Below are 114,370 nucleotides of genomic sequence, written 5' to 3' on the forward strand. Positions count from 1 at the left end.
CGGCCGACCTGCCCACGAAGCAGGCGGTGCACCGGACGATCGACGGCGTCTCCCGCGACATGGAGACCTTCGGGTTCAACACGGCCATCGCGAAGCTCATCGAGCTGGTCAATCAGCTGACGAAGTCCGGGGCCTCCCCGCGCGAGGCCGTCGAGCCGCTGGTGATCATGCTCGCGCCCTTCGCCCCGCACCTGGCGGAGGAGCTGTGGACGCGCCTGGGCCATGAGGGGACGGTGACGCGCGAGCGCTTCCCCGCGGCCGATCCGGAGCTGGTGAAGGCCGAGGCCGTCACCTGCGTGGTCCAGATCAAGGGCAAGGTCCGCCACCGCCTCGAGGTCGATCCCGAGATCGGCGAGGACGCCCTGCAGGAGGCCGTCCTCGCCGAGGCCCGGGTCCAGGAGCTGATCGGCGACGCCGAGATCCGCAAGATCATCGTGCGCGCGCCGAAGCTCGTGAACATCGTCGTCTGATCACGGAGGGCCGACGGGGCGAGATCCCCGTCGGCCCCCGCATCGGCGCCGGGGCCCGGCGTCGTCAGCGGGGCGTCGTCAGCGGGGCGCCGTCACCGGGGCGCCGTCGCGACGCCCGCGGCGCCCTCGACGGAGGCGGAGCCGACCTCGCGCAGGTCCTTGCCCCTGGTCTCGGGCAGGCACAGGACGATGGTGAGGGTGGAGATCACGAGCAGCGCGATCGCGTAGATCCCGAAGGCGATCTGGCCGCCGGTGCCCGAGCCCACGTGGGTCGAGACGAAGGTGTTCACGTACGGCGCGGTGCCGCCGAACACGGCGATCGCGATCGCGTAGGGGATGCCGAAGCCGCTCGTGCGCTCGGCGGTCGAGAACATCTCCGCGTACATCGCAGGGGCGTGGGAGAGGAAGCCGGCCAGGAGCGCGAGCTGCACGCAGATCGCGAGGGTCAGCTGCCAGAACTCGCCCTGGATCAGCAGCACCAGCGGGATGTAGGCGATCGCGGAGCCCAGCAGGGCGATCACCGCGCAGGTCTTCCTGCCCACCCGGTCCGAGGCGATGCCCCACAGCGGCAGGGCGATGATCAGCACGACGTTGCCGATCATCGAGGCCTCGAAGGCCTCGGAATCGGAGTAGCCGAGGTTCTGCTGGGCGAGCGAGGCCATCGACACCGACCACACGTAGTAGCAGACCGTGAGGCCCGCGGTCATGCCGATGACGATGAGCCCGGTGCGCCAGTTGCGCGCGAGCGCGAGCCAGACGTTGGCCCTGGAGCCGCTGGCCTCCTGCTGGGCCCTGTTCTCCTCGAACACCTCGGACTCGTCCATGGAGCTGCGGATCCAGAGGGCGATGAGCCCCAGGACGGCGCCGCCCGCGAACGGGATCCTCCATCCCCACGCGCTCATCTGCGCCTCCGTGAGCACGCCGGAGAGGACCAGGCCGACGACGAGCCCCGCGAGCAGCCCCAGCGTGCCCGTGACGTAGATCGAGCTGGCCCAGAAGCCCCGCCGGTTCCGCGGTGCGTGCTCCGCCAGGTAAGTCTGGGCGCTGGGCAGCTCGCCGCCGTGGGCGAGGCCCTGCACGAGACGCGCCACGAGCAGCAGGGCGGAGGAGGCGACGCCGATCTGGCCGTAGGTGGGCAGCAGCGCGATGAGCAGAGATCCCGCCGAGGCGCAGAGCACGGCGATGGTCAGGCCGTGCTTGCGGCCGATGCGGTCGCCGATCCAGCCGAAGACGACGCCGCCGAAGGGGCGTGCGACGAAGCCGACGGCGAAGATCGCCATGGTCGCCAGGAAGTCCGAGGCCTTGTCGTCACCGTTGAACGCCTGGGCGGAGAAGTACACCGCGAAGCTCGCGTAGATGTTCCAGTCGTACCACTCGAGGGCGTTGCCGATCCCCGTGCCGAGCAGGGTCTTCAGCGTGGACTGTGCGGGCTGCGCGGGCCGGGCGCCGGCGTCTCCCGGTGTCGTGGGGTGCGTGGTCATGCCGCCCAGGGAAGCACGGGCGGCGGGCGGAGCGCGAAGGTTTCTGCCCTTCGGACCCGTGGACGCGGCGCTCCGCGAGCGTCACGAGTTCTCCCCACCGCGAGTTGTCCACAACGGCGCCGCTCCCCCGGCGAGCGCAGTCTCATCTGCGTAGCGTCCGCGGCATGAGTGGATTCCTGGGATGCGACACGGTGCAGATGCAGCAGCTCGCCCGGCGGTTCGAGAGCGCCGCCACGGGCCTGGAGGCACGGGCGGGCGTGCTCGATGCCGCCGGTGGCCTGCGGTGGGAGGGGCCCGACGCGGAGGCCTTCCGCGCAGCTGCCTCGACCGCGGGGCGGCAGCTGCGCTCGCGCAGCGCGAGCCTGCATGCCCTCTCCGATGTTCTGCGATCCCAGGCCGATGAGCAGGAGCGGGCGAGCGGCGCCGAAGGGGCTGGCGGGGCGCAGATCGGCCCGGGCGGGGCGCAGATCGGTCCGGGCTCCGGGGCCGACGGCCTCGATCTCGGCGCGATGGCGCGCAACGATCTCTTCGACCTGTTCGAGGACGCGACCGGGCTCGATGAGGACGACGTGCACGATCTCGTCGAGCCGCACCCGCTGGGATACGACGATCCGGAGGGCATGAGCCGGTGGGTGGACGAGACCTCCTCCGAGCTCGCGAAGAAGCTCTTCGAGCTCGCCCAGCGTCCGGTCCCCGGCTGGCTGTCTCCGGGGAAGCCCTTCGCCCATCCGATCGACCCCGGTCTCGCGGAGGCGGTGCGCGAGCGCGCGGCGGCGCTCGACGCACCGGTGCGGCCCCACGATCCGTCCTTCGACCTCGATCCGGTCCATGAGCAGCAGGGATCCGCGCTGCGGCACTCGCTGCTCGCGCGCGTGCCCTATGCCGGTGAGGCCCAGGCCGCGCTGGATGCCCGGGAGCACGTCGAGTCCATGCGCGGGCGGATGGAGTCGTTCGCGACCGAGCACGGCCTCGGCGAGGAGACGGCTCCGCTGTTCGCCGCCATGCGGCTCTCCCACGCGCCCGACGAGGCGCTGTTCGGCGAGAAGTCCGCCGTCGGCTCGATGCTGTCGGGCACCGATCAGCTGCTCGGCGGCGCCCTGCAGACAAAGGACGAGGTGGGCGGCGCCCTGGGCGACGGGGATCTCCCCGGCGCCGCGCGCGCCATGGAGACCGGGGCCTACCGCGAGCTGGGGATCGCCGCGCACACCGCGACCACCACGCCGATCACGTCCTTCGGACCGATGATCTCGACGCAGCTGGAGGCGGAGGCCGACATCCTCGACTCCCCGATCTTCCGGGGCACGGGCATCGACGGCGACGAGATGCGCGCGCACCAGCGGGAGGTCGACGGATTCGTGGAGGACTTCGAGCGCCGCAGGACCAAACTCACCGACACCGAGCCGCTGCTGGAGATGCGCCGGAGGGTCGCCCCCATGCCCTGGGACGAGTGAGGAACGGCGCCGGATGCCGCAGGGCCCCATCCGCCGCGATGGCGGATGGGGCCCTGCGGGCCGGGGTCTCACCGCGCGGAGAGCGGGACCTCAGCGCTGCGCCCCGTCGTCCTCGCTGCCGAGGTCGACGTCCGAGAGGTCGACCGGGGCCGCGGTGTCCTGCGGGGCGGAGGTGTCCTCGAGGATCGCGTCCTCCGCCTCGCGGGCATCGGCATCCGACTCTCGCAGGTCGCCGTCCTCGGCGGAGCCGACCACGTGCAGCTCGAGACCCGACCCGTCGGTCGCGACGCCCGCGGAGACGTGGTCCCCGTCGTGCACCGTGCCGCGCAGGATCATGCGCGCCAGGGCGTCGCCGATCTCCTTCTGCACGAGCCTCTTCAGCGGGCGCGCCCCGTAGAGCGGGTCGAAGCCCTCGTCGGCGAGCCACTGGGTCGCGGCGTCGTCGACGTCGAGGGTGATCCGGCGCTCGGCGAGCCGCGCGGAGACCGAGGCCACCTGAAGGCGGACGATCCGGGCCAGCTGCCCGCGGTCGAGGGCGTCGAACATGATGACGTCGTCCAGGCGGTTCAGGAACTCGGGCTTGAAGCTCGCCCGCACCACGTTCATGACGTTGTCGCGACGCTCCTTCTCGCTGAGCGCCTGGTCCTGCAGGAAGTGCGCCCCCAGGTTCGAGGTGAGGATCAGGATCGTGTTGCGGAAGTCCACCGTGCGGCCCTGGCCGTCGGTCAGGCGGCCGTCGTCGAGGACCTGCAGCAGGATGTCGAAGACGTCCGGGTGGGCCTTCTCGATCTCGTCCAGCAGCACGACCGTGTACGGGCGGCGGCGGACCGCCTCCGTGAGCTGGCCGCCCTCCTCGTAGCCGACGTATCCCGGAGGCGCGCCGACCAGGCGGGAGACGCTGTGCTTCTCCCCGTACTCCGACATGTCGATGCGGGTCATCGCGCGCTCGTCGTCGAACAGGAACTGCGCGAGGGACTTGGCCAGCTCGGTCTTGCCCACGCCCGTCGGCCCCAGGAACAGAAACGATCCGGTGGGACGGTTCGGGTCGGCGATGCCCGCGCGGGCACGCCGCACGGCGTCGGAGACCTCGGTGACGGCCTGGCGCTGCCCGATCAGGCGCTCACCGATGATGTCCTCCATGTCCAGGAGCTTCTGCGTCTCGGACTGCAGCATGCGCCCGGCGGGGATGCCGGTCCAGTTGGAGACCACCTCGGCGATGTCGTCGGGGCCCACGCGATCGGAGACCAGCGGGCGGGACTCCTCGGCCTCGCCCGAGGCCTCGACCTCCTCGGCGTCCACGAGCTGGCTCTTGAGTGCGGGGATGTCGCCGTACAGGATCTTCGAGGCGGCGGTGAGGTCGCCCTCGCGCTGGGCGCGATCGGCCTGCATGCGCAGCTGCTCGAGCTGCGCCTTGAGGTCGCCGACCTTGTTCAGCCCGGCCTTCTCGCGCTCCCAGCGCACCGAGAGCTCGTCCATCTTCTCCGTGCGGTCGGCCAGCTGGCCGCGCACCGATTCGAGCTGCGCCTGGCTGCCGGGATCGTCGCTGCCCTGCAGGGCCAGCTCCTCCATCTTCAGTCGGTCCACCTGGCGGCGCAGGATGTCGAGCTCCACCGGCGAGGAGTCGAGCTCCATGCGCTGGCGCGACGCTGCCTCGTCGACCAGGTCGATCGCCTTGTCCGGCAGCTGCCGGCCCGAGATGTACCGGTCCGAGAGCGTCGCGGCGGCGACCAGCGCGGCATCGGTGATCGAGACCTTGTGATGGGCCTCGTACTTGTCCTTGAGCCCGCGCAGGATCGTGATGGTGTCCTCGACGCTGGGCTCGCCGACGAAGACCTGCTGGAAGCGGCGCTCGAGGGCCGGGTCCTTCTCGATGTTCTCGCGGTACTCGTCCAGCGTGGTCGCGCCCACCATGCGCAGCTCGCCGCGGGCGAGCATGGGCTTGAGCATGTTGCCCGCGTCCATCGAGCCGTCACCGCCGCCGCCGGCGCCGACGACCGTGTGCAGCTCGTCGATGAACGTGATGATCTGGCCGTTGGACGTGCGGATCTCGTCGAGGACGGCCTTCATCCGCTCCTCGAACTCGCCGCGGTACTTCGAGCCGGCCACCATCGAGGACAGGTCGAGGGAGATCAGGGTCTTGTCCCGCAGGGACGCCGGGACGTCGCCCGCGACGATGCGCTGGGCGAGGCCCTCGACGACGGCGGTCTTGCCGACACCGGGCTCGCCGATCAGCACGGGGTTGTTCTTGGTGCGGCGGCTGAGCACCTGCACCACGCGGCGGATCTCGGCGTCGCGGCCGATCACGGGGTCGAGCTTGCCCTCGCGGGCCTGCTCGGTGAGGTCGAGGCCGAACTTCTCCAGGCTCTCGAAGGTCGATTCAGGGTTCTCCGTATCCATGGGGTTCTCTCCGATCAGTGCAGGAAGGGCATCGCGCAGCGTGCGGGGCGTCGCGCCGAAATCGGCGAGCAGCCGTGCGGCGTCGTCCTTGCCGAGCGCGATGCCGATCAGGAGGTGCTCGGTGGACAGATGGGTGCGGTCGGCCTCGTCGGCCTCGCGGCGCGCCGCCTCGAGGGCGTCGTAGCCGCTGCCGACGAAGGTCGGATGGGTGTCGCTGCCGCTCACGCGCGGCAGGGCGTCGATCGCCCGGGTCGAGCGCTCGACGATGCGGTCGGGGCCCGCCCCGACCTTCTCGAGCAGGGCGCGCGCGATGCCGTCCTTCTGCTGGGCGAGCGCCCACAGCAGGTGGATCGCGAGGACCTGGGGGTTGCCGAGCTCCGCCGCCCGTTCGGCGGCCTGGGCCACGGCTTCCTGGGAACGGGTGGTGAAGTGGAACTCCACAGTCGCTGCCTCCGGTTCGTGGATGGTCGATTCCGGGCCGCTGCGTGGGCCGTGACCGCACGCGCACCCTCGATGAGGCGCACGGCGGGGCACGGTCCGTCGCGACCCGTCACACGTTGCAACGTCAGGGAAGTTGAGTCTATTCCGCTCAACCCCGGCCTTCGCATGGCCTGCATCACGATACTCGCGGAGAGTGACGGGACCGAGGCCGTCGTCCACATTCGCCGGCCCTCCCCGGACGCGGGATCACCCTCCCGGTAGCATCGGCATTCCGGCGCCTCCTCGGCTCCCGCCCGCCGTTCCCGTTCCCCACGAGGCCCCCATGACGCATCCGCCGTCCGCACCTCAGCCCCCGCAGCACCCTCCGCAGCGGCGCCCGCTCCAGCCTCCGCCCCGGGAGCAGCAGCAGGCGCCCGGTCGACAGCAGGCGCCCGGGCAGCAGCCGTTCACGGTCCATGGCTCCGCTCCGCAGGGCGGACCGGACCAGCAGGGCCAGGGCCAGAGCCAGAGCCAGGGCCAGCGGCAGCCGGGCGGCCAGTACGTCCATTACGAGCTGCCGCGCCTTTACGACACCTCGAGCCGTCCCGCCGGACCGCTGACCCGTGCGCGCTTCGCTCCCGCACCGGTGCAGCGCCCGCAGCAGGCGCAGCCGGATTCGGCGTGGGCGTCGCAGACCCGCCGCATCCAGGAGGTCCAGCAGCAGCCGAAGGCGGGCATGCCGCTGCCGATCGTGCTGGGCTGGATCCTCGCGGTGCTCCTGGGTCTCGGGCTGCTCGTGCTCCTCACCGTGCTGTTCCTGCTGTACGTGCTGGAGGGCTCGAGCCCCGGCGCCTGGGTGCTCGAGGCCGTCCTCGCCTCGTTCTCCCTCGTCGTCATCATCGGGGTGATCGTGCTCGCGGACCGCTGGGATCCGCAGCCGATCCCCCTGCTGATCAGCGCCGTGCTGTGGGGCGCAGCAGCCGCCGCGGGCACGGCGTACGTGGTCAACTCGGTCGTCTCGATCCTCGCCTACCAGGTGACCGGCGACGAGGGCGCCGCCTCGTTCGTGGGGGCAGTGATCAGCGCTCCCTTCACCGAGGAGAGCGCGAAGGGCCTCGGCCTGGTGGTGCTGTTCCTGGTGGGGCGGCGCTACTTCAACGGTCCGCTCGACGGACTCGTCTACGGGGCCCTCATCGGGGGCGGATTCGCGTTCACTGAGAACATCACCTACTACGGGAGCGCCTGGGACCACGGCGCCGTCACGACCGTCGCGTCGACCGTGGTGATCCGGGGGGTCATCGGCATCTTCGGCCACGCCATCTACACGTCGCTGACCGGCGTGATCATGGGGCTCGTCGCGCGCAAGTGGGGCACCGTGCCGGGCGCCCTCGTCTTCTTCGTGGCGACGTGGCCGGGCATGTTCCTGCACTGCATGTGGAACCTGTCCTCGTTCCTCTTCCCCGGGCCCGAGGGCCTGATCATCATGCTGCTGCTCGAATTCGCGCTCTCGGCCCTGTGGCTCGGTCTGATCGTCGTGCTGGTCTGGGACGAGTCGCGCCTGACGCGCGTGCGTCTGGGCGAGTACGCGAACCTCGGCTGGCTCACGCACGAGGAGGTCACCATGCTGGGCACCTGGAAGGGACGGAGGGAGGGCCGCTCCTGGGCGCGCACGATGGGCGCCCTGCCCGTCATGAAGCGCTTCATCCGGGAGTCCGCGGAGCTGGCCTCCACCCGTCAGCGACTGCTGGCCGACGGGGCGAGCCCGAAGGCCACCGCACACGAGAGGGAGCTGCTGGACCGGCTCACGGTCAACCGCCGCGAGCTTCTCTCCCGGGCCTGAGGTCGTCCGGGGTCTCGCCGAGGGCCTCGGCGGGAGCCATCCCGCGGCCTCGCAGACGGTCCATCTCCCGTCGGTCCTTCTTGGTGGGCCGGCCGGCGCCGCGGTCGCGGCGGGGCGGCGCCGCGAGCAGCTGCGGCGCGGGCTCCGGCGAATGGTCCTCGTAGGCCTCGCGGGCGACGGGCGCGCCGACGCGCTTCTCGAGCAGGCGGGTGACCACGACGATCCGCTCGCGTCCGGGACGGCGCACCCGCAGCTCGTCCCCCACGGAGATCCGCTGCGAGGCCTTCACGAGGTCGCCGTCGCGGCGCACGTGCCCGCCGCGGCAGGCCGCCGTGGCGGCCGAGCGCGTCGGGAACAGGCGCGCGCTCCACAGCCACACGTCCGCTCGCACGGCCGTCGGGCCCGTCGGGCCCGTCGGACCCGATGCCCCGTGCGGTCCCTGTCCGCCGCTCATGGCACAGCGACCTCGCGCACGAGCGGCCAGGGATCGGCCCGTTCGAGCTGGGCGGCGAGGGCGAGCAGGAGGTCCTCGTCGCCGCCGCGCACGGCGCCCAGCTGCACGCCGAAGGGGAGCTCGACGCCGTCGATCTCCTCCCTGTGCAGGGGCACCGACATCGCCGCGCGCCCGGTCATGTTCCAGGTGCTCGTCCAGGGGGTGAAGGCGCACTGGGCGTCGAAGTCCGCCTCGGGATCCTCCAGCTGCAGGTCGGCGGGGAATGCGGGGGGCGCAGCGAGGGACGGGGTGATCACGACGTCGAGGCCGTCGAAAGCCTCCCCCACCTCGCGGGCCAGCATCTGCATCCCCGCGAGGGCGCCGGTGACGGCGCGGCCGTCGTACTCGCGCCCGCGCTCGCGCAGCCAGCGGGTGAGCGGCAGGAGCAGGGTCTCGGCCTCGGGCGGGAGGTCCATGGCGGCGGCGCCGACGGTCCACAGGGGCATGAACGTGCGCCAGCGCGTGGTGTCGAAGGGCGCGGGCACCGTCGTGACCTCGTGACCGAGCGCGCGCAGCAGGGAGCTCGCGCGCTCGACGGCGCGCAGCGCGGCCGGGTGCACGTCGGTCGCGATCGCGAGGGGCTCGGTGAGCACGCCGATGCGCAGGCCGCTCCCGCTGCCGTCGGTGCCGGGCAGCCCGCCGGAGGCCTGCTCGAGCGGTGCGAGACAGCCATTGCGAGGGGCACGTCGGCCCCAGGCGTCGCCGGGGCGCACATGGGCGATCAGGTCGAGCCCGAGGGCCGCGTCGCGCACGGTGCGGGCGAGGATCCCGTCGGTCACCAGGCCCGGCCCCTCGGCGCCGTGCGGCCCCGGGGAGACCAGCCCTCGCGAGGGCTTGATGCCGACGATGCCGCAGCACGCGGCGGGGATGCGTATGGAGCCGCCGCCGTCGGACCCCTGGGCGATCGGCACGATGCCGCTCGCGACGGCCGCGGCCGCTCCCCCGCTCGAGCCGCCGGCGGTGCGGCGCGTGTCCCAGGGCGTGCGGGCGGGCTCCGTGGTGGCCGGCTCGGTGTAGCAGGGCAGGCCGAACTCGGGGGTGGTCGTCTTCCCGATGGTCACGGTGCCCGCGTCGAGGATGTCCTGGGCGACGCCGTCGGTGACGTCCGCGCGTGTGCCGGCCAGGACCGCGCTGCCCGCCTCGAAGGGCTCGCCCTGGATCCGGGTGAGGTCCTTGATGGGCAGCGGCACACCGAGCAGGGGGCGCGTGCGCGCGAGCGCATCGCGCTCGGAGTCGCTGCGCGCGGAGGCGAGCTCCTGGGCGGCCGCCTCGGCCTGGGTGCGGCTGCGATCCTCGAGCAGATGCGCGAAGGCGCCGACACGGGGGCCGATGGAGCGTGCCTGTGCGAGGACCCTCTCGGTGTGCTCGCGGACGTCGACCTCTCCGTCGCGCAGCGCGCGGGCGAGGGCGAGGGTGTCGAGGCGGAGGGGATCCGCCGCGGGCATGGTCATCGGAGGTCCTCCTGCATCGCGGGATGCCAGGATCTCACGCGGGCGCCCGGCGCGGGGCGGGCGATGTCCGGCCCGGGCGGACGCTGTGCGGCGCGGGGCGACGGGAGCTCAGCCGCGGCCCGGGAGGTGCCCGCGCACGTGCTCGACGATGCCCCGGGAGGCGGCCTCGATCTTGCGCGCGGTGTCCTCGAAGTCGCTGCTGTCGCCGTACCAGGGGTCGCGGATGCCCAGGTCATCCGGGGCCTCGGGATCGAACTCGCGCAGCATGTGCAGGCGATCGGAGACGCCGCGCCCGCCGATCCGCTCGAGCGGCCCGACGTGATCGTGGTCCAGGGCCAGCACCAGGTCCACGTCCCGCAGCTCCTCCGGGGTGACCTGGCGCGCCCGGTGGCCGGAGGGGTCGAATCCGAGCTCGCGCAGCTTCGCCCCGGCCCGAGGATCGATGGGTTCGCCGGTCTCCCAGCTCGTGGTGCCCGCGGAGGAGACCTCGACCTGGTCGGCCAGACCCTCGTCCTCGAAGGCGCCGCGCAGCATGTACTCGGCCATCGGCGAGCGGCAGATGTTGCCGGTGCACACGGTGATGATCCTGAAGGTCACGCGTCGCCCTCCCCCGGCTCGCGGCCGGCCTCATCGGTGGGACGCTGCGTCGACCGGGTCCCTTCGGGGTGCCGCTCGAGGTAACCGCGGGCGAACCAGCAGGTCGCCTCGACGTCCAGGCCCTCCTCGGCGGTCTCGGTGAGAGCCTCCCGCACGAGGGCGGTGCCGATGCCCTGGCCCCCGTGCTCCGGGGAGACGACGGTCGAGCGCAGGTCCCGCACACCCTCGGCGCTGCCCGGGCCGTACTGGAGGACACCCACCAGGCGGTCGTCCAGCAGCGCCTCGAATCTCTCCCGGTCCGCCGCGTGCGCGATGCGCAGTCCCTCGACGATCCGTCCCCGTGCTCCCATGGGGCATCACGGTACACTGCCGGTCATGCCCGCGCCCCTGATCTGGCACATCACCGAACGCTCCTCCTGGGACGCGGCGGTGCCCACCGGGCGCTACACGTGCTCCACCCGCGGCCGCAGCCTCGCCGAGGTCGGCTTCATCCACGCCTCCTGGCCCGAGCAGATCTCGATGGTCGCCAAGCGCGTCTACCCGGATCGGCCGACGGACCTGGTGATCCTCGAGATCGACGTGCAGCGCGTGGAGGCCGCGGGCATCGCCGTGGACGTGGAGGAGGACTCCCGCGGCACCGGCCGCTCCTATCCGCACATCCGCGGCCCCGTGCCGATCAGCGCGGTGGTCCGCCTGCGCCGCACCAAGTGGCTGGGTCGGGAGTTCGTGGTCGTCGCCTGAGCGTGGCGCGCGAGAGGGCACTCCCTCGTCGTCCCCCGCCGGACGTAGCATCGGGCATGGCCCGATATCTCGACATCCATCCCGTGGACCCGCAGCCGCGCCTGATCGAGCAGACGGTGCGCGTGCTGCGCGACGGCGGGCTGATCGCCTACCCCACCGACTCCTGCTACGCCCTGGGCTGCGCCCTCGAGGCGCACGAGGGACTCGAGCGCATCCGCCGCATCCGGCAGGTCGGCTCCGATCACGACTTCACGCTCGTGTGCTCGGACTTCGCGCAGCTCTCGCAGTTCGTGCTGGTCTCCAACCCGACCTTCCGCCTGGTCAAGAACCTGACGCCGGGGCCCTACACGTTCATCCTGCGGGCCACCAAGGAGGTGCCCCGCAGGATGGCCCACCCCAAGAAGAAGACCGTGGGGGTGCGCATCCCCGACAGCCGCGTGGACCGGGCGCTCGTGGAGGCCCTCGGCGAGCCGATCGTCTCCTCGACGCTGCTGCTGCCCGGCGAGGAGACCCCGCCGTCGCAGGGCTGGCAGGTCCAGCAGGCGCTGGACCATCAGCTCGACGTGATCATCGACTCCGGGGACGTGGGCACCGAGCCCACGAGCGTCATCGACCTCACCGGTGACGTCGCCGAGATCCGTCGCGAGGGTGCGGGGGACCTCTCGCTCCTGCAGTGAACCGCGCACCGCGGACGTCTCAGGACTGCGCCTCGGCCTCCGTCGTCGGGGCCGGGCGGGCGGAGAGCACTCCGGAGAACACGAGGATCCCGAGCGCGTAGAGCGGCACGAGCCACAGCGCGAAGCGCAGGGTGAGCGCGTCGGCGAGGGCGCCGACGATCGGCGGCGTCACGAAGAAGCCGATGCGGGCGAACCAGCCGACGACGGTGATGCCGAGTCCGTGCGGGACCCCCTCCATCTCGTCGGCCGCGCGGAAGGCCGCCGGGAATAGGGTCGCGATCCCCCAGCCGGCGCACGCGAAGCCGATCAGCGCCGTCGCCGGATGCGGGAAGATGAGCGCCATCGCCATGCCCGCGCCGCTGAGTAGCGCGCCGATCCGCGCGGTGAGGCGGTCGCCGAGGCGGTCCACGACGCCGTCGCCGAGGAAGCGGCCGACGGTCTGCGCGCCCTGCAGGGCGACGAAGGCGAGGCCCGCGAGGAACGGCGTCGCCGCGAAGGTGTCGCGCATGAACAGGGCGCCCCAGGTGTTGCCGGCGTCCTCGGTCGCTCCCGCGAACACGAGCACGAGTCCCAGCGCCGCGATCAGCAGCAGCCCGCGCAGGGTGCTCGCGCGCGTCACCCCGCCGGCCGTCGTCGCGCCGGTTCCCGCCGTCGCGTCATCGCCCGACGTCCCAGCTGCGCCCGACGTCGCGTCGGCCGTCTCCCCGACAAGTGCCTCCTCCGTCGCCGCCGCAGGGGCCGCGGCGGAAGCGGCCGACGGGGCGGCGAGCCCCGCCTCGAGGGCCGCGGGCCGCCGTTCGGTGGAGTCGTGGCCGGTGAGGAGGAAGCGCCTGCTGCCCAGGGCGAGTGACCCGAAGAGCACGAGGCCCACGAGGCCCTGGATCCACAGCGGCACCTCGAGCTGCGCGCAGACCGATCCGAGGATGCCGCCGGTGACGGCGCCGAGCGACCACCAGCCGTGATAGCTGTTGAGGATCGAGCGCCGGTACCGGCGCTCGACGCGCATGCCGTGGGCGTTCATCGACACGTCGGTGATCGAGTCGCTCGCGGCCGCGAGGAACAGCGCGGCCGCGAGCCACAGCCAGGTCGCCGAGGTGTAGACGAGCAGGTGGACGGTGCTCGCGACGACCTGGAAGGCGACCGACACCCTCGCCGAGCCGAAACGGGCCATGAGCGGGGCCGCCAGCAGCCCGGCGGCGAGCCCGCCGATCGGCCCCAGGCCCACGGCCAGGCCGAAGGACCCGTTGGACAGTCCGATGGACTCCACGAGCTGCGGGTAGCGCGGGAGGATCGCGCAGAACGACGCCCCGTTGAGGAAGAAGATCAGCGAGACGGCCCAGCGCGCGCGGCGGGCGTCGGCGGCGACGGGTGCACGGGGCGGGCGGGTCTGGCGCGAGGAGCGGGACGAGGTCACGGTCACCCAGGTTTCCGGATCGGTGCGGGGGCGGGACGAGGCGAGGGGGCGAAGACGGGCGGGACGAGGACGGGCCCCGCTCTCCGACGGCGGAGAGCGGGGCCCGTCGGCGCGGTGCGGGGCCCTGCGGCGGGCCATGGCCCTGCGGCGGGCGCCGCGCGCGGTCAGCGGTGGCGCGGCTGCGGACTCAGCGCAGCAGCGCGGGTATCGCCTGGAAGGCGAGGAACAGGGAGAGGATGCACATGAGCAGCCCGATCACGAAGAGGAACCACGCGATCGTGTAGAGGCTCATGACCCACAGGCCAGCGATGAACAGGCCGAACACGACGATGAACAGCACCCACGTCACCACGGGGTTGTGGGCGGAGGGCGTGCTGGCCTCCTCGCTGGGCTGCTGCGTGTGCGGGTCGGTGGCGGAGCTCATCATTCCTCCAGGGGGTACGGCGGGGACGTCCCTCATCCTAGACCAGCACGGGCCCCGTCCGCGCATGCGGGCACGCTGCCGATCGCGGTGACGAGCGCCTCGAACAGCCCGTCGCCCTCGCGGTCGAGCTCGGGGTGCCACTGGACGGCCAGCACCGGCGATCCGCCGGTCGCCTCGAGGGCGAGCGGGAGCCCGCTCGCGTGGTGGGCGACGGCGCGCAGGCCCTCGCCCACGGTGCGCACGCCCTGATGGTGGAACGCGGTGACCTCGGGGCGGGTGCCGACGGCGAGCGCCGTGTCGCTCGCCGCATCCACCTCGACCTCGACGCGGGTGGGGCGCTCCCCGGTCACGGGGTGCTGCGGGAGGTCCGCGGGAAGGTGCTGGTGGAGGTCCCCGCCCTCGGCGACCGTGATGATCTGCAGACCGCGGCAGATGCCCAGGACCGGCAGGCCCACGCGCCGGGCCGACTGGTAGAGCGCGGTCTCGAAGGCGTCGCGCTCCGGGGCGGGGGTCATGTCGGTGTCACGGACCTCGGCGCCGTACAGCGCGGGGTCGAGGTCGGCGCCGCCGCTGAGGACGATGCCGTCGAGCTCGGCGAGCTCCTCGTCGGTCCACGCGTCCTGCGGGGCGAGGATCACGGGCCGCGCGCGGGCACGGCGGATCGCCTCGACGTAGTGCTCGGTGAGCACCACCGCCTCGTGGCCCTCCCAGGCGCCGGACATCAGGCGGGACGTCCCAGCGGTCACGCCGATGAGCGGGCGACGAGTGCGCTCGGCCATGAGAGGTCCTTCCTGTCCGATGCCGGAGTCCGGCGATCCCGATGCTGTGGCGCCGGCCCCGGTCGGGCCGACGGAGTCCATATCACTCCCCCGCGCGGCGCCCGGTCCACGTGTATGGCCGAATGTGACGGGCTCTGGTAGGAATCCCCCATGACGCCCGACCATCCGGATCCCTCCTCCGTCCTGGACCGGCCCGAGGTGCTCGTCATCGAGCACGAGACGGACTGCCCTCCCGCAGTGCTCGCCGAGGTGCTCGAGGCCGAGGGCGTGACCCTGCGCCTCGTGCGCGCGCACCGCGGCGATCAGGTGCCGGACGATCTGCGCGGCGTCGAGGGTCTCGTGGTGCTCGGCGGCGGCATGGACGCCGACGACGACGCCGGCCATCCCTGGTTCCCGGCGGTGCGAGCGCTCGTGCGCACCGCGCGCGACCGCCGCGTGCCCACCCTGGGCATATGCCTGGGTGCGCAGCAGCTCGCCCTCGCCCTCGAGGGCGCCATGGGTCGGCGCGCGGTCGCGGAGGTCGGGATCCTGCCCGTCGTGCCGACGGCCGAGGGCAGGGATGATCCGCTGATCGCCGCGCTCGGCGACGACCCGCGGGTCCTGCAGTGGCACCAGGATCAGATCACCGCGCTGCCGCCTGCTTCCCGGCTGCTCGCCTCCGGGACCGACGGCGCCGTCCAGGCCTTCGTCACCGAGGACCTCGCGTGGGGCGTGCAGTTCCACCCTGAGGTGACGCCCGAGGTCGTGGGCCGCTGGGCGGAGACGAGCGACCTGCTGCCCGAGGGCGTGACGCCCGCGCAGGCCGCGGCGGCCGTCGACGAGGCGCAGGGGCCGCGCGCGAGCTGGCGGGCGCTGCTCGCGGCCTTCGCCCGCATCGTCCGCGGCGACTGACGCCGCGCTGCGGCGCGGGCGCTGGACCTCGGGAGCCCGGCACCGCGCGCTCAGCCCAGGGCGAGCACTCCGGCGTTGGCGAGGATGGCCTGCTCGTAGTGGCCGCGCAGCTGGTCGGCGAGCGCGCTCCAGGAGCGCTCCCGCACGGACTCGAGCGCGGCGCGGCCCATGGCCTCGCGCTTGGCGTCGTCGAACAGCAGGTCGGCGGTGCGGGCACGCAGCTCGACGAGGTCGCCGGGCGCGTACAGCCAGCCCGTGCGGCTGGGGTCGATGAGGTCGATCGGCCCGCCGGCGCGCGGGGCGATGGCGGGCAGGCCCGAGGCCATCGCCTCCTGGATCGTCTGGCAGAAGGTCTCGTGCTCGCCGGGGTGGATGAACAGGTCGGCGCTCGCGAGATGGGCGGCCAGGTCGGCGCGGCGGCGGAATCCCACGAAGCGGGCGCGCGGCATGGCCTGCTCGAGCTCGGCGCGCTCGGGCCCGTCACCCACGATCACCAGGCGCACCCCGGGCATGTCATGGATGACGCGCAGGTCGCGCACCTGCTTCTCGGGCGCCAGGCGCCCCACGTAGGCGACGACCCTCTCCGTGGGATCCGCGAGCTCTGCGCGGAGTGCCCGGGAGCGGGCCGTCGGACGGAACTGCTCGGTGTCCACGCCCCGGCCCCAGAGCCGGATGCGCGGGATCTGGTGGGCGGCGAGCAGATCACGCGAGGCGGTCGACGGGGCGAGGGTCAGGGTCGCGCGCTGGTGGAGGTCGCGCAGGATCTGCCAGCAGGCGTTCTCGAGGAAGGGCAGTCCGTAGGCGGCGGCGAAGCCGGGCACGTCGGTCTGGTAGACGGCGACCACGGGCAGGTCCAGCTGGCGGGCGGCGATCACGGCGCGCCCACCCAGCACGATCGGGGAGGCGAGATGGACGACGTCGGGCGCGTGGGCGGCGATGGTGCGTCGCAGGGAGGTCGCGCTCACGGTCGCCACACGGATCCCGGGATAGCCCGGGAGCGGCAGGGACGGCACCTCGTGGATGGGCACCCTCGCGCCGCAGGCGGTGGTCAGGGAATCCGGGGCGCCCGCGTGGTGGGGCGCGATCACGGAGACGTCGTCCCCGCGGGCTGTCAGCTGGTCGGCCATGTGCAGGACGGAGCCGGTCACGCCGCTCATGTGCGGCAGGAACGTCTCGGCGATCACGAGTATCCTCACGCCCTCAGCGTGTCCCGCAGTGGGATACCGCAGGACACGCCGGCGTGACGTGTCGGCGACGTTCATGCGAACGTCGACCGAGGATCGGACCGGTCCGGACCGGGTCGGTGCAGACCGGACAGCGTGATCGGGCGAACCGGGTCGGGCGGCCCTCAGAGCCTCGCGGAGGCGATCGCGGCGCCCTGCACGAGGGAGTCGAGCTTGGCCCAGGCGATGTCCGGGTGGATGCGCCCGCCCAGCCCGCAGTCGGTCGAGGCGATCACGCGCTCGGGGCCGACGAGCTTCGCGAAGCGCTCGATGCGCTGGGCGACCAGCTCGGGGTGCTCGACCACGTTGGTGGAGTGGGAGACGATGCCGGGGACGATGACCTTGTCCGCGGGCAGCTCGAGGTCCTCCCACACGGTCCACTCGTGCTCATGGCGCACGTTCGCGGCCTCGAAGCTGAAGTACTTGGCGTTGATCTCGAGCATCGTGGGCGCGAGGTGCGCGAACTCGAGGTCGGTGGTGTGGGGCCCGTGCCAGGAGCCCCAGCACAGGTGGAAGCGGACCTGCTCGGCGGGGATGCCCTCGAGGGCGCGGTTGACCGCGTCGACGCGCTTGCGGGTGAAGGCGAGGTAGTCCTCGACGGTGGGCTCGGGGTTGATCTGGTCGAAGTTCTCGGCGATCGAGGGGTCGTCGATCTGCAACAGCAGCCCGGCGTCGGCGATGGCGCGGTACTCGGGGCGCATGACCTCGACCCAGGCGTCGAGGAAGGCGTCGACGTCGCCGTAGTGGTCGTCCTGGATGCGGCTGCCCGATCCGGGCGAGAGGGTGTTGAGGAATCCCTGCTCGATGCCGTGCGCGCCGAGCGCCTCGCGCAGGTTCGCGGCGTCCTGGGCGACCAGCTCGCGTCCGAGCTCGGTGAAGGCGACCTCGCCGGTCGCCGCGGGGAACACGTGCTGCTCGCCGAGCGAGATCCCGGAGGCCGGGTCGGCGTAGGCGTCGGCGAAGCGCACCCAGTCGCGGCGGTCCGCGAAGGAGGTCAGGCGCACGTCGCCGGGCGCGGAGCGCACGGGCTCCTGGCTGCGGTGGTCCACTCCCGTGATCTGCAGTCCGCTCACGCGGTCGAAGATGTAGCTCCACCAGGTGCCGTAGTTGTAGGCCGATCCCATGGCGTGGCCGTACTCGCCGTCGTTGGGCACGGAGATGCCCACGCGCTGCTGGCGCGCGACGATGTCGTCGACCGCGGAGGCGAGGATCTGACGGAACTCGTCGGTGATGATCGGCGTGACGCCGTCATCGGCGACCTCGCGCCGCGCATTGGCCTCGATGAGCTCGGGCGTGCGCGGGAGGGAGCCGGCGTGGGAGGTGAGGATCTCGGTCATGACCGCAGGCTACGGGTGCCCGCGCCCTCGGCCGAAACCGGATGACACGCAGGTTCATGCGGCCGCCGACGGCCGACGTCGGACGTGGGATCGCGGGACCGCGGCGCCTCAGGACTCCGCGTAGGCCTCGGGGCTCTGGCAGGTGCACACGAGGTTGCGGTCGCCGTAGGCCTGGTCGACGCGGCGCACCGGCGGCCAGTACTTCGCGGCGATCCGCATCTGCACGCTGTCGTGGCGACGACTCTGCGCGATGTCCTCCCGCGAGGCGTGCACGCCCGGGTAGACGGCGATCTCCCGCGAGTAGGGGTGCGCCCAGTCGTCCCGGGCGATCGACTGCGCGGTGTGCGGCGCGTTCACCAGCGGGTTGTCGTCCTTCGGCCAGGCGCCGGAGGCGACCTGCTCGGCCTCCTCGGCGATCATCAGCATCGCGTCGACGAAGCGGTCCAGCTCCGGAAGGTCCTCGGACTCGGTGGGCTCGACCATGAGCGTCCCCGCCACGGGGAAGGACATGGTGGGCGCGTGGAAGCCGTAGTCGATGAGGCGCTTGGCGACGTCGTCGACGGTGATCCCGGTGCGCGCGGTGAAGGGGCGCAGGTCCAGGATGCACTCGTGGGCGACGAGGCCGTTCTCCCCGCGGTAGAGGATGTCGAAGACGTCCTTCAGGCGCGCGGCGACGTAGTTCGCGGCGAGCACCGCGGAGGCCGTGGCGTGCCGCAGACCCGCCCCGCCCATCAGGCGGATGTACGCCCACGGGATCGGCAGGATCGAGGGCGAGCCGTAGGGGGCCTGGGAGACCGGCGCGCCGCCGTGGACGGTCGCGGGGTGCCCGGCCACGTAGTGCTCGGGGTTCTGCATGAGCGGATGGCCCGGCAGGAACGGCGCGAGGTGCGCCTTGGCCGCGACGGGGCCGACGCCCGGGCCGCCTCCCCCGTGGGGGATGCAGAAGGTCTTGTGGAGGTTCAGATGGGAGACGTCGCCGCCGAACTCACCGGGGCGGGCGACCTCGACCATGGCGTTCATGTTCGCGCCGTCGACGTAGACCTGTCCTCCCGCGTCGTGCACGAGCTCGCAGACGGTGCGCACCTGCTGCTCGTAGACGCCGTGGGTGGAGGGGTAGGTGATCATGATCGCGGCGAGCTCGTCGCCGTGGTCCTTGATCTTCTGCTGGAGGTCGTCGACCTCCACGTTGCCCTCGGCGTCCGAGGCCACGACCACGACCCGCAGACCCGCGAGGACCGCGGAGGCCGCGTTGGTGCCGTGGGCGCTCGCGGGCACGAGGCACACGGTGCGCTCGGAGTCGCCGCGCGAGAGGTGATAGGCGCGGATCGCGAGCAGACCCGCGTACTCGCCCTGGGAGCCGGCGTTCGGCTGCAGGGACACGGTGTCGTAGCCCGTGATGTCGGCGAGGAAGCGCTCGAGGGAGTCGATGAGCTCGAGGTACCCCTCGACGTCCTCGCGCGGGGCGAAGGGATGCACGGCGGCGAACTCGGGCCAGGTGATCGCGCTCATCTCGACGGCCGCGTTGAGCTTCATGGTGCACGAGCCCAGCGGGATCATGCCGCGGTCCAGCGCGTAGTCCTGGTCGGAGAGGCGCCGAAGGTAGCGCATGAGAGCGGTCTCGGAATGGAAGGAGGAGAACACCGGGTCGGCGAGGTAGGCGCTCGTGCGGTGCAGCTCGGCGGGCCAGCCCGCGCCGATCTCCGGGAGCCCGTCCTCGTCGACCGCCTGCGAGGAGCCCGACCCGTCGGCCCCGATCCCGCCGGGGACCGAGGACTCCGCGGGGGCGAAGCCGTCGAGGACGCCGACGAGGGCCTCGAGATCGCCGGCGTCGGTGGTCTCGTCGAGGCTCAGGCGCAGGGTGTCCGCGTCGACGACGCGCACGAGGTAGCCGGTCTCGGCGAGCGCGGCGGCGATCTCCTCGGCGCGGCCGGCGACGCCGACGGTGAGAGTGTCGAAGAAGGCGTCGTGCGCGAGGGGGAAGCCGCTGCGGGAGAGCGCGGAGGCGAGGTCCGCGGTGCGCGCGGCGACCTGCCGGGCGATGCGCCGCAGCCCGTCGGGCCCGTGGTGGACCGCGTACATCGAGGCCATCACGGCCAGCAGCACCTGGGCGGTGCAGATGTTGCTGGTGGCCTTCTCGCGGCGGATGTGCTGCTCGCGGGTCTGCAGGGCCAAGCGCAGCGCAGGATTGCCCTCGGCGTCCTGGGAGACGCCGACGAGACGGCCCGGCAGCTGACGCTCGAGGCCCTTGGCCACGGACATGAACCCGGCGTGGGGGCCGCCGAAGCCGAGCGGCACGCCGAAGCGCTGGGAGGAGCCGATGGCGACATCCGCGCCGAGCTCCCCGGGCGGGGTGAGCAGGGTGAGGGCGAGCAGGTCGCTCGCGAGGATCAGCTTGCCGCCCGCGGCGTGGACCGCCTCGGCCAGGGGCTGCGGGTCCCACACCAGTCCCGAGGCGGCGGGGTACTGGGCGAGCACGCCGAAGGCGCCGTCCTCGAGGGCCGCGGCCGCGGAGGCCGGGTCCTTGAGGTCTGCACTGACGAGCTCGATGCCCACGGCCTCGGCGCGGCCGCGGACCACGGCCTCGGTCGCGGTGAACACATCCTCGTCGATGACGAAGCGGGCGACCTTCGCGCGGGTCGCGCGGCGCGCCAGCAGCATCGCCTCGGCGGCGCTCGTGGCCTCGTCGAGCATCGAGGAGTTCGCGATCGGCAGGCCGGTGAGGTCGGCGATCACGGTCTGGTAGTTCAGCAGCGCCTCGAGGCGGCCCTGGGAGATCTCCGGCTGGTAGGGCGTGTAGGCGGTGTACCAGGCGGGGTTCTCCAGGACGTTGCGCTGGATGGCCGCGGGGGTCACGGTGCCGTAGTACCCCTCCCCCAGCAGCGGCGTGCGCACCGTGTTGGCGCGCGCGAGCCCGCGCAGCTCGGAGAGCACCTCCGTCTCGGTCGCACCGTCACCGAGGGCGTCGTCGGTGCGGGGATCCAGCAGGATCGTCCCGGGCACGGCGGCCTCGAGCAGGGCGTCGAGATCGGCGACGCCGACGGCCTCGAGCATGCGGCGCTGGGCGTCGGGGTCCGTCCCGACGTGGCGGTGGACGAAGGCGTCGTGGGGGAACGGGCTGGCGGTGCTGGTCATCGACGTGGGTCGCCTCATCGGGTGTCGCGGATGGGAGGGGTGCTGCGGTGCGGGAGGACCCTGCACGGGGAGGGTCCCGGCCGGGAAGGCCGACGGGCGGACCGAGGGAACGAGGGGCCCGTCGCCCGATGGTGGACGGGGCGGCGCGGATGCGTCCCCGTCCGCCCGGTCACTCGCCGACGGAGTCCTTGTACTCGGCCTCGTTCATGAGGTCCGGGGGCAGGGAGAGGAAGGAGGCCTTGATGAGCCATCCGTCCTCGAACGGCGAGGAGTTCACGAGCTCGGGCGAGTCGACGACGGCCTGGTTGGCCTCGGTGACGGTGCCGTCGAGCGGGGCGAACAGGTCGGAGACGGACTTCGTGGACTCGATCTCGCCCATCTCGGTGCCGGCGCTGATGCTCGCGCCGACCTCGGGAAGATCGACGTAGACGACGTCGCCGAGCTGGCCGGCGGCGAAGTCGGTGACGCCGATGACGGCGATGCCGTCCTCGTCGACGCGGACCCATTCGTGGTCCTTGCTGTACAGGAGTTCGTTGCTCATGGTCGGTCCTTCCGGGACGGGGCGATGGTGGAGCAGGGGTCGGGAGCGGCAGTCAGGAGCGTCGGTAGAAGGGCAGGGCGGCGACGGTCGCGGGCAGGTCCTTGCCGCGCACGTCGATGATCACCTCGGTGCCCTCGGCGGCGGCCGACGGGTCGAGGTAGGCCATGGCGATGGGGTGGCCGAGCGTCGGGGAGAGCACGCCGGACGTGATCTCGCCCAGGTCCTGGCCCTGTGCGTCCCGCACGCGGGCACCCGCGCGCCCGGCCCGTCGGCCCTCGGCGACCAGGCCCACGAGCACGGGCCTCCCGCTGGGGTCCGAGGCCTCGATGGCCGCGCGGCCCACGAAGTCGCCCTTCGAGGTGAGGGCGACGACGCGTCCCATGCCCGCCTGGGCGGGGAGGGTGTCGCGACCCAGCTCGTGGCCGTACAGCGGCATCCCGGCCTCCAGGCGCAGGGTGTCGCGGCTGGCGAGGCCGCAGGGGGTGAGCTCGGCGCCGCCGGCGGCGACGACCGTGTCCCACAGGGCGCGGGCGTGGGAGGAGGGGACGTAGAGCTCGAAGCCGTCCTCGCCGGTGTACCCGGTGCGGGCGACCAGCAGCTCCTCGCCCTCGAAGGTCCCCGCGAGCACGCGGTAGTACTTGAGCTCGGCGATCTCCTGGATGTTGACGCCGGTGCGCGCCCCCACGAGGGCCCGGGTGACGATGTCGGCGCTCGCGGGGCCCTGCACGGCGATGAGGGCGACGTCGGCGGAGCGGTCCTCGACCTGGACGTCGAGCCCCGCGCTGCGCTCGCGCAGCTGCGCGGCGACGACGTCGGCGTTGGAGGCGTTGGCGACCACGAGGAAGCGCTGCTCCCCCAGGCGGTAGACGATGAGGTCGTCGACGATCCCCCCGTCCTCGGTGAGCATCAGCGAGTACTTCGCACGACCCTCCGAGATGCCGGACAGCTTGCCGGCGAGCGCCCGGTCCAGGGCCTCTCCGGCCTCCGGGCCGACGAGCTCGATCTCCCCCATGTGGCTGAGGTCGAAGATGCCCGCGTGCTCGCGCACGGCCTTGTGCTCGGCCAGATCGGAGCTGTACCGCACGGGCATCTGCCATCCCGCGAAGTCCGTGAACGTCGCGCCCAGCTCCTCGTGCACGGCGTGCAGCGGGGTGGTGCGCTCCATGGCCTCGGGCATCTGCTCTCCTGATTCGTGCGGGGCTCTCCCTCGCAGGTGGGAGGGGTGAGCCGGGAGACTCGCGACCGCGTCATCGCGGCGCGGATCTCACTGTACCGGGGCGGGACGGGTAGGCTGGCACGGTGACTCGGGAAGGTACGTGGGAATGGCCGATCACGATCCGCGGGCAGCGTGTCGTGATCCGCGCCCCGCACGACGGAGACCGGTCGGAGATGATCCGGCTGATGACCGATCCGATCACCCGCGAGTACCTCGGAGGCTCCGTCGACTACGCGTCCCGCCAGGCCCTCGAGCTGTCCCCGCTGGGGCTGAGCTGGGGGCACTGGGTGATCGACCGGGCCGACGACGAGGACCGCATGATCGGGTCCATCACCCTGGACTACGACCGCGGTGAGCTCGAGCTCTCCTATGCGCTGCTGCCCGAGGCCACCGGCCAGGGCCTGGCGGCGGCCTCGTGCCGCCAGCTGCTCGCCTGGGCGCAGGAGAACCTCGAGGACGACCACGTCATCGCCGTCACGCAGACCCGCAACAAGCGCAGCGTGTCCCTGCTGCAGCGCCTGGGCTTCACGGTGCGCCGCGGGCTCGAGGAGTTCGGCTCCCAGCAGCTGATGATGGAGCGCTCCCTGGAGACCGCCCTTCCCAGCGCCGAGGAGATCGCCGCCTTCGTTCCGCCCCACGCCCCCGCATCCTGGCGCTGAGGCCCCGGGCCTCCCCGCCGTCCGCAGCCCGCAGCTCCGCACAGCACCCGCTCCACAGCACGTCACAGCACTGCACGACCCACCGACCCACCGACCCAGGAGGTCCCCATGAGCACGTCGTCCGCAGCAGCCGCCCCGTCGGCCCCCACCCGCACCCTCGCCGACGGGACCGAGATCCCGCTCATCGGCTTCGGCACCTCCTCGACCAAGGGCGTCGAGGGCGCCGAGGCGATCGCCGCGGCCCTGCGCGGCGGCTACCGGCTCATCGACACCGCCGCCCAGTACGGCAACGAGGCGGCCGTGGGCGAGGGCCTGCGCGCGAGCGGCCTCGATCCGGCCGACGTCTTCATCACCACGAAGGTCGCCGGCGGCGACCAGGGCCGCGAGGCCGCTCGCGGCGGGGTGCTCGAGTCCCTGCGCCGTCTGGGCCTGGACAGCGTGGACCTCGTCCTCATCCACTGGCCGAACCCCTCCCGCGGCCTGGCCCTGGACACCTGGCGCACCCTGCTGGACCTGCGCTCGGAGGGCCTGATCCGCCACGCGGGCGTCTCGAACTTCCGTCCCGATCAGCTGCAGGAGCTCTTCGACGCGACCGGGGAGTGGCCGGAGGTCAACCAGATCCAGCTCTCCCCCGCCCTCCAGCGCCACGACGCCGCCGCCTTCCACGACGAGCACGGCATCGTCACCGAGGCCTGGGGACCGCTCGGCGGCCGCGAGGGCCTCGGCGAGCAGTTCGCGATCCGGAAGGTGGCCGACAAGCACGGCGTCGCCGTCGCGCAGATCGCCCTGCGCTGGGCCGTCGACCAGGGCATCGTCGTGATCCCGAAGTCCGCGAACCCCGAGCGCCAGCGCACCAACCTCGACCTGGGCGCCGTGGCGCTGGACGACGAGGACCGCGCCCTGCTCGCCACGCTGGACCTGGGCGAGGACGCCGCCTGGGACTCGAGGACCCACGAGGAGTGGTGACCCCCCGGTTCCGTCCGGACCCCTCGCAGCGGCTCGTTGTCCTCAGCGGGGCGGGGCTCAGCGCCCGCACCGGGGTCGGCACCTTCCGCGGGCCCGACGGGCTCTGGGCCCTCTCTCCCGACCTCGAGAGCGCCATGCACGCCGATGCCCTGCCCGGATCCCTGCCCGCGCTGTGGCGCGTGTGGGGCGGGATGGCGAAGGTCGCGGCGGATCACGGGCCGACGCCCGGCCACTACGCGATCGCCCGCATGGGCGCGCCCGTGATCACCCAGAACGTGGACGGCCTGCACCAGGCGGCGGGGTCTTGCGACGTGAGCGAGCTGCACGGCCGCGCGTACGCGGCGGTCTGCACCGGCCCCGACTGCACGTGGGAGGCCCCGCTGACCCCGGGCGAGGGCGATCGCGCCGAGGACCACGGCGCGCCCTCCCGCTGTCCCGTGTGCGGGAGCCCGACCCGGCCCGACGTCGTGCTGTTCGACGAGATGCTCCCCGAGGCCGCGCTCTCGCGCGCGCAGGCCCTCGCGATCTCGGCCGACGTGTTCGCGGTGGTCGGCACCAGCGGCACGGTGTTCCCGGCCGCGGCGCTCGCCCCGCTCGCGCGCGAGCACGGCGCGACCACGGTGCTCATCGACATCGATCCTCCGCGGGACCCGTTCGTGCGGGCCGCCTTCGACCACGTGATCGCCGAGGACGCCCATCAGGTGCTCCCCGATTGGGAGAGCCATCGCGACGGCGCGACGAACCCCTTCCTCGAGCCCTTCGGCTGAGCGCGACCGCTGGTCGGGACCAGGAGCGCGGCCGCGGGTCAGATCCAGATGGCGGGGTCGACGAGCTCCTCGGGATGGGCGCGCTCGCGGCGCACCCGTGCGGGGACCCCGACGGCGGTCGCATGCGCGGGGACGTCGGCCACGACCACCGCGTTGGCGCCGACCTGCGCCTCATCGCCGATCGCAACCGGGCCGAGCACGCGGGCGCCCGCCCCGATGACGACGCCGTCACCCACGGTGGGGTGGCGTTTCGTGCGCTCCATGGAGCGTCCGCCCAGGGTCGCGCCGTGGTAGAGCATCACGTCATCGCCCACCTCGGCGGTCTCCCCGATGACCACGCCCATGCCGTGGTCGATGAAGAAGCGCCGCCCGATGCGCGCGCCCGGGTGGATCTCCACGCCCGTGACCGAGCGGGTGGCCTGGGCGAGCAGCAGCGCGGGCAGCCGCCCGCCCCGCCCCGCGCCCCAGAGGCGGTGGGCGAGGCGGTGCGACCAGATCGCGTGCAGACCCGGGGAGGTCAGCAGCACCTGCAGGTCGGAGGTCGACGCGGGATCGCGGTGGCGCGCCGCGGTGACGTCCTCGCGGACGGCCGCGAGCGCGCCGCGCAGGTCCGCGGCACCGGATCGTCCGTCCAGCGACGCGGCGGTCCCGCGCACGAGCCCACCGCGTCGGCCGCTGCGGGCGCGGGAGAGGAGGCCCATGCGGACCTCAGTCCATGTACTCGGCGTACAGCGGGGTCGTGAGGTAGCGCTCGCCGAAGGAGGGCACGATCACGACGATCCGCTTGCCCGCGAGCTCCGGGCGCGAACCCACGCGCACGGCGGCCTCGATCGCGGCGCCCGAGGAGATGCCCACGAGCAGGCCCTCGCTGCGGGCGATCGAGCGGGCACGCTCCATGGCGGTCTCCGCGTCGATGTCGATGACCTCGTCGTACACGTCGGTGTCCAGCAGCGCGGGCACGAAGTTCGCGCCGAGGCCCTGGATCTTGTGGGGCCCGGGCTGGCCGCCGTTGAGGATCGGGGACTCGGCGGGCTCGACGGCGACGATCCGCACGCCGGGCTTCCGCTCCTTGAGGACCTGGCCGACGCCCGTGATGGTACCGCCGGTGCCGATGCCGGCGACGAGGACGTCGATCTCGCCGTCGGTGTCCTCCCAGATCTCCTCCGCGGTGGTGGTGCGGTGGATCTCGGCGTTGGCCTGGTTCTCGAACTGCTTGACCTGGACGCCGCCGGTCTCCTCCGCGACCTCCTGCGCCTTCTCCACGGCGCCCTTCATGCCCTTGGAGGCCTCGGTGAGCACGAGCTCGGCGCCGAAGGCGCGCAGCAGGGCGCGCCGCTCCTTGGACATGGACTCGGGCATGGTCAGGACGACCCGGTACCCGCGCGAGGTGCCGATCATGGCCAGGGCGATGCCGGTGTTGCCGCTCGTGGCCTCGACGATCGTGCCGCCCTCCTGGAGCTGGCCGGAGCGCTCGGCCGCGTCGATCATGGCCACGCCGATGCGGTCCTTGACGGAGGCGGCGGGGTTGTAGAACTCGAGCTTCGCGACGACGTCGGCGACGACCTCGTCGCCCAGGTGGTTCAGGCGCACGAGCGGAGTGCGGCCGACGAGCTCGGAGACGTTCTCGAAGATGGGCATGCGTGTTCCCTTCCGTCCGGGGCGGCGATTCCGGCGCACCGGCCACCACCCAAAGGTCTGCTTAAGGCGAGTATAAGGGCGCTCCCTGCGCAGGTGCAGGGACCGACGATCGGCGGATCCTCCGTGCGCTCGGCGCTCCGTAGCGTGGAGCCATGGACCCGCATCCCCAGGCCCCGACCGCTCCCCCGGCTCCTCCCACGCCCCGGGCGACGACCCGCGCCCCGGCACCGTCGACCCACGTGCGGAGCCTCGTCCTCGTGCTCGTCGGCGCTCTCGCGCTGCTGGCGCTGCTCGCTCCCCTGCTGGCCCCGGGCGCGCTCGCCGCTCCCCCGGGCTCCGTCGAGATCGACGACGCGCAGGGAGTCATCGATGATACGGATGCCCTCGAGGGCCGACTCCAGGACATCGACCTCCGCGAGGCCGCCGCTCCCGTCGACCTCAAGGTGGTCACCCTCGACATCTCCGGGCACGACGCCGACCCGTCGGCCGATACCGGGCTGAACGACGCGGTGCTGCACTTCGCGAGGTCCGAGCACCCCGACTGGATCGACGGGGAGAAGTGGGCCGACGGCGTCGTGATCCTCGCGATCGACCCGGACAACCGGAAGGTCGGGACGTACGCCGGGGAGGACGTCAAGCTCTCCGACGGCGACTTCGAGGACGTGCAGGACGCGATGAAGGACGACGCCTCCGACGGGGCGTGGGCGGATGCCTTCGACGCGGGCGCCCAGAAGTACGCCGACCTGTTGGGACGCCCCTGGTGGCGGAGTCCGGGCGCGATCATCGGCGCCTTCATCGCGCTCGTCGCCCTCGGCGCCGGGGCCGTGGCCGCGCTCGCCCGCGGGGCCGGCAGCCGCCGCCGGGTCCGCACCGCCCGCGAGCGCTTCGACAACGTGCGCGCGAAGCGGCAGGAGACCGATCAGGCCGCCTCCCGGATCCCGCGCGACTCCTCCTACGGGGCGACGATCCTCGCCGACGTCGAGGACTATCGCCGCGCTGTCGACGAGGCGGAGACCACCTCCTCCGCACTGCCTGCCCGCCCGGGACCGCTGTGGGGCATCGGCCCGGCGTCGGCGCGCCGGGCGAAGGAGTTCGCGACGTCGGTCGAGGTCGCCGATCGCGCCGACGACACCATCATCGGCGCGGCCCGGCTCCTCGGCCGCTCGGGAGACTTCCGGAGCGCATGGGAGGAGGAGCAGCGCCCGCTCGACGAGTCGCTGGCCGCGGTCGAGCAGACGATCGCGGAGGTCCTCGACCCCGCCGACGCTCACACCGAATTCGACTCCGACTCCGACTCCGACACTCACGGGGAGCAGGGCGCCACGACGGACTCCGACGCGGCCGCCGGCCTGCGGTCCACGGCCCGGCAGGTCTCGAGCGACCTCGAGGAGGTCTCCACCGCCTACCTCGACGGCGGCATCAGCCCGGACGACGCGCTGGAGAGGCTCGACGAGCTCACCGAGCGGCTGTCCGTGGCGAGCGAGCGCCTGCGCGACGAGGCCATCGGCGTGCGCACACAGGACGAGGACGAGGCGAAGGTGATGCGGGACGCCGAGCCCGAGCACTTCACCAGCGACTTCCCGACCTCGGTGCGCGGCCGGCAGTTCGCCCGGCACCCGCAGGACTACGTCTCGGGATACTCGCTGAGCCCCGTGCTGTGGACGGGCGCCTGGTACGGCGGTGCCACGACGGCGCTGGACACGCACCGCAATCCGCCGGCGTCCTCCGGGAGCACGAGCGGGTACTCGGGCGGCGGCTTCTCGGGAGCCGGCAGCTCGAGCAGCTTCTGAACCGGGGCCGTCGGGCGACGGGTCAGTAGACCATCCCCATGACCTCACGCACGTGGGCGAGGGTCTCGTCGGCCGCGGCGTTCGCGCGCTCGTTGCCCGCGCGCAGCACCGAGAAGAGGTAGCCGGGGTCCTTCTCGAGCTCGGCACGGCGCTCGCGCAGGGGCGCCAGGTGCTCGTTGAGGACCTCGGCGGTCATCACCTTGAGGGTGCCCGCGCCCTTGTCGCCGATCTCGGCGGCGATCTCCTCGGGGCTGCGCCCCGTGGACAGCGAGGCGATGGTCAGCAGGTTCGCGACCTCGGGACGGTTCTCGGGATCGAAGGTGATCTCCCGCTCGGAGTCCGTCTTGGCCTTCTTGATCTTCTTCGCGGTCTCCTCAGGGCTCATGCGCAGCATGACCGTGTTGCCCAGGGACTTGCTCATCTTGTGGCTGCCGTCGAGCCCCAGGATCGTGGGCGCCTCGGAGAGCAGCGCGTCGGGCTCGGGGAAGTACTGCTCCCCGCCCGCGTAGCGCTCGTTGAAGCGGCGGGCGACCACACGGGTCTGCTCGATGTGGGGCAGCTGGTCCTTGCCCACGGGCACCAGGTTCCCGTGGCAGAACAGGATGTCCGCCGCCTGGTGGACGGGGTAGGTGAGCATGAGCCCGCCCATCGCCGACTTGCCGGCGGCGGCGAGCTCTGCCTTCACGGTGGGGTTGCGCTCGAGCTCGGGCTGGGTGACGAGCGAGAGGAACGGCAGCATCAGCTGATTCAGCGCGGGCACCGCGGAGTGCGTGAAGATCGTGGCCTGCTCCGGGTCGATGCCCGCGGCCAGGTAGTCGGTGATCAGCTCGCGCACCGAGCCCCGGATGTCGCCGAGCACCTCTCGGTCGGTGATGACCTGGTAGTCCGCGACGATCAGCCAGGTCTCCACGCCCGCCTGCTGCAGCCGCACCCGGTTGCGCAGGGAGCCGAAGTAGTGGCCGATGTGCAGCGCGCCCGTGGGGCGGTCCCCGGTGAGCATCCGCAGCCCGCTGGGGTTCGTGCGGATCTTCTCCCACAGCGCGTCGCTGCGAGTCTGCGCGCGGCGGTAGCTGGCGTCGCTGATGCCGGCGGCGTCGGAGTTCTCGGGGGTCTGGGCCGTCTCGGTGTTCTCGGTGGTCACCGATCCATGCTATCGGCCCGAGTCGCCGGTCCCGACGTCGGCCCCAGGCCGCCCACGAGACCCGGGTGCTCATCGCCTCCCACGAGGACGACGCGACCGGCCTGCGAGCGCTGCCCGTGGACACGACCCTGTGGCCGCGCACCGCCGGCGCACGCTGAGATCCGTGTCCCACCTGGGAGAGAACGCGTGAGCGCCCGGTAGGATCCCACGCATGCCTTCGTCCCCCCCGACGGCCGATCCGGGCTTCGACGTCGTCGTGCTCGGAGCGGGTCTGAACACCCTGAACCTCACGATCGCGTTCCATCAGGAGTACGGGATCGTGTCCACACTCGTGTGCCGCGTGCCCGTGGCGATGAACGAGCGCACCGTGACCGCGCGCAGCATCGTGCTGGGCGCGGACGCGAGCGACGAGGAGATGCGCGACGTGCTCGTCGAGCTCGCGCAGCAGCGTCCTGCGGGTCGTCCCGCACTGCTGCTGTGCAACGCCGACTCGCTGGTCGCCTTCATCGACGCCCACCGGGCCGATCTCGAGGAGCACTACCTGCTCTCCCAGGTCGACGCCGCGCAGCTCGAGCGCCTCGCCGACAAGGCCGAGTTCCAGGAGATCTGCGAGGGTCTGGGCATCGCGACCCCGCCCACGAAGGTCGTGGACTTCGCACGGGCCCGCGACGCGGACTGGGACGGAGAGGACCCGCTGCCCTGGGCCTATCCCTGCGTGGGCAAGGCCGCGAACACCGCCGAGTACGGCCGGGTGTCCTTCCCCGGCAAGCGCAAGGTGTTCTTCCTCGAGAGCGAGGAGCAGCGTCTGCGCCTGGTGCGCAGCCTGCGCGACGCGGGCTTCACGGGCCGCTTCCTGTTCCAGGACCTGGTCCCGGGCGACGACACCGCGCAGCGATCGATCACTGCCTACCGCTCGAGCCGCGGACGCGTCACCCTGCTGTGCGCCGCACAGGTGCTGCTGGGCGAGCACACGCCGGAGGCCCTGGGCCGTCCGGCCGCGATGATCACGGGCGCCCACCCGCAGCTCGTCGAGGCCGCCTCGCGCTTCCTGGACGCGGTGGACTACGTCGGCTTCGCGAACTTCGATGTGAAGGTCGATCCGCGCACCGGCGAGCAGTGCTTCTTCGAGATCAACCCGCGGATCGGGCGCAACAACTACTACGTGACCGCTGCCGGCGAGTCGGTCGCCCGGCACATCGTCGAGGACCTCGTGCGCGGGGAGGACATCGACCAGGTCGTGGTGACACGTCCGGTGCTCTACACGATCCTTCCGGTGCGGCTCGTGCTGCGCTACGTGCGCGATGCGCATCTGCGGGCGCGCGTGAAGGACGTCGCCCGCACCGCGCTCGCGAATCCCTTCCTGTACCGTCCGGAAGGGGCCTGGATGAAGGCGTACGCCCGCACCTCCGGCCTCAACTTCGTGCGCAAGTACCTGCGCGTGTACCCGCGCCCGACCGACACCGGGTTCTGACGGGACCGATCCCGTCCGGCCCGTCGGCCGTCCAGCCGACACCCATCAGGCCCGTCGGCCCTCCACCCCGTCACCCGTTCGGCCCGTCGGCCGTCCCGCTGCCCGTCCGAAGGAGATCACCCATGGCGCCCGCCTCCTCGCGCTCCCGCGGCCCCGTCGAGCCTCGCGACGACTTCGACCTGGTGATGCTGGGCGGTGACATCGGCGTGTACGCCCTGGCCCGCGCCTTCCACGAGCAGTACGGGACGATCTCGCACGTCATCACGCGCAGCGTCTCGGGGCCGATCGCGGACTCGCGGATCCTGGTGGCCGAGGAGCTCGGCGCGAGCGCCACCGAGGACGACCTCGCCGCCGCCCTGCTGCGCCACGGCCGGGAGCGCGCCGCGCAGCGCCCGGGCGTCCCGGCGATCGTGCTCGCGAACGCCGACTGGCTGATCTCACTGCTCAGCGCCCACCGTGAGGAGCTCGAGGAGTTCTTCGTGCTGCCGGTGCTGGACGAGAAGACCCTCCGCGACGTCTCCGACAAGGCGACCTTCTCCGAGATCTGCACGACGCTCGGCGTGAGCACGCCGGAGACCGTGGTCGTGGACTTCACCGGCGAGGGGCCGACGGAGATCCCGGACCTCCCGTTCGCCTTCCCCGTGGTCGCCAAGCCCGCCCGCTCCTCCGCCTACACGCATGTGGAGTTCACGGGGAAGAAGAAGGTCTACCACCTCACCGAGCCCGCCGAGCTCACGGACCTCGTGCACCAGCTCGACGAGGCGGGCTTCGCCGACCGCTTCGTGGTCCAGGAGATGGTCCCGGGCGACGACACCGCCATGCGCTCGATCACCGCCTACGTCGACCAGGCGGGCCGGGTGACCCTGCTCGGCGGCGCGCACGTGCTGCTCGAGGAGCACACCCCCGGCGCCCTCGGGAACCCTGCGGCGATGTTCACGGCCGACCCGGGCGAGATCGCCGTGCAGGCCGTCGCGTTCCTCGAGCACACCGGCTACCGCGGCTACGCGAACTTCGACGTGAAGGTCGACCCGCGCACGGGTGTCGCGAAGTTCTTCGAGGTCAACCCGCGCATCGGGCGGAACAACTACTACATGACCGCGGCCGGGGCGAACGTGGCGCGCGCGGTCGTCCGCGACGTCGTCGACCACGAGCGGATCGAGCGGATCGTCCCGGACGACGAGATCCTCTACTCGATCGTCCCCCGCCCCCTGCTCATGCGCTACGTGACCGAGCCCGGGCTGCGGGCCCGCGTGCGTCGCATCGCCCGCCACCGCACGGTGCACCCGCTGGCCTACGCCACCGAGGGCGCGCGCCGCCGCGCCTACATCGCCGCCGCGATGGCCAACCAGGTCAAGAAGTTCCTCACGCACTACCCGCGCCCCTCCTCCAGCGGATTCTGATCCGGGGCCGACGAGCCCCGGGAACGGCACAGGAGGGACGCGCCGACGAGCTCCGGTCGATCACTGCGACAGCCGGGGATCCTGTCGTCACCGGGCGAGCGTCCCGTAGCCTGGGAGCATGACCGACACCACGTTCTCCGTCACCTCGCAGGCCACTCCCGACGACTCCGTGGTCGCCGCCGCGCAGCTCGCCCCCGAGCTCGGCGGCACCTCGACCTCCCCGGACCTCACCTGGACCGGCGCGCCCGAGGGCACCCGGAGCTTCGCTGTCACCTGCTACGACCCCGACGCGCCGACGGGCTCGGGCTTCTGGCACTGGATCGCCTGGGACATCCCCGCCTCGGCCACCTCGCTGGACCTCGGTGTGCCCCGCGAGAGCACCGGTCTGAAGCAGGCGGCCAACGACTTCGGACGCATCGGCTACGACGGCCCCAACCCGCCCGCCGGTCCTCCGCACCGCTACGTGTTCTCCGTGCACGCGCTGCCCGTGGAGACCCTGGGCGCCGATCCGTCGGACCCCCACGTGGGCGCGCGCTTCGCGATCTTCACCCAGCAGCTCGCGAGCGCCGACCTCACCGCCACCTACCAGGTCAGCGAGTGATCACCGCCTGAACCGGCCACCGAGTGCGCGCCGGAGCGGGCGCCGGAGGTGGGGAAAGCCCGACATGGGCCCCACCAGGTGGCGGGATGGGACGGGGCGCCGCGGGTGCGCAGACTCGGAGCATGACTCCTCGACACCGCTCCGCCGCCCCGACCCGCTCCCCGTCATCAGGCCTTCCCCGGCGTGTCCCCCGCCGCACCCTCGACTCGCGGCTCCGGGACGCTATGGTCGGGACCATGCAGCGCTCACGTTCGTGCGAAGGGGGAGGCCAGGGCCGAGTGCCCGGGTCCGCCTCCGTCGCAGGATCATCCCTGGGGTGGACGCGGAGTGGACCTCCGACTGATGGGTCGGCCCCGTCTCCGGCGGAGGATGGCACCATGACACTGCTCGAGAGGTCCTCGTCCGCGCGGCACGCCGCGCGATCCGAGCGCCCGCTGAAGGTGCTGCTGACCACCGACTGGTGGGAACCCGCGGTCAACGGGGTCGTCGCCTCGGTGACCACGCTGCGTCGGCAGCTCGAAGCCCTGGGCTGCGACGTGCGGGTGCTGACCCTCGCACCCGGCCTGCGCTCCTCGTGCGAGGGCAAGGTCTACCGCCTCGGCTCGGTCTCGGCCTCGCTGTTCTACGCGAGCGCCCGCATCGGCACCATCCACCAGCGGCGCATCCTCGGCGCGATCAAGCGCTGGCACCCGGACGTGGTCCACTCGAACTGCGAGTTCACCACCCATGTGTGGGCCCGCCGCATCGCCCGCGACCTCGACGTGCCCCTCGTGCACACGTACCACACGATCTACGAGGACTACACGCACTACTACTCCCCCAGCCGCACCATGGGCCGCAAGGCCGTCGCGGAGTTCTCCCGCCGGCTGCTGGAGCGCACCGACGCGGTCATCGCCCCCACCGAGAAGGTCGCGCACCTCCTCGAGGGCTACCGGGTGAGCCGCCCCGTGCACGTGATCCCGACGGGACTGGACCTGGGGCGCTTCCGTCCCGCCCAGTCCTCCGCCGAGGCGGCCGACTCCGCCGCCCTGCGCGCCTCCCTGGGGATCGGCGCCCGCCAGAAGGTGCTGCTGAGCGTCTCGCGCCTGGCCAAGGAGAAGAACCTCGACCAGGTCATCCGCGACGTGGCCGCCGCCGAGCGCGAGGACGCGGTCCTCGTGCTCGTGGGCGACGGCCCCTACCGCGAGCACCTCGAGCACCTGGTCGCCGACCTCGGCATGGAGAGGTCCGTGCGCTTCGCCGGCGCGATCGACCCGCACGAGGTCCCGCGCTGGTACCGGATGGCCGACCTGTTCGTCTCCGCGTCCCGCTCGGAGACCCAGGGCCTCACCTACATCGAGGCCCTCGCCTGCGGGCTCCCGCTGCTGTGCCGCCGCGACGACTCGGTCGCCGGCGTGCTCGTGGACGGCGAGACCGGCTATGCCGTGGAGGACTCCGCGGAGTTCTGCGTCCGTCTCACCTCGCTGCTGGACGACGAGATCGGCATCGAGAGGATGTCGCACCGCGCCCTCCAGCATGCGCGCCGCACCTGCGGCGCGGAGGCCTTCGGCGCGAGGGTCCTCGAGGTCTACCGCACGATGCACATCGAGCGCAGCCGTGGGGCGGCCCCATCGGCGGTCTCGGCGGCGTCGTCCTCGGCCACCGGCCTCGCGCCCGGCTTCGGCGCGCACCTCGCCGAGGCACCCTCGGGAGTCCCGGCCGCCGCGGTCCCAGCACCGGCCGCCCAGGGCGGTCCGCACGGCGCCCCCTCGCGCCTCCTGAACGCCTGAGGCGACCATGAGCACCACGATCCCGGGGCGCACCGCGCGCTCCGCCCGCCCCGCGCGCCCTGCCGTCGTCCGACGCCCTTCCGTCCTCGCCCGCCCCGCGGCCGGCCCGTCGGCCGGACCGTCGGCCCGATCCCACTCATCGACCCCTTCGGCTCCGCCCGCCGGGGCCGCCCCCGTCACCGCCTCCGGTGACGCGCCCGCCGCCTCCCGCCGCGATCCGCTGCGGATGGCGGTGCGCCTCGCGCCCCTGCTGGGACTGCTCGCCTGCGCGGGCGCCGTGATCTGGGGCCTGCGCGCCGGCGTCCTGGACTCCCAGGAGCACCTGCAGTCCTTCATCGACTCCCTCGGGGCCTTCGGACCCGTGGTCCTGGTGCTGCTGAGCGGAGCGAGCGTCGTCTTCCCGATCATCCCCGGCGGGATCCTCGTGCTCGCGGCGCCCGTGCTGTTCGGCCCCGTCGAGGGCACGCTGCTGAGCTACCTCGCCGTGTGCGCGGGCTCCTTCGCGAACTTCGCGATCGCCCGCCACGTGGGACTCGGGCTCATCGAGCGCGCGTTCAGCGAGAGCACGGTCGAGAAGTACCTGGGGTGGACCCGCAGGCCCCGCTTCACGACCCTCTTCGCGGCCGCGATCGCCCTGCCCGTCGCGCCGGACGACCTGCTGTGCTACCTCGCGGGCACGACCCGCATGCGCTGGCGCACGTTCGCGCTGATCATCCTCGCGTGCAAGCCCTGGGCGCTGATCGCGTACGGACTGGGCGTGAGCGCCCTGCTGATGAAGGTGGTGCCCTGGTGAGCGGCGACGAGACGACACCCGCACGTCTGCGCGTGCTGATCCCCAAGGGCCTCGCGGCCCTCGCGGGTCAGTCCGGGATCGGCGAGGCCATCCGCCATCAGCGCCGCGCGGTCGAGGCCCTGGGGCACGAGGTCGTCACCTCGCCCTTCGCGGACTACGACGTCGCGCACCTGAACACCCCCTTCCCCGACACGCCGCTGCTGGCGGCGCTCTCGCACCTGCGCGGGCGACCGGTGATGATGTGGGCGCACTCGACCGAGGAGGACTTCCGGGACTCGTTCACGGGCGCGAACCGGATCGCCCCCTGGTTCCGACGCTGGATCGCGTGGATCTACCGCCGCGGGGACGCGGTCGTCACGCCCACGCAGTACGCGCGCACCCTGATCTCCCGGCCCCGCTACAAGATCTCCCGGCGCATCCACGTGCTCTCGAACGGGGTCGACACCGGCTTCTTCGCGCGCCGCGACGGGGACCGCGAGGCGCTACGCGACCGTCTGGGACTCGCGCCCGAGGCGCCGGTGGTGATGAGCGTGGGCATCCAGATGGTCCGCAAGGGGATCCTCGAATGGGTGGAGCTCGCCCGGTCGATGCCCGAGGTCACCTTCGTCTGGTACGGCCGCACCGACCCCCGTCTGATCACGAAGGACGTCGCGGCCGCGGTCGCCTCCGCCCCTGCCAACGCCCGCTTCCCGGGGTACGTCACCCCGGACGTGCTGCGCGAGGCCTACGCCGGGTGCGACGCCTTCTGCTTCCTCACCAAGGAGGAGACCGAGGGGATCGTGCTCCTGGAGGCCCTCGCCTGCCGCGCCCCCGTGCTGCTCTCGGACATCCCGATCTACGAGGACTGGCTGCCGGACGGCGAGGTCGTCCACAAGGTGCCCGTGCCCGCCTCGAGCGCCGTGAGCGGCGGCTCGGACCAGGCGCTGCGCGCCCGGCGCAGCGGTGCGCAGAAGATCGCGGAGCGTCTGCGACTGCTGCTCGCCGGGGAGCTCGCGGACCTCTCCGCGGCGGGACGCGCCGCCGCCGAGGCGGTGGACATGCAGGAGGTCGCAGCCCAGCTGCAGGACATCTACGACCGGGAGGGCGTCAGCCCGCATCGTCCCCGCTGAGAGCGGCCGACGGGCCCACTCCGGGCGACGGGCCGGGTCCGGCCGACGGGCCGATGGGTCCGGCGCGGGCGGCTCAGCGCCCTCCGCCGGGCCTCCAGAGCACGACGGCCCCGCTGTCGGGCCGGGCAGGACGCTGGCCGCGGCGCAGGGTGCTCACGCGCCCCGCGCTGTCGGCCGCGAAGACACGGCCGGAGTTCTCGCCCCCGCCACTGCTGCGGGCGCCGGAGGCGCGTCCGCCCATCGCGGCGATCGCCTCGCGCACGGAGCCGAGCTGGGACTGCAGCTGCGTCACCTCGTCCTGCAGCTCGAGGATCCGCTTGATGCCCGCGAGGTTGATGCCCTCCTCCTGGGAGAGGCGCTGGACCTCGCGGAGCTGTGCGACGTCGCGCGCGCTGTAGCGGCGGCCGCGGCCGGAGGTGCGCTGCGGGGAGACCAGACCGAGCCTGTCGTACTGGCGCAGGGTCTGCGGGTGCATGCCCGCGAGCTCGGCCGCGACGGAGATGACGAACACGGGTGCCCGCTCGTCGATCTGCTGGAACGGGGGCATCGCCCTCGCCTCCTCTCGTCCTGCGGTCGAGCTCTGATCGTGCACCGGGTCGTGCGGCGGGCCCGTCGCGGTCGGCCGGGGGCGGCCGGCCCGGCACGCTCGGCGTCCGGGCCGGATCCGCCGCGGCCGTCAGCGCCGGGCGGCCTCGGCGAGGCCGGCGCGCGGGTTCTCGTCCCCGAGGGCGTCGCGCAGGGCCTCGACGGCCTCGCGCGCCGACTCGTCGAGGTGCTCGGGGACGGCCACCTCGATCTTCACACGCAGGTCTCCCGTGCGCTTGGACGTCTTCAGTCCCTTGCCCTTCGCGCGCAGGGTACGGCCCGACGGCGTGCCCGCGGGGACCTTCATCCTCACATGGCCGCCCTCGAACAGGGGGACCTCGATCGTGGTGCCGAGCGCCGCCTCGTCGAAGCGGACGGGCACGGTGATGTGCAGGTCCGCGCCGTCGGCGGACCACACGGGATCGGAACCGACGTCGAGGGTGAGGATCAGGTCGCCGGCGGGGCCGCCGTTCTGACCGGGCTGCCCCTTGCCGCGCAGACGGATCTTCTGCCCGTCGTGCACGCCGGCGGGGATGCGGGTCGTGACGCTGCGCCCGCCCACATCGAGCTTCGCCTCTGTGCCCAGTGCCGCGTCGCGGAAGCTGAGCGTGAGGTGGGCGCGCAGGTCCTCGCCCTTCGTCTGCGTGGCGTAGCCGCCGCGGCCGAAGCCCGCGCCGCCGCCGGGCGCACCGCCGAAGCTCGCGCCTCCGCCACCGCCGCCGAACATGCGCAGCAGATCGTCCATGTCGATGTTCTGCCCGCCCGTGCTGTAGGCGGTGCGGCCTCCGCCGCCGCCTCCGAACATCGAGCCGAACATGTCCTCGAACCCGCCTCCGCCTCCGCCGCCGGATCCGGGGGCGAAGCGCGCGCCGCCCGCGCCCATGGCGCGGATCGCGTCGTACTGCTCGCGCTGCTCGTCGTCGCTGAGGACGGAGTAGGCCTCGCCGACCTCCTTGAAGCGGTCCTCGGCGGAGGGATCGTCGGGGTGGCGGTCGGGATGGAGGTCCCGCGCCTTCTTGCGGTATGCCTTCTTGATCTCCTGCGCGCTCGCGTCCTTCGAGACGCCGAGGACCGCGTAGAAGTCCTTCTCGAGCCAGTCCTGCTGGGACATTCGTGCGCCTCCTTTCGGGGAGCGTCGGTCTGCTGTGGATCTGTGGTGGTCTCGGTGCGGCGAGGGGGGCCGCTGGGACCATGGTGCACGGCCCGGCTGCGGGCCGCGGAAGTCTGTGGTGCCGATGGTCCCTCATGGCAGGCGGGCCGGTGCGGAACTGATCCGCACCGGCCCGCCGCGCCGACGGGGTCGGCGTGCGATCGGGGCGGCTCCCGCCTGTCCGACGGGAGCGCCCTCGATCATCGCGTGGGAATCACTGCGGGCCCACGGTGCCCACGCGGGCGGGGCGCAGCACGCGTTCGCCCGCCCGGTACCCGGGCTGCATGACGAGCTTGATCCGCGTGGTGTCCGCCTCCGGGGACTCCTCGTGCATGAGGGCCTCGTGCAGGCTCGGATCGAACTCGTCGCCCGCCTCGCCGTACCGCTCGAGGCCCTGCGCGCGCAGGGTGTCCTCGAGCTTCGCGGCGATCGAGTGGAACGGGGTGCCCTCGGCGATGTCACCGTGCTGGCGACCCAGCTCGATGTCGTCCAGGACGCTGATCAGGCTGGCCAGGACGCGGGAGGAGGCGGCCTGCTTGTCGGCCGCCGCCGTCGCCTCGATCCGTCGCCGGGAGTTGACGTACTCGGCCTGGGAGCGCTTGAGCTCCTCGGACAGGTCCGCCACCTGCGACTCGAGCTCCGCGATCCGGGCGCTCTCGCCGGAGGCCTCCCCCGCGGGGTCGCCCTCCTGCTGCGCCTGCTCGTAGAGCGCCGCCGCCTCGGCGTCCAGGGGGTCGCCCCCCTGATCGTCGGCCGTCGGGCCCGACGGGCGGACGCTGCCGTCCGCCGGGTCCACCCTGCGCTTGTCGGTGAAGGAGAACCCGGCCTCTGCCGCGTCACCCTCGGGACCGCGCGGGTCCTGGGGATCGGGCGTCTGCTGGTTCTCGGTCATCACTTCTTCTCCTCGTCCTCGTCGTCCACGATCTCGGCGTCGACCACGTCGTCGTCATCCGACGACGCGCCCGCGTCCGCGTTCGGGGCGCCCTCGGCGCCCGCGGCGCCGTCCTCGCCCTGCTGCGAGTAGATCGCCGTGCCGACGGCCTGGAGGGCCTCGTTGAGAGCATCCCGCTTGGCCTCGAGGTCGCTCGTGGAGGCGTCCTCGTTCGCGAGCAGGTCCTTGCCCTCCTTGATGGCGTCCTCGGCCTTGGTGCGGTCGGACTCGGAGATCTTGTCCTCGTTGTCCTTCAGCAGCTTCTCGCCCTGGTAGACGAGCTGCTCGAGGGTGTTGCGGGCGTCGGAGTTCTTCCGGCGCTCCTCGTCCTCGGCGGCGTGGGCCTCGGCGTCCTTGACCATGCGGTCGATATCGTCCTCGGAGAGGGCGGACCCGCCGGTGATCTGGATGGACTGCTCGTTGCCGGTGCCTCGGTCCTTGGCGCTGACGTGCACGATGCCGTTGGAGTCGATGTCGAAGGTGACCTCGATCTGCGGGATGCCGCGCGGGGCCGGCGCGATGCCGGTCAGCTCGAAGGTGCCCAGGAGCTTGTTGTCCCGGGTGAACTGGCGCTCGCCCTGGAAGACCTGGATGGCGACCGACGGCTGATTGTCCTCGGCGGTGGAGAAGATCTCCGATGCCTTGGTCGGGATGGCCGCGTTGCGCTCGATGAGCTTGGTCATGCGCCCGCCCTTGGTCTCGATGCCGAGGCTCAGCGGGGTGACGTCCATGAGCAGGACGTCCTTGCGGTCGCCGGTGAGGACGGCGGCCTGCAGGGCGGCGCCCACGGCGACGACCTCATCGGGGTTCACGCCCTTGTTCGGCTCCTTGCCGGTCAGGGACTTCACGAGCTCCGAGACGGCCGGCATACGGGTCGAGCCGCCGACGAGGACCACGTGGTCGATGTCGGAGACGGAGATCCCGGCGTCCTTGATGACCTGGTGGAAGGGGGCCTTCGTGCGCTCGAGGAGGTCCTGCGTCATCTCCTCGAAGTGCGAGCGGGTCAGCTTCTCGTCCAGGTGCAGCGGGCCGTTCTCGGTCATCGAGAGGTACTGCAGCGAGATGTTCGTCGACGTCGAGGAGGAGAGCTCCTTCTTCGCCTGCTCCGCGGCCTCCTTGAGGCGCTGCAGGGCGATGCGGTCCTTGCTCAGGTCCACGCCATCCTTGGACTTCACCTGCTGGATCAGCCAGTCGACGATCTTCTGGTCCCAGTCGTCGCCGCCCAGGCGGTTGTCGCCCGCGGTGGCCTCGACCTGGATGGCCGAGCCGTCCTCGTCCTTGCTGACCTGCAGCAGGGAGACGTCGAAGGTGCCGCCGCCGAGGTCGAAGACGAGGATCTCCTCGTCGTCCTTGCCCTTCTCCAGCCCGTAGGCGAGAGCGGCCGCGGTGGGCTCGTTGATGATGCGCAGGACGTTCAGTCCCGCGATCTGGCCGGCGTCCTTGGTCGCCTGGCGCTCGGAGTCGTTGAAGTACGCGGGGACGGTGACGACGGCGTCCGTGACGGGCTCGCCGAGGTAGGCCTCCGCATCGCGCTTGAGCTTGCCCAGGATGCGGGCCGAGATCTCCTGCGCGGTGTACTTCTTGTCATCGATGTCCGTGCTCCAGTCGGTGCCCATGTGGCGCTTGACCGAAGAGATGGTGCGGTCCACGTTGGTGACCGCCTGGCGCTTGGCGACCTCGCCCACGAGGACCTCTCCCTGCTTGGAGAAGGCCACGACGGACGGGGTGGTGCGCATGCCCTCCGCGTTCGCGATCACGGTGGGCTGTCCGCCCTCGATGACCGCGACGCAGGAGTTGGTGGTTCCGAGGTCGATTCCGACGACACGGGACATGGGGTCCTGCCTTTCTGCGACGCACGGTCGCAACGGGTTCGTGCACCGCCGGCGATGCCGACGGGAAGCGCTGAGTCGTACGCACTCAAGTAGAGATCCGCTCCGCAGGGCTGTCAAACCCCGCCTCATCAACCTTGAGCACACTAGACTCAACTACGGGATCCTGCCGTTCATTCCCCCGTGGGCGAGAAGTGGTCCAGTTCACGGATGCGGGGTCCGGCGTGAGCGCCACCGGCCTACCGGGGACAGCGGCGCTACCCGGAGCTGTTCCGTGCCGCAACAGAAGACCGGGCCCCGATTTACGGGACCTGATCATGCACCAGACCCAGCCCAAGCAGGACTCCGGCGCCCGGAAGGACATGGACCGGTGAGCGAGCGAGCGTCAAAGCCAGACAATTTGTGCAATCTACTTGCGGACCGTCACAGCTTCGAATGCGGGCAAAGTAGGCGCCGAGCCATTCGTCCACCTGTTCAGCGTCAGCTCGAGCTGGAGAAAGCCTGCGGGACTCGGGGTGCGGGTGAGCTCAAATATTCGCTTGACCACGCTGGCGATCTCCGGAGCCGCATGGGCGGCAGCCAGACTGTTCACTTTTCGCAACGCAGGAATTAGAGAGAAGTCGCCCCCTTTCAGCAAGAACAGCCCAACGGACCCGGCTGCATATTTTAGATCGCTAATTGTCAAGAGCGAGTTCCCGTTAACCGTGCACTTGTCGCGGAACTCAATTACCGCCATCAGGTCGTCCACGGGAGCATTCGCTGCTTCTCGGGTACCCTCGAAGATATCGAACGCCGCAAATGGAACGACCAAGGTTGTCACCGCCCCAGGAACACGCACGGATACTTTTGAGATGGTATCCGGAACGTGTTGCGCGAAAGCTAGAGCCAGAGCGAATACGTCGTCCCGGTCGATCGTGAGAGTGAAGTCCCACGACGTTGGGCTCTCGCTCGCCTCAACAACTGTGGAGCCCCGCTCTCAAGCCATAGGGTTGCCAGCCGGAAGGCTGTCAGGTTCATGTATGAGGCGTCGTCTTCCTTCAACGGCACTTCGATACCCAACCGAGCCAAGTCATTCATCAAAGACCAGTTCATCGCAAGTACCGATTCCACAAAACTGAAGATGCGATCAATGACTCCCGCCCGCGATATCGTCTCTTGATATGACCGCAGTTGGAAGATGACGTGATCCCCCTCAAAAATGAAGCTGTTGCCATGTTGAGAGGCGTTGCGGAGGAAGGCCCCGTCATCCTGGAGCAGGAAAGCCGTCTGGCCCTGGCGAGTAAGACTACGCGCCAGCGCCGTCGCGTCGTCTTGGATGAGCTTTGTGTACGGTTGCGACTTGATGCCGGCCACCAGGTTGTACCAGGCAAGGATTGGGCTAGCGACGTCCTCGTAGATCTCGCCGTAGAACTTAATGATCCGCCGCATCAGCGCCTGTTCATCCTTGACGCGCGAAAGGGCGGCCTCGAACCCTTCCAAGGCTTCGTAGACGAGGCGTGAACTGGTCGCCAGCCCTTCCAATGCACCCGACTGCGATGCCACTTCGGAAATCTGAGAGCTTTCTTGACACAGTCGACTCGCCTCTCCGAGCACATGGTGAAAACGCTTTGGGTCGAAATGGACAGACCCCAGTGCGTCCAGGATAAGAAATTGCGCCCCCTGGCCGGGTTGCGCAAGAACACCGGTCAGCCGCGCGGCTTCCTGAGCGCCTAGCCGATCCAAATCGAGCAAATCGAGCCCAGGATACGATGAGGCCAGGGCATTGAGAGAACGCTCGAAAAGGTTAGGGATCGAGTGGTCTTCGTAAGCCCGCACGGACTCAAGGAGAGTGTAATACTTCCCCAGCTCCTCCGTAGCCGCGTCAATAAGATTCTGCCCCTGACTGGCGAGGCGCTGAGCCTCGTCCAACGCTGGCGCTTGCAACGCCCGGGAATACGTCGGCCACAGTTCCAAGAAATGCTCAATTACCTTGGCAACAACCTCGTGCTGAGCAATGGACGGTCGGAGGCGAGGGTGATTTGAGCACCTACGCTCCATTCCCTGGAGCAGTCGTTCAGCTTCCACCATTCGTGCGACGGATTCGCTGGACGCTGAGTCAGCGATTAGGCCACTGAGCGCGTCAGCAAAATTATCGAGGTAGTTCCCCAACTCTTCGCATGTCGGAAGCCCGGCCTCGTCTTGCTCCGTCACCACGGATTGATCAGCCAAACCCTCTTGGACGCGCCTCGTTGCAGTACGGCGTTGCACGACGAAGGCGTTCACCTCACCCGGGCGAGGTTTCAGTTTGCATTCAGCGCAAGTCTGACCCAGGACGCGCCTTGCCCCGCAGCGGGAACAATCCATTACCTGAAAGCTCATCGCCTTTCGAGGCTTTCTTCGCATTCCCATGTGGCCCGCTCCCTCACTTACATTTTGTCACGCTTGGGGCTGTAGACAGTTTGGCGCGAGACACCCTAGCGAACTTCCGATTTTTTCTTCGGTAGACCCAGCTGGATCATAGCTTCAGATTCCGGGGGCGGCGTCACGAACCTCCGAAGTGGCCTGCACGGAGCCGCCAGAGTGGCTCTAACCCTGAAGGGCGAACCCGAACTAGATACACCCGCTTGTGACCTGGACGCGTCCAGGTACGCCTCGCAGGCCGTCCAAGACTTCACGGCCGTTGGTCTGACCGGTGACGGGACGCTGCAATGAGCGCCCTTGGTCCGCCTCCTCTCCCCGAAGCGGCGCGCTGACCGGCACGGCCGACGCAGGACCTCCGCAGCGTTCCATCTCGGAACTCGATTCCTGAGGATCTGACAACTTAGCCGCAATCCAGGGGGCCAGTCAGTTCATAGCGGCGCAGGTCAGAGGCTCAAGCTTGCGACAGGTCCGTTAGGACCTACAACAGACTCGCCGTCGGGCCGACGCGCGCCGCGGCTGCGATGGCTCGGGCTCAGAAGGGTCGCGTGGTGACTGAACGGAGCCCGCGCAGTAGCCCTCGACACCGTCATGGCCGCTCACGACGGCGTCGGCACTCGGTCGTGCCATACCCTCGCGGGATGCCCCGGCTTCCCACTCCGATCCCGCGCCCCGACGACCACACCGACGCGCCGCCGGACTCCAGCCGCTTCCAACGCCTGGACGGCGCCGCGGTGCGGCGCTCGGCGCAGTCGCTGCAGCAGCGCATCAATTCCCGCTTCCCCGATCGCACGCTCTGGGAAGTGTGCGGCGAAGTGGTGGGGATCGTGGACGAGATCAACGCGGGATCCGGGATCAGCAGGCGCCGCGTGCGCGCGGCTCGCGTCCTCTCGCGCCTGGGCATGCTGCTGATCGCGATCTCCCTGGGCGGCGCGGTGGCGCTGGCGATCGCCCAGGTCGTCTCCTCCCCCGGTGCCGTCGGACCGCTCGACCTGCTGCCGCTGATCGAGACGATCATCAACGACCTGGTGTTCGGCGGCATCGCCGTGTTCTTCCTCTTCTCGCTGCCCGAGCGGATGGAGCGGGCGCGCGTGCTGAGGATCCTGCATCGCCTGCGCTCCCTCGCGCACGTGATCGACATGCACCAGCTCACCAAGGTCCCCGAGCGCCTCGAACGCGCCACCCGGGAGGAGGGCGGCATGGATCTGGACCGGGCTGACCTCACCCGGTACCTCGACTTCTCCACCGAGATGCTGTCGCTGGTGGGCAAGAGCGCCGCGCTGTTCGCCGAGGACACGACGGACGGGGACGTGCTGGACGCGGTCCAGGGCATCGAGGCCCTCACCTCGGACATGGCTCGGAAGGTCTGGCAGAAGATCGGGATCATCCAGCAGCAGTCCTGAGAGACGGCGGCAGTGCTGACGGACGGCAACGGTCCTGACGGGAGGGTCGGCACGCCCCGATCGTCGGGGGCCGGGCCTACTGTGCCGGGCATGAGGCGATTCATGGATGCGGATCTGCGCGGCGCCGAGTTCCGCGAATGCGACCTGACCGGCGCGCGGCTCGTGGGCGTGCTCCTGGAGGACGCCGTCATCGAGGGCCAGGTGACGAACCTGGTCGTGAACGGAGTCGAGGTCATGGAGTACGTCGATGCCGAGCTCGACCGCCGGCATCCGGTGCGTCGACTGCTCCGCTCCGATGACGTGCACGATCTGCGCCGCGCGGCGCGCGAGCTGCACGAGCAGTGGGGGGCGACGGCGCAGCGCCTGCAACGCTCGCCCGGCCTCGAGCATCGCAGCGTCCACGACGAGTGGTCGGCCCTGCAGACCCTGCGCCACCTGGTGTTCGTGCACGACTCATGGTTCCGTCGCTGCTGCCTCGGATCCGACGCCCCCTTCACCCCGCTGGGGCTGGGGATCGACGGGATCGTCGCGGAGGAACAGGGGCTCGACCCCGCGGCGGATCCCACGCTCGAGGACGTGCTCGCGATCAGGGCCGAGCAGACCGCCGAGCTCGAGGACTGGCTGGGCGAGGTCGGCGCGGAGCAGCTCGGACAGCCTGCGCCGATCCCCGACAACGACCTGTGGCCGCCCTATGCCCGGGGCCGCTCGGTGCGGCAATGCCTGGGCACCATGCTGCGCGAGACCTTCGAGCATCACGGGTTCTGCGTGCGCGATCTCGATCTGATCGAGCAGCCCGCCGGGGACTGAGCCCCGCACACCGGATATCCCCCCGCCCGGCGCGCCGCCTTCGTCTCCGGCGTACTCTCCCCGGCATGGACAGGGCCACGGGGCGGCTGACCGCAGCTGCGGGCACCGAACGCGCGGACGTTCCCGCCGGGTCGAAGGAGTGAGGCGACGATGGATCACGAGCGCACCTATGACGTCCGGCCGCTGACGCCCGGGACGTGGCCCGCGTTCGAGGCCCTCGTGGACCGGCACCACGGGATCTTCGGCGGCTGCTGGTGCACGCACTTCCACAAGGGCTGCTCCGCATGCGACCTGAGCCTCGAGGACGGCAGGGCGATCAAGCGGGACCTCGTCGAGAAGGGCGTCGCGCACGCCGCCCTGGTGATGGACGGCGAGGAGGCCATCGCGTGGGCCGAGTTCGGGACCGCCGAGGAGCTGCCGAACATCCACCACCGCAAGGAGTACGAGGCCACCCAGGAGGTGGTCCCGGACTTCCGGATCACGTGCGTCTTCGTCGACCGTCGGCACCGGCGCCACGGGCTGACCGAGCAGGCGATCACAGGCGCTCTCGACCTGATCGCGCAGGCCGGCGGAGGACGCGTCGAGAGCTATCCGCACGACCTCACGCAGCAGACGAAGAAGATGTCCTCCTCGTTCCTCTACAACGGCACCCGTCGGCTCTACGAACGGCTCGGCTTCGTCTACGACCGGCCCAAGGGACTGAAGAACTGCGTCATGCACACGATCGTCGTCCCCTCGTGAACGGCAACGTCACGGACAGCAGCGCGGCGCACACGTGAACCCGACCTGATCCTTTCGCGCGGAGGAGCGCGAGGAAGACCGTGGCCCTCCCGGCGCGCTCCCGCACGGATGCGGTATACACGGAGACGCCCCGCGACGATCCGAGAGGACCCCATGCACGACATCGACGTCCGCGTCCACCGCTCCGAGGAGAACCTGCCGCGCGAGGAGCAGCTGGCCTGGCAGATGGCGCAGGTCGCCGTCGACCCCGTGGCCGTCGGCCCCGAGGTCACGGAGATGATCATCAACCGGGTCATCGACAACGCCGCGGTCGCCCTCGCGTCCCTGCGCCGCTCCCCCGTGGTCTCGGCCCGTGCGCAGGCACTCAGCCACCCGCTCTCCCGCGGAGGATCCGGCGCCGGCGTGTTCGGCACCGATGAGCGCACCTCCCCGGAGTGGGCGGCCTGGGCCAACGGCGTCGCGGTGCGCGAGCTCGACTTCCACGACACCTTCCTGGCCGCCGAGTACTCCCATCCCGGCGACAACATCCCGCCGGTCCTCGCGGTCGCCGAGCACACGGGCGCGACCGGCGCGGACCTGATCCGCGGCATCGCCACCGGCTACGAGCTGCAGGTCGACCTCGCACGGGCCATCAGCCTGCACGCCCACAAGATCGACCACGTGGCGCACCTGGGGCCGTCGGCCGCGGCCGGGATCGGCACGCTGCTCGGCCTCGACGCGGAGACGATCTTCCAGGCCATCGGCCAGGCGCTGCACACCACCACCGCCACGCGCCAGTCGCGCAAGGGGGAGATCTCGACGTGGAAGGCGCACGCCCCCGCCTTCGCCGGGAAGATGGCCGTGGAGGCCGTGGATCGCGCCATGCGCGGGCAGACCTCCCCGGTCCCGATCTACGAGGGCGAGGACGGCGTGATCGCCTGGCTGCTCGACGGCCCCGACGCCCGCTACACCGTCTCCCTCCCCGACCCCGGCGAGCCCAAGCGCGCGATCCTCGACACCTTCACCAAGGAGCACTCGGCCGAGTACCAGGCGCAGGCCTGGATCGACCTGGCGCGCCGACTGCACGAGACGCATCCGGAGGTCACGGACCCCGAGCAGGTCGACTCGATCCTCATCCGCACCTCCCACCACACCCACTTCGTGATCGGCTCGGGAGCGAACGATCCGCAGAAGTACGACCCGCGCGCCTCCCGCGAGACGCTCGACCACTCGATCCCGTTCATCTTCGCCGTGGCCCTGCAGGACGGCGCGTGGCACCACGTCGACTCCTACGCCCCCGAGCGCGCCGGCCGACCCGACACCGTCGCCCTGTGGCGGAAGGTCACCACGACCGAGGATCCTGAATGGACGCGCCGCTACCACTCGCTGGACCTCGCGGAGAAGGCCTTCGGCGGTGCCGTCGAGATCACCCTGCGCGACGGCACCGTGATCCGGGACGAGATCGCCGTGGCCGACGCGCACCCGCAGGGCGCCCGTCCCTTCGTGCGCGAGCAGTACGTCCAAAAATTCCGCTCGCTCGCCGAGGGCGTGGTCGAGGACGCCGAGGCCGACCGCTTCCTGCAGGCCGTCGAGAGTCTTCCCGAGCTCCCGGCGGGGCAGCTGCACCGGCTCTCCCTGCGTGCGGCCGACGGCGTCATCGATCCCGCGGCGGCTCCCACCGGCCTGTTCTGACCCCGGATCCTGGAAGGACGAGCTTCGATGCTGAACTCCACGACCACCCCGTCGACCAAGCGCCGCGCCTTGCGCGCGCTGCTGCGCCCGGGCGCCGCCGCCCCGTTCCCCGGTGCCTTCTCGCCGCTGTCCACCCGCCTCATCGAGGAGCAGGGCTTCCCGGGTGTGTACATCTCCGGGGCGGTGCTCGCGAACGAGCTGGGGCTGCCGGACATCGGCCTGACCACGCTCACCGAGGTCGCCGCCCGCGGCGCCCAGATCGCCCGCACCACCGACCTGCCGTGCCTCATCGACGCGGACACCGGCTTCGGCGAGCCCATGAACGTGGCCCGCACGATCCAGGAGCTCGAGGACGCGGGTCTGGCGGGCTGCCACATCGAGGACCAGGTCAACCCCAAGCGCTGCGGCCACCTCGACGGCAAGGCCACCGTGGACACCGCGACCGCCGTGCAGAGGATCCGCGCCGCGGTCGACGCCCGACGCGATCCGGACTTCCTGGTGATGGCACGCACGGACCTGCGCGCCGGCGCCGGGCTCGACGCCGCGATCGACCGCATGCGCGCCCTCGTGGACGCGGGGGCCGACGCGATCTTCCCCGAGGCGATGGCGGACCTCTCCGAGTTCGAGGCCGTGTGCCGGGCGGTCGACGTGCCCGTGCTTGCCAACATGACGGAGTTCGGGAAGTCCCCGCTGTACACCCGGGAGCAGCTCGCGCAGACCGGCGTCTCGCTCGTCATCTACCCCGTGACGCTGCTGCGCACCGCGATGGGCGCGATCGAGCGCGTCCTGCAGACCATCCGCGTCGAGGGGTCCCAGGCGTCCCGCGTCGACGAGATGCTCACCCGTGCGCGGCTCTACGACCTCGTGGACTACGAGTCCTTCAGCAGCTTCGACGCCGGCATCTTCGACTTCGAGGTCCCCGGCCGGGCCGGGACGGACAGCGCGGGCGCCGCAGACGGCACAGGCGCCGCGGACAGCGCAGGCACCGCAGGCAGCGGCGATGGAAGCGGCAACAGCAGCAGCACCAGCGGAACCAAGAGCACGGACGAGCAGAGGAGCGAGTCATGAGCCCGAGCAGCCAGAGCGACCCCGCGAAGAACCCGTCGACCGGTCCCGAGATCCACCGCGGGCTCGCGGGCGTCGTCACCGACGTCACCGCGATCTCGAAGGTCAACCCCGAGACCAACTCCCTGCTCTACCGCGGCTATCCGGTGCCGCAGCTCGCCGCGACCCAGCCCTTCGAGGCCGTCGCCCATCTGCTGTGGACCGGCGAGCTGCCCACGGAGGCGGAGCTCGACGAGGACCGCGCCCACGAGCGCTCCCACCGCGCGCTCGCGCCCGAGGTGAAGGCGGCCCTGGACTCCCTGCCTGCCACCTGCCACCCGATGGATTCCGTGCGCACCGCCGTCTCGGTCCTGGGCGGTCTGGATCCCACCGCGCAGGACGACTCGCCCGCCGCGGAGCTCGAGAAGGCCCGGCAGCTGCTCGCGCAGCTTCCCGCCGTCATCGCCTACGAGCAGCGGCGACGGCGCGCCGGAGGGCCCACCGAGCCGATCGCCCCGCGCGAGGACCTCGACTACTCCCAGAACTTCCTGTGGATGACCTTCGGGGAGGAGGCGGCACCCGAGGTCGTCGATGCCTTCCGCGTCTCGATGGTGCTCTACGCCGAGCACTCCTTCAACGCCTCCACCTTCACCGCGCGCGTCATCACCTCGACGCTGTCCGACCTGCACTCGGCCGTCGTGGGCGCGATCGGCGCCCTCAAGGGTCCCCTGCACGGCGGCGCCAACGAGGCGGTCATGCACACCTTCGAGGAGATCGGGATCCGCCCCGAGGAGTCCGAGTCCGCGGCGAAGGACCGTGCGAAGGCCTGGATGGACGACGCCCTCGCGCAGAAGAAGAAGGTCATGGGCTTCGGTCACCGCGTCTACAAGAACGGCGACTCGCGCGTGCCCACCATGAAGCAGGCGCTCGACGCGATGATCGACCACGTGGGCCGCCCGGAGATCCTCGGCCTCTACAACGGGCTCGAGCAGTCGATGGACGAGGCGAAGTCCATCAAGCCCAACCTCGACTACCCCGCCGGGCCGACGTACCACCTGATGGGCTTCGACACCGAGATGTTCACGCCGCTGTTCATCGCCTCGCGGATCACCGGGTGGACCGCGCACATCATGGAGCAGCGGGCCGCGAACGCCCTGATCCGCCCGCTCTCGGAGTACGTCGGCCCCGAGGAGAGGCCGGTCCCGGGTGCGTGATGCCCGCCGCGGGTCCTCGTCCGCGGGGCCCGAGCACTTCCGGCGGGTGCTGCGCATCCGGATCCTCGGCGCGGGCGTCGCCGGGACAGCGGCGGCGGCCCTCCTCGCGGCCGCCGGCCACGAGGTCGAGCTGATCGACGAGGACTTCGCGCAGCCGGCGCTGGGGACTTCTCTCGCCCTTTTCCCGCCGGCCCAGCGGGTGCTCGCGCGGATCGGCGTCCTCGACGCCGTGAGCGCGGGAGCGACGGCCCCGCGGGAGGGGCGCCTGGTGGGCCGCGGCGGCCGAGTGCTCGCGACCCTGCCCTCGGGCGATGCAATGCTTGTGCCGCGCCCGCACCTGCTCGCCTGCCTGCGCAGGGCGCTGCCGAGCGATGTCCGACGGCGACGGATCCGCGTCCAGGACGTGCGTCCGCTGCGGCGCGGCGCCGACGTGCTCGTGGGCGCCGACGGCCTGCACTCGCTGACCCGGCTCTCCGGCTGGGGCGAGGGAGCCCGGGCCCGCGGGCACGGGATGACGATCCTGCGCGGCATCACCCCGCAGGCGCCGCCGGAGATCTCGGAGACCTGGGGCGGCGGGTGGCTGTTCGGCATCACGCCGCTCACCGGGGGCGGCACCAACTGGTTCGCGTCGGTGCCCGAGCACCGGGCCCCCGATCGCGAGGGCGACCTCGCGCACCTGCGGAGCGTCGTGGGCGGCGCACGGGCGTCGATCGATGCCGTCCTCGAGGCGGCGGCGCCCGCGCGCACGACGGTGCACGGCCTGTTCACCGTCCCGCCGGTGCGGCCCGTGCGCGAGGACGTGGTGCTGATCGGCGACGCCGCGCACGCGATGGCGCCGAACCTGGGGCACGGGGCGAACACCGCGCTCTCGGACGCGGCGGCCCTCGCCACGGCGCTCGACGGCGCGCAGCGCATCCGCCCCGCCCTGGCCCGCTACGCCGCGCGGCGGCACCTGGTCGACCAGGCCTGGAGGCTCGGCTCGGAGGCCATGCTGCGCGCCGCGATGGCCGACGGATCCTCAGGTGGGCGGGACGCCGTGCTCGGCGCGGCCGGTCGGGTCCTCGCCCGCTGACCCCGAGGCGCCCGTCGAGTGACCGGACACGTCCTGCCGCAGCCTCGTGTCGGCCCGTGAACACCCTTCGGACGCATGTCAGGTCATGGTCCTATCGTCGGCGGTGACGCATCAGCACCGACACCTCGACATCGCAGGAGTGGCACATGACCAACGACCTCATCGGCGACCTCCCCCTCGTCCTCGGCGGAAACACCTTCGGCTGGACCAGCGACGAGGACCAGTCCTTCGCCGTGCTCGACGCCTTCCTCGCCGCCGGGGGCCGCCAGATCGACACGGCCGACGTCTACTCCGCGTGGGCCCCGGGCAACGACGGCGGCGTCTCCGAGGCCGTGATCGGCCGCTGGCTCGCCGCGCGCGGCACCCGGGACCAGGTCGTGCTCGCCACGAAGGTCGGATCGCTCGCCTCCCGCAAGGGCCTCGCGCGGGAGAACGTCGAGGCCGCCCTCGAGGACTCCCTGACCCGCCTCGGCACCGACCGCGTGGACCTCTACTACGCCCACTTCGACGACGAGACGCAGTCCCCCGCCGAGCTCGCCCGGACCTTCGATTCCCTGGTGCGCGCCGGGAAGGTGGGCGCCATCGGCATCTCGAACCTCTCCCCCGAGCGCCAGCGCGCCTGGATCGAGGCGGCCCGCGCCGAGGACCTCACCGTGCCCTCGGCCATCCAGGTGCAGTACTCCCTCGCCCACCGCGCGGACGTCGAGAACGGCTACGGGCAGGTCGTCGAGGAGAACGACCTCGCGCTGTTCAGCTACTTCTCGCTCGCCGCCGGCCTGCTCACGGGCAAGTACCGCTCCGCGGCAGACCTCGACGGGGTCGCCCGCGGCGCCCAGCTCTCCGGTTACGGCACGCCCGAGGGCTTCGCCCTCGTGGACGTCCTCGTCGACGTCGCCGCACGCCACGACGCCGAGCCGACGGCGGTGGCCCTCGCCTGGCTGCACGCGAAGGGCGTGACCGCGCCGGTCGCCTCGGCCCGCACCACCGCTCAGCTCCCGGCGCTGATCGCCGGCGCGGAGCTGGAGCTCACGACAGAGGACGTCGCCGCCCTGGACGCGGCCTCCGCACCGTTCACGCGCTGACCGCAGGGCCTGCGGGGCCCGCGGGCCCTCCGGGCTCGGCGGGATCTGCGGGCCGGGCGGGATCTGCAGTCTCGGCGGATGCGCCGGGTTCCTCACCGAGGGTCCCGGCGAGGAAGCGCGGCAGCCAGACCACCTCCCAGTCGCTGACCTCCTGGGCCATGTTGCCCACGCGGACCGGCGGCGCATCCGGGAGCCAGTAGGCGCCCACGCCGTCGCGCTCGAGGTACCCGTAGTCGACGAGCTCGCGGCGCAGGTAGGCGACGTCCTCGTGGACGGGCCGCAAGATGTCGCCGACCTCGGCCTCGGTGTACACCTCCCCGGGTGCGAAGCGCGCGAGCAGCTCGAGCAGCACCGAGAGGCGCGTCTTGCGCTTGGCGGGGATGCGCTCGAGCAGGCCGTCGTGCAGGAAGGGGCGGATGAGCTTCTCATGGTGTGCACGCGCCGCCGCGGGATCGGGCGTCGGGGCGGCGATGCGCTCAGGGCGGGTCGCGGCCTGCGCGAGCAGCGCGGCGCGGGCCGCCGTGAAGTTCTCGCCGGTGCGCTCCATGCGGGCGCGCACGAGCTTCTTGAAGTCGGAGGAGCGGGTCATCGGATCACCTCTGCCGCCGTGGCATCCCCAGCCTGCGTCGGCGGCATGATGCCTCGACGATGATCGGTCCGGATCCGAGGATCTGCTCCCCTTCGCCCTGTGGGCGCGGGCTGGGGCCGACGCCGGGCTGGGCGGTGGATCGCCGCCGTGAACACCCTAACGGATCGCACCGGTCCCCCGGACGTGTGTGGCCGGGACCGTGGCAACGGCGGTGATGGTGGCGGTGGCGATGACGATGCCGAACGAGGGGCGCGGGGCGCGGGGCGATCGAACGCTCGTTCGTCCCACCCCTCTCCTAGTCTCCGAGGACCGAAGCCGCCGGCGCCGCCGGAGGCGGGAAGGAGGAGTCATGGACACCGTCGGACATCCTGGGTCCCGGGTGCGCGTCGTCCATCCCGAGCGGACCGTGCGCCGGGAGCGCGACCGCATCCGCGCGGGGCTCCTGCTGAGGGTGCCCGGGCTCGAGCAGCGCATCGTGGAGACCTCGAGCGGATCGCTGCTGGTGCGGTTCCCCGCCGCGACGGCGGGCACAACATGCGCTGGGAGCGCCGACGGGATCGAGATCGGCAGGCTCCCCGACCGGGGAGGCGCCTCGTGGGTCGTGGTCGTGCGCCGTCAGGGGCGCGCGAGCGTGCGGCGCTGCGCGAGCGTGGAGCAGGTGGTGCGCTCGGCGCTCATCGGCCTGCGGTCGGCCCGCGCCGCGTGACGCCGCCGGCCCGGGCCTCGACCCACGGGCCGGGCCTCAGCTCAGGCGGCGGGCCAGCGTCGAGATGACGTGCCAGTGCTTCTTCGCGGAGCTGTAGGAGCGGCCGTCCTCGTTGCGGACCTCGCGGTCCAGCACGCGGAACCCGCGGAACATCTCGCCGATCTCCTGGGCGCTCAGGGTCGCGATGTCCTCGCGCTCGGCCCAGCTGTCCGACTCGCCGAACAGGTCCACGGCGATCACGCCGCCGATCTTCAGCGCTCCGGTGAGCTTCGGCCAGATCTCGCGCAGACCGTCCGGGCCCAGCATCGGCAGGGCATAGGCGGAGTAGACGATGTCGGCCGCGGGGAACTGCTCGACGTCCCGCGCATCCATGTGATGGAAGTTGATGCGACCGGTCATGCGCTCGTTCTCGACGAGGCGCTGCGTGAGCGTGTCATCGGTGTCGTAGGCGTGGACGGTCAGTCCGCGGCGCGCGAACTCGAGCGCGTCGGCGCCACCACCGGCGCCGATGTCGATCGCGACCTTCCCGGGCCCATCTCCGCCCGCGGCGTGCACAGCTTGCGTCACGACCCGCCGGGCGGGACGCGCCGCAGCACTGGCGTTGTATGCGTGCCAGTCGATCGTGGGGGCGGTGTCCATGCAGTTCAGGGTATCGACCTTCATCCAACATTCAATATGACCGAGGCCTGGCGCACACCGGTTTCGTCACCAGCGAACACCAGGGGGCCTCTGCGCCGGTTCCCAGGCGCGGATGCGGCGTGCGTCCTGCGCGGTCGCGCACTCCGCAGGAGCCCATCCGCTCTTAGGATGATGTACATGTCAACCACGCCGCTGCGCCTGCTGCTCGTCTCGCTGCACACCTCCCCGCTCGCAGTGCCCGGCGGCGCCGATGCCGGCGGCATGAACGTGGTGGTCCTCGAGCAGGCGCGCGCCCTCGCTGCCGCCGGCCACCAGGTCGACATCGTCACCCGCCGCAGCGATCCCGATGCGCCCGCGATCAGCTCGGTCGCGCCGCGCCTGCGTCAGGTCCTGCTGCACGGCGGTCCCGCGACGCCGCTCGCCAAGAGCGCGATGGAGCAGGCCGTCGAGCCGTTCTCCGCGGACCTCGAGCGACTCGTCTCCGACGCCGAGCAGGCCGGGGAGCCGTACTCCCTGATCCACTCCCACCACTGGTTCAGCGGCGTGGCCGCGCTGCCCGTCGCCCACCGGCATCAGCTGCCGCACCTGCAGTCCTTCCACTCCGTCGCGGCCCCCGAGGGCGCGACCACGCTGGGCGCCGGAGAACCCGCCGAGTCCGCCGGCCGCATCCCCGGCGAGCGCCGCACGGCGAGGGAGTCCCAGCTGGTCATCGCCGTCTCCCAGGCGGAGGCCCGCACGGTCCGCGAGCGCTACGGGGTCCCCTCGGATCGCGTGCTCGTGGTCCCGCCGGGCGTGGACACCGCGCGCTTCCACCCCTCGCCCCTGAGTGCTCAGGAGCGTCTCGCGGAGCCCACGATGCTGTTCGCCGCGCGGCTGCAGCCCCTCAAGGCACCGGACCTCGCCCTCGACGTGCTCGCCCGGCTCGACGTGTCCTGCAGGGCCCGTCTGGTGCTGGTGGGCGCCGCCTCGGAGGACTTCGCGGCCTACCGCGCGGAGCTCGAGGAGTCCGCCCGCTCGCTCGGCCTCGCCGACCGCGTCGCGTTCGCCGGCTCCATGGACCAGGACGAGCTGGCCGCCCGCATGCGCGAGGCCGCCGTCCTGCTGCTGCCCAGCTGGTCGGAAACGTTCGGGCTGGTCGCCCTCGAGGCGCAGTCCAGCGGCACCCCGGTGGTCGCCTGGGACCGCGCGGGCGGCGTGCAGGAGGCCGTGGGCCCCGGCAGCCGCCTGATCGCCGGCCGCGACCCGGACGTCTGGGCGGAGGCCGTCGAGTCCCTCATCGGCGAGGAGGAGGCCTTCCAGGAGGCCTCGCGCGCCGTGCGCGCCTTCGCCGAGACCCGCACCTGGCAGGCGTGCGCCCATCATCTCGAGCGGATCTACCGGGCCGTCGTCCACGGCGGAGCCGCCCACGGCCCGTCGGACCCCTGGCACCTGGTGCGCACCGCCGGCACCGTGCTGGCCGTGCACGCCCACCCCGACGACGAATCGCTCGCCACCGGTGCGCTGCTGGCCGACCTCTCCGCGCGCGGCACCCGCGTCGTGGTCGTCACCGCGACCCGCGGCGAGGAGGGCGAGATCGTCCCCGGCGCGATTCCCGAGGACGACGACCGCCCCCTCGAGGAGGTCCGCGCGCTGGAGGTGCGCCGCGCCCTCGGAGCGCTGGGCGTCGACGAGCACCACATGCTCGGCGAGGCCCCCGCCCTGGCCGAGGGCGCCGCGCCCCGGCGCTACCGCGACTCGGGCATGCGCTGGGTGCGCGAGGGCGTCGCCGGTCCGTCGGAGACCGCGGGCCCGACGAGCTTCACCCATCAGGATCTCGACCAGGAGACCGCCGACCTCTCCGCGCTCATCGCGCACGTGCGGCCCGACGTGGTCCTCGGCTACGACGACCAGGGCACCTACGGGCACCCCGACCATCTGCGCGCGCACGAGGCGACGGCCGGGGCAGCGCGCGCGCAGGGCGTGCCGTTCGTGGAGGTCGCGAGCGAGCCCGACCCCGAGGCCGCGGCCGACGGAGAGCCCTTCGCCTTCCGCGACCAGCCGGCCTCGGCCTCCGCCCTGGCCGCGGCGCTGCGCGCCTACCGCACCCAGCTCACGGTGATCGGCGACCTCGAGGGCGTGCCGGGCGGGGTGCGCGTGCGGCACGTGGGAGGCCAGCTGCAGGACGTGCCGCTGCGCACCGGCCTGCGGATCACCTCCGAGAGGGACTGACCTCTCAGCCCTCGGCTCTCAGCCCTCGGCCTTCACACCTCAGCCGGCGGCGTCGGACGGGCAGCGGCGCTGCTCGGCCGGGGCGACCACGCGCTCGACGAGGCTCTCGAGCTCGGCGACCTCGTAGCCGGGCCAGCCGAACATCTCGCGCCGCCACTCCGGCGGCACGGCCTTGGGGCCGAGCGCGGCGCCCACCAGCGCACCGGTGATGCATGCGACGGTGTCGGTGTCGTAGCCCGCACGGACCGCCGAGGAGAGCGCATCCACGAGGGCCGCACGGCGGGCGAAGCGGTCCTCGGGCAGGGGCAGCACGCTGTGCACCGCCGACCACGCCCCCTGGAACGCGGCGACCACCCAGCCGTTGCGCGGGAAGTCGACAGGGCGCGCCGACTCGGCCTCCTCGATGCGCTCCCGCCAGAGCTCGCGGCGGTCCTCCGGGAGATGGTCCAGGGCCACGCGCACGTCGATCTCGCCGCTCAGGATCGCGTGGCGCACCGCGAACCCCCACAGCACGCAGGCCTCGACCGCGTCGGGGTGGACATGGGTGAGGCGGCAGATCGTGCGGATCGCGTCCTCGGTGTCCTCGTCGGAGGAGAAGAGATAGGGCAGCACGCTCGCGTGGGAGCGCATGAGCGCGGCGTTGCCCGCGACCCGCGGGAGGTCGCGGTGCGCGTCCTCGGCGGCTTGCTGGAGGTCGCTCGCATGGGGCATGGAGTGCCCGGCCCCGCGGGCCACGTCGGCCGCACGGCGCATGACGGTCGAGGTCAGGGCGCCGATGTCCGGGGTGCCCATCGACCACGCGTACCACTCGCGCGCGATCTGATCGAGGGCGGAGGCGGTGCGCAGGTCGTGGGTGCCGGGGGTCGCGGCCGCCGCCTCGAGGACGACGATCGCCATCGAGGTGTCGTCGGTCCACTCCGCCTCGCCCCACTCCAGGACGCCGCCGCCGATCATGCCCACGTCCTCGCTCGGGGCGATGGGGCCCTGGAACTCGTACGGTGCGCCCAGGGCGTCGCCCGCGGCCGCCGCGACCACCGCGCCGATGGCGCGCTCGAGGACGTCGCCGTCCGAGGTCCGGGCGTCGTCGCAGGGCTGGTCGCGGGTCACGAGGACATGTTTCCACACGACCATGGGCCATGTCCGGGAGAATGTCCGGTCCCCGGACGCACATGGCCCCCGGTGGGGAGAACCTCACACGGACGTGACGATCGGCGGCCCGGACACGTCGCGCACCAGCGCATCCGCGCCGACGCCCTGTGTTCCGCCCGCCTCCTCGAGGGCCCTGCCACCAGCGGAGCACCAGGCACGGCCGATACAGTGGAGCGACTTCGAAGGAGCTCCATGACCACCTCGTCCTCCCCGTCCTCCGCCGCGGATCCCGAGGTCCCCGGCGAGGCCGCCTCCTGCAGCAGCGACCCGCACGGCTCGGACCCCCACGACCACACCGGGCACGACCATCCGCCCACGGGCGCGGAGATCGTCAGCGCGCTCGTGCGCGGACTGTCGATCGTCTCGCTCGTGATCCCCGCGGTCGCCGTCGTCCTCGTGCTCGTCTGCCTGCCCGCGACGCCCTCGACCCCGCTGCCCCTCGTGCTCGGCATCGCCCTCGGCGCCCTGCAGCTCGTGGTCGTCGTGGTCACCAGCATGTTCGTCTCGAAGGTCCAGAGGCGCCTCGCCGTCAACCCCGGACCGATGGCGGTGCGCTCGAGCGTCGAGGAGGTGCTGCGCCTGGCCGCGGTGCTCTTCGCGGGCCTGCTCTGGCCCTCGGAGGCCGTCGGCCCCATGGGCATCTGGCTCGGGCTCGGCACGGCGCTGGTCTGGATCGTCCTGGCCACCGCGCAGACGGTGAGCGCGCGGCGCCGGATCGCCGCCCCCTCCGCGTGGGCGACCGAGGCCGTCGGCACCTTCCTCACCGAGAAGGTGAGCGTGCCCCGCTCGATGGTGCTGCGCGTCCTGGACGTCGTGGGCACCGCCCTCTTCCAGATCGGCGCGACCGTGCTGATCGTGCTCTCCCCTGTGCTCACGATCGGCACCATCGTGCTGTCGATCGCGACGGGATTGTCCACCCTGATCCTGCAGCGCCGCAGCCCGGGGGAGCGCCCGCACACCCTGTGGGCGTACGCGCCCTTCGGGATCGGCGTGCTCACCGCCGCGCTCGCGCTGCTGGGACTGTCCACCCTCTGATCCCCGCGATCCGGGCGGCTGTCGGCGCGCGGAGCGCGTCCGCCGACGGACCGACCGCCCAATGCCACCCTCTTCGACGAAGGAGTCACCATGACCGATGCCGTCCCCTCCGACAGCGCCCCGATCGCAGCACCGGCCGGATCCGAGATCCGCTCGGGCCTGGACCGCAGCGGCGTCTCGGACTCGATCCGCGTGCAGGACGACCTGTTCGGGCACGTCAACGGCACCTGGCTCGCGGAGCACGAGATCCCCGCCGATCGTGCGTCCGACGGGGAGTTCCGACGCCTGCGGGACCTCGCGGAGGAGCGCGTGCGCGCCATCGTCGAGGAGGCCGCCGAGGATCCCGAGCTCGCCGCGGCGCTCGCATCCGGCGACGCCCCGGAGACGGATCGTGGACGCGCGGGCCTGCTCTACCGGCTATTCATGGACGAGGACGCGGTCGAGGCCGCCGGCGCCGCCCCACTGGTCCCGCTGCTCGACGAGGTCGCCTCCACGGACTCGCTCGCGGATCTGGTGCGCCTGCTCGCCTCCCCCGTGGCCGGCACCAGCGCCCTGCACGCCTACGTGTGGACCGATGACGACGACTCCTCCCGCTACCAGATCAAGCTGCACCAGGGCGGGCTGGGCCTGCCCGACGAGTCCTACTACCGCGAGGACAGCTACGCACCGATCCGCGAGGCCTACGTCGGCCATCTCGCGCGCCTCGCCGACCTCGCGTCCCTGCCCGGCCGCGAGGGACTCGTCGCCGGGGACGCGGACGACCTGGCCGGCGCGGTCATGGACTTCGAGACGCGGCTCGCGGCGTACCACGTGGACCGGGTGCGCCTGCGCGACAGCGAGAAGTCGAACAACCCGATGGACGCCGCGCAGCGGGACTCCCTCGCCCCCACGTTCCCCTGGGACGCGTACGTCGAGGGCACGGGCGCGCCCGCCGGCGCCTTCGACGTGGTCTGCGTGAGCCAGCCCGAGTTCGTCGAGGCCGTCGCCCCGCTGCTCGCGGCCGAGGACCTCGCCGTGCTGCGCACCTGGGCCGCCCTGCACACCGTCGGCGCCTTCGCCCCGTACCTCTCCTCCGCCTTCGTCGAGGAGGACTTCGACTTCTCCGGACGCACCCTCTCCGGCGCCGAGCAGCTGCGCGAGCGCTGGAAGCGCGGCATCTCGCTGGTCGAGGGGGCCGTAGGCTTCGCGATCGGGCAGGACTACGTCGCCCGGCACTTCCCGCCGGACCACAAGGCGCGCATGCAGGAGCTGGTCGGCGCGCTGCTGGACGCCTACCGCGAGTCGATCTCGACGCTCGCGTGGATGACGCCGGGCACCCGCGAGAAGGCCCTCGCCAAGCTCGAGCTGTTCACCCCGAAGATCGCCTACCCCGACGTGTGGCGCACCTACGAGGGCCTCGAGCTCGACCCCGACGACCTCGTCGCCTCGGTCCGCGCCGCCCGCATGCACGATGCTGCCCACGACTTCGCGAAGCTCGACGGGCCCGTCGACCGCGACGAGTGGCACATGACCCCGCAGACCGTCAACGCCTACTACAACCCGGGCGCGAACGAGATCGTCTTCCCCGCCGCGATCCTCGAGCCGCCGTTCTTCGACGCCGAGGCCGAGGACGCCGTGAACTTCGGAGGCATCGGCGCCGTGATCGGCCACGAGATCGGGCACGGCTTCGACGACCAGGGCTCGAAGTACGACGGCGAGGGGAACCTGCGCTCCTGGTGGACCGACGAGGACCGCGAGGCCTTCGAGCAGCGCACCCGTGCGCTCATCGACCAGTTCGACGCCCTCACCCCGCGCGTGCTGCGCGAGCAGGTGGAGGCTGAGGCGAAGGCGTCTGACGCGACCGGTGCGGACGATGCGGACGATGCGACCGCCGCGAGCGGCGCGACCGACGGCGGCGGCGAGCTGCCCCATGTCAACGGCAGTCTCACGATCGGCGAGAACATCGGCGACCTGGGCGGGCTCACCATCGCGATCAAGGCCTACATCGCGCGCTCCGGCGGGAACCCGCCGCGCCTGGACGACATGAGCGGACTGCAGCGCGTGTTCTGGTCCTGGGCCACGGTGTGGCGCGCGAAGTCCCGCGCGCAGGATGCGGCGCGCATGCTGGCGATCGACCCGCACTCCCCCGCCGAGTTCCGCTGCAATGCGATCGCGAGCAACCTCGACGCCTTCCACGCGGCCTTCGACGTGCGTGAGGACGATGCGATGTACCGCGCGCCCGAAGACCGCGTGAGCATCTGGTGAGGACGGCGTGAGCAGGCCCGAGGCACCCTTCCACGTGGGGCGGACGACGCCCGGCGCGGTGGGCTGGACCCGCATCGGCATGAGCGTCGTGATCGGCGTCGGCATCGCCGGGTATGCGCTCGCCTGGGCGCGGGGCGAGACGGTCGTGCTGGGCCTGGTGCTCGCCCTGGCCGTGCTCGTGTACGCCTTCTGGTCGTGGATGCGGCTGTCCACCCGGTTCGTGGTCGAGGGCGACGGGGTGACCGTGAGCCTCGGAGGCTTCCTGCCGCGCCCCGCCTGGCCCGTCGCCGACTTCCGCACCGTGCAGCTGCGCCGCATCCCGGGCGAATCGCTCGGCGCGACGGTGGGCGGGCTCGGCTGGCGCCGCGGGCGCGTGATCTCGCCCGAGAGCGGGAGCATCGAGGCGCTGCCCGGCCGCAAGGTCTTCACCACCGGCGAGCAGCGGTCCTCGTACCGCCTGATGGTCTCGCGCCCCGGGACGCTCGTGGAGATCATCGGCCGCGAGGGCACCCACTTCCTGCTCTCCCCCGACGATCCCCGCGCCGCCGCCGAGGCGATCGACCAGGCCATCCGCGCCCGCCGCTGATCCGCGCGCGCTGAAGCCCCGCCGACCGCTCTTCGGCCCATCCGCGCCCCGTCTGCGTCGCGAGAAGTACGAAACGGTTGCCAAGAGCGCTCTTGGCAACCGTTTCGTACTTCTCGCTCTCGTTCGCCCCTTCGCCCGTTCGCCCGTTCGGGAACCGGTCGGGACGGGACCGTCGGATCCCGTCGCCTCGCACGAGCCGTCGGGCGTCGGCCGACCCTGGCGATCTGGCGCACATTCCGAGGGTGCACCGACCGCCCTGCGCGATATCATCGACGTTGACATCCACAGACAGGGGAGCACCGCAGAGGTGCTGAGAGTGCGCACAGAGCGCAGACCCTCGAACCTGATCCGGTTCAGACCGGCGTAGGGAGTCGGGATTCTTCTGCGATGTCCGCCGCGCCGGATGACTGCATCCGGGGCCGACGGGCCTCGCGGCCCCTTCCGCATCGGAAGGAGAACCAGATGTCGACCAGTTCCACCCCCGCCGCCTCGTCCGCGCGCGCCGAGAAGACCGCGGCGACCGGCGCGTCCCCGACACCGACACCGGCACCAGCACCGGCGAGCGGCGCCCTCGCACGTCGGCCGCTGCCGGCCTACCGCACCGTGGACCTCGTGCTGACGGTCGCGATCGGCGTCGTCTTCGCCTTCGTGTTCCTCGCCTGGGGCCAGGTGTACACGCTCTTCACCCCGCTGCAGGCCGTCCTGCCCCCGTCGGTGGGGCTGCTCGCGGGCGTGTGGTTCCTGCCTGCGCTGGTGGCGATGCTCATCGTGCGCCGTCCCGGCGCCGCCGTGCTGGCGGAGGTCATCGCCGCCGTCCTCGAGATGGTCCTCGGCGGGCAGTGGGGCATCGGCACCGTGGTCAGCGGCCTGCTGCAGGGCGGAGGCGTCGAGATCGCGTTCCTCGTCACCGCCTACCGCCGCTTCACCCTGCCCGTGGCGATCGCCGGCGGCGCACTCTCGGGAATCCTGGAATGGGTGTACGAGCGCTTCTCCTACTACCCCGAGTGGTCCTGGGCCTCAGCCTGGGCGCTGCTGGGCTTCTTCATCGTCTCCGGCGCGCTGCTGTGCGGGGTGCTGGGGTGGCTGATCGTTCGCGCCCTCGGTGCGACCGGCGCCCTGAGCGCCTTCCCGGCAGGGCGCCAGTGGGGACGGCGGTCGCGCGCATGAGCGCGGGGCCGACGGTGCTCGGGACGGGCTCCGGATCCGACGTGGCACGCGGCGACGCGGCTCCCGACGGAACGGGTCCCGCGTCCGACGCCGCCGTGCCGCTCGCTCTCGAGGCCGTCACCTGGACCCCGTCGACCCGCTCCCACCCGACGATCGACGACCTCACCCTGCACATCCCGGCCGGCCAGCGCGTGCTGCTCACGGGGCCCAGCGGCGGCGGCAAGTCGACGGTGCTCCGGGCCCTCACGGGCCTGCTCGACACCAGCACGGGCGACCTCGCGGGTGATGCCACCGGCCCCACCCGGCCGGGCGAGCGCGGACTGCTCCTGCAGCAGCCGCTGCACGCCCTGATCGGCGGGAGCGTCGGCCGGGACGCGGCCTTCGGTCCCGAGAACGCGGCGCTGGACCGCGAGGAGATCCAGCGCCGCGTGACCTCCGCCCTGCACGCGGCGCGCGTCGGGCTGGACGCCGCGACGTCGCCGTGGGATCTCAGCGGCGGGCAGCAGCAGAGGCTCGCCCTCGCCGGCTCCCTGGCCCTGGACCCCGGTGCGCTGCTGCTGGACGAGCCGCTGAGCATGCTCGATCGGCCGACGGCCCGCGAGGTCCGCGCCGCGATCCTGGATGCGGTCGGAGATCGCACCCTGGTGGTCGCCGACCATGACGCCGAGGGCTGGGCCCCGCACGTGGACCGCGTGATCGTGCTCGGAGCGCAGGCGCACGTGCTCGCGGACGGTGCTCCCGACGACGTCCTCGAGCAGCACGATCCGGCCGCCATGCCCGACCCGGCCGCCGCTCCCGACCCGGCCGCCATGCCGGCCCCTGCGCGCGCATCCGGCACGTGCGGCGCACCGGTGCTGTCGCTCTCGAAGGTCTCGATCGCGCGACGGCGACGACGGGACGAAGCCCGGGGGAAGCGGACCATCGCCTCGCCCCTCCTCGACGGCATCGACCTGGCCGTCCCCGCAGGATGTGTCGCGGTCCTCACCGGGCCGAGCGGCAGCGGCAAGACCACGCTGCTGCGCACGATCCTGGGCCTCGCCGATCCGGCCGGAGGACACCTCGAACATCCCGAGCCCACCAAGATCGCCTTCGTCCCTCAGGAGCCCGAGCACTCCTTCGTCGCCCGCACCGTGCGCGCTGAGGTCACCGCCTCGCCCTGGGCGCACGACTCCGAACTCGCCGAGAGCCTGCTGCGGCGCGCCGACCTCGCGCACCTCTCGGACGCTCAGCCCTTCGAGCTCTCCGGGGGCGAGCAACGACGCCTCGCGATCATCGCCGCCCTCGCCCAGGAACCCGCCCTCCTCGTGCTGGACGAGCCCACCGTGGGACTCGACCTGGAGCGTCGCACCCAGCTGTTCGCCCTGCTCGGGGAGGCGACCGCGCGCGGCTGCGCGGTGCTGGCCGCGACGCACGACCCCGATCTCATCACGCGCGCGCACGTGAGCCTGGACCTCGCGGAGCACGTGAGCACGGGCGACGACGACACGCTTCCCACCGCCCCGGAGTCGGCTGTGCCCGGCGCCGCGCGCGACTCGACACCGACACCGACGTACGACACCACCCTCCGTCCGCCCCACCGTCCCCGTCCTGCCCCCGCAGACACGCTCAACCCGCTGACCACCATCGCGATCGCCGTGGCAGCGGCCGTCGGCTCCTTCGCGATCGACCGTTGGCAGCTCGGTCTCCTCTCGTGCGTGCTCGTCGCGGTCCTCGCACCGCTCGCCGTGCGCGGGGTGCGCAGCACGGCGCTGCGTCTGATCCCGATCGCGCTCGCGGCGGTCGGCCTCTGCTGGTCCACGGTGCTCGCCTCTCCCCTGCCCGTGTTCTCCGGGACCACGTGGCTGCTGGGTCTCAAGGAGGCCCTGCGGATCGGATACTTCGTGGCTCCCGGCGTGCTGATCTTCGCCTCCCTCGACCCGACGCGGCTCGGAGACGCCCTCGGCGGGAGGCTGCGTCTGCCCGGTCGGCCGGTCGCGGCGAGCGTCGCGGGTCTTCTGCGGGCAGGGCTCACGGCCGACGTCTGGGAGCGGATCATGACCAGTCGCCGCCTGCGTGGCCTCGGGGCGCGGCGCGACCTGCGCCATCCGCTGCGCTCGGGCGCGGCGCTCGTGCGGCTGCTGGCCTCGTGCACCCTCGCCCTCCTGGTCGACGCGGTGCGGGCCACCGAGCAGCAGGCGCTCGCGATGGATGCCCGCGGCTTCGCGACCGCGCAGCACCGCACCTGGGCGCTGCCCAGCCCGTTCACGAGGGGCGACCTCGTGGGGCTCGCCGCCGCCGTGCTCCTGCTCGTGGCGCCCTGGGTGCTGCGGACGGTGCTGGGCGGCTGACGGGCAGGCCCCGTCGACGCGGGCAGCGACGCCCTTCGACGTCGACGCAGCCCCGGGGCCCGGCCGCGGCGGGCAGAGGTCCGCGAACAGCCCGTGCACTTCGCGTAGCAGGAGGTCGGGTGACGTGTCATATATGAGGTGACCCGACCTATGACTACGCGAAGTGCACGCACGCACCGAAGACCCCGGAGATCGCGCGGCTGGAGCCGGCGATCCGTCCTCCCGCCTCGCCCGCCGCTCGCAGTGCAGTCGACGACGGATGACGTTCCGTGTGGTCGCCGCGTCGTGCGGGCCTTTACCCTGGTGCGCATGACTTCCGACGCCGCGCAGCCCGATCCCCCGCAGCCCGACTCCTCTCAGCCAGCTTCCGCGCAGCCCGGATCGCCGCTCACCTCCGAGGAGCAGGACGAGCAGGTGCTCGCGCTGGCCCGGAGGATGCTCGACGATGCCCGTGAGGGCCGGGGCGACGCCCTCCTGCCGCTGCTGGACCAGGGGGCGCCGGTCGCCATGCGGGACTCGCGGGGCAACACGCTGCTGATGCTCGCCGCGTACCACGGTCACGCGGACCTGGTGCGTGAGCTCGCCGCCCGCGGGGCGGACGTCGATCAGCTCAACGACCGCCAGCAGTCGCCGCTCGCGGGCGCCGTGTTCAAGGGGTACGACGACGTGGTGTCCGCGCTCCTGGATGCCGGGGCGGATCCCGATGCGGGCACCCCGAGCGGCCGCGACTCCGTCGCCTTCTTCGGCCGGGAGGAGATGGGCCGGCTCATCGAGGAGAAGGCGCCCCGCGCCTGATCGCGGCGCCTCACCGGCGTACGCCGCTCAGGCCCGCCGGTTCGCCCCTCGCTCTGCCCGCGGATCAGTCCTGCGGGTGCACGTAGCGCATCGGCACGTGCTCGATGCCGGCCTCGAGGAACAGCGGCCCGGTGGTCTCGAAGCCCATGCTCCCGTACCAGCGCTCGAGGTACGCCTGGGCGCCGATCTCGACCACCGCCTCCGGTGCGATCTCGCGGGCCACGTCGAGGGCCGCGCACACGAGGCGTCGACCGAATCCGTCGCGCCGACGGTCCGCCCGCACCACCACGCGGCCGATGTGCACGGTGCCGTCGGGGTCACGCAGGATGCGCAGCTGGGCGACCGGCTGGCGCTCGAGCCCGCCCGTGACGGGCTCCGCGTCCGGCACCTCGATCCACAGCAGCACCGTGGAGTCCTCGAGCTCACGGCCGTCGAGGTCGGCGTCGTCGGCGTGCTGCTCGAGGGTGAAGACGTCCTGGCGGAGCTTCGCGAGCAGGTAGACGGTGCGCGGATCGATCTCCTGCAGGTGGGCGCGGCGCAGCACGCCGCCTGTCTCGGGATCAGGCATGCCCATCACCGTAGCTGCCCGTCCTGCGGATCCGCCCAGGCGGCGGCAGGCGGATCCGCCCAGGCGGCGGCCGGGTGCTCCGTGGTCCAGCTCGCGCGGCGCGAGCGCCGGGTCTGGCAGCGGGGGCACCAGAACACCGTGCGCCCGGCGAGCTCCGTCGACCGGATCGCGGTCCCGCACAGGCGGCACGGCAGCGTCTGCCGGTGGTACGTGTAGAAGGACTGCTCGCGGGGCACGACGCTCGGGTCGTCGTCCCCGTTCTGCCGCGTCGCCCGGGTGCGCTCCTGGATGACCGCCTCGATCTCGCGGTGCTCGGGCTCGGTGGTGACGATGCGGCCGGTGCGCGCGCCGTACCGCATGAGGGGCACCAGATCGTCCCAGATCCCGCGCACCATCCCCTCGGTGAGGTCCTTGCCGGGCACGAAGGGGTCAAGGCGGGCGCGGAACAGCGCCTCCGCCCGGTAGATGTTGCCGACCCCGGCGATGACCTCCTGGTTCATCAGCAGCACGCCGATCGACGTCCGGGAGCGCCGCACCCTCTCGACGAATCGGTCGGGGTCCGCGTCCTCGCGCAGAGGGTCCGGACCCAGCCGCTCCAGCACGGCGGCGCGGCCCTCGGCGTCGAGGATCTCGCAGGCGGTCGGCCCAGTGAGATCGGCGAGTCCGTGGGGGCCGGCGATGCGCAGGCGCGTGGTGGGACGCGGGACCAGGCGGCGCCAGTCCTCCGTCGCGGCGTCGTGCAGGTCGCACCCGTCGGCCGCTCCCGAGCCGCCGCCCTGCCGGGTCTCCCGCTCGCCGATCCGCACCCGCGGCGCGCCGATCGCGTGAGCGAGCGCGAAGCCCTCCTCGCCCGCGAAGGTCCACGAGCCGTACAGGCCCAGGTGCACGCGCACCCAGCGGGTCACCGGATCGGAGACGTCGACGGACTCCTCCGGGGTGAAGGCGATGAGGAGCTGCTTCCCGGCTGCCTCGGCCCCGGCCAGCACCCAGCCGTCGATGACCGCGGCGTCGGGGAACCGTCCCTGCGGGCTCGAGGTGCGCACGCGGCGTCCGCCGAAGCCTGCCGTGAGGGCGGAGGCGAGCCGGTGGACCGTGTGGCCCTCGGGCATCAGGCGCCGGCGGAGCCGGAACCGGCCGCGGAGTCCCCGTCGGCCGACGGGTCGTACCCGCCCGTGCGCTCGTAGAGGCCCACCAGGTCGATGCGCCGCTGGTGGCGCTCGTCACCGCTGAAGGGCTCCGCCAGGAACAGGTCGATGAGGTGCTCGAGCTCCTCCTCGGTGTGCTGACGGGCGCCCACGGAGATCACGTTGGCGTCGTTGTGCTCGCGGGCGAGCTTCGCCGTGTCCTCGTTCCACACCAGGGCGGCGCGGACGCCGCGCACCTTGTTCGCGGCGATCTGCTCGCCGTTGCCGGAGCCGCCGATGACGACGCCCAGGCTGCCGGGCTCGGCGACGACGGCCTCGCCGACGGCGGTGCAGAACGGCGGGTAGTCGTCGAGCTTCTCGAAGGTGTGGGCGCCGTGGTCGGTGACCTCGTGACCCTTCGCGGTGAGGGAGTCCACGAGCCGGTTCTTCAGCTCGAAGCCGGCGTGGTCGGTGCCGATGTGCACGTGCATGGAGGGGGAGCCTTTCACAGGGGCGGTCGGGTCCGGGGCGGGACGGGCGAGAGCGCTCGGCTCCCGCCCGCCCGGTCCGGGGTCAGTCGAAGATGGGGCCGACGGTGCGGCTGCGCTTGAGCTCGAAGAAGCCGTCGACGCGGCTCATCGCCTCGAGGCCGTCGAACAGGGTGCCCGCCTCCTCGCCCTTGGGGGCGGGGGAGATCACGGGACCGAAGTAGGCGCGGCCGTCGCCGAAGGAGATCACCGGGGTGCCGACCTCGTCGCCGACGAGCTCCACCACGGCCTTCTGCTTCGTGCGCAGGGTGTCGTCCAGGGACGAGTCCTGGTAGGACTCGAGCAGCGCGGGATCCAGGCCCGCCTGCTCGAGGGCGGTCTTCGCGGCCTCGCGGCGGTCCTGCTGGCCGCCCACGTGGTAGGCCTGGCCGAACGCGGTGTAGAAGTCGGCGAGGTCCTGGTTGCCGCCGGCGTTCTCGACGGCGAGCGCCACGCGGGCCGGGCCCCAGGCGTCGTCCATGCTGCGGCGGTAGCCGGCATCGAGATCGCGGCCCTCGTTGAGCGCGGCGAGGGACATGAGCGAGAACGTGATCTCCACGTCGCGGACCTGCGAGGCGTTCAGCAGCCACCGGCTGGTCATCCACGCCCACGGGCAGATCGGATCGAAGAACAGTTCGACATGCGGTGCGGTCACGGAGTCTTCCTCTCGCGTCGGGGATCGGCCGGGCCCGAGCGGGCGTCGGCCTCCCCCATTCTGTCACCAGACCGGCCTTCCGGGCTGACCCCGGACCGGCCTCCCGAGCCGACTCCGGACCGCACGCCCGACCGGATCGGCGATCCTCGAGTATCCCGGCGCCGCACCCGCAGATCCGGAGGGCGGGACCAGGGCGCGCGCAGGACCCTGACTGGGCAGGAAAAGACATTGCCACGGGCGCGGGGATGGGATGGGATTCACGAGTGCACGATTCCCCCTCCCCCTCCTCCGGCCGGAAGGCCGCCCCGGCCGTCGCGGACCCCGCCGCGACGGCGGTGCCGCGCGTCTCCGTCATGCGGTCGATCGTGCGCAACCACCGCCGCTCGATCCCCTGGATCATGGCGACCTCCGCGTTCGTGGAGGCCGTCGACATGCTGGTGCCGATCCTCGTGGGCATCATCATCGACGTCGGCATCGTCCGCGGCAGCCTCGCGATCACCCTGCTGGGCGCCGCGGGCATCTTCGTGATGCGCCTCATCAGCACGTGGGTGTGGACGCTCATGTTCACCGCCTCGCAGCGGGCGCGCCTGTTCGAGCGCCATCGATTGCGGGTCGCGGTCACGGGCGCCGTGCTCGACCCGCGCTCGCGGCCCATCGAGCGCCCCGCCGGCGAGGTGCTCTCGATCGCGACCTCGGACGCCGACAAGGCCTCCGACATCATGGACATGCTGCCCTGGGCCTTCCCCGCCTCCGCGGTCGTGGTGGGCAGCGGCGTCTGGCTCGCGGTGCTCGACCCCTGGCTGGGCGTGGCGACCCTCGTCGGCATCGCGGTCATGGTGCTCGTGATCCGCGTGATCAGCCCCGTGCTCTCCGCCCGCTACGACGCCCAGCAGTCCCGTGCGGCCGACGCCGCCGCGACCGCGACCGACCTCGTCCACGGCCTGCGCGTGCTGCAGGGACTGGGCGTGCAGTCCCGCGCCCGCACCCAGTACCGCCGCCGCTCCCGGATCGCTCTGGACGCGGCGCTCGTGAACGCCCGCTACTCGGGCGTCTCGAGCGGCCTGACCACCCTCGTGACCGCGGCGATGATGGCGGCCGTCGTGATCATCGCCGCCCAGCGCACCGTCGCCGGGGACATGACCATCGGCACCCTGATCGCCGTCGTGGGCGTGGCGCGCTCGAACATGGGCATGCTGCAGGGCCTCTCGGGGATCCCGATCTGGTGGGCCAGCATGTCGACCTCCGCCGACCGCGTGCGCCGACTGCTCGCGGACCTCGGCCGCACGGTCGACGATCCCGCGCTGACCATCGGTCACCTCGCCACCGCGCGCGACGAGCGCGGCGAGGCCCGCCCCGGCGAGCGCCGCGCCGGCACCGGCGGCCTGCACCTGCGGGGCGTGGGCGCCGGCAGTCTGCAGGGCCTGGACATGGAGGTGCCCGACGGGCGCGTCATCGCCCTCGCCTGCGCGGACGCGCGTGACGCCGACGCGGTCGTCGAGGCGGTCAGCGGCCGCGCCGAGCACACGGGCGTCCACCTCGGCGACACCGAGGTCACCTCGTCGACCCGCTTCGCGACCCGTGCGGACCTGCTCGTCGAGCCCCATGTCGTCGACCTCTTCGACGGGACCGTGCGCGAGCAGCTCGCCACGCGGGCCCCGGCGAGCGACCCGACGGACGGCAGCGACGACTCCTGGGCCGACGCCGCCCTGCACGCCGCGGGCGCCGACGACCTGCTGCGGATCCTGCCGGAGGGCTACGACACCCGCATCCTCGATCGCGGCGCGAACCTCTCCGGTGGGCAGCGCCAGCGGATCGCGCTCGCGCGCGCCGTGGCCTCCGACGCCCCGGTGCTCGTGCTGCAGGATCCGACCACCGCGGTGGACGCCGTCACCGAGCAGCACATCGCCGAGGCGCTCGTGGCCGCCCGCCGCGTCCCCGATCGGGCGACGCTGCTGGTCACCCGGGCGCCTGCGCTCCTGCGCGAGGCCGACGAGGTGCTCTACGTGCGCGGGGGCCGGATCACCGCCCGCGCCGGCCACCAGGACCTCATGGACCGCGACGACTACAGGGAGATGGTGCGCCGATGATCCCCGACATGGCAGCCGTCCGGTGGGACCACGAGGCCGAGGACGTGCTCGAGTCCGACGCGACCGCCCGCCGCCAGCTCGATGAGCACGCCCAGATCCTGCCGATCGCCTCGGTGGGCACGTCGTTCTCCCACGTGGGCCGGCGCCTGCTCGCGCACTGGCCCTCGACCCTGCTCACCCTTCTGGTGGTGATCGGCGGAGCCGTCGCCGCGGCGTGGATGCCGCGCCTGATCGGCGGGGCCGTCGACATCGTCCAGGACCGCGAGGGCTCCGCCGCCGTGTGGCGACAGGGCGGGCTGATCATGCTCGCCGGCGTGCTCCAGGCCGTGCTCTCCGCGCTCGGCTGGGCCCTGGTCAGCGGGATGGGCCAGCGGGTGCTCGCCGCCATGCGCGAGGACGTGATCGACCGCGCCCTGGACCTGCCCGCGCAGACCATGGAGGTCACCGGCATCGGCGATGCCCTCTCGCGGGTCGCCGACGACGTCGACGTCACCGCGCGCGCCGTCAACAACGTGGTCCCGAACCTCATCCAGATGGGCTTCTACGTCGTGGTCACGCTGATCGGCATGGCGACGCTCTCGCCGTGGCTGCTGATCCTGGTGGTCGTGGTGGTGCCGATGTACGCGGCCACGGGTGTGTGGTACCTGCGGCGCACCGCCCCCATCTACCGGCGCGAGCGCGTCGCGATGGGCGCCCGCGCCCAGGGCCTGCTCTCGGCGATCCACGGCATCCCCACCGTCCACGCCTACGGCATCGAGCGCCGGGAGACCCGCCACGTCGCGGTGCTCTCGGAGACCGCCGCGGTGCTGGCCATGCGCGTGATGGGTCTGGTCACGAGGGTCGTGAAGATCGTCGTGTGGCCCGAGAACCTGTCGATCGCCCTGGTGCTGATCCTCGGCTACGCGATGGTGCACGTGGGCGGGGCGCCGGTGGGCCTCGTGACCGCGGCTGCCCTCTACCTCATCTCGCTGCTCTGGCCGATGATGAACCTGCTGTTCAGCCTCGACGACGTGCAGTCGGCGGTCGCCAGCCTCACCCGCATGGTGGGTGTCATCGAGTCGATCGATCCGGCGTCCTCCCCCGGCGAGGAGGTGCCGGCGGACGCCTCGATCCGACTGCGCCATGTCTCCCACGCCTACGGCGAGGACGCGGACGGCACCGAGCGGACCGTGCTGCACCCGATCGACCTGGACATCGCTCCGGGCGAGTCGATCGCCCTGGTGGGGGCGTCCGGTGCCGGCAAGTCGACGCTCGCCGCGATCATCACCGGCACCCTCACCCCGCGCCACGGCTCCGTGCTCCACGGCGGCGCCGACCTCGCCAGTGCGGACCTCGAGTCGGTGCGCCACCACGCGGTGATCGTCTCGCAGGACGTCCACGTGTTCCGCGGGACTCTCGCCGAGGACCTGCGGCTGGCCCGCCCCGAGGCGGGCGACGAGGAGCTCTGGGCGGCGCTGCGCGAGGTCGAGGCCGACGCCTGGGCCGAGCTGCTCCCCCGCGGCCTGGACACCGAGGTCGGGGAGAAGGGCGAGCGGCTGACGGCCGAGCAGTCCCAGCAGCTGGCGCTGGCCCGCGTCGCCCTGCGCGATCCGGCGGTGCTGGTGCTCGACGAGGCCACGGCGGACGAGGGCTCCTCCGGCGCCCGCGTGCTCGAGCGCGCCGCGACGCAGGTGGCCCGCGACCGCACCACGGTGATCGTGGCCCACCGCCTGTCCCAGGCGAAGGAGGCCGACCGGATCCTGGTGATGGCCGACGGCCGCGTCGTCGAGCAGGGCCCGCACACGGACCTCGTGGAGCACGGAGGCGTCTACGCCGAGCTCTGGGCCGCCTGGAGCGGGAACGACTGAGCGATTCCGCGCCGGTGACTGTGCCGGTGCCGGCCGGACCCGGTGTCGACCGGACCCGGTGCCGGCCGGACCCGGCGCCGTTCGACCTCCGATCCCCGGCAGCGTGTCACCCACCGGCGTATGGCGGCGCTCTCTGCCGTATACGGCAGAGAGCGCCGCCATACGCCGTCCCACGACACGCCGAGCTCCCGGCGCGCGGGGCGGCGTCCTCCCCCTCGCCCCGCGCACGACCAGCACACCTGTCGTCCGCCGATCCCGCATTCGGCCCCGGTTCCTCCCCTGCAGCGCGCGTACCGCGCGGTATGGTCGCCTCATACTCCTTCCCCTCGCGGGGTGAAGATCCTGGGCCGGCGGGCCAGTCGTCCCGGGTCCCCGTGGGGCCTACCCGGCCAGGAGACGTCATGTCCTCCACTGCACACTGGTCACCCGGCGATCAGGTGACCTGGACCTACTACACCCTCCAGCACCCCACCCGCACCGTCCGTCCCGGCACCGTGGTCCTCGACGACGACGAGCGCGGCCTCGTGGTCTGGATCGCGCCCGGCACCGAGGTGCTGCTGCCCGTTCTCGAGAACGGCGCGCCGTTGCGCCGCGCGGGCGACGAAGGCATGTTCACCCGCCCGCGCGTCCAGTCCAAGCAGCTGTGGACGGGGAACGGCATCCTCATGATCGGCCTGCCCGGCCGCCCCTATTCGGTGTGGCTGTTCTACAAGGACGACGGCTCGCTGGGCTGCTACTACGTGAACCTCGAGACCCCCTTCGAGCGCACCGAGGAGGGCGTGCGCACGCGCGACCTGGTCCTCGATCTGGTGGTGCTGCCGCGCCGCGACTGGCACTACAAGGACGAGGACGAGCTCGAGGGCGCCGAGAGCGTCGGCTACTTCTCCCCCGGCGAGGCGGGCGAGATCCGTGCGGCGGGCCGCACCGCCGAGCACGACATCAAGGAGTGGATCTACCCGTTCTCCGCGGGCTTCGAGCACTTCTTCCCCGATCCCAGCTGGTCGATCCCGCCGCTGCCCGCGCACTACTCCTGGGACCTGGACCTGACGCAGAAGCGCTGAGGGCCGGGCGGCTCCGTCGCCCATCCCGGACCAGACGAGCACAGCGCAGACCGGTCCCCCGTTCCGGTCCGTCGGCCCGCGCCCCGGTGGCAGGATGGGAATCATGCCTGTGAACCCCTCTGAGAACCTCACCCGCGACGAGGCGCGCGAGCGCGCCTCGTTCCTCACCACCGACACCTACGACGTGCGCCTGGACCTGACGACGGGACCGACCACGTTCGTCACCGAGTCGACGATCCGTTTTTCCTCGACCGAGGCCCGTCCCACCTTCGTGGACCTCATCGCGCCCTCGGTGCGCGAGATCGAGCTCAACGGCGAGCTGCTCGAGGACCCCGCCTCCCGCTTCGACGGCGCCCGCGTGCAGCTGCCCGAGCTCGCCGTCGGCGAGAACACCGTGCGGATCCTGGCCGACGGCGCATACATGAACACCGGCGAGGGTCTGCACCGCTTCGTCGACCCGGTCGACGAAGCGGTCTACCTGTACACGCAGTTCGAGGTCTCCGACGCCCGGCGCATGTTCGCCAACTTCGAGCAGCCCGACCTCAAGGCGACCTTCCGCTTCACGATCACCGCGCCCGACCACTGGCGCGTCATCTCCAACTCCCCCACCCCGCAGCCGGTCCCGGCCGGCGAGGGCACCGCGACCTGGTCCTTCGAGCCCACCACGAAGATCTCCACCTACCTCACGGCGCTCATCGCGGGCACCTACCAGGGCGGCGAGGGCTCCGTGACCACGCGCGACGGCCGCACCATCCCGATGGGCGTGTACGCGAGGGCCTCGCTCGCCGAGCACCTGGACCCGCAGAACATCATCGACATCACGAAGGCCGGCATCGACTTCTACGAGGAGGCCTTCGACTGCGACTTCCCGTTCCCCAAGTACGACCAGGTCTTCGTGCCGGAGTACAACATGGGCGCGATGGAGAACCCGGGCGCGATCACGTACGTGGAGTCCTACGTGTTCCGCTCCGACGTCTCCGACGCGATCCGCGAGCGCCGCGACCTCACGATCCTCCACGAGCTCGCGCACATGTGGTTCGGTGACCTGGTCACGATGCGCTGGTGGGACGACCTCTGGCTGAACGAGTCCTTCGCCGAGTACGCCTCGACGCTCTCGAGCGCCGAGGCCACGAAGTGGACCGATGCCTGGACCACCTTCGCGAGCTCCGAGAAGGCCTGGGCCTACCGCCAGGACCAGCTGCCCTCGACCCACCCGATCGTCGCCGACATGGTCGACTTCGACGCGGTGGAGACGAACTTCGACGGCATCACCTACGCCAAGGGCGCCTCGGTGCTGCGCCAGCTCGTCGCCTACGTCGGCAAGGACGCGTTCTTCGAGGGCCTGCGCGCGTACTTCCGCAAGCACGCCTGGTCCAACACCGAGCTCAAGGACCTGCTGGTCGAGCTCACCGAGACCAGCGGGCGCGACCTCGCCTCCTGGTCGCAGCTGTGGCTGGAGACCGCGGGCGTGAACACCCTGCGTCCGCGCATCGAGCGGGAGGCCGACGGAACCGTCGTGTCCTTCGCGATCGAGCAGACCGCAGCGCCCGAGCACCCGACCCTGCGGGCCCACCGCCTGGGGATCGCGGGCTTCACCCTCGAGGGCGGCGTGCTGCGCCGCACCGAGAGCGTGGAGATCGATGTCGACGGGGAGCTCACCGAGGTCGATGCGCTCGTCGGCACGCGCGCGGACCTCTGGCTGCTGAACGACGGGGACCTCGCCTACGCGAAGATCCGCCTGGACGAGGACTCCCTGGCCGTCGCCATGGAGCACCTGCGCGACATCGAGGATCCGCTGGCCCGCACCCTGATCTGGTCGGCGGCGTGGGACATGGTGCGCGACGCCGAGCTGCCCAGCCGCCGTTTCCAGGAGCTCGTGCTCGCGAACATCACGGGCGAGGACTCCTCGAGCGTGCTGCGCACGCTGCTCGGACAGCTGGCCTCGGTCGCCGGCCCGTACGCAGCGCCGGCCGAGCGCGCCGCGCGGACCACCTCCGCGGCCGACGCCCTCTGGGAGCTCGCCCAGGCCGCCGAGGCCGGCAGCGACGCCCAGTTCCAGTTCGTCACCGAGTTCGCCCTGCTCTCTTCGAACGATGAGCACGCGGGCATCCTCGAGTCGCTGCTCGACGGCACCGTGACCCTGCCCGGACGCGAGATCGACACCGACCTGCGCTGGTCGCTCGTGATCGCGCTGTCCGCGCTGGGAAGGATGGACGACGCGGCGATCGACACCGTGCTCGCCACCGACGACACCCAGTCCGGCCGCAAGAAGGCCCTCACCGCGAAGGCCGCGCGTCCGACGCCGGAGACCAAGGCCGAGGCCTGGCGCGCCACGGTCGAGGAGGACGCTCTGCCCAACGAGTCCCTGAGCTCGGTGGTCATGGGCTTCCGTCGCGTCAGCGACCCGGCGCTCATCGCGCCCTTCGAGAGCCGCTACTTCGCGATGCTCGACGACGTGTGGGAGAACCGCTCGAGCGAGATCGCCAACCGCCTCATCCAGGGGTACTTCCCCGCCGACTTCGGCGGGGAGTCGGTGGTCGAGGCGGCCGACGCGTGGCTCGCCTCGCACACCTCCGCACCGCTGGGCCTGCGCCGCCCGGTCATCGAGGGCCGCGACACCGTCGCCCGCCAGCTGCGCGTCCGCGAGGCCGACGTCCCGGCCTGACCCATCCGGCGGTGGCGCCGCCCGGCGGCGTCAGCCGCTCCGCCTGTGCGGGTCTGCGGACCTTTCCGCGACGCGAAAGGTCCGCAGACCCGCACGGATCGACGGTCGGGGGCGACGGTCGGGTGCGACGAGTCCGGTGCGGCGGGCAGGGCGCAGCGGGCCCAGTGCGACGGTGAGCTGCGGCGGGCCGGGCGCGGCAGCGGGTCAGCTGCCCAGGGCCTTCTCGATCTTGTCGGGGAGCTGCTTGAGCGCGTACTCCTGGGCGAGCACGGTGCCCAGGGAGAAGGCGCTGGAGAGGTCGCCGTCCACGACCACGGCGTGGCCGTCGGCCACCGCGGGGATCTGCTTCCACTGCTTGTCTTCGGTGATCTCGGTGGTCTCGATGTAGATCGGGAAGGCGACGATGAGGTCGGCGTCCAGCTCGTCGAGCTGCTCGGCGGAGATCGAGACGGAGAAGCCGGAGTCGCCGGTGGGCAGCGCCGCGACCTTCTTCGACTGGGTGAAGCCGAGGTTCTCGAGGAAGCCCAGGCGGGTCTCGCCCTCGACGTACGCGCCCCAGCCCTCGGAGGTCTTCGTCGCGACCGTCACCGACTTGCCCTTCCAGTCGGAGTGCGCGTCGGCGACCTTCGAGAACTGCTCGTCGAGGCCCTTCTGGAGCTCGTCGGCCTTCGCCGTGGCGCCGAGCGCCTTGCCGATGATCGCCAGCTGGTCCTTCGGGGAGACCAGGTAGTTCTCGCCGTCCTTCGGGACGCCCACGGTGGTCGTGATCTGGGAGAGGCGCTTGTAGCGGTCCTTGTCGCCGGAGCTCTTGACGTCGAGGATCAGGTCCGGCTCGAGCGCGGCGATGGCCTCGAAGTCGGGCTCGAGGGTCTCGATGATCGTGGGGGCCTTGTCGTACATGCCCTTGGCCCAGGGGCCGACGCCCTCGCCGCCGAAGGCGATCCAGTCGGAGGCTCCCACCGGCTGCACGCCGAGCGAGAGCGCCGTCTCCGCATCGCCCCAGCCCAGCGCGACCACGCGGGTGGGCTTCTCGGAGACCTCGACGTCGCCGAACAGGGTGGAGATGGTGACGGGGAACGCGCCGTCGGCCCCGCCGGCGTCCGAGCCCGAGCCCGAGGAGCTCGAGTCGTCGGACCCGCCGCAGGCGGCGAGCAGGCCGGCGGACCCCAGGACGAGTCCGGTCGCGAAGAGGGAACGGCGTGTGAGCATCGAGAGGCCTCCGGGTGGAAGTGGACACAGGGGACGCTCGCGCAGTCGGGCGTGCGTCATGACAAAGGTTAGACTCACCTCAGCTGTGCGCCCAGTCCCCGACGGCGCACTTACCGCACGTCACATCCCGTCCGACCCGCGCATCCGCCGCGCGTCCCGCATCCGGTGGGACCGCATCGCCCCGATCGCCTCCCGCGAGGCGACGGTGCCACCGGCGTGAGCGCCGCCGATCCGGAGGCACCATGAGCAGTCCCGCCGCGGCGCCCTCCGCGCGCGCCCCGCGCTCCGGTCCCGGCGCTCCGCGCTCGGGCGGCCGCTCCCCGCTCCCGGGCTGCGAGTCCACGGAGCGCGCCGCCGACGGGACGGGGCGGCACCCGTCCCCCGGCGCGGAGCGTCGCGCTCCCGCGACCCATGGCGCGCGCCCCGCCCTCCTGATTGCCGCGGTCCTCGTGATCCTGCTGGCGCTGTGCGTCGCCTCCCTCGCGATCGGCTCCCGCCCGGTCCCGCCGAGCACGGTGCTGCGTGTCCTGCTCGACACGGTCACCCACCTCGGCGGCGGCGGATCGGGCGCCCGCGCGGGGTCCCTCGGCCTGAGCGTCCAGGACTACGCGGCCGTCAGCGACCTGCGGCTGCCGCGCACGGCGATCGCCCTGCTCGCCGGGGCCGCGCTGGGCCTCGCCGGAGGCCTCATCCAGTCGCTCACCCGCAACCCCATGGCCGAGTCGGGGATCCTGGGTCTGAACGCCGGCGCGGCCTTCGCGGTCGCCCTGGCGATCACGGTCCTGGGGATCACCTCGCCGGCGGGCTTCGTCTGGTTCGCGCTGCTCGGCGCGTTCGTGGGGACGGTCGCCGTGTGGCTGATCGGCACGGCCGGCGGCATGGTCTCCCCCGAGCGGCTCACCCTCGCGGGCGTCGCCCTGGGCGCGGTCCTCGCCGGCATCACCTCGGCGATGCGGCTGACGAACCCGCAGCGGTTCTCGGCCCTGCTGGTCTGGGAGAGCGGCGATCTGTCCCAGCGCGGATGGTCCCTCGTGGTGCCTGCGCTCCCGTTCCTCGCGATCGGCGTGGTCCTCGCCCTGCTGCTCGCGCCGGGCATGAACCTGCTGGCCCTCGGCGACGACCTCGCGGTCGCGGCGGGCGCCCACCTGCTGCGGATCCGTGTGCTCATGGTGCTCGCGATCACCCTGCTCGCGGGAGCGGCGACGGTGATGGCCGGACCGATCTCCTTCGTCGGCCTGATGGCCCCGCACGTGGCCCGGTGGATCGTCGGCCCCGATCAGCGCCGGCTGCTGCCGCTCGCGATGGCGATCTCCGCAGCAGTCATGCTCGTGGCCGACGTGCTGGCGCGGGTGATCCTCTGGCCGAGCGAGGTCCCCGCCGGGATCGTCGCGGCCGTCGTCGGCGCCCCCGTGCTCATCGTGCTCGTGCGCCGGACCCGAGCGAGCGGCCTGTGAGCACCGCGTCCGCCTCACCCGACGCGCCCGCCGGCCGCTCCGGATCCGCCGACCCGGTCGCCCGGCACCGGCGCGACGAGCGCCGCCGGGACCGCATCGTCCTGGGCGCCCTGGTCTTCGCGACGCTGGCGATCGCCCTGCTCGCCCTGTACCTGGGAAGCTCCTCCGTGATCTTCTCCGACACCCCGCACGGCACGCTCGGCGGCCTCCTCGAGGCGCTGCGCGGCGACGGCCCGCGCGCGATGATCGTGCGCGAGTGGCGACTGCCGCGGGTGGTCGCGGGCCTCGCCTTCGGGGCGGCGCTCGGCGCCTCGGGCGCGATCTTCCAGACCCTCACCCGCAACGCCCTGGGCTCGCCCGACGTCCTCGGCTTCTCCACCGGCTCCTACACGGGCGTGCTGGTCGCGACCGTGCTCCTGGGCGCAGGCGGGCTCGCCTCGAGCGACAGCGCGCTCGCGCAGGCGGCGGCCTCCCTGGGCGAGACCGGCGGAGCCCTGCTGGGCGGGATCGGCGCGGCGATCCTCGTGTACGTCCTCGCCTACCGGGACGGGATCCAGGGGTTCCGCCTGATCATCGTGGGCATCGCCATCGCCGCGACCCTCTCGAGCGTCAACACGTTCCTGCTGCTGCGGGCGAAGGAGGAGGTGGCGATGGCGGCGAGCATCTGGGGAGCCGGCTCCTTCGACCTCATGTCCTGGCCCGCGCTGCTGCCCGCCCTCGCGGTCCTCGTGCTGCTCACTCCCGCGGTGATCGCATCCGTCCCGGTGATCCACCAGCTCGAGCTGGGCGACGACACCGCGGCCATGCACGGCGTGCGGGTGGAGCGGGCGCGCCGCATCGTGCTGCTCATCGCCGTCGCCCTGGTGGCGGTGTGCACGGCCGTCGCCGGCCCGATCGCCTTCATCGCGCTGTCCGCGCCGCAGGTCGGACGGCTGCTGGTGCGCCGCCCGGGCATCCCGATCCTGCCGGCCGCCCTCGTCGGCGCGCTCCTGCTCACCTCGGCCGACGTCGCCTCCCAGCAGCTGCTCCCGCAGACCGTCCCCGTGGGCATGGTCACCGTGGTCCTGGGCGGGGTGTACCTCGTCGCGCTCCTGCTCGCGCAGTCCGCGCGCTCCCTGCGCCGACGGGTGTGAGGCACCCGTCCCACTCGCTCACTGCCCACGTGGAGGACTGATCGTTAGGGTCGGATCCATGCCCATCGACGACCTCCTGCCGCAGCTGTCCGCCCCGGCCGACGAAGCGACCACCCTCATGGGGAGCCTCGTGGAATGGCTCCTGAGCCATGGCGTGCGCATCCTGGTGATCATCGTGGTCGCCGCCCTGATCTCGACCATCGGCACCTGGCTGATCAAGCGCTTCGTGAACACGATGATCGACTCGTCGACGAAGATCTCGACCGTCGCCGGATCCGTCGTCAAGCGCGACGACCGCTCGGCGAAGCTCGCCCAGGCCCGCCGTGCGCAGCGCGCGACGACGCTCGCGAACGTCGCGCGCAACGTGTTCACGATGGTGGTCTGGGCGATCGCCCTGGTGATGGTCCTGGACCAGCTGGGGCTGAACGTCGCCCCCGTCATCGCCTCGCTCGGCGTGCTGGGGCTGGCCGCCGGCATCGGCGCGCAGAACATCATCAAGGACGTCGTCTCCGGCGTGCTCATGCTCTTCGAGGACCTCGTGGCCGTGGGCGACGTGGTGGACCTCGAGTACGCCAGCGGCACCGTGGAGAACATCAACCTGCGCACCACGCAGGTGCGCGCCCTCGACGGCTCCCTGTGGACCGTGCGCAACGGCGAGGTCATCCGCGTGGGCAACATGTCCCGCGGGTTCTCCAACGCCGTGGTCGTCCTGGACATCGACCACGCGGCCGACTACACGAAGGTCACCGAGATCCTCGACGAGGTCGGCGCGGAGTTCGGCGAGGACGAGCAGTGGAAGGAGCTGCTGCTGGGCCCCGTCACCGTCTCGGGCATGCTCGAGGTCGACGGCGCGAGCTACCAGCGCCGCGTCGTGGTGCGCGTCGAGCCCGGCCAGCAGTGGACCATCGAGATGGAGCTGCGCCGGCGCATCCGCCTGGCCTTCCGCGAGGCCGACATCGACTTCGCGCTCCCCCGCTTCGGGGCCGTCTCCGCGGCCTCCTGAGAACATGGGCGGCGCGCACGCGGCCGCCCGAGAACCTGGAGCATCCCATGACGATCCCCCTGCAGGGCCCCTCCTCCGATCCGTCTCGGGGCGGGTCGTCGGCCGGTCCGACGGCCCGCCCGACGGACGGTCCGACGGCCGCCCCCGCGACCGGCGGCGGCCCGGCTCCCGCATCGGCTCCGGCGCCCGCCCAGCGGCAGACGTTCTACGAGGCCGTCGGCGGTCACGAGGCCTTCGCGCGGCTCGTCCACCGCTTCTACGAGGGCGTCGCCGAGGACCCGGAGCTGCGCGCGATGTATCCCGAGGAGGATCTGGGGCCGGCGGAGGAGCGCCTGCGGATGTTCCTCGAGCAGTACTGGGGCGGTCCGAAGACCTATGGCGAGCGGCGCGGCCATCCCCGGCTGCGCAGGCGTCACGCGCCCTTCGCCGTCTCGCCCTCGCAGCGCGACGCCTGGCTGCGGCACATGCGCGCCGCGGTCGACTCCCTCGAGCTCGCGCCGATGCTCGAGGAGCCGCTGTGGGACTACCTCGAGCGCGCCGCCCACTCGATGGTCAACACCGTGGACGGCGGCGAGGCGCCGATGCCGGGAGCCGCGCTCCCCGGCCACATGGACTGAGCACCCCGGCTCGGTCCGGATCCGCCGGCGCCCCGGATCCGCCGACGCCCCGGCTCAGCCCGGATCCGCCGCGCCGCGCGCCTGCTGGCGCATTCCCTCGAGGATGAGGTCGAGCCCGGCGCGGAACTGGTCGGCGTCGTCGTGGCCGACGAACTCCTCGATGATCGCGTGGATGTACGGGAACTCCTCGGGGTCCAGGTCCCGCCAGACCTGCGCATACTGCTCGAGACCGCTGTCGCGGTCCTCGAGGGTCGCCGCCAGCTCGGCGGGCGGCTCCTGGCCCAGATCGATCGCGGTGCCGATGACGAAGCCGAGCACCGTGGAGACCGCGTGGAACGTCTCGCGCGGCGCCATCCCCAGTCGCATCACCTGCTCGCCGAGCGCCTCGTAGGCACGCACCACGTGCGGTTGGGTCGAGCTGTCGCGCATCATGTAGCGGCCCGTCCACGGGTGCTCGCGGATCGTGTCGAACAGGTCGACGGCGAGCGCACGCAGGTCCGCGAGCGGATCCTCCGACCCGGGCAGGTGGGCTGTGCGCTCGACGTACTCCGAGACGACCTGGTCGGTCGCGCGATCCAGCAGCTCGTCCTTGCTCGAGACGTACCAGTAGATGCTCGCGACGCCGCCGCCGAGTCGCGCGGCGAGCGCGCGAAAGGTCAGCGCCCCTTCGCCGTCGGCGTCGAGCAGGGCGATCGCCTCGGTGAGCACGGCCTCGAGCGAATGCGCCGTCCGCTGTCGACCGCGCTGGGGCCCTCGCCCGGTCGCCGGTGCACGCCCGGGACCGCGCCCGGGGCCACGTCCGCCGGAGGGACCCTGACCCGGGACTCCTCCGTGACCGCGCCGGCCTCGGGGATCACCGGCTCCGCGAGGGCCCCCTGGTCCGCGAGGACCGCCCGGTCCGCGCGGATCACCGGGACCCTGGTGACCGCCGGGGCCTCCCGCGCCGCCCGGACCACGGCGGTCCTGTGACGCACCAGCCATGCCCATCGCCTCCCTCCGCCTTGTGCTCGTGACGTTCCAGGTCTACCTTATCGAACGTTGTTCCATTCTCGAACGTCGTTCGATGCGACTCCCCAGGAGGTTCCCATGACCACCACCCGACCGTCCGTCCCACCCGACGCCCCCGACGCGTCGTCCCCGTCGTCCCCATCCGCCGCGCCCACCCCGTCGGCCCGCATCTATCCGAGCCTCCGCGCCGCCTGGCTGCCGATGCTCGCCCTGTGCCTCGCCTTCTTCGTCGAGATGGTCGACAACACGCTGCTGAGCATCGCGCTGCCCACCATCAGCCGCGACCTGGGCAGCGGCACCACCGCCATGCAGTGGATCACCGGCGCCTACTCGCTGACCTTCGGCGGGCTCCTGCTGACCGCCGGCTCCGCGGCCGATCGCCTCGGCCGCCGCCGCGTGCTGCTCGTGGGCCTCGCCGTCTTCGGCCTGCTCAGCCTGCTTGTCGCCTTCGTCGAGACCACCGGCGAGCTGATCGCGCTGCGCGCCGCCCTCGGCATCGCCGCCGCGGCCATGGCACCGATCACGAACTCGCTGGTCTTCCGCCTGTTCGACGACGACACCGTGCGCATGCGCGCCATCACCGTGATGATGATCGTGGGCATGAGCGGCTTCATCCTCGGCCCGCTGCTCGGCGGCACCGCCCTGGCCCACGTGCGCTGGGAGTGGCTGCTCATGGTCAACGCCCCGATCGCCCTCATCGCCTTCATCGGCGTGCGCCGCGGCGTCGCCCCGGACCGCGCCGATGACCTCACCACCGAGAAGCTCGACCTGCCCGGCTCGATCCTCTCGATCGCCGCCATCGGCCTGGGCTGCTTTATGCTCACCAGCGGCGTCGAGAACGGCTGGACCTCGCCGGCCACGCTCGGCTGCCTCGTGGGCTGCGTGCTCGCGATCGTGCTGTTCGTCGTGCGCGAGCGCACCGCCGTCTCCCCCATGCTGGATCTGCGCCTGCTCGCGACCGGCACCGTCCGCGGCGCGGCGCTCGCCCAGATCGGCACCTCGATCGCCATGGCCGGCGTCATGTTCGCACTGGTCATGCACTTCCAGTTCGCCTACGGCTGGTCCCCGGTGCTCGCCGGACTCGCGAACCTGCCGATGATCCTCACGATGCTGGTCGCCTCACCGCTCGTGGAGCGCCTGGTGGCTCGCTTCGGCCACCGCATCGCCTGCCTCGTGGGCGCGGCGAGCATGTTCGTCTCCCTCGCGGGGATGGCCTGGAGCGTGGACCACGGCTACCTGCCGATCGCGATCTCCATGGTCATCATGTGCTTCGGCCTCCGGATCGTCATGACCACCTGCGCGGTCGCCCTCATCGGCGGCATGCCCGAGGACCGCACCTCCATCGGCGCGGCCCTGAACGACACCGCTCAGGAGGTCGGCACCAGCGTCGGCACCGCCGTGGTGGGCACCCTCATCGCCGCGCTCGTGACGACGACGCTGCCCGCCGGCACCTGGTCCGACGCCCTGGTCGCGTCGTTCTTCCACGGCGAGCGGATCACCTTCGCGATCCTCGCGGTCGCCGTCGGGATCATCGCGACCGTCGGTGCGCTCACGCTCACCGACTCCCACGAGACCGACGAGCACCCGGCCTGATCAGCCGCGGAACTCGAGCGGCTCGTCGGTGTACTGGTCCAGCAGCACGCGCACCTCGTCGCTCAGACGCGTCGCCCGCCCCTGCTCGCGCTCGACCACCACGATCGTGGTGCGCGCGCTGACGTAGGGGTAGGCGCCGTCCTGGTCGTCGGCCCGCAGCAGCCGGTAGTCCACGTCGAAGCTCGCCCCGCCCACGCGCGGCACCCACATCCGCACCAGCGCGCCCTCGCGCAGGTACTCGATGGGCCGGTGGTACTCCAGGCGCTGGGAGGCGATGAGGGTGAGCAGCGGCGAGGTCGCGTCGAACAGGTCGAGCTGCGAGGGCCGGCGCACGGCCCCGCGCTCGATCTGCTCCTCGCTGGGCGACCAGAACGCGGCGATCCGCGCCTCCTCGAGCAGGCGCACCACGGCGGCGTTGTTCACGTGGCCGTAGGCGTCCAGATCGGTCCAGCGGACAGGGACTGTGATGTCGAGATGAGCCATGGGGCCATCGTAGGGATCCGTGGGGGTCCGACGTACCATCGGCGCATGTCGAACGCGCATCCCGATCCGCTCTCCGGCCCCACGACCGGCGCCGACGCGCCCGATCCCGCCGCGGTCTCCGCCGCGCTGCTCGACCTGCTGGACCTGCGCACGCTCGGGGCCGACGGGTCCGGCGGGTCCACCGGGGCCGACGGGGTCGACGGGGCCCGCGCTCCCGGCGCGGCCGGCGGAGCGAGCGCGGCTGTCTTCGAGGGCGACACGCGCCCTCAGCCCGGCGGGCACGTCTTCGGCGGGCAGGTGATGGGCCAGGCCGTCGTCGCCGTGGGCCGCACTGTCCCCGAGACCCGGCACATCCACTCGATGTACTCCTACTTCCTGGCCCCGGGCGATCCGCATCAGCCGATCCGCTTCAGTGTCGACGCGCTGCGCGACGGCGGCTCCTTCTCGGTGCGCCGCGTGCTCGCGACCCAGGGCGAGCGCACGATCCTCGCGATGACGGCGTCGTTCCAGGAGGTGCAGGACGGCCTCCAACACCAGGACCGCGCTCCTGAGGCGCCGGACCCCGAGGGGCTGCCCACCACGGCCGAGGTCCTCGCCGGGATCGATCATCCCGTGGCGCGCTACTGGGCGACGCAGCGTCCGATCGACATCCGCCACGTCACCGACCCGATCTACCTGCGGCCCGACGGCTCGGGCGCCGAGTCCCAGATGCTGTGGATGCGGGTGCTCACGCCGATCGAGGCGGACCCGCTCGTGCACGACGCGATCCTCGCGTTCGCGAGCGACTACACGCCCTTCGAGCCGATCCTGCGCCGCCAGGGTCTGAGCTGGGTGACGCCGGGCCTGCGGATGGCGACGATCGACCATGCGATCTGGTGGCACCAGCACGTGGACGCGGGCGAATGGCTGCTGTACGTGCAGCGCTCCCCCTCGGCGTCGGGCGGGCGCGGCCTCACCCAGGGCGAGATGTTCGCGCGCGACGGCTCCCTGGTCGCGACCATCACCCAGGAGGGCATGATCCGCACCGGGGCCGACCGCCGCTGACGCGCGGCGCCGCCCTTCAGCGCGTCACTTCATCGCCTCGTTGCCGGCCTTCTGCGCCTCCGGGAGGCCGTCCTTCGCGCTCTTGCGGCCGATGAAGATCTCCTGGAACACGGGCATCGCCGCGGTGAGCCCGGCGTTCGCCTTGGCACCGGTGTCGGCGGGGGCCGGGTCCTTCGCGGCGTCGATGAAGACGCTGACGTCCTGCCCCTTGTCCTTCCAGTAGTCCACGAAGGTGTCCTGGACGTCGCTGTTGCCCGGGAAGGAGACGCCCATCTCGCCGAAGGGCCGCTGCCCGTCGGCGCTGCCCAGCCAGGTCAGGAGCTTCGCGATGCCCTCCTGCTGGTCGTCGTCGGCCTTCGCGTTCCCCACGGCGACCACGCCGTGGACCAGGGACTTCGCGCCCGCCGGGCCGGCGACCATCGGGGCGATGCCCCACTCGAAGCTGTCGCCCACGGCCTCGTCGATCGCGCTCAGGCTGTAGGGGCCGGACTGGAAGAGCGCGAGCTTGCCCTGGGCGAACATGTCGCGGCAGAGGTCGCCGTTCTCGTTGGTGTCGGCCGCGTCGGGCGCGATCTGGTCCTTGTTCACGAGGTCCGCGAGGTACTGGAAGGTCGCGATGCCCTCCTTCGAGGCGAAGGCGTACTGGTCCTTGTCGTTCTCCCAGTCCGCTCCGTTCGAGGCAAGGAACGGGCCGATGATCGCTTGGCGGTCGCACGAGGAGTTGAAGCCGAACCGGCTGCGGGAGTCCGCGTCGAAGCCCTTGTCGCCGGGGTGGCGGTCCTCCTTGTCGACCGTGAGGGCCTTGCCCGCCTCGCGCAGCGGGTCGGAGTCCTTGGAGGGGTCGAAGGAGAGGTCGGCGGGATCGATCTTCTCGGCGTCCAGCAGCTCCTTGTTGTAGAACAGGGCGATCGAGTCCCACAGCTGCGGGACCCCCCAGAGCTTCCCGTCGCGGGTGTAGAGGTCCACGACGGCCTTCTGCCACTGGTCCTTGTCGGCGCCGTCGACCACGTCGTCGATCGCGACCAGGTTCCCGGCCTCCTGGAACTGCACGTAGTTCGCGGAGTTCATGAGGTAGACGTCGGGGGCGTCGCCGCTCGCGACGTCCAGGGGCAGCTTCGTCCAGTAGTCGTCCCAGGCGACGACGTCGATGCTCACCTTCCACCCGGAGTCCTTCTCGAAGGCCTCGAAGGACTTCTCGTAGGCGGCCTTGGCGGTGTCGTCCCAGAGGCGGAACGTGAGGGACTTGCCGCCCTTGCCGGAGCCGGAGCCCGAACCGGAGTCGCCCGAGCCCGAGGGCGAGCAGGCCGCGGCGGCCCCCACGGCACCTGTCGCGGCGAGGGCGGAGATCATGCGGCGTCGACTGATCATGGCGGGTCCTTCCGGAGGGCGGGCGCGAGCGGGTCGGCGGGCGGATGCGGCCGACGCCCGGTGGGTCGGGCGCGGTGGTCTCCCGCCGATCCGCCCATTGTGCCCCGATCCGGCCGACGAGCCGGGACCATTCCGACGTCCGAGGACACCCGGCGTCACGCTCAGCGCAGGGTGCTCGCGCCGATCGACCGGGTGATCTGGCGCTGGAAGATCACGAACAGTGCGATGAGCGGGAGCATCGCGAGGGTCGTCGCGGACATCACGAGGGTCCAGTTGCTCGCGTACTGCGACTGCAGGGCCGAGGTAGCCACCGTGACCGTCTGCCATGTCGGCCCCGAGGTGATGATCAGCGGCCACATGAAGCTGTTCCAATGGGTGACCACCGTGATCAGCACGAGGGTGACGATGATGGGCCGGTTCAGCGGGATCACGAGGTTCCACAGCAGGCGCAGGGTGCCCGCGCCGTCCAGGCGCATGGCGTCCATGAGCTCGGTGGACATGCCGCGGAAGTTCTCGCGCAGCAGGAAGATCGCGTACGGGGAGCCCAGCACGAAGGGGAGCACGAGCGCCCAGAACGTGTTGCGCATCCCCGCCTCGCTCATCATCAGGTACAGCGGCACCACCACCACGACCTGCGGCACCATGAGCGTCGCGACGTACACCCAGAACAGCAGGTCGCGGCCGGGGAACCGCAGCAGCGCGAAGGCGTAGGCGGCGAGCACGGAGAACACCATCTGCCCCACGAGGATCACGGCCACCATCTGCACGGTGACCACGAGCGGGGTGACGAAGCCGCCCTCGGAGGTGGTGAACAGGGACGTGAAGTTCTCGAGGGTGAGCGGTGAGGGCAGGGCCAGCGGCCCGTCCTGGACGAACTGGCGGGGCGTCTTCAAGGCCGTGACCACCGACAGCGCGAAGGGCGCGAGGGTGAGCAGGACGGCGACCAGCAGGACCGCGTAGGTCGCGGCCAGGGACAGGGCTCGGCGTGCGTGCATCGGGGTCCTCCTTCAGCTCAGGTCGTAGGTGATGCGGCGGCCGAAGTACCGCTGCTGGGCGACGGTGATCACGACCAGCAGGAGGAACAGCACCACCGCGACGGCGCTCGCCTTCCCCACGGCGAAGGAGTCGAAGGCCTGGTTGTAGATGAGCGAGGCGATCACCTCGGTGCGGTGCTCGGGTCCGCCGCCGGTGAGCGCGTAGACCATGTCGAACACCTGGAAGCTCGCGACCACCTGGGTGACGCCCAGGAAGAATGTCGTGGGCCGCAGCAGCGGGATCGTCATGAAGCGCAGCTGCTGGAGGGGACTCGCCCCGTCGATGCGCGCCGCCTCGTAGATGCTGTCGGGTATACGGGCCAGGCCGGCCTGGAAGAACAAGGACACGTATCCCACCTGCTGCCAGATCGCGACGAAGGCGACGGCGGGCAGCGCGAGCATCGGCGAGGTCAGCCATTCCACGCGCACGCCGAGCAGGGCGTTCAGCGCGCCCGTCGAGGGCTGGAAGATCCACTTCCACACCACGCCCAGGGCCAGCGGCGCGCACACCCACGGGATCACCACGATCACCCGCACGAGCGAGGATCCGGGCACGGCGCGCACGAGCTGCGTGGCGAGCACGAGACCCAGGGCGAGCGTGACGGGCACCGCGATGACGGTGAAGAGCACCGTGACGACCAGCGAGTTCAGCAGCGCTCCGCCGCTGAGCAGATCCGCGTAGTTCGCCAACCCTACGAACTCGCGGGTGCCTATGAGGTCCCAACGGAAGAGGGAGACGACGAAGGCGAGCAGCACCGGCAGCAGCAGGAAGGCGGTCACGCCGATGAGGCTGGGGGCGAGCAGGAGATAGCCGACCACGGGCGAACGGGGACGCATCGGACCAGTATGACGCCCGCGGCGGGTGCTCCCACCATGCGCATCGCCGACGGGCCGCGCCCGCCGTTCCCGGTGTCAAGGCTGTCGCCGACCGGCGTATAGCGGCTCTCTCTGCCACATGTGGCAGAGAGAGCCGCTATACGCCGCTCCGCGACACAGGCCCACGCCGCCGGCTGCCACCACGAGAGCAGAGCTCGGCCGGCGGGTCCCGTCGGGCGCAGCGCGGCGCCGGCGCCGGAATCAGGCGGTGACGATGAGCCCGAGCTCGGCGGGCGAGGCGAGCACCCGGTGGCGGGGCACCACGCGCACGTTCACGCCCAGCTCGCCCGGGCGGGCGAGGGTGAAGGACGCGGACCAGCGGGCCGCTCCCCCGTCCTCCGCGCCGATTCCTGCGCTCGCGCCGATACCCGACTCCGCGCCGGCTGCCCCCTCCGCACCGGCACCCGGGCGCAGCGGGATGAGCTGCGGGGACTCGATCTCGCCATCGGGGCCGACGGGGCCCACGAGCGCCTCGATCTCGACATCGTGGTCGCCGAGCCCGGCGAGGTCGACGGCGGCCGAGAGCGTGATCTCGGCGCCTGTGGGCACGAGGCCCTCGCCGCGCCCGCCCTCGATGCGCACGTCGCGCACGCTGATGCGGCCGAAGGCGTCGGCGACGCGCCCCTTCCAGGCCGTGAACTCGTCGGCGAGCGCGGGGTCGTCGGCGAAGGCCTCGGCCGCTCCGGCCGCGGGCAGGTACAGCTCGGTGACGTAGTCGCGGACCATGCGGGCGGCGGTGATCTGCGGGGCGATCCGCACCAGCGAGGTGCGCACGCGGTCGCACCAGCCGTGGCGCATGCCCTCGGCGTCGACGTCGTGGAAGAGGGGCGCGATCTCGTGCTCGAGGATCTCGTAGAGGGCGTCGGACTCGAGGCGGTCCCGCTCGCCCTGGTCCGCGACGTGGGCGGTGGGGATCGTCCAGCCGGCCTCGTCGTCCTTCATCTCGTCCCACCAGCCGTCGGAGATCGAGAAGGTGAGGCCGCCGTTGAGCACCGCTTTCATGCCGGAGGTGCCGGAGGCCTCCTCCGGGCGGATGGGGTTGTTCAGCCACACGTCGCAGCCGGCCACGAGCACGGAGGCCATGGTGATGTCGTAGTCGGGCAGGAAGACGATGCGGTGGCGCACGCCGGCCTCGTCGGCGAAGCGCACCATCTGCTGGAGGAACTCCTTGCCGGGCACGTCGGCCGGATGGGACTTGCCGGCGATGACGAACTGCACGGGGCGCTCGGGGTCGAGGAGGATCCGCCGCAGGCGCTCGGGGTCGCGCAGCATGAGGGTCAGGCGCTTGTAGGTGGAGACGCGGCGGGCGAAGCCGATGGTCAGCGCGTCGGGATCGAGGACCTCCTGGGTCCAGCCGAGCTCGGCGTCGTCGGCCCCGCGCTGGAGCCACGAAGCGCGCAGGCGCTCGCGCACCATCGTCACCAGCTCGCCGCGCAGCTGGTCGCGCACGGCCGTGAGCTCGTGGTCCCCGAGGGTCGCGAGCGGGCTCCAGTCCGACAGCGCCGAGATGTCGACGTCCCCGAGGACTTTCTTGTACAGGTCGTCCATCGCGCGCGAGGTCCAGGTGCGGCGGTGCACCCCGTTGGTGATCGAGGTGATCGGCACCTCGGCGACGTCAAAGCCCGGGTAGAGGGAGCGGAACATGCTGCGCGAGACGGCGCCGTGGAGCTTGGCGACCCCGTTGGAGCGCTGGGCGAGTCGCAGACCCATGTGGGCCATGTTGAAGACCTCGCCGCCGTCCTCGAGGCCGAGCGCGAGGGCGGCCTCGACGGGCAGGCCGTCGACGAGCCGGGAGATGCCGGACTCGTCGGCGTCCAGCACGCGCCGCAGCTCCCCGACGTCGAAGCGGTCGATGCCGGCGGGCACGGGGGTGTGCGTGGTGAAGACGGTGCCGGCGCGGACCTCGGTCAGGGCCTCGTCGAAGCTGCGGCCGCGCTGCATGATCCGGCCGACGCGCTCGAGCCCGGAGAAGCCCGCATGGCCCTCGTTGAGGTGGAAGACCTCGGGGGCGGGGAAGGCGCCGGTCTCGCTGAACGCGGCGACGGCGCGCACGCCGCCCACGCCCAGCACGATCTCCTGGAGGATCCGATGGTCGTGGTCGCCGCCGTAGAGACGGTCGGTGATCGCCCGCGACTCCTCGTCGTTCTCCTCGACGTCCGTGTCCAGGAGGAGCAGGGGCACGCGCCCCACCTGCACCTTCCACATGGCGATCCGCACCTCGCGGCCCCCGGGGAGTGCCACCGAGACGGTCATCGGCTCGCCGGCGGCGTCGACGACGGGCTCGACCGGAAGGTCCGCGGGATCGTTCAGGCGGTAGCTCTCGCGCTGCCAGCCGTCGCGGTCGAGGCTCTGCGAGAAGTAGCCCCACTGGTAGAGCAGTCCGACGGCGACCAGCGGGACGCCCAGGTCCGAGGCCGACTTCAGGTGATCGCCGGCGAGGATCCCGAGGCCTCCCGAGTAGATCGGCAGCGTGGGGGTGATGCCGAACTCCATGGAGAAGTAGGCGACGGCCGGGGTGCGCTCCCCAGCGGCCCCCTGGGTGGGCACGGTGCGCTGGAACCAGCGGCCGGAGTCGAGGTAGGTGCGCAGGTCGCCGATCTCGGCGCGCATCCTGGCGAGGTAGTCCTCGTCGCCGGCCATCTGCGTGAGACGGCTCGCGGGCACGAGGGGGAGCATCGCGATCGGGCTGCCTCCGCTCGCGGCGAAGGCCTGCGGATCGAGGTCCTGGAAGAGGGCGAGGGTCTGCCTGCGCCAGGACCAGCGCAGGTTCATCGCGAGGGTGCGCAGCGGCTCGAGCGCGGCGGGCAGATCGGAGGCGACCGTGAAGGTGGCGGCAGGCTTCATGGGGCCGAGAGTACAGGCGGAATCGGACACCGATCACCACGCGTCAGCGCGTCGGCGACCCTGCGTCACCCGCATGACCGAGACTGGACGCCGAGCGTGCACCCGCGCGAGCGCCCGGAGGGCCCTCGTCCTTGCCTGTCCGCTTCCCGGCAACCCGACCTCCCGGCCGCCCGTCCCCGAAGGAGCCCCTTTCATGTCGATCCCGCTTCCGCTGCCGACCCTCACCCTGCACGGGCGGCTCGTGGACCTCGTGCCGCTGAGCCACGATCACCTCGCGGGTCTGCAGGACGCGGTGGCCGACGGCGAGCTGTGGTCCACCTGGTACACCCCGATCCCCCGCCCCGAGGACATGGCCGAGGAGATCGACCGGCGCCTCGCGCTGCGCGAGGAGGGCACGATGCTGCCGTTCTCGACGATCCGGCGGGCCGACGGCCTGGCGCTGGGGATGACCACGTTCATGAACATCGATCCCTCGGTGCCGCGCGTGGAGATCGGCTCGACCTGGAACCGTGCCTCCGTCCACGGCACCGGCACGAACCCCGATTCGAAGCTGCTGCTGTTCGCCCACGCCTTCGAGCAGTGGGAGGTGGAGGCGGTGCGCTTCCGCACACATCGGGCGAACCAGCAGTCCCGCGCGGCGATCGAGCGTCTTGGCGCGGAGCTCGAGGGGATCCTGCGCGCCGATTCCCGTGACCGCTTCGGGATCGTGCGCGACACCGCCCAGTTCAGCGTGCTCGCCCGCGACTGGCCGATGGTCCGCGCGACCCTCGAGCACCGGGTGCGTCGACACCTGGGCTGACGCGCGCCCGGTGCACTCGCGGCGCATGCACGACGCCCCCTGCAGAGCGATCTGCAGGGGGCGTCGTGCGTGCTGGGGCGGTCGGGTCGTCGGCTCGGATCCTGCCGACCCGACCGGACTCAGCGGGTCAGGCGGCGGTGGGTCACGCGGTGAGGCCGTGCGGCCTCCTCGCCCAGGCGCTCGACCTTGTTCTTCTCGTAGGCCTCGAAGTTGCCCTCGAACCAGTACCAGTTCGCCGGGTCCTCCTCGGTGCCCTCGTAGGCCAGGATGTGCGTGGCGACGCGGTCGAGGAACCAGCGGTCGTGAGAGACCACGACGGCGCAGCCCGGGAACTCCAGCAGGGCGTTCTCGAGCGACCCGAGGGTCTGGACGTCCAGGTCGTTCGTCGGCTCGTCGAGCAGGAGGACGTTGCCGCCCTGCTTGAGGGTGAGCGCGAGGTTCAGACGGTTGCGCTCGCCACCGGAGAGCACGCCGGCCTTCTTCTGCTGGTCGGGGCCCTTGAAGCCGAACTGGCTGACGTAGGCGCGCGAGGGGATCTCGACCTTGCCGACCTGGATGAAGTCGAGGCCGTCGGAGACGACCTCCCAGAGGTTCTTCTCCGGGTCGATGTTCTCGCGGTTCTGGTCGACGTAGCTGATCTTGACGCTCTGGCCGACCTCGAGGTCGCCGCCGTCCAGCGGCTCCAGGCCCACGATCGTCTTGAACAGGGTCGTCTTGCCGACGCCGTTGGGACCGATGACGCCGACGATGCCGTTCGGGGGCAGCGAGAAGCTGAGCCCGTCGATGAGCAGACGCTCGCCGAAGCCCTTCCTGAGGTCCTCGGCCTCGATGACCTTGGTGCCCAGGCGCGGGCCCGGCGGGATGGTGATCTCCTCGAAGTCGAGCTTGCGGGTGCGCTCGGCCTCGGCGGCCATCTCCTCGTAGCGGGCCAGACGCGCCTTGGACTTCGTCTGCCGGCCCTTGGCGGAGGACCGCACCCACTCGAGCTCGTCCTTGAGGCGCTTGGCGAGCTTCGCGTCCTTCTTGCCCTGGACGGCCAGACGCTCCTCCTTCTTCTCCAGGTAGGTGGAGTAGTTGCCCTCGTATGGGTAGAGGTGGCCGCGGTCGACCTCGGCGATCCACTGGGCGACGTGGTCCAGGAAGTAGCGGTCGTGGGTGACGGCGATGACGGCGCCCTCGTACTGCTGGAGGTGGTTCTCGAGCCAGAGCACGCTCTCGGCGTCGAGGTGGTTGGTGGGCTCGTCCAGCAGCAGCAGGTCGGGCTTCTCCAGGAGCAGCTTGCACAGCGCGACGCGGCGCTTCTCACCACCGGAGAGGTGGGTGACCTTCTCGTCGCCGGGAGGGCAGCGCAGGGCGTCCATCGCCTGCTCGAGCTGCGAGTCGAGATCCCAGCCGTTGGCGTTGTCGATCTCGGTCTGGAGCTTGCCCATCTCCTCCATGAGGGCGTCGAAGTCCGCGTCGGGCTGGCCCATCTCCTCGCCGATGGCGTTGAAGCGCTGGACCTTGCGGAACAGGTCGCCCAGGCCCTCCTGGACGTTCTCCAGGACGGTCTTGGACTCGTCCAGCGGCGGCTCCTGGAGCAGGATGCCGACGCTGTAGCCGGGGCTCAGACGCGCCTCGCCGTTGGAGGGCTGGTCGAGGCCGGCCATGATCTTGAGGATCGTGGACTTGCCGGCGCCGTTGGGGCCGACCATGCCGATCTTCGCGCCCGGGTAGAAGCTCATGGTGACGTCGTCGAGGATGACCTTGTCGCCCACGGCCTTGCGGGCCTTGTACATGGTGTAGATGAACTCTGCCAAGCTGTTCTCCCTGGTAGACGGTCGATATCGCCACGGTGCGAGCCGGTGTGCACCGGCGCGCGCGTGCGGTGGTGAGGTGGTCCCTGGAATACCCGGGCCCGACGGGCGCGCGGATGTGCGCGGTCGAGCCCCTGGATGCCCTCACCAGGGTACCCGCCCTGCCCAGCAGCCGCGGATCACGCACCGTCATCGCGATCGCTGATCGGCGCTCCGTCCCGGCGCTGTTCTCCCAGCGGCCCGCGACCTGCTCGTCAGGACAGCGGCACTCCGCGCCCCTCGAGCACGCGCCGGGCCATGACCGCGCCGTGCTCGGCGGCGCCGTCCTCGCCGTTGCGAGGCCACAGGTGCGCATCGATCCCGAGTGCGCGCGCCGCCTCCACGTTCTCGGCGCGGTCGTCGAAGAACACGACGTCGCCGGGGCGGGCCACTCCCCCGGTCTCGTGGGCGAGGACGTCCAGCAGGATCCGGTAGATCTCCGCGTTCGGCTTGACGACCGCCTCCTCGGCGGAGATCACGGCCAGGGTGAAGGCCTCGAACCAGTCGGCGCGGCGCACGTCCTCGCCGAAGGCGGCCGAGGCGTTGGACAGCAGCGCCATCCGCATCCCGTTGCGGGCGAGGTCGTGGAGAAGTTCGCGCGAGTGCTGGTCGAGCTGCAGGAAGTAGCGGTTGTCGGCGCTCTGCAGCTCGCGCACCTCGGTCTCGGTGAGGTTCTCGATGCCTGCGGCGGCGGCCACCCGGCCCCAGTACTCGGCGGCGACGATGCGGCCCGCGTCGTAGTCGCCGCGATGCTCCCAGAGCGCCTCCCCGACCGCCTCGGCATCCCCGCCCAGCAGCTCGTGGATGGTGGGCACCGGATCATGCCCGGCACTGAGCACGCCGCCGAAGTCGAAGACGACGGTGATCCGCTTCGGGTCCGCGGCGGAGGTGCCGCGCCTCTTCCTGCTCATGATCGACTCTCCTGTGCTGCGCTCGTGCTCGGATGCTGGTGCACGGACACTCACCCGCAGGTGGGCAGGCCCTTGGTGCTGTGGTCCTTCGCGATGGTCTGCACGGCGTGCAGGGCCCCGTCGAAGTCCTCGACCTTCACCACCTGCAGCCCGTCGGGGACGTGCCCGACGACCTCGTCGCAGTTGGAGGCCGGGGCGAGGAAGTAGTCGGCGCCGGAGTCCCGGGCGCCGACCATCTTCTGGCGGATCCCGCCGATGGCGCCGACCGTCCCCTTCTCGTCGATGGTGCCGGTGCCGGCGATGTCCTGGCCGCCGGTGAGGGCGCCGGGGGTGAGCTCGTCGTAGATGGACAGGGCGAACATGGTGCCGGCGCTGGGACCGCCCACGTCGCCCACGCCCAGGTCCACGTCGAAGGGGAACTCGAAGCCGTCGGCCAGGACGATGCCCATGCGGGCCTTGCCGTCGACGTCGCGGGTGGGGACCTGCAGGTCGAGCTTCTTGCCGTCGCGCTCGACGCGCATGGAGACCTTGTCCCCCGGCGTGGTCTTCGCGGCGAGCGCGCGGTAGGCCTCCGCGCTGTCGGCGCTCGCGCCGCCGATGGCCAGGACGCGGTCGCCGGGCTTCAGCACGCCGTCGGCCGGGGAGTCCTGCTCGACGCCGGAGACCTGCACGGAGTCCTCGTGGTCGATGCCGAGCTCGTCGAGGGCGACGACGACGGCCTCCTGCTGGGAGCTGCTCATCTGGACGGAATTCTCCAGCATGGTCTCCTGCGCGGTCTGGTCCTCGGGGAAGACGAGCTCGCGCGGCAGCACCGAGCGAGTGGGGTCGAACCAGGCGCGCACCACCTCGACCGGGGTCACCGGGTAGCCGGGTCCGCCGTCGACCGAGACGGTGGTCATCATCAGCGACCCGTCGGTGGGGTAGGTCTTGTGGCCCTCGATGGAGAGCACCTGCTTGTCGTCGTACTTCCCGAGGACGTCGATCGCGGGTCCGGGCTGCTCGACCACGTAGGGCACGGGCACGAACATGGCGCCCAGCAGCATCGCGCAGACCACGAGGAGACTGCCGGCCGCGAGCCGCGGGTGGGCGAAGGCCTCGCCGCCGAGGAACCGGGTGACGCGCCCCATGCGCGGTTCGCCGCCGGGCGTCCCATCGGCCGACGGCCCGCCGACCGGCTGCTCACCAGCGGACGCCTCCGTCCCGGCGTCGGGTGCGGCGGGGTTCGAGGGCTGCGCGCCGTCGGGCGTCGGTCCAGGGTGGCGGGAGGTCACCGGACCATTGTGCCGCACATGCCCTGACCGGTCCGTGGCGGGGACCGCTCCGTGGCCTGGACCGCTCCGTGCCCTGGACCGCTGGGCAGCGGGAGGCGGCTTCGACGCCCTGAGCGAAACTGAATGCCCGCCCGATGCGTCCTGGATCCGGCTCGGTACGCTGATCACGACGTTGATCCAGGCCGCACCGGCCGCGAGAGCGCGGGCGGCCGCACCCGGAGGTGCCCCATGACCGAGAACCCGACACCCGACGACGACGCCCTGCGCCGCTTCCTGGAGGAGGCCCTGGGCGGCGCGATCCCCGAGGGCGCCCTGGACGGCGTGGACCTCAGCGAGCTCGCCAAGCAGGCGAACCTCCCCAGCGACCCGGCGATGCTCAAGGCCGCGGCCGCCCAGATGCAGCACGTGCTGAACGCCCAGGGCGAGGGGCCCGTGAACTGGACGCTCGCCCAGGATCTCTCCCGCCGCACCGCGCAGGGCACGGTCCAGGTGCCGGGCGCCCCGGCGCCCGCCGGCACGCCCGGCGATCCCTCGCCGAGCGACCAGCAGATCAAGGAGCTCGAGGAGGCGGCGAACATCGCCTCGCTCTGGCTGGCGGATGCGATCTCCTTCGACCTGCCCTCCCGCCCGCTCGAGGTGTGGACCCGCGGCACCTGGCTGCACCGCACCCAGGAGCGCTGGCAGTCGATCGTCGAACCCGTCGCGAAGTACATGGCCGGCGCGATCGGCGAGGCCATGACCGCGCAGATGCAGCAGGCCGAGCTGCAGCTGCCCGGGGACCCCGGCCAGATGATGGAGCGCATGGGCGGCACCTTGTTCGGCGTGCAGTTCGGCCATGCGATCGGCTCGCTCGCCCGCGAGGTCTTCGGCACCACGGACCTCTCCCTGCCGCTGGGCCCCGAGGGCCGGCCCGCGCTGGTCGCCGCGAACGTCGCCGACCTCGTGGAATCCCACGGGCTGGACGCGCCGGCCGCGAGGATCTTCCTGGCCGCGCGCGAGCTCGCCCACACCGCACTGTTCTCCTCCGCGTCCTGGCTGCCGCGCGCCCTCTTCTCCGCGATCGAGGACTACGCGCGCGGCATCACCCTGGACCTCGATGCGCTCGACGAGATGGTGCGCGACCTGGACCTCTCCGATCCCTCGGCGCTGCAGGCCCGTCGGCCCGAGGAGATGTTCGTCTTCACCCGCCGCGCCTCCCAGGAGCGCGCCCTCGAGGAGCTCGCGACGACGCTCGCGCTCGTCGAGGCCTGGGTCGACCACGTGACCTCGCAGGCCCTGGCAGGGAAGCTCCCGCAGCTCGACGCCCTGCGCGAGGTGCTGCGCCGACGCCGCGCGAGCGGCTCGCCGGCCGAGGAGATGCTCTCCAAGACGGTGGGCATCGAGCTGCGCCCGCGCCGCGTGCGCGAAGCGCTCGCCTGGTGGGAGAGCGTGCTGGACACCGAGGGCGAGCAGGCCCGCGACGGCAAGTGGGCCCACCCCGATCTGCTGCCCGACGTGGCCGTGCTCAGCGGCCGTCCCCAGGCCCCTGCGTCCGACGCGCCCGCCCTCGCCGCCGACGGCCAGAGCGAGGAGGCCGAGGAGGCCATGGCCCTGCCCGACGACATCGACGCCGAGCTCGCCAAGCTCCTCGACGAGGCCGGCTCAGCCGATTCCGGGCCCGCGGACGGGTCGGGAGGGTCCGCGGACGGCTCGGACGGGACCTCGTCGGACGGCCCCGTGTCGGACGGCTCCTCCCCCGACGACTTCCCCTCGGACGATGACCCGCGCTCCTGACCCCACGGCCCCCGCGCTCACGGCGCGCGCTCTCGAGGAGCTGCGCGCCGCATCGGAGGTCGCGATCGATCCGGCCGTGCGCGCGGACTACGTGCATCTGCTCGAGGCGATCCCCGATGCCGTGCTGCGCGACGGCCCGGCGCTGGCCGCGGAGGGCGGGTCGCTGCACCTGACGGCGAGCGCCGTCGTCCTCGACGGGCCGGCCGAGAACCTCGCACTCGTCTGGCATGCGCGCGGCCGCTGCTGGGTGCAGCCCGGCGGGCACCTCGAGGCCTCCGATGCGTCGCTCGAGGCGGCGGTGCGTCGCGAGATCGCGGAGGAGACCGGCCTGGGCGCGGAGACCGGACCGGGGGCCGACGCACGCCTCGAGCTGGTGGGGCCGGGCCCCGCGCTGCTCGAGGCCCATGACCTCGCCTCCACGTTCGGTGCGTGCGGCGGTCACTGGGACGTCGTGCTCGTGCTGCGCGCAGATGCCGCGGCCGCAGAGATGCCGCTGAGGGCGGAGAAGCCCGGCGCGCCCACGCCCGTGTGGGTCCCCTGGCCGCGGATCGACGGCACCCGCGGCGGCTTCTCCCGCCGCGTCCCGCTGCCGTCCGACGCCGCCTCCGACATGCCCGAGATCCTCGAGCGACTCGCTCTCTACCTGGACGAGTTCGCCGCCGAGCGGTCGGGGGACACCGGGCCCGCCTCGGACTGACCTCCGTCGGCCCGATCGCGTCCCGTCTGTCGGCCCCGCCGATCAGTCGACGCCGTCGGCCGCCGTCTCGCGACCGGCCGGGCGGGTGCTGCCCGCTCCCTGCTCCGGGGAGTCCTCGCCATCGCCCTCCCATGTCCCGCCGCCGGTGCCGTACTGCTGGGCGAAGGAGACGCCCTCGAGGAATCCGCGCGCGTGGGCGGTGCGGGGATAGTTGTCCACGAGGGCCCAGAACTCCGCCGAATGGTCGTCGACCAGCAGGTGTGTGAGCTCATGGACCAGCACGTACTCGAGCACGTGCTGGGGCATCGGGCGCAGGCGCGCGGACAGTCGGATCTCCCCCGTCGAGGAGGTGCAGGATCCCCAGCGGTGCTGCTGGCGGGTGGACCAGGCGACCGAGGTGGGACGCGCGCGACCGCCCAGGTGCGCGTCGGAGAGCCGGCGCGCCAGGCGCATGAGGTCCTCGTCGCTGCTGCGGGCGGGACCGCGGGCGAGCTCCTTGCGCTGGAGCTGATCGATCATGCTGCGCACCCAGTGCCGTTCCTGGCGGGAGCCGAAGGATGCCGGCATCGAGATCACGAGATCGCCCTCGCGGCGGGTGATGGAGACGGTGCGGCGGCGACGGGCGGAACGGCGCACGAGGACTCGCTCCCCCTGCGGGCCGCGGACCCCCTCGTGCTCGGTGAGCTCTGGCATGGAGACAGGATCTCAGAAAAAATTCTGGGATCGGCGTGTCGTCCCCAGCTGTGCATGACGAGCGTGCACGTCAGTCCTCCCCAGTGCTCGCGCGTCCTCTCGTCGTCCACAGAGGGGCGCGGATCATGCACCGTCCGTCCACACGATGAGGCGGCTTGTCCACAGCGGATCCACTGGACTGCCTTTGACCCGCACCCGGCCAGCGGCTAGTTTCGTACGTCAGTGGAGCCCCGGGATAACGGGCATGGTGCGTACGGGGAAGGTGCACACGATGCTGAGCGCCCCCGGGGCTCCACGAGAGACGCAGAGCATCTCCCGCACCCCCGCGATCCCCCGTCGTCGCGGGGGTGCGTCTTTGCGCCGACGACGGCGCGCGGCGCGCACCCGTCCGGCAGTCCGAGGCCTGCGACACCACCTCGCGACACCCCCTGGTGTCGATTCCGTCCCTGCCCTCCCGGACCTATACAGTGTCGGGGACGACCTCGCAGGGCCCGGCCGTGATGTGCGATGCCGGGGCCGCGGGGGCAAGAGAAGGAGTGAACATGGCTGACGAGAAGTACAGCGGCGAGTTCTACTGCGTGAAGTGCCGCGAGAAGCGCGAGGCCACGGGCGACGTCGTCGTCTCGAACGAGCGTCGCATGGCCAAGGCCGTGTGCCCGGTCTGCGGCACCAAGCTGAACCGGATCCTCGGCAAGGCCTGATCAGCCAGGATCGAAGGGATCCGCTCCGCGCGGATCCTGCGGCGAGCGCCCAGCGCTCGCGTCTCAGGGGCGGCCCACCATCTGGTGGGCCGCCCCTGACGCTGTGAGGGGGCGTCCGCGCGCCGGCACGCTGCCGTGCGCGGTCCCCGGGCGGGCACGCGCGTCGCCTGTCAGGCGGCGTTCTTGCGGGGCCGACCGCGTCCGCGCTTGAACGCGATGACGGCTCCGTTCTCGAGGATCTGCCCTCCCCAGACGCCCCAGGGCTCGCCCCGGTCGAGGGCGCCCTCGAGGCAGACCGCCCGCAGGGGGCAGTCGGCGCAGAGCACCTTCGCGGACTCGAGGTCCGCGGGGCGCTCGGAGAAGAACAGGTCTGCCGCCTCGATGTCCTGGCAGGGCAGGATCGCCGAGGACGCGGCATCGTGCCGGGTGTCGGTGATGGTCGTGAGGTCACTGCGGGTGAGGACGTCTGTCATCGTCTCGCTGCTTCGAAATCGTCGTGGTCGAGGAAGGGCGGGCGCAGCAGTGCGCTCTCGCCGGAGGGGGCGGCAGATCGAGACGGATGGGTCCCGATCAGATCAAGCCGTCAGCCCCTTGGGTCGATAGACCCGCTCGTTCAGGAGAGCGGGCGCCGCGAGAAGGGCGGCGTCGGACCCGGTGAAGCCGATCGGCTCGATCTGCGTCTTCCATGTGGTCATTGACGACACCCCCTTCCTGTGCGCGCGCCCCGGTCTCCCGGACCACGTCGTGGACGATGAACGAGAACAGACTACACGCCCTCGAGATCCGCGACACCTATTTTTTGACCTGCGGTTTCGTGCTGGTCAGCGGTGGCTCGCGAGGATCTCGAGGAGCTCCTCGCCGAAACGCTGACCCTTCAGCGGGCCGACGCCGGGGACATGCACGAGTGCATCGAGGTCCGATGGTGCGCGCTCGGCGATCGCGGCGAGCGCGGCGTCGGTGAGCACCGAGTAGGCGGGGACGCCGAGCTGCGCGCTGCGCTGGCGGCGCCAGAGCCGCAGCTCGTCCAGCACGCTCTCGTCGTGGCTCGGCGGGCAGGCGACGTGACGTCCGAGCCGCTGCTCGCCGGGGGTGTTCAGGTTCTTGCCGCACGCACGGCAGCTGCTGAAGGTGGTCGCGCCGCGGCGGCCGGTGCGGCGGGCCTGTGGCCCTTTCGCCGGAGTCCTCTCGGCGGGCTGGAGCAGGCCGTCGAGGAAGCGCGAGGGCTTGCGCGAGCCGCGGGAGCCCGCGCTGCGGGCGGCGGCCCAGGAGACCGTCAGCAGGTCCTTCGCGCGGGTGAGCGCGACGTAGAAGAGGCGGCGCTCCTCCTCGACCTCGGCGGCGGTCTGCGCCATGGAGATGGGCAGCAGCCCGTCGCTCGCGCCGATGAGGAACACGACCGGCCATTCGAGGCCCTTGGCGGCGTGGACGGAGGCGAGGGTGACGCCGTCGACCGTGGGGGCGCTCTGCGCCTCGGCACGCTCCTCGAGCTCCCGCACCACGTCCGCGAGGGTCGCGCCCGGGCGGGCGAGGATCGTGTCCGTGAGGCCGACCAGGGCGTTCAACGAGTCCCAGCGCTCGCGCACGGCACCGGTGGTCTCCGGTGCCTGCGCGCTCCAGCCGAGCCCGCCCACCACGTCACGGACGGCCCGCGCAGGGTCCTCCGGCTGGACGCGCGCGGCGGCGCGCAGCGCGACCATGGCGCGGCGGATCTCCTGGCGCTCGAAGTACTTGTCGCCCCCGCGCACGAGGTACCCGATGCCGCGGGCGGTGAGGGCCTGCTCGACCGCCTCGGACTGGCTGTTGGTGCGGAAGAGCACGGCCGTCTCCGCGGCGCTGCGCCCCTGGGAGACGAGGTCGGCGATGCGCTCGGCGACGCCTTCGGCCTCGGCGACGTCGTCGGGATAGGACTCGATGACCGGCGGTGGGCCCTCGGCGCGCTGGGAGGCGAGGGTCAGGCGGTGATCGCGCGTGCGCCCGCGCGCGCCGTCGAGCACGGTGTTGGCCAGCCGCACGATCTGCGGCGTGGAGCGGTAGTTGCGCTCCAGCCGGATCACCTGCGCCCCGCGGAACTCCTTGGGGAAGTCCAGCAGGTACGAGGCGCGCGCACCGGCGAACGTGTAGATGGTCTGGGCGGCATCGCCCACCACGCACAGGTCGCCGCTGGTCCCCAGCCACAGGCGCAGCAGGGAGTGCTGGAGGGCGGAGACGTCCTGGTACTCGTCCACCACGAAGTGCTTGTACTGGCCGTGGATCTCGCGGGCGACGTCCGGCCGCTCGGTGAGGAAGCCGACCATATGGAGCAGCACGTCCTCGAAGTCGATGACGCCCTTCTCCTTCTTCACCTCCTCGTACTGGGTGAGGATGCGGGAGATCGATCGCGAGTCGAAGCCCGCGACGCCGGGCCGACGGGTCGCCGCGGCCGCCTCGGGGTAGCTCTCGGGCGTGAGCATCGAGACTCGCGACCATTCGACCTCGGAGACGATGTCGCGCAGGGCGGCACGGTCCACGCTCATGTGCAGGCGCTGGCAGGCCTCCGCGACGCCCGCGTACTTGTTGGCCATGATCTCGGGCACGGGGCCGCCCACCACGCGCGGCCAGAAATGGCGGAGCTGGCGCAGGGCCGCGGCGTGGAACGTGCGGGCCTGCACGGCGGGCACGCCGAGGTCGCGCAGACGCGAGCGCATCTCCGCGGCGGCCTTCGCGGTGAAGGTCACCGCGAGCACGTGCCGGGGGTTGAGCCGGCCGGTCATCACCCCGTAGGCGATGCGGTGGGTGATCGCGCGCGTCTTGCCGGTGCCGGCGCCGGCGAGCACGCACACGGGCGCGTCGAAGCTGCGGGCGACCTCCCGCTGCTCGGGGTCGAGCGCCTCGAGCACCGCCTCGGCGGTGAGCGGCGGGGCGGACTCGTCCACGGGGCCCATGGTGTCGGTGTCGGACTGGTGCGCGGTCATCGCCTCCCAGTCTGCCAGCGCCCACCGACGCGCGAGGACGCGCTGTGGACCGCGACTCGCTGGGGAGGGACCGCGGGGCCCCGTCGTCGGGAGCGCCCGCGACCGGCCGCCGTCGACGGATCGGCCGCGGATCAGCCCTCGTCGATGGGACCGCCGTACCAGTCCTCGACGAGCGCGCGGCCGACGGACGCGACGTTCGGCACCTGGATCTCGCCCGCGGCGACCGCGGCGGTGAGCTCCTCGCGCGTGAACCAGCGGGCGGAGGCGAGCTCGCCGTCGGCCAGCACGATCTCCTGGCCGTCGGCCGCCCAGGCGCGGAAGGCGAGCATCAGGGAGCGCGGGAAGGGCCAGGGCTGGGAGCCGACGTACTCGACCTCCTCGACGACGAGGGAGACCTCCTCGGCGACCTCGCGGGCGACGGCCGCCTCGATCGTCTCCCCCGGTTCGACGAAGCCGGCGAGCACGGAGTGGAACCCGCTGCGGAAGCTCGCGTTGCGGGCCAGCAGCAGGCGGTCCTGCTCGTCCCGCACCGCCATGATCACGGCCGGATCGGTGCGCGGGAAGTGCTCCGTGCCGTCCTCGGTGCAGACCAGCACCCAGCCGCCCAGCCGCGCCTCGAGCAGCGCCCCGCACAGGGGGCAGTGGCGCATCGAGCGGTGCCAGGACCCCATCGCGACCGCGGCGACGGCGAGCGCGGCGTCCTCAGGTCCGAGGTCGCCGACCACGCGCCGCAGGTCGCGCATGTCGCGGCCCGGATCGTCGAGCTCGGCGCTGGGCTCGGGGAGCTCCACGGCGATGACGCGCCTGCCCTCGCGCTGCCCGAGGTAGACGGCGGAGGCGCTCTGGTGGCCGCGGGGATCGGCCTCCTCGAAGACGGGGACCAGACGGCCCTCGCCGTCCTCGAGCATGCTCGCCGCGCCCGAGCGGGTCACCAGGAAGACGGCGTCCTCCCCCGCGTCGAGCACGTGGGGGTCGGAGCGGCGCAGGGCGCCACGATCCAGATCATGCCGGGTCAGAGGGGTCTGCAGCTGGGGTCCGCGCACTCGCACCATGCGATCAGCGTAGAGCCATCTCACACCCGCGCGTCGACGCGTCCGGGAGCTCGTGCGCGCGCATCGCGGACGCACCGTGTGTCCGCCGCTGCTCCCAGCCGACGGCCGGGTACGGTGGATACGTGCGCCACAACTCCTACTCCCTGGCAGCCTTCGCCGCCGCCTCGGTCCCCGGCTTCGAGCCCGCGCGGACCGTGGCGATCCCGACCCCGCAGGACGACGTCGACGTCGCCGGGGTCATCAGCCAGGAAGGGCGCAAGGTCCTGGTGACCTGCCCGCGCACCACCGCCGGCGGCGTGCGCCTCGAGAAGGAGCTCAGCATCTCCGGCTCCCTCGCCCAGCACGCGCTGAGCGACCTGGTGCCCGCCGTGCTCGGATCCGTGAAGCTGCCCGAGGGCGGCCGCGCCGCCGTCACGGAGGTGCACGAGGGCGCCCCGCTGCTGCTGGACCTCCTGGACCGCGACCGCGCCCTGGTCACCTCGCTCGGAAAGGTGATCGCCCGGATCCACCGCGTCCCCGCGCACGTGGTCGAGACCGTCGGCGCCGAGGCGTACACCGCGCAGGCGCTGCGCGAGGCCCACCGCGCGCAGCTCGCCCGCGCCCGCGAGCTCGAGACGATCCCCACCGCCGTCCTCCAGCGCTGGGAGACCCTGCTGGCCGACGACGGCCTCTGGGACCTCCGGCCAGTGGTCGTCCACGGCGACCTCTCCGAGGAGAGCCTGTTCTTCCACGGCTCGAGGATCACCGGCGTGCGCGGCTGGGACGCGGCGCGCATCGGCGACCCGGCCGACGATCTCGCCTGGCTCGCCTCCGCGCTCGAGGCCGAGGCCTTCGACGACCTGTTCTCCGCCTACCGCAACGCCCTGGGCACGCCCGTGCACCCGCGACTGCTCGAGCGCGCCCATGCCGTGGGCGAGTTCGCGGTGATCGACTGGCTGCTGCACGGCATCGAGGCCGAGGACGACGTCATCATCGAGGACGCCCGCGGAATGCTCCGCGACCTCGAGTCTGACCTCTCGCAGATCGCGAAGGACCAGGCCGAATCGGCCTACCACTCCCTGGACGTGCACGACGGCCTCGCCTCCGCGCCCTCTCCCCTGCCGTCCTCGGCCGCCTCTCCCACCGGGTCGGGCTCCGCGGTCTCGGCCACGGAGGGGTCGGCGCCCGAGGAGCCGGCGCCCGAGGAGCCGGACCACGAAGAGTCGGACCACGGGGCTTCGGATCTCCAGGGATCGGACTCCGAGGGATCGACCTCCGAGGATCGGGCCGGCCAGTGGGACGCCACCGGCGGCCCGGTCCGCCGCGAGAGCCCGTCCGACGACGCACCCGAGGATCCTCGGGCCTTCTGAGCCCGACCGGGACCGTCCTCCGGGCCGGCGCCGCGCGCCGACCGGCCCACCCGGTCCGTCGCGTCGGGCACCATTCAGGTTCGCCCGCACGCGCCCTGCGCATGACGCGTCGGCCCCGTCGCCTCCGCTCACCGGCGGACGTATTCGCGACCAAGGTCTGATCCCCCGGGCGCGGAGTGGTGGTGTGCTCGTACTCGTGCAGTCGACACCGTCCGCTCCTGCTCCGGGATGCTCCGTCATCGAGATCGTCCTTCTCCGGGATCCGGCGCCGGCGACTGTCCCTGCCCCATCGGGCGGGTCCGGTGCGCGCCGCGCACTTCTCGAGAACGCGAGAGGCAGACAACGATCATGCGATCCCTGAACCGTCGAGAACTGCTGGGAGGCGGCATCGGACTCGCCGCCGCGACCGCCGCCACGTTCGCCAGCACCGCTCCGGTGCTCGCGGAGGGCTCCGCGAAGGGCCTGGGCCCGAAGAACTGGAAGGCGCTGGACGAGGAGCTGCGCGGCAGCGTGCTGCTGCCCGACGACCACGATTACGCCGCGGACAAGAAGCTGTTCAACCCCGCCTTCGACTCCCGCAGCCCGACCGCGGTGATCCGGCCGCGCTCCCGCGCCGACGTCGAGCGCGTCATGGAGTTCGCCCGGGTCCACGGCCTGAAGGTCTCCGCGCGCGGCGGCGGGCACTCGTACGTCGGCGCGTCCGCGACCGACAGCACCGTGACCCTCGACATGCGCGACTACCACGGCCTCTCCTACTCTGCGAGCACGAAGCACGTGACCGTCCAGGCGGGCGCGGACCTGTACTCGGTGCACGAGGCGCTCTCCGCGCACGACCGCATGATCCCGACGGGCACCTGCCCGACGGTGGGCGTCGTGGGGCTCGCGCTCGGCGGCGGCATCGGGGTCGACACCCGCAGGTACGGGACGACGAGCGACTCGCTGGTGTCCGCCCACGTGGTGCTGCCCGAAGGGAGGACGGTCGTCGCCTCCGCTGACTCCCGTCCGGACCTGTTCTGGGCGCTGCGCGGCGGCGGAGGCGGACTGAACGGCGTGGTCACCGACCTCACCTTCGCGACGCATCCCATCCATGCACAGGCCAGCTTCGCCCTGGCCTTCCCCGCCTCGGCCGCGACGAAGGTCATCACCGGATGGGCGTCGTGGCTGAAGTCCTCCGGCGGCAGCCGCTGGGCGAGCGTGAAGATCAGCACCGACGGGCACGGCACGATGAAGGTGAACGTCATCGGCGTCGCCGATGCCGATGATGCCCGCGACGCCGTGAACTCGCTCGCGAAGGCCACCGGCACGCGTCCCGACAGCGCGACGTACAAGTCCCGCTCCCACATGGACCTCGTCGACTACCTGGGCGGCGGGAGCACCTCGGACCGCGAGATCTTCGCCGCCGGCACCGACGTGCTGCGCAGCGTCGGCTCGAGCACGGCCGAGGCGATCGTCGCGGCCGTGAAGAAGCGCTCGACGTCCGGGCAGAAGACCGCGGCGATCCTCGATCCCCTCGACGGCGCCGTCCACGACGTGAAGCGCTCCGGCACCGCGTTCCCGTGGCGCTCGCAGACCGCTTCGCTGCAGTGGTACGCGAGCCTGACCTCCACCTCGGGCCTGAAGTCCGCGAGGTCGTGGGTCGAGGCCTCGCACAAGGGCGTCGCCTCCGCCAGCAGCGGCGGATACGTCAACTACCTCGAACCCGGCGACACCGCGAAGCGCTGCTTCGCCGACAACGCCGCGAAGCTCGCGCAGATCCGCGAGCACTACGACCCCAGCCACCGGATCACCTGCGGGCTCGAGGTGTGAGCTCGGGGGCTACGGCCGCCCCGCCGACGGGGTGTCCGACGGCGGGGTGTCCGCCGGCGGGGCGTCCGTCGAGGTGGGGTCCGACGGCTCGCCCTCCGCGAGGAGCATGTGCTCGAGGGCCCGGCGCGAGGGGTGGCGGCGCACCTCGTCGGTCCTGCCCGCGGAGACGTAGAAGAACACGGTGCGGATCCGCGACAGCGGCAGGCCCGTGCGCTCGTGCCAGGCCAGGCGGTACACCGACAGCTGCAGGGCGCGGGCGCGCCGACGGGCGCCGGTGGGCGGCGCCCCGGTCTTCCAGTCCAGGATGACCACGCCGTCCTCGGACTCCGGATCGGGGAACACGGCGTCGATGACGCCGCGGATCGCGAGCGGGCCGATGCGCGTGGTCACGGGCTCCTCCACGGCGATCGGCACCTGCTGGGCGTAGGGCGAGCGCTCGAAGGCCTCGCGCATGCGGGCAAGCGCCTCGGCGTCCGAGAGGTCCCCGTCGGCCAAGCCCGCGGGGTCCCCGTCGGACACATCCGTGAGCGGACCGTCCTCGAGGTCGGCGAGCTCGCTGAGGTCCTCGAGGTCCAGGAGCGCACCGCCCTCGAGGCGCTGTTCGAGCCATGCATGGAAGGCGGTGCCGCGGCGGGCCGAGCGCGAGGGCCGTCGCGGCAGCGGCCGCAGCATCGCCCGGGCCGCCGCCTGCGGGTCCTGGGCGCGGGCGACGATCTGGGAGGCCGAGAGCCGTGCGGGCGAGCGCACCGTGAGCTGGGCGCGGCGCTCCGCGAGATCCGCGAGGACCCGGCGGGTCTGCTCGGCCAGCGCGGCGTCCTCGGGGAGATCCGGCAGTCGACCCTCGGCCGCGGCGCGCACGAGCGCCTCGGCATCGGCGCGCCGGTGCTCCGCCTCCCCCGGCGCCGGTGGCCAGGAGGCCTCGAACAGCCGCGCGTCCAGCGGGTTCGTCTCGGGGACCTCCTCGATCTCCTGGAAGCGCTCGGGCACCAGGGGCAGCGCCTCGCGCAGGTAGCGCGAGCGCGGCCGGGGCCTGGCCGCGCCGGTGCGCCACGCGCACGAGCTGAGCAGCAGGTCCTCCCGCGCCCGGGTGACCGCGACGTACATCAGCCGCCGGTCCTCGCGCAGGGACTCCTCGCCCTGGGCGAAGCGGAACTCCTGGACCAGGGACTCGGCGTCGACCTGGGTGTCGGCGCTCGCCCAGTCGAGCTGCGGCAGGATGTCGGCGTCCCCGCGCAGGGAGCTGGGGATCGAGGCGTCGGCGAGCTTCCCGATCCATCCGGAGTCCGCCACGCGCACGGTGCCGTCCTCCGTGGTCTTCGCGCGGCGCAGGTCGTAGGACGGGACGGAGCCCTCGCTGAGCCCGGCGACCGCGACCAGGTCCCATTCGAGGCCCTTGGCGGAGTGCATGGTGACCACCGTGACCGCATCGGGGTCGGGGTCGGCCTGGCCCGCTCCCATGGCGAGCCCCGCCTCCTGGTCCTCGCTGATCTCGAGCAGGGCGAGGAAAGGGCCCAGGCCAGGACGCTGGGCGGTGCGCTCGAAGGCCGCCGCGTGCTCGCGCAGCGCCGGGAGCCCGCCGAGGGGCGGGTCGGCGGGCGACTGGGAGAGCAGGGTGAGGTCGAGGTCCAGCGCGCGCACGGCCTCCTGGATGAGGTCGGGCAGAGGCAGCGCCAGACGCCGCCGCAGGGCGCGCAGGATCCCCTGCAGGTCGCGCAGGCGCTCGCGGGCGGTGAGGCTGAGGGAGCGTCCGTCGGGGTCGGTCCAGTCCGGGGCGGGGAGATCGTCGACCGCGTCGATGAGGGTCATCTCGTCGGCTCCGTCGGCCGCGCCGACGCCCGTCGCACCGGTACCCGTCGCGCCGGCGCCCGCCGCGCCGGCACCCGTCGCGTCGGCGCCCGCCGCACTGCCGCTCCCCTCGGCGCCTGCGCCGACGGTGGATCCTGCGCCCGCCGCGGCGCGACGACGCCGTGCCGCGAGCTGCTCGCGCCAGCGGCCGAGGACGGACATGTCGCGCGCGCCGAGGCGGAAGCGGGGTCCGGCGAGCAGACGCATGAGCCAGTCGCCGCGGCCGGGGTCGTGGACGCATTCGAGGAGGGCGCGCACGTCGGCCACCTCGGGCCGGTCCAGGAGTCCGCCCAGGCCCATGACCTGCACGGGGAGTCCGGCTTCCTCGAGCGCCTCGACGATCGGAGCGATCTGCTTGCGCGCGCGCACGAGCACGGCGGCGCTCGGCAGCGGCTCCGTCCCCGCCTCGCCCTCCGCCCCGGACGGGTGGGACGCCGCATCCGCGGCGCCGCCGGCCCGTCCGCGCCGCTCGAGGATCCAGCGGGCGATCGCCCGCGCCTCGGAGCGCTCGTCGGCGGCCTCGTGGACGTGCACCGTCCCTTCGCCGGCGCCAGGGCGCACCTGCAGCTCGGGGATGATGATGGCCGTCGAGGCGCTGCGCAGCGGGGCGGCGATGCGGTTGGCGACGTCGAGGACGGCGCGGTCGTTCCGCCAGGAGGTCGACAGGGTGCGCTGCAGCACCGGTGCTCCGGGGGCGTCCGGGAGCTCCGGGGTGGCGAAGGCTCTCGCGAAGCCGTCGAGAGAGGCGGCCGACGCGCCGCGCCATCCATAGATCGCCTGCTGGGGGTCGCCGACGGCGCACGCGGCGTGGCCGGGGCCGAAGAGGTCCGCGAGCATGCGCAGCTGGGCGACCGAGGTGTCCTGGAACTCGTCGAGGAGCACCACGGGGTGCAGCTCGCGGGCCAGGCGACCGGCCTCGGGCACCTCGCGGGCGATGCGCGCGGCCAGGTGCACCTGGTCGGAGAACTCCAGGGCGCTGCGCTCGGTGCGGATCGCGGCGAAGCGCTCGAGCAGCGGGATCAGCTCGAGACGCTGCTCGCACGCGGAGATGACGGCGGCGACGTCCTTGGGTGTCGTGCGTCTGCGCCCGCTGACCTGGAGGGGGATCTGGCCGAGGTGGTCGCGGATCGCGCACAGCTCGGCGGCGAGCTCCTCGGGTCCGACGAGGTGGTCCGCGAGCGAGGACGTGAGCGAGACGAGGGCCGCGGTGAGCGAGGCGGGCGAGGCATCGAGGTCCAGGGAGTCGTCCGCCGCCTCGACGAGCTCGTGGGCGAGCTGCCAGGCGGCAGAGGGCGACATCATGGAGAACTCGGGGTCCAGCCCCACGCGCAGCGCGTGCTCGCGCACGAGGTCGAGGGCGAAGCCGTTGTAGGTGTGGACCTGGACCTCCTGGCCCAGCAGGTCGTCCCCCGCCCGCTCGAGGCCGCGCGGGACGGGCAGTCCTTCGGCGCGCAGCGCGGTCGCGAGGGTTCCGAGGCGCCCGGTGATGCGCTCGGCCAGCTCGTGGGCGGCCTTGCGCGTGAAGGTCAGCCCCAGCACCTGCCTCGGTTCGACCAGGCCGTTCGCGATCAGCCAGACCACCCGCGAGGCCATCGTCTCGGTCTTGCCGCTCCCCGCCCCGGCGACGACGAGCATCGGGGCGAGGGGCGCTTCGATGACGGCGATCTGCTCGTCGGTGGGCGCGGGGCGGTCCATGAGAGCGGCGAGGCGGGCCGCGCTCAGACGGGTCGTGTTCACAGCTCGGCCCCCTCGGCCCACAGCGGGCAGATGCGGCGCACCGCGCAGGTGTCGCAGTGGGCGTTGCGGCGGGCGGTGACGCGTGCGCCCGAGACCTCGCGGGCGGTGTCCTCGACGACGGCCTCGAACCAGTGCGGGTCCTCGCTCGCGCCGAGCGCGCTCTGGGTGCGCAGCACGGGTTTCGCGGTCCCGGTGCCGACGTAGACGAGCTGGGCCCCGGCCAGGCGCTCCGGGGCGTCCGAGCCGAGGGCCTCGGCGAGGGCGCCGGAGGCGACGGCGCTCTGGTAGGCGCCCAGCTGCAGGTCCTCCTCGACGTCGGCCGCCTTCTTCGCCGCGCGGCCCGTCTTGAGGTCGACGATCCTCAGCGAGCCGATGTCCTTCCGGGCGGGGCTCTGCCCGGCGCCGGCCGGTTCGGCTCCCTCCTCGGCGCTCTCCTGGGCGCCCGCCTCAGCGCTCGCCCGCGTCTCGCCCTCGATGCGGTCGATCGCGCCGCGCAGCACGACGTCGCCGAGGGTGACCTCGAAGGGCGCCTCGATCGCGGCCGCGGGCGGCGCGGCGCGCAGGTAGTCCTCGAGCAGGCGCACGGAATCCTCGGCGCGGCGCAGGGTGCGCCTGCCGGACCACGTGTCCTCGAGCTGCAGGGGTCGCAGCAGCGTGTGGAGACGCACCACCACGTCCTCGACGCGGTCGGGGGCCACGCCGGCGGGGCTCTCCTGGGCGAGGCGATGCACGGCGGTGCCCACGAGCTGTGCGGGCCCGGAGGGCTTCGAGCCGCCCGAGCGCTCGAGGAGCCAGGCCAGCGGGCACGCGTGGGCGCGCTCGAGGGCCGACGGGCTGAGCCGCACCTGCGCGCCGCTCTGCCGCACGGGCTCGTCGACGCTGGGATCCTGGTGGTACCAGGTCGACGGGTCAGTGCCCGGCACGCCCTCCGCCCGCAGGCTCTCCAGGAGCACCGCGGCCTGCGCGCTCGTCCCGTTCCCCTGGGTCTCCTCGGCGTCCAGCAGACGGCGGCGCAGGGCGGCGACCAGGCGGCGCGCGTCGGGCGCCGGTCCCGGGTCCTCGGTGAGGACGGCGGGGTCGAGCCAGCCCTCGCCGGCGCAGGACTGCAGCAGCAGGACCAGGCCCGACGGCGCAAGCTCCCCGCCGTCCACCGCGGTGACGAGGACGCGCTCGCGCGCCCGGGTGAGGGCGCTGAGGGCGAGGCGGACCTCGTCGGCCACGACGCTCTCGCGCTGGACGGCGCGCAGGGCCGCGGGTTCGAGCGGCAGCTCCTCACCGTCGGGCCGCGAGCCGAGCAGGCTCAGCTCAGCGGCGCCGAACAGCGTCGAGCGAAGGCGGACATTGGGCCAGGTGCCCTCCTGGACGCGCGCGAGCACGACCGTGTCGCGCTCGGCGCCCGCGAGCTGCGCGGGGGTGAGCACGGCGACGCGCCCGGCGGCCTCGGCGCGCGGCGCGAGGGTGTCCTCGGCGACGGCCTGAGTGCGGATCTGGTCGATGAAGACGAGCGCGTCGGCCTGGCCGCGGCGCTCGGTGAAGCGGTCGACGGCGGCGAACAGGGCCCCGACCGCGTCGAGGCGGTGGGAGGTGAGACGGGCGCGGGCGCCGTCGACGTCCTCCGCGTCCTCGCCGAGCGCCGCGCGCTGCCAGCCCTCGGCCAGGTGCGCGGCCTCCCAGGCGGCCCAGAGGGCGTCGGCCGCGGCGGGAGCGGGTCCGAGCTCGCGCACGGCGCGGATCATGCGGCGCATGCGCAGCACGGGGGTCGCGGTGCGGCCGCCGTCCTCGAGGCCCGCGGGGGCCTGCTCCGCCACGAGCGCCCGGGCGAGCAGGTCGCTCGAGCCCACGGGCACCGCGGGGTCCTCCCGCACTTCGGGGGCGGGTGCTGAGGACTCGGCCGACACGGCGGACTCGGTCGGCGCGGCGCGGCGGGCGTCGAGCAGCGCGCGGCGGATCCTGCGCAGGCGCAGGTCATCGGCGTCTCCGTAGGGTCCGCGCAGCAGCTGCGCAGCCTCGGCCGCCGTGAGCGCGGGAGCGAGGTCCTCCCCTGCGGGTTCCGTCGCGGGACGGGCACCGGATGCGGACGCAGGACCGAGCGCCGGGCCGCTCACCGCGAGCTCGACGATGCGCAGCAGGTCGGTGACCACGGGCTCCTCCCGCAGGGCGGGCAGGCGCTGCGGGGTGGTGACGGCGAGCCCGTGGCGGGCGAGCATGTCGGCGACCTCGCGCACGATCCCGCCCGAGCGGCAGATCACGGCCATCTCGTCGTAGGGGACGTCCCCGCGATGGTGCAGATCGCGCAGGGC

93 protein-coding genes, 1 pseudogene and 1 riboswitch (2 of these 95 cut by a window edge) are annotated in these 114,370 nt (G+C 72.3%); of the genes and pseudogenes, 48 read left to right on the forward strand and 46 right to left on the reverse strand.

The genetic code is table 11. From position 1 onward, the window contains the following. Window positions 1-470: the end of a leucine--tRNA ligase gene (leuS, locus tag Bra3105_RS04130; RefSeq protein WP_228358716.1), read on the forward strand. The gene continues 2,449 nt to the left of window position 1, outside the view; only the last 470 of its 2,919 coding nucleotides appear in the window; the start codon falls outside the window, past its left edge; it ends in the stop codon at window positions 468-470. 92 nt (window positions 471-562) lie between these two features. Here the strand turns inward: leuS and Bra3105_RS04135 are convergent, their stop codons facing one another. Beyond that, on the reverse strand, window positions 563-1,951 hold the full coding sequence (locus tag Bra3105_RS04135) for an MFS transporter (protein WP_228358717.1): 1,389 nt from the start codon (window positions 1,949-1,951) through the stop codon (window positions 563-565). A gap of 164 nt (window positions 1,952-2,115) precedes the next feature. Here Bra3105_RS04135 and Bra3105_RS04140 point away from each other — a divergent pair, with 164 nt between their 5' ends. Further along, on the forward strand, window positions 2,116-3,402 hold the full coding sequence (locus Bra3105_RS04140) for a WXG100 family type VII secretion target (protein WP_228358718.1): 1,287 nt from the start codon (window positions 2,116-2,118) through the stop codon (window positions 3,400-3,402). A 90-nt stretch (window positions 3,403-3,492) separates the two neighbouring features. On the opposite strand, the gene clpB is transcribed toward Bra3105_RS04140, so the two are convergent. Then, on the reverse strand, window positions 3,493-6,240 hold the full coding sequence (clpB, locus tag Bra3105_RS04145; RefSeq protein WP_323188846.1) for an ATP-dependent chaperone ClpB: 2,748 nt from the start codon (window positions 6,238-6,240) through the stop codon (window positions 3,493-3,495). Window positions 6,241-6,562: 322 nt separating this feature from the next. Between clpB and Bra3105_RS04150 the strand changes: the two genes are divergently transcribed. Next, complete coding sequence (locus Bra3105_RS04150) at window positions 6,563-8,059, forward strand: PrsW family intramembrane metalloprotease (RefSeq protein WP_228358719.1); 1,497 nt, start codon at window positions 6,563-6,565, stop codon at window positions 8,057-8,059. Here Bra3105_RS04150 and Bra3105_RS04155 read toward each other — a convergent pair. The 4 genes from Bra3105_RS04155 to Bra3105_RS04170 form a co-directional block, all read right to left on the reverse strand. After that, window positions 8,028-8,513 (reverse strand): RNA-binding S4 domain-containing protein, encoded by a 486-nt coding sequence (locus Bra3105_RS04155; protein WP_228358720.1) that lies wholly within the window; start codon window positions 8,511-8,513, stop codon window positions 8,028-8,030. The genes Bra3105_RS04150 and Bra3105_RS04155 overlap by 32 nt on opposite strands. Continuing rightward, entirely contained in the window at window positions 8,510-10,003 is a 1,494-nt protein-coding gene (locus tag Bra3105_RS04160) for an amidase (protein ID WP_228358721.1), read from the reverse strand. Before Bra3105_RS04160 ends, Bra3105_RS04155 begins: the two co-directional genes overlap by 4 nt. 108 nt (window positions 10,004-10,111) lie before the next feature. After that, window positions 10,112-10,600 carry a low molecular weight protein-tyrosine-phosphatase gene (locus Bra3105_RS04165; RefSeq protein ID WP_200501310.1) on the reverse strand — a complete coding sequence of 163 codons (489 nt, stop codon included), beginning with the start codon at window positions 10,598-10,600 and terminating at the stop codon, window positions 10,112-10,114. Continuing rightward, on the reverse strand, window positions 10,597-10,950 hold the full coding sequence (locus Bra3105_RS04170) for a GNAT family N-acetyltransferase (RefSeq protein WP_228358722.1): 354 nt from the start codon (window positions 10,948-10,950) through the stop codon (window positions 10,597-10,599). Before Bra3105_RS04170 ends, Bra3105_RS04165 begins: the two co-directional genes overlap by 4 nt. 25 nt (window positions 10,951-10,975) lie before the next feature. Between Bra3105_RS04170 and Bra3105_RS04175 the strand changes: the two genes are divergently transcribed. Together Bra3105_RS04175 and Bra3105_RS04180 are read left to right on the forward strand one after the other, a co-directional pair. Beyond that, complete coding sequence (locus Bra3105_RS04175) at window positions 10,976-11,341, forward strand: DUF952 domain-containing protein (RefSeq protein ID WP_152353396.1); 366 nt, start codon at window positions 10,976-10,978, stop codon at window positions 11,339-11,341. A gap of 56 nt (window positions 11,342-11,397) precedes the next feature. Then, window positions 11,398-12,018 (forward strand): L-threonylcarbamoyladenylate synthase, encoded by a 621-nt coding sequence (locus Bra3105_RS04180; RefSeq protein ID WP_228358723.1) that lies wholly within the window; start codon window positions 11,398-11,400, stop codon window positions 12,016-12,018. A gap of 19 nt (window positions 12,019-12,037) precedes the next feature. On the opposite strand, the gene Bra3105_RS04185 is transcribed toward Bra3105_RS04180, so the two are convergent. The 3 genes from Bra3105_RS04185 to Bra3105_RS04195 form a co-directional block, all read right to left on the reverse strand. After that, window positions 12,038-13,438 (reverse strand): MFS transporter, encoded by a 1,401-nt coding sequence (locus Bra3105_RS04185; protein WP_228358724.1) that lies wholly within the window; start codon window positions 13,436-13,438, stop codon window positions 12,038-12,040. 181 nt (window positions 13,439-13,619) lie between these two features. Beyond that, the gene (locus Bra3105_RS04190; protein WP_228358725.1) at window positions 13,620-13,856 is read right to left on the reverse strand and encodes a hypothetical protein; all 237 of its coding nucleotides are present in this window, start codon (window positions 13,854-13,856) and stop codon (window positions 13,620-13,622) included. A 32-nt stretch (window positions 13,857-13,888) separates the two neighbouring features. Next, a complete protein-coding gene (locus Bra3105_RS04195) occupies window positions 13,889-14,635 on the reverse strand; it encodes a gamma-glutamyl-gamma-aminobutyrate hydrolase family protein (RefSeq protein WP_228358726.1) in 747 nt (248 codons plus the stop codon). Window positions 14,636-14,785: 150 nt separating this feature from the next. Between Bra3105_RS04195 and Bra3105_RS04200 the strand changes: the two genes are divergently transcribed. Next, a complete protein-coding gene (locus Bra3105_RS04200) occupies window positions 14,786-15,526 on the forward strand; it encodes a type 1 glutamine amidotransferase (protein ID WP_228358727.1) in 741 nt (246 codons plus the stop codon). A 50-nt stretch (window positions 15,527-15,576) separates the two neighbouring features. On the opposite strand, the gene Bra3105_RS04205 is transcribed toward Bra3105_RS04200, so the two are convergent. The 5 genes from Bra3105_RS04205 to gcvT all read right to left on the reverse strand — a co-directional run bounded on the left by Bra3105_RS04205 (window position 15,577) and on the right by gcvT (window position 22,936). Beyond that, window positions 15,577-16,722, reverse strand: coding sequence for a glycosyltransferase family 4 protein (locus Bra3105_RS04205; protein WP_228358728.1), 1,146 nt, complete (start codon window positions 16,720-16,722; stop codon window positions 15,577-15,579). Window positions 16,723-16,874: 152 nt separating this feature from the next. Then, window positions 16,875-18,086, reverse strand: coding sequence for a cobalamin-independent methionine synthase II family protein (locus tag Bra3105_RS04210; protein WP_200501316.1), 1,212 nt, complete (start codon window positions 18,084-18,086; stop codon window positions 16,875-16,877). Window positions 18,087-18,194: 108 nt separating this feature from the next. Next, the gene (gene gcvP, locus Bra3105_RS04215) at window positions 18,195-21,218 is read right to left on the reverse strand and encodes an aminomethyl-transferring glycine dehydrogenase (protein ID WP_228358729.1); all 3,024 of its coding nucleotides are present in this window, start codon (window positions 21,216-21,218) and stop codon (window positions 18,195-18,197) included. A 169-nt stretch (window positions 21,219-21,387) separates the two neighbouring features. After that, a complete protein-coding gene (gcvH, locus tag Bra3105_RS04220; protein ID WP_200501318.1) occupies window positions 21,388-21,759 on the reverse strand; it encodes a glycine cleavage system protein GcvH in 372 nt (123 codons plus the stop codon). Window positions 21,760-21,811: 52 nt separating this feature from the next. Beyond that, the gene (gene gcvT, locus Bra3105_RS04225) at window positions 21,812-22,936 is read right to left on the reverse strand and encodes a glycine cleavage system aminomethyltransferase GcvT (RefSeq protein ID WP_228358730.1); all 1,125 of its coding nucleotides are present in this window, start codon (window positions 22,934-22,936) and stop codon (window positions 21,812-21,814) included. Window positions 22,937-23,112: 176 nt separating this feature from the next. Here gcvT and Bra3105_RS04230 point away from each other — a divergent pair, with 176 nt between their 5' ends. From Bra3105_RS04230 to Bra3105_RS04240, 3 genes are all read left to right on the forward strand, one after another. After that, on the forward strand, window positions 23,113-23,634 hold the full coding sequence (locus tag Bra3105_RS04230) for a GNAT family N-acetyltransferase (protein ID WP_228359599.1): 522 nt from the start codon (window positions 23,113-23,115) through the stop codon (window positions 23,632-23,634). 108 nt (window positions 23,635-23,742) lie between these two features. Next, window positions 23,743-24,600 carry an aldo/keto reductase gene (locus tag Bra3105_RS04235; RefSeq protein ID WP_228358731.1) on the forward strand — a complete coding sequence of 286 codons (858 nt, stop codon included), beginning with the start codon at window positions 23,743-23,745 and terminating at the stop codon, window positions 24,598-24,600. Continuing rightward, entirely contained in the window at window positions 24,597-25,367 is a 771-nt protein-coding gene (locus Bra3105_RS04240) for an SIR2 family NAD-dependent protein deacylase (protein ID WP_228358732.1), read from the forward strand. Before Bra3105_RS04235 ends, Bra3105_RS04240 begins: the two co-directional genes overlap by 4 nt. Window positions 25,368-25,405: 38 nt before the next feature. Here Bra3105_RS04240 and epsC read toward each other — a convergent pair whose 3' ends face one another. Then, complete coding sequence (gene epsC / locus Bra3105_RS04245) at window positions 25,406-26,068, reverse strand: serine O-acetyltransferase EpsC (RefSeq protein ID WP_228358733.1); 663 nt, start codon at window positions 26,066-26,068, stop codon at window positions 25,406-25,408. Window positions 26,069-26,075: 7 nt separating this feature from the next. Beyond that, a complete protein-coding gene (gene cysK, locus Bra3105_RS04250) occupies window positions 26,076-27,005 on the reverse strand; it encodes a cysteine synthase A (RefSeq protein WP_228358734.1) in 930 nt (309 codons plus the stop codon). Window positions 27,006-27,157: 152 nt separating this feature from the next. Here cysK and Bra3105_RS04255 point away from each other — a divergent pair, with 152 nt between their 5' ends. Next, window positions 27,158-28,795 (forward strand): DUF5129 domain-containing protein, encoded by a 1,638-nt coding sequence (locus tag Bra3105_RS04255; RefSeq protein WP_228358735.1) that lies wholly within the window; start codon window positions 27,158-27,160, stop codon window positions 28,793-28,795. 22 nt (window positions 28,796-28,817) lie between these two features. Here Bra3105_RS04255 and trpS read toward each other — a convergent pair whose 3' ends face one another. Beyond that, on the reverse strand, window positions 28,818-29,936 hold the full coding sequence (trpS, locus tag Bra3105_RS04260) for a tryptophan--tRNA ligase (protein ID WP_267062204.1): 1,119 nt from the start codon (window positions 29,934-29,936) through the stop codon (window positions 28,818-28,820). Window positions 29,937-30,147: 211 nt separating this feature from the next. On the opposite strand from trpS, the gene Bra3105_RS04265 reads away from it, so the two are divergent. The 6 genes from Bra3105_RS04265 (at window position 30,148) to Bra3105_RS04290 (ending at window position 37,079) form a co-directional block, all read left to right on the forward strand. Next, a complete protein-coding gene (locus tag Bra3105_RS04265; RefSeq protein WP_228358736.1) occupies window positions 30,148-31,407 on the forward strand; it encodes a carboxylate--amine ligase in 1,260 nt (419 codons plus the stop codon). A 122-nt stretch (window positions 31,408-31,529) separates the two neighbouring features. Continuing rightward, window positions 31,530-32,807 carry a carboxylate--amine ligase gene (locus Bra3105_RS04270; protein WP_228358737.1) on the forward strand — a complete coding sequence of 426 codons (1,278 nt, stop codon included), beginning with the start codon at window positions 31,530-31,532 and terminating at the stop codon, window positions 32,805-32,807. A 118-nt stretch (window positions 32,808-32,925) separates the two neighbouring features. Continuing rightward, on the forward strand, window positions 32,926-33,408 hold the full coding sequence (locus Bra3105_RS04275; RefSeq protein ID WP_228358738.1) for a YbhB/YbcL family Raf kinase inhibitor-like protein: 483 nt from the start codon (window positions 32,926-32,928) through the stop codon (window positions 33,406-33,408). A 377-nt stretch (window positions 33,409-33,785) separates the two neighbouring features. Beyond that, a complete protein-coding gene (locus tag Bra3105_RS04280) occupies window positions 33,786-35,177 on the forward strand; it encodes a glycosyltransferase (RefSeq protein ID WP_228358739.1) in 1,392 nt (463 codons plus the stop codon). A gap of 7 nt (window positions 35,178-35,184) precedes the next feature. Continuing rightward, window positions 35,185-35,970, forward strand: a complete 786-nt coding sequence (locus Bra3105_RS04285; RefSeq protein WP_228358740.1) for a TVP38/TMEM64 family protein — start codon at window positions 35,185-35,187, stop codon at window positions 35,968-35,970. Continuing rightward, on the forward strand, window positions 35,967-37,079 hold the full coding sequence (locus Bra3105_RS04290) for a glycosyltransferase family 4 protein (RefSeq protein WP_228358741.1): 1,113 nt from the start codon (window positions 35,967-35,969) through the stop codon (window positions 37,077-37,079). Before Bra3105_RS04285 ends, Bra3105_RS04290 begins: the two co-directional genes overlap by 4 nt. Before the next feature lie 73 nt (window positions 37,080-37,152). Here the strand turns inward: Bra3105_RS04290 and Bra3105_RS04295 are convergent, their stop codons facing one another. The 6 genes from Bra3105_RS04295 to Bra3105_RS04320 form a co-directional block, all read right to left on the reverse strand. Then, the gene (locus Bra3105_RS04295; RefSeq protein WP_200501331.1) at window positions 37,153-37,626 is read right to left on the reverse strand and encodes a heat shock protein transcriptional repressor HspR; all 474 of its coding nucleotides are present in this window, start codon (window positions 37,624-37,626) and stop codon (window positions 37,153-37,155) included. A 129-nt stretch (window positions 37,627-37,755) separates the two neighbouring features. After that, window positions 37,756-38,775 (reverse strand): DnaJ C-terminal domain-containing protein, encoded by a 1,020-nt coding sequence (locus Bra3105_RS04300; RefSeq protein WP_200501332.1) that lies wholly within the window; start codon window positions 38,773-38,775, stop codon window positions 37,756-37,758. Between the two features lie 253 nt (window positions 38,776-39,028). Then, entirely contained in the window at window positions 39,029-39,706 is a 678-nt protein-coding gene (locus Bra3105_RS04305; RefSeq protein ID WP_228358742.1) for a nucleotide exchange factor GrpE, read from the reverse strand. After that, entirely contained in the window at window positions 39,706-41,577 is a 1,872-nt protein-coding gene (gene dnaK / locus Bra3105_RS04310) for a molecular chaperone DnaK (RefSeq protein WP_228358743.1), read from the reverse strand. Before dnaK ends, Bra3105_RS04305 begins: the two co-directional genes overlap by 1 nt. A 406-nt stretch (window positions 41,578-41,983) precedes the next feature. Continuing rightward, the gene (locus Bra3105_RS04315) at window positions 41,984-42,322 is read right to left on the reverse strand and encodes a hypothetical protein (protein WP_228358744.1); all 339 of its coding nucleotides are present in this window, start codon (window positions 42,320-42,322) and stop codon (window positions 41,984-41,986) included. Between the two features lie 131 nt (window positions 42,323-42,453). Continuing rightward, window positions 42,454-43,836, reverse strand: a complete 1,383-nt coding sequence (locus Bra3105_RS04320; RefSeq protein ID WP_228358745.1) for a hypothetical protein — start codon at window positions 43,834-43,836, stop codon at window positions 42,454-42,456. A gap of 776 nt (window positions 43,837-44,612) precedes the next feature. Here Bra3105_RS04320 and Bra3105_RS04325 point away from each other — a divergent pair. The 8 genes from Bra3105_RS04325 to Bra3105_RS04360 all read left to right on the forward strand — a co-directional run bounded on the left by Bra3105_RS04325 (window position 44,613) and on the right by Bra3105_RS04360 (window position 53,005). Next, window positions 44,613-45,374, forward strand: coding sequence for a hypothetical protein (locus Bra3105_RS04325; protein ID WP_228358746.1), 762 nt, complete (start codon window positions 44,613-44,615; stop codon window positions 45,372-45,374). A 90-nt stretch (window positions 45,375-45,464) separates the two neighbouring features. Further along, window positions 45,465-46,181, forward strand: coding sequence for a DinB family protein (locus tag Bra3105_RS04330; RefSeq protein WP_228358747.1), 717 nt, complete (start codon window positions 45,465-45,467; stop codon window positions 46,179-46,181). 150 nt (window positions 46,182-46,331) lie between these two features. Next, a complete protein-coding gene (locus Bra3105_RS04335) occupies window positions 46,332-46,922 on the forward strand; it encodes a GNAT family N-acetyltransferase (protein WP_228358748.1) in 591 nt (196 codons plus the stop codon). A gap of 153 nt (window positions 46,923-47,075) precedes the next feature. Then, window positions 47,076-48,593: an MmgE/PrpD family protein gene (locus Bra3105_RS04340; RefSeq protein ID WP_228358749.1), complete on the forward strand. Its 1,518-nt coding sequence runs from the start codon at window positions 47,076-47,078 to the stop codon at window positions 48,591-48,593. 27 nt (window positions 48,594-48,620) lie between these two features. Then, window positions 48,621-49,661, forward strand: coding sequence for a methylisocitrate lyase (gene prpB / locus Bra3105_RS04345; RefSeq protein ID WP_228358750.1), 1,041 nt, complete (start codon window positions 48,621-48,623; stop codon window positions 49,659-49,661). After that, window positions 49,658-50,851: a bifunctional 2-methylcitrate synthase/citrate synthase gene (locus tag Bra3105_RS04350; protein WP_228358751.1), complete on the forward strand. Its 1,194-nt coding sequence runs from the start codon at window positions 49,658-49,660 to the stop codon at window positions 50,849-50,851. The genes prpB and Bra3105_RS04350 overlap by 4 nt, the downstream gene beginning before the upstream one ends. Continuing rightward, complete coding sequence (locus Bra3105_RS04355) at window positions 50,844-51,923, forward strand: FAD-dependent monooxygenase (protein ID WP_228358752.1); 1,080 nt, start codon at window positions 50,844-50,846, stop codon at window positions 51,921-51,923. The genes Bra3105_RS04350 and Bra3105_RS04355 overlap by 8 nt, the downstream gene beginning before the upstream one ends. A gap of 146 nt (window positions 51,924-52,069) precedes the next feature. Next, on the forward strand, window positions 52,070-53,005 hold the full coding sequence (locus tag Bra3105_RS04360; RefSeq protein WP_228358753.1) for an aldo/keto reductase: 936 nt from the start codon (window positions 52,070-52,072) through the stop codon (window positions 53,003-53,005). Here the strand turns inward: Bra3105_RS04360 and Bra3105_RS04365 are convergent. Continuing rightward, the gene (locus Bra3105_RS04365) at window positions 52,995-53,594 is read right to left on the reverse strand and encodes a DUF2087 domain-containing protein (RefSeq protein WP_228358754.1); all 600 of its coding nucleotides are present in this window, start codon (window positions 53,592-53,594) and stop codon (window positions 52,995-52,997) included. The genes Bra3105_RS04360 and Bra3105_RS04365 overlap by 11 nt on opposite strands. Window positions 53,595-53,943: 349 nt before the next feature. Between Bra3105_RS04365 and Bra3105_RS04370 the strand changes: the two genes are divergently transcribed. Continuing rightward, window positions 53,944-54,300: an FAM98 family protein gene (locus tag Bra3105_RS04370; protein ID WP_228358755.1), complete on the forward strand. Its 357-nt coding sequence runs from the start codon at window positions 53,944-53,946 to the stop codon at window positions 54,298-54,300. Between the two features lie 36 nt (window positions 54,301-54,336). On the opposite strand, the gene Bra3105_RS04375 is transcribed toward Bra3105_RS04370, so the two are convergent. Further along, a complete protein-coding gene (locus tag Bra3105_RS04375; RefSeq protein WP_228358756.1) occupies window positions 54,337-54,939 on the reverse strand; it encodes a class I SAM-dependent methyltransferase in 603 nt (200 codons plus the stop codon). Window positions 54,940-55,116: 177 nt separating this feature from the next. Here Bra3105_RS04375 and Bra3105_RS04380 point away from each other — a divergent pair, with 177 nt between their 5' ends. Beyond that, window positions 55,117-57,147 (forward strand): glycosyltransferase, encoded by a 2,031-nt coding sequence (locus Bra3105_RS04380; protein WP_228358757.1) that lies wholly within the window; start codon window positions 55,117-55,119, stop codon window positions 57,145-57,147. A 39-nt stretch (window positions 57,148-57,186) separates the two neighbouring features. Here the strand turns inward: Bra3105_RS04380 and Bra3105_RS04385 are convergent, their stop codons facing one another. Then, a complete protein-coding gene (locus tag Bra3105_RS04385) occupies window positions 57,187-58,254 on the reverse strand; it encodes an ADP-ribosylglycohydrolase family protein (protein WP_228358758.1) in 1,068 nt (355 codons plus the stop codon). Window positions 58,255-58,488: 234 nt separating this feature from the next. On the opposite strand from Bra3105_RS04385, the gene Bra3105_RS04390 reads away from it, so the two are divergent. From Bra3105_RS04390 to Bra3105_RS04415, 6 genes are all read left to right on the forward strand, one after another. Then, window positions 58,489-59,331 (forward strand): hypothetical protein, encoded by an 843-nt coding sequence (locus Bra3105_RS04390; protein ID WP_228358759.1) that lies wholly within the window; start codon window positions 58,489-58,491, stop codon window positions 59,329-59,331. A gap of 90 nt (window positions 59,332-59,421) precedes the next feature. Further along, window positions 59,422-61,575: a M13 family metallopeptidase gene (locus tag Bra3105_RS04395; RefSeq protein WP_228358760.1), complete on the forward strand. Its 2,154-nt coding sequence runs from the start codon at window positions 59,422-59,424 to the stop codon at window positions 61,573-61,575. Window positions 61,576-61,582: 7 nt separating this feature from the next. Beyond that, the gene (locus Bra3105_RS04400; protein WP_228358761.1) at window positions 61,583-62,161 is read left to right on the forward strand and encodes a hypothetical protein; all 579 of its coding nucleotides are present in this window, start codon (window positions 61,583-61,585) and stop codon (window positions 62,159-62,161) included. A 280-nt stretch (window positions 62,162-62,441) separates the two neighbouring features. Next, window positions 62,442-62,548, forward strand: a riboswitch (TPP riboswitch). A gap of 75 nt (window positions 62,549-62,623) precedes the next feature. After that, window positions 62,624-63,328 carry an ECF transporter S component gene (locus Bra3105_RS04405; protein ID WP_228358762.1) on the forward strand — a complete coding sequence of 235 codons (705 nt, stop codon included), beginning with the start codon at window positions 62,624-62,626 and terminating at the stop codon, window positions 63,326-63,328. Further along, window positions 63,325-65,655 (forward strand): ATP-binding cassette domain-containing protein, encoded by a 2,331-nt coding sequence (locus Bra3105_RS04410; protein WP_228358763.1) that lies wholly within the window; start codon window positions 63,325-63,327, stop codon window positions 65,653-65,655. The genes Bra3105_RS04405 and Bra3105_RS04410 overlap by 4 nt, the downstream gene beginning before the upstream one ends. 309 nt (window positions 65,656-65,964) lie before the next feature. Further along, window positions 65,965-66,450 (forward strand): ankyrin repeat domain-containing protein, encoded by a 486-nt coding sequence (locus tag Bra3105_RS04415; protein ID WP_407650896.1) that lies wholly within the window; start codon window positions 65,965-65,967, stop codon window positions 66,448-66,450. A gap of 64 nt (window positions 66,451-66,514) precedes the next feature. Here the strand turns inward: Bra3105_RS04415 and Bra3105_RS04420 are convergent, their stop codons facing one another. The 4 genes from Bra3105_RS04420 to Bra3105_RS04435 all read right to left on the reverse strand — a co-directional run bounded on the left by Bra3105_RS04420 (window position 66,515) and on the right by Bra3105_RS04435 (window position 69,324). Beyond that, the gene (locus Bra3105_RS04420; protein ID WP_228358764.1) at window positions 66,515-67,018 is read right to left on the reverse strand and encodes a GNAT family N-acetyltransferase; all 504 of its coding nucleotides are present in this window, start codon (window positions 67,016-67,018) and stop codon (window positions 66,515-66,517) included. 5 nt (window positions 67,019-67,023) lie between these two features. Then, a complete protein-coding gene (locus Bra3105_RS04425; RefSeq protein WP_228358765.1) occupies window positions 67,024-68,127 on the reverse strand; it encodes an Fpg/Nei family DNA glycosylase in 1,104 nt (367 codons plus the stop codon). Next, window positions 68,127-68,633 carry a ribose-5-phosphate isomerase gene (locus tag Bra3105_RS04430; protein ID WP_200501352.1) on the reverse strand — a complete coding sequence of 169 codons (507 nt, stop codon included), beginning with the start codon at window positions 68,631-68,633 and terminating at the stop codon, window positions 68,127-68,129. The genes Bra3105_RS04425 and Bra3105_RS04430 overlap by 1 nt, the downstream gene beginning before the upstream one ends. Before the next feature lie 82 nt (window positions 68,634-68,715). After that, on the reverse strand, window positions 68,716-69,324 hold the full coding sequence (locus tag Bra3105_RS04435) for a DsbA family protein (RefSeq protein WP_228358766.1): 609 nt from the start codon (window positions 69,322-69,324) through the stop codon (window positions 68,716-68,718). A gap of 263 nt (window positions 69,325-69,587) precedes the next feature. On the opposite strand from Bra3105_RS04435, the gene Bra3105_RS04440 reads away from it, so the two are divergent. From Bra3105_RS04440 to pepN, 4 genes are all read left to right on the forward strand, one after another. Then, complete coding sequence (locus Bra3105_RS04440) at window positions 69,588-71,411, forward strand: ABC transporter transmembrane domain-containing protein (RefSeq protein ID WP_228358767.1); 1,824 nt, start codon at window positions 69,588-69,590, stop codon at window positions 71,409-71,411. A gap of 8 nt (window positions 71,412-71,419) precedes the next feature. Next, complete coding sequence (locus Bra3105_RS04445) at window positions 71,420-73,258, forward strand: ABC transporter ATP-binding protein (RefSeq protein ID WP_228358768.1); 1,839 nt, start codon at window positions 71,420-71,422, stop codon at window positions 73,256-73,258. A gap of 401 nt (window positions 73,259-73,659) precedes the next feature. Next, window positions 73,660-74,319, forward strand: coding sequence for a ribonuclease FAU-1 family protein (locus Bra3105_RS04450; protein ID WP_200503934.1), 660 nt, complete (start codon window positions 73,660-73,662; stop codon window positions 74,317-74,319). A gap of 103 nt (window positions 74,320-74,422) precedes the next feature. After that, the gene (gene pepN, locus Bra3105_RS04455; protein WP_228358769.1) at window positions 74,423-76,984 is read left to right on the forward strand and encodes an aminopeptidase N; all 2,562 of its coding nucleotides are present in this window, start codon (window positions 74,423-74,425) and stop codon (window positions 76,982-76,984) included. 204 nt (window positions 76,985-77,188) lie between these two features. Here the strand turns inward: pepN and Bra3105_RS04460 are convergent, their stop codons facing one another. Beyond that, window positions 77,189-78,193, reverse strand: coding sequence for an iron-siderophore ABC transporter substrate-binding protein (locus Bra3105_RS04460; protein WP_228358770.1), 1,005 nt, complete (start codon window positions 78,191-78,193; stop codon window positions 77,189-77,191). Window positions 78,194-78,435: 242 nt separating this feature from the next. Between Bra3105_RS04460 and Bra3105_RS04465 the strand changes: the two genes are divergently transcribed. The 4 genes and pseudogenes from Bra3105_RS04465 to Bra3105_RS04480 form a co-directional block, all read left to right on the forward strand. Beyond that, the gene (locus Bra3105_RS04465) at window positions 78,436-79,647 is read left to right on the forward strand and encodes a FecCD family ABC transporter permease (RefSeq protein ID WP_228358771.1); all 1,212 of its coding nucleotides are present in this window, start codon (window positions 78,436-78,438) and stop codon (window positions 79,645-79,647) included. Continuing rightward, window positions 79,644-80,780, forward strand: a complete 1,137-nt coding sequence (locus tag Bra3105_RS04470) for a FecCD family ABC transporter permease (protein ID WP_228358772.1) — start codon at window positions 79,644-79,646, stop codon at window positions 80,778-80,780. The genes Bra3105_RS04465 and Bra3105_RS04470 overlap by 4 nt, the downstream gene beginning before the upstream one ends. 58 nt (window positions 80,781-80,838) lie before the next feature. Then, window positions 80,839-81,783 carry a mechanosensitive ion channel family protein gene (locus Bra3105_RS04475; RefSeq protein WP_228358773.1) on the forward strand — a complete coding sequence of 315 codons (945 nt, stop codon included), beginning with the start codon at window positions 80,839-80,841 and terminating at the stop codon, window positions 81,781-81,783. 200 nt (window positions 81,784-81,983) lie between these two features. Then, a pseudogene (locus Bra3105_RS04480) lies at window positions 81,984-82,400 on the forward strand (globin domain-containing protein); the annotation flags it as partial. 54 nt (window positions 82,401-82,454) lie between these two features. Here the strand turns inward: Bra3105_RS04480 and Bra3105_RS04485 are convergent. After that, window positions 82,455-83,108: a TetR/AcrR family transcriptional regulator gene (locus Bra3105_RS04485; protein ID WP_228358774.1), complete on the reverse strand. Its 654-nt coding sequence runs from the start codon at window positions 83,106-83,108 to the stop codon at window positions 82,455-82,457. Window positions 83,109-83,609: 501 nt separating this feature from the next. On the opposite strand from Bra3105_RS04485, the gene Bra3105_RS04490 reads away from it, so the two are divergent. Beyond that, a complete protein-coding gene (locus tag Bra3105_RS04490) occupies window positions 83,610-85,001 on the forward strand; it encodes an MFS transporter (protein WP_407650911.1) in 1,392 nt (463 codons plus the stop codon). Here the strand turns inward: Bra3105_RS04490 and Bra3105_RS04495 are convergent, their stop codons facing one another. Next, complete coding sequence (locus tag Bra3105_RS04495; protein WP_200501054.1) at window positions 85,002-85,484, reverse strand: acyl-CoA thioesterase; 483 nt, start codon at window positions 85,482-85,484, stop codon at window positions 85,002-85,004. Window positions 85,485-85,529: 45 nt separating this feature from the next. Here Bra3105_RS04495 and Bra3105_RS04500 point away from each other — a divergent pair, with 45 nt between their 5' ends. Beyond that, window positions 85,530-86,528: an acyl-CoA thioesterase gene (locus Bra3105_RS04500; RefSeq protein WP_228358776.1), complete on the forward strand. Its 999-nt coding sequence runs from the start codon at window positions 85,530-85,532 to the stop codon at window positions 86,526-86,528. 24 nt (window positions 86,529-86,552) lie between these two features. Here Bra3105_RS04500 and Bra3105_RS04505 read toward each other — a convergent pair whose 3' ends face one another. The 4 genes from Bra3105_RS04505 to glgP form a co-directional block, all read right to left on the reverse strand. Then, complete coding sequence (locus tag Bra3105_RS04505) at window positions 86,553-87,896, reverse strand: ABC transporter substrate-binding protein (protein ID WP_228358777.1); 1,344 nt, start codon at window positions 87,894-87,896, stop codon at window positions 86,553-86,555. A 161-nt stretch (window positions 87,897-88,057) separates the two neighbouring features. Next, window positions 88,058-88,891: a carbohydrate ABC transporter permease gene (locus Bra3105_RS04510; protein WP_228358778.1), complete on the reverse strand. Its 834-nt coding sequence runs from the start codon at window positions 88,889-88,891 to the stop codon at window positions 88,058-88,060. A gap of 12 nt (window positions 88,892-88,903) precedes the next feature. Continuing rightward, the gene (locus Bra3105_RS04515; RefSeq protein ID WP_228358779.1) at window positions 88,904-89,767 is read right to left on the reverse strand and encodes a carbohydrate ABC transporter permease; all 864 of its coding nucleotides are present in this window, start codon (window positions 89,765-89,767) and stop codon (window positions 88,904-88,906) included. Window positions 89,768-90,007: 240 nt separating this feature from the next. Beyond that, the gene (glgP, locus tag Bra3105_RS04520; RefSeq protein WP_228358780.1) at window positions 90,008-92,650 is read right to left on the reverse strand and encodes an alpha-glucan family phosphorylase; all 2,643 of its coding nucleotides are present in this window, start codon (window positions 92,648-92,650) and stop codon (window positions 90,008-90,010) included. A 193-nt stretch (window positions 92,651-92,843) separates the two neighbouring features. Here glgP and Bra3105_RS04525 point away from each other — a divergent pair, with 193 nt between their 5' ends. Beyond that, window positions 92,844-93,449 (forward strand): GNAT family N-acetyltransferase, encoded by a 606-nt coding sequence (locus tag Bra3105_RS04525; RefSeq protein ID WP_228358781.1) that lies wholly within the window; start codon window positions 92,844-92,846, stop codon window positions 93,447-93,449. Window positions 93,450-93,568: 119 nt separating this feature from the next. Here the strand turns inward: Bra3105_RS04525 and ettA are convergent, their stop codons facing one another. The 3 genes from ettA to Bra3105_RS18480 all read right to left on the reverse strand — a co-directional run bounded on the left by ettA (window position 93,569) and on the right by Bra3105_RS18480 (window position 97,466). After that, the gene (gene ettA / locus Bra3105_RS04530) at window positions 93,569-95,248 is read right to left on the reverse strand and encodes an energy-dependent translational throttle protein EttA (protein WP_200501061.1); all 1,680 of its coding nucleotides are present in this window, start codon (window positions 95,246-95,248) and stop codon (window positions 93,569-93,571) included. A 251-nt stretch (window positions 95,249-95,499) separates the two neighbouring features. Continuing rightward, the gene (locus tag Bra3105_RS04535) at window positions 95,500-96,195 is read right to left on the reverse strand and encodes an HAD family hydrolase (protein ID WP_228358782.1); all 696 of its coding nucleotides are present in this window, start codon (window positions 96,193-96,195) and stop codon (window positions 95,500-95,502) included. 50 nt (window positions 96,196-96,245) lie between these two features. After that, window positions 96,246-97,466: a YlbL family protein gene (locus tag Bra3105_RS18480; RefSeq protein WP_267062211.1), complete on the reverse strand. Its 1,221-nt coding sequence runs from the start codon at window positions 97,464-97,466 to the stop codon at window positions 96,246-96,248. A gap of 228 nt (window positions 97,467-97,694) precedes the next feature. Here Bra3105_RS18480 and Bra3105_RS04550 point away from each other — a divergent pair, with 228 nt between their 5' ends. Both Bra3105_RS04550 and Bra3105_RS04555 read left to right on the forward strand, forming a co-directional pair. Continuing rightward, window positions 97,695-99,239, forward strand: coding sequence for a zinc-dependent metalloprotease (locus Bra3105_RS04550; protein WP_228358783.1), 1,545 nt, complete (start codon window positions 97,695-97,697; stop codon window positions 99,237-99,239). Beyond that, window positions 99,223-99,936, forward strand: coding sequence for an NUDIX domain-containing protein (locus Bra3105_RS04555; protein ID WP_228358784.1), 714 nt, complete (start codon window positions 99,223-99,225; stop codon window positions 99,934-99,936). Before Bra3105_RS04550 ends, Bra3105_RS04555 begins: the two co-directional genes overlap by 17 nt. Window positions 99,937-99,978: 42 nt before the next feature. Here the strand turns inward: Bra3105_RS04555 and Bra3105_RS04560 are convergent, their stop codons facing one another. Next, a complete protein-coding gene (locus Bra3105_RS04560; protein ID WP_228358785.1) occupies window positions 99,979-100,629 on the reverse strand; it encodes a M48 family metallopeptidase in 651 nt (216 codons plus the stop codon). Between the two features lie 542 nt (window positions 100,630-101,171). Between Bra3105_RS04560 and Bra3105_RS04565 the strand changes: the two genes are divergently transcribed. Then, window positions 101,172-101,330, forward strand: a complete 159-nt coding sequence (locus Bra3105_RS04565) for a DUF5679 domain-containing protein (protein ID WP_193636287.1) — start codon at window positions 101,172-101,174, stop codon at window positions 101,328-101,330. 170 nt (window positions 101,331-101,500) lie between these two features. Here Bra3105_RS04565 and Bra3105_RS04570 read toward each other — a convergent pair whose 3' ends face one another. The 3 genes from Bra3105_RS04570 to nudC all read right to left on the reverse strand — a co-directional run bounded on the left by Bra3105_RS04570 (window position 101,501) and on the right by nudC (window position 105,333). After that, on the reverse strand, window positions 101,501-101,803 hold the full coding sequence (locus tag Bra3105_RS04570; RefSeq protein ID WP_255719208.1) for a WhiB family transcriptional regulator: 303 nt from the start codon (window positions 101,801-101,803) through the stop codon (window positions 101,501-101,503). A gap of 348 nt (window positions 101,804-102,151) precedes the next feature. Next, entirely contained in the window at window positions 102,152-104,281 is a 2,130-nt protein-coding gene (locus Bra3105_RS04575) for an ATP-dependent DNA helicase UvrD2 (RefSeq protein WP_407650897.1), read from the reverse strand. A 131-nt stretch (window positions 104,282-104,412) separates the two neighbouring features. Beyond that, window positions 104,413-105,333, reverse strand: a complete 921-nt coding sequence (gene nudC, locus Bra3105_RS04580) for an NAD(+) diphosphatase (protein ID WP_200501067.1) — start codon at window positions 105,331-105,333, stop codon at window positions 104,413-104,415. Window positions 105,334-105,455: 122 nt separating this feature from the next. Between nudC and Bra3105_RS04585 the strand changes: the two genes are divergently transcribed. Further along, complete coding sequence (locus tag Bra3105_RS04585) at window positions 105,456-106,682, forward strand: phosphotransferase (RefSeq protein ID WP_228358786.1); 1,227 nt, start codon at window positions 105,456-105,458, stop codon at window positions 106,680-106,682. A 348-nt stretch (window positions 106,683-107,030) separates the two neighbouring features. After that, a complete protein-coding gene (locus tag Bra3105_RS04590) occupies window positions 107,031-108,488 on the forward strand; it encodes an FAD-binding oxidoreductase (protein ID WP_228358787.1) in 1,458 nt (485 codons plus the stop codon). Between the two features lie 9 nt (window positions 108,489-108,497). On the opposite strand, the gene Bra3105_RS04595 is transcribed toward Bra3105_RS04590, so the two are convergent. Together Bra3105_RS04595 and Bra3105_RS04600 are read right to left on the reverse strand one after the other, a co-directional pair. Then, window positions 108,498-112,070 (reverse strand): ATP-dependent helicase, encoded by a 3,573-nt coding sequence (locus Bra3105_RS04595; protein ID WP_228358788.1) that lies wholly within the window; start codon window positions 112,068-112,070, stop codon window positions 108,498-108,500. Then, window positions 112,067-114,370 carry the 3' portion of a PD-(D/E)XK nuclease family protein gene (locus tag Bra3105_RS04600; RefSeq protein WP_228358789.1) on the reverse strand. It continues 1,251 nt past the right edge of the window, so 2,304 of the gene's 3,555 nt are visible here — the last part of the coding sequence; the start codon falls outside the window, past its right edge; its stop codon occupies window positions 112,067-112,069. Before Bra3105_RS04600 ends, Bra3105_RS04595 begins: the two co-directional genes overlap by 4 nt.

The organism is Brachybacterium halotolerans subsp. kimchii, assembly GCF_020792675.1.
Classification (GTDB): domain Bacteria; phylum Actinomycetota; class Actinomycetes; order Actinomycetales; family Dermabacteraceae; genus Brachybacterium; species Brachybacterium halotolerans.

Coding starts and splice junctions, on each gene's coding strand:
- Bra3105_RS04285 (WP_228358740.1), top strand. CDS start 35,185: ATGAGCACCACGATCCCGGGGCGCACCGCGCGCTCCGCCCGCCCCGCG.
- gcvP (WP_228358729.1), bottom strand. CDS start 21,218: ATGACCAGCACCGCCAGCCCGTTCCCCCACGACGCCTTCGTCCACCGC.
- Bra3105_RS04175 (WP_152353396.1), top strand. CDS start 10,976: ATGCCCGCGCCCCTGATCTGGCACATCACCGAACGCTCCTCCTGGGAC.
- Bra3105_RS04180 (WP_228358723.1), top strand. CDS start 11,398: ATGGCCCGATATCTCGACATCCATCCCGTGGACCCGCAGCCGCGCCTG.
- Bra3105_RS04335 (WP_228358748.1), top strand. CDS start 46,332: ATGGATCACGAGCGCACCTATGACGTCCGGCCGCTGACGCCCGGGACG.
- Bra3105_RS04445 (WP_228358768.1), top strand. CDS start 71,420: ATGGCAGCCGTCCGGTGGGACCACGAGGCCGAGGACGTGCTCGAGTCC.
- Bra3105_RS04300 (WP_200501332.1), bottom strand. CDS start 38,775: ATGTCCCAGCAGGACTGGCTCGAGAAGGACTTCTACGCGGTCCTCGGC.
- Bra3105_RS04370 (WP_228358755.1), top strand. CDS start 53,944: ATGGACACCGTCGGACATCCTGGGTCCCGGGTGCGCGTCGTCCATCCC.
- Bra3105_RS04405 (WP_228358762.1), top strand. CDS start 62,624: ATGTCGACCAGTTCCACCCCCGCCGCCTCGTCCGCGCGCGCCGAGAAG.
- Bra3105_RS04325 (WP_228358746.1), top strand. CDS start 44,613: ATGCCCCGGCTTCCCACTCCGATCCCGCGCCCCGACGACCACACCGAC.
- Bra3105_RS04375 (WP_228358756.1), bottom strand. CDS start 54,939: ATGGACACCGCCCCCACGATCGACTGGCACGCATACAACGCCAGTGCT.
- Bra3105_RS04360 (WP_228358753.1), top strand. CDS start 52,070: ATGACCAACGACCTCATCGGCGACCTCCCCCTCGTCCTCGGCGGAAAC.
- Bra3105_RS04510 (WP_228358778.1), bottom strand. CDS start 88,891: ATGCACGCACGCCGAGCCCTGTCCCTGGCCGCGACCTACGCGGTCCTG.
- Bra3105_RS04195 (WP_228358726.1), bottom strand. CDS start 14,635: ATGGCCGAGCGCACTCGTCGCCCGCTCATCGGCGTGACCGCTGGGACG.
- Bra3105_RS04265 (WP_228358736.1), top strand. CDS start 30,148: ATGCCTTCGTCCCCCCCGACGGCCGATCCGGGCTTCGACGTCGTCGTG.
- Bra3105_RS04410 (WP_228358763.1), top strand. CDS start 63,325: ATGAGCGCGGGGCCGACGGTGCTCGGGACGGGCTCCGGATCCGACGTG.
- Bra3105_RS04425 (WP_228358765.1), bottom strand. CDS start 68,127: ATGCCCGAGGGCCACACGGTCCACCGGCTCGCCTCCGCCCTCACGGCA.
- Bra3105_RS04160 (WP_228358721.1), bottom strand. CDS start 10,003: ATGACCATGCCCGCGGCGGATCCCCTCCGCCTCGACACCCTCGCCCTC.
- Bra3105_RS04570 (WP_255719208.1), bottom strand. CDS start 101,803: ATGACAGACGTCCTCACCCGCAGTGACCTCACGACCATCACCGACACC.
- Bra3105_RS04365 (WP_228358754.1), bottom strand. CDS start 53,594: ATGACCCGCTCCTCCGACTTCAAGAAGCTCGTGCGCGCCCGCATGGAG.
- gcvH (WP_200501318.1), bottom strand. CDS start 21,759: ATGAGCAACGAACTCCTGTACAGCAAGGACCACGAATGGGTCCGCGTC.
- Bra3105_RS04495 (WP_200501054.1), bottom strand. CDS start 85,484: ATGGCTCATCTCGACATCACAGTCCCTGTCCGCTGGACCGATCTGGAC.
- Bra3105_RS04280 (WP_228358739.1), top strand. CDS start 33,786: ATGACACTGCTCGAGAGGTCCTCGTCCGCGCGGCACGCCGCGCGATCC.
- Bra3105_RS04295 (WP_200501331.1), bottom strand. CDS start 37,626: ATGCCCCCGTTCCAGCAGATCGACGAGCGGGCACCCGTGTTCGTCATC.
- Bra3105_RS04430 (WP_200501352.1), bottom strand. CDS start 68,633: ATGCACGTGCACATCGGCACCGACCACGCCGGCTTCGAGCTGAAGAAC.
- Bra3105_RS04190 (WP_228358725.1), bottom strand. CDS start 13,856: ATGAGCTCCGCCACCGACCCGCACACGCAGCAGCCCAGCGAGGAGGCC.
- Bra3105_RS04450 (WP_200503934.1), top strand. CDS start 73,660: ATGTCCTCCACTGCACACTGGTCACCCGGCGATCAGGTGACCTGGACC.
- Bra3105_RS04525 (WP_228358781.1), top strand. CDS start 92,844: ATGTCGATCCCGCTTCCGCTGCCGACCCTCACCCTGCACGGGCGGCTC.
- Bra3105_RS04235 (WP_228358731.1), top strand. CDS start 23,743: ATGAGCACGTCGTCCGCAGCAGCCGCCCCGTCGGCCCCCACCCGCACC.
- Bra3105_RS04350 (WP_228358751.1), top strand. CDS start 49,658: ATGAGCCCGAGCAGCCAGAGCGACCCCGCGAAGAACCCGTCGACCGGT.
- Bra3105_RS04395 (WP_228358760.1), top strand. CDS start 59,422: ATGACCGATGCCGTCCCCTCCGACAGCGCCCCGATCGCAGCACCGGCC.
- Bra3105_RS04275 (WP_228358738.1), top strand. CDS start 32,926: ATGACCGACACCACGTTCTCCGTCACCTCGCAGGCCACTCCCGACGAC.
- Bra3105_RS04210 (WP_200501316.1), bottom strand. CDS start 18,086: ATGACCGAGATCCTCACCTCCCACGCCGGCTCCCTCCCGCGCACGCCC.
- Bra3105_RS04560 (WP_228358785.1), bottom strand. CDS start 100,629: ATGCCAGAGCTCACCGAGCACGAGGGGGTCCGCGGCCCGCAGGGGGAG.
- epsC (WP_228358733.1), bottom strand. CDS start 26,068: ATGGGCCTCCTCTCCCGCGCCCGCAGCGGCCGACGCGGTGGGCTCGTG.
- Bra3105_RS04135 (WP_228358717.1), bottom strand. CDS start 1,951: ATGACCACGCACCCCACGACACCGGGAGACGCCGGCGCCCGGCCCGCG.
- Bra3105_RS04270 (WP_228358737.1), top strand. CDS start 31,530: ATGGCGCCCGCCTCCTCGCGCTCCCGCGGCCCCGTCGAGCCTCGCGAC.
- Bra3105_RS04150 (WP_228358719.1), top strand. CDS start 6,563: ATGACGCATCCGCCGTCCGCACCTCAGCCCCCGCAGCACCCTCCGCAG.
- Bra3105_RS04500 (WP_228358776.1), top strand. CDS start 85,530: ATGTCGAACGCGCATCCCGATCCGCTCTCCGGCCCCACGACCGGCGCC.
- Bra3105_RS04475 (WP_228358773.1), top strand. CDS start 80,839: ATGCCCATCGACGACCTCCTGCCGCAGCTGTCCGCCCCGGCCGACGAA.
- Bra3105_RS04155 (WP_228358720.1), bottom strand. CDS start 8,513: ATGAGCGGCGGACAGGGACCGCACGGGGCATCGGGTCCGACGGGCCCG.
- Bra3105_RS04330 (WP_228358747.1), top strand. CDS start 45,465: ATGAGGCGATTCATGGATGCGGATCTGCGCGGCGCCGAGTTCCGCGAA.
- Bra3105_RS04505 (WP_228358777.1), bottom strand. CDS start 87,896: ATGATCAGTCGACGCCGCATGATCTCCGCCCTCGCCGCGACAGGTGCC.
- Bra3105_RS04415 (WP_407650896.1), top strand. CDS start 65,965: ATGACTTCCGACGCCGCGCAGCCCGATCCCCCGCAGCCCGACTCCTCT.
- glgP (WP_228358780.1), bottom strand. CDS start 92,650: ATGAAGCCTGCCGCCACCTTCACGGTCGCCTCCGATCTGCCCGCCGCG.
- pepN (WP_228358769.1), top strand. CDS start 74,423: ATGCCTGTGAACCCCTCTGAGAACCTCACCCGCGACGAGGCGCGCGAG.
- Bra3105_RS04200 (WP_228358727.1), top strand. CDS start 14,786: ATGACGCCCGACCATCCGGATCCCTCCTCCGTCCTGGACCGGCCCGAG.
- Bra3105_RS04460 (WP_228358770.1), bottom strand. CDS start 78,193: ATGCTCACACGCCGTTCCCTCTTCGCGACCGGACTCGTCCTGGGGTCC.
- Bra3105_RS04550 (WP_228358783.1), top strand. CDS start 97,695: ATGACCGAGAACCCGACACCCGACGACGACGCCCTGCGCCGCTTCCTG.
- Bra3105_RS04305 (WP_228358742.1), bottom strand. CDS start 39,706: ATGACCGAGAACCAGCAGACGCCCGATCCCCAGGACCCGCGCGGTCCC.
- nudC (WP_200501067.1), bottom strand. CDS start 105,333: ATGGTGCGAGTGCGCGGACCCCAGCTGCAGACCCCTCTGACCCGGCAT.
- Bra3105_RS04140 (WP_228358718.1), top strand. CDS start 2,116: ATGAGTGGATTCCTGGGATGCGACACGGTGCAGATGCAGCAGCTCGCC.
- Bra3105_RS04590 (WP_228358787.1), top strand. CDS start 107,031: ATGCGATCCCTGAACCGTCGAGAACTGCTGGGAGGCGGCATCGGACTC.
- Bra3105_RS04515 (WP_228358779.1), bottom strand. CDS start 89,767: ATGCGTCCCCGTTCGCCCGTGGTCGGCTATCTCCTGCTCGCCCCCAGC.
- Bra3105_RS04255 (WP_228358735.1), top strand. CDS start 27,158: ATGGACCCGCATCCCCAGGCCCCGACCGCTCCCCCGGCTCCTCCCACG.
- prpB (WP_228358750.1), top strand. CDS start 48,621: ATGCTGAACTCCACGACCACCCCGTCGACCAAGCGCCGCGCCTTGCGC.
- Bra3105_RS04490 (WP_407650911.1), top strand. CDS start 83,610: ATGCTCGCCCTGTGCCTCGCCTTCTTCGTCGAGATGGTCGACAACACG.
- Bra3105_RS04170 (WP_228358722.1), bottom strand. CDS start 10,950: ATGGGAGCACGGGGACGGATCGTCGAGGGACTGCGCATCGCGCACGCG.
- Bra3105_RS04535 (WP_228358782.1), bottom strand. CDS start 96,195: ATGAGCAGGAAGAGGCGCGGCACCTCCGCCGCGGACCCGAAGCGGATC.
- dnaK (WP_228358743.1), bottom strand. CDS start 41,577: ATGTCCCGTGTCGTCGGAATCGACCTCGGAACCACCAACTCCTGCGTC.
- Bra3105_RS04420 (WP_228358764.1), bottom strand. CDS start 67,018: ATGCCTGATCCCGAGACAGGCGGCGTGCTGCGCCGCGCCCACCTGCAG.
- Bra3105_RS04555 (WP_228358784.1), top strand. CDS start 99,223: ATGACCCGCGCTCCTGACCCCACGGCCCCCGCGCTCACGGCGCGCGCT.
- Bra3105_RS04465 (WP_228358771.1), top strand. CDS start 78,436: ATGAGCAGTCCCGCCGCGGCGCCCTCCGCGCGCGCCCCGCGCTCCGGT.
- Bra3105_RS04565 (WP_193636287.1), top strand. CDS start 101,172: ATGGCTGACGAGAAGTACAGCGGCGAGTTCTACTGCGTGAAGTGCCGC.
- Bra3105_RS04575 (WP_407650897.1), bottom strand. CDS start 104,281: ATGACCGCGCACCAGTCCGACACCGACACCATGGGCCCCGTGGACGAG.
- Bra3105_RS04380 (WP_228358757.1), top strand. CDS start 55,117: ATGTCAACCACGCCGCTGCGCCTGCTGCTCGTCTCGCTGCACACCTCC.
- Bra3105_RS04340 (WP_228358749.1), top strand. CDS start 47,076: ATGCACGACATCGACGTCCGCGTCCACCGCTCCGAGGAGAACCTGCCG.
- gcvT (WP_228358730.1), bottom strand. CDS start 22,936: ATGCCCGAGGCCATGGAGCGCACCACCCCGCTGCACGCCGTGCACGAG.
- Bra3105_RS04390 (WP_228358759.1), top strand. CDS start 58,489: ATGACCACCTCGTCCTCCCCGTCCTCCGCCGCGGATCCCGAGGTCCCC.
- cysK (WP_228358734.1), bottom strand. CDS start 27,005: ATGCCCATCTTCGAGAACGTCTCCGAGCTCGTCGGCCGCACTCCGCTC.